The sequence below is a fragment of the Vibrio sp. 1CM24A genome (assembly GCF_023161725.1).
In the GTDB taxonomy this organism is placed as follows: Bacteria; Pseudomonadota; Gammaproteobacteria; order Enterobacterales; family Vibrionaceae; genus Vibrio; species Vibrio coralliirubri.
In genome coordinates, this window is the sequence record NZ_JALNTS010000007.1 from 1 (window position 1) to 83,105 (window position 83,105).

An 83,105-nucleotide genomic window follows, 5' to 3' on the forward strand; every position below is an offset into this window, starting at 1 on the left:
GTGGTGCCCGGAGGCGGAATCGAACCACCGACACGAGGATTTTCAATCCTCTGCTCTACCGACTGAGCTATCCGGGCAACGGAGCGCTATTAAACGGATTTTCTTCATAACCGTCAACACCTTTTTTGAAAATAATTAAAAAAAACGTTCGTTAGTTGTTTTTTTATTCAAAAGTGAGGCTTACGTTTTACCTTGGTTAAAATCTTTCTTGAATTTTGTTACTTTTTCTAAGTATCGGCGCGACTCTTTGTTTGGGTGCTTTTTAGTAAGTGCCCAGTACGCTTGGCTAGGTTGCAGCGAGTTTAGGTCTCGCATTGCTCGTTTTCTGTCCTTGCTGAAGGTATTGAGTACGCCACCCGTGCCGCCGTTGTATGCTGAAATCATGCTGTACTCGAGCGTTGTCGGGTGTTTTACATCTTTCAAATAACGATTTTTGAGTATGTAAAAGTACGCGGTGCCAGCATCAATGTTGTTTTCTGGATTGAATAAATACTCAGGACTTGGCTCTCCAGGCTTGTTCTTTACAAGCTTAAACACATCTCGACCAGCGGTTTTAGGCACCACCTGCATCAGACCGTATGCATTCGCCCAACTCACCGCGTAGGGGTTGAAACTACTCTCTGTTTTGATAATCGCGTAGATCAAGTCTTCAGGAATGTCGTAACGCTGAGATGCTCGTCGAACGATATCGGCGTATTGATAACTACGCTGACTGGCGTGATCGGCCACCATTGGGATCTCAACGTAATAGGCTTTTTTAAAGTCGACTTCTTTGGTTTTTAGGTTATTGGCGATCAGGTAATCAGCGAACTGGTTAGCGCGCCAAGTCCATTGAATAGGCTTCTTCTCTTGATCTACAACTTGATTGTAGAGGAAAGGCTTGCCTTCTAACTTGATGCTTTTGGAGGAGAATAGGTCGACATGCGCCGGATCATCTGGCGTCAAAAGCGTCGTCATGATCGCATTTTTGAGGTGTTTTTTAGGTTCAGTCGAGGAGACGGTTTCTACCGTTATGAGGCCTTCGCTAAAGTTTACTTCTGAACGGCTTAGGTAATTGTCTATGTATTTCACATAGTTACTCTTACCTGCGATTTTTACTTCACTACTGCCCCAGCGTTTTTGGATATTGCCAGAAAAGCTATTAATCAAAGCATCTAGTGCTCCGGTGTCTTTTTCAAACTGACCAGGTAGCTCCGCTAAGTTGCTTACAAATCGGTTGGTCGGTTCGTAATTAACATCATAAATGCTTTCGACAAATTCACGGCTGCAGCCAGTTAATAACATGGCTGTTAGGAAGTAACTTAGCTTTTTCATAGTTCCTCATACAAAAATGACATCGCAGCGTTAACCATGATGTCATTAAAAATTGCTTAAATAAATGTCTTATTCGCTTGGTGGAGTATAGCCATCAATTACGACATCTTTACCTTCGAAAAGGAAGTTAACCATCTCAGTTTCAAGAAGTTTACGATGCTCAGGATCCATCATGTTTAGCTTCTTTTCATTGATAAGCATCGTTTGCTTGCTTTGCCATTGTCCCCAAGCTTCTTTAGACACGTTGTCAAAGATACGCTTACCTAAGTCACCTGGGTAAAGTTGAAAATCTAGGCCTTCAGCATCTTTTTGAAGGCGAGCACAAAATACAGTGCGGCTCATAGTGGTTCCTCTTATCGCGTTCGTTGATTCAAACGTCGTCGTTCAGTTCAAAGGGTAGGCTCTCAATAAGCTGCTTTACAGGAGCGGCTAGGCCAATTTCTTCCGGTTTTGATAAGTTATACCAGAGACCTTTAGTCCCTTCCATTATCAAATCTGGTTGTTTATCTAATTTCACTAATACTGGCGTGATATCTAAGTGGTAGTGGCTGAAAGTATGTCTAAACGCAATCATGGTCTTGATCGAATCCGTTTGAGTGTCTTTGATCGAACGAAGATCTAGTTGATGTTCGATCTCTGCGTTTTCATTTTGAGGGAAACAAAACAATCCGCCCCAGATACCAGATTGAGGGCGCTGTTCGAGCCACACTTGGTTGTCGTGATACAGAATCACAAACCATGTTTCTTTTACTGGCTTTTCTTTCTTAGGCTTTTTGCCTGGGAAGTCGAGCTGTCTATCGAGCTTCTTGGCCTCACACATGCTTTCAATCGGGCACAAGGTGCACTTAGGCTTGCTACGGGTACAAACCATCGCACCCATGTCCATCATTGCTTGGTTGTACTTATCGACATCTTTGTTCGGAGTATGTGCTTCGGCGTGTTCCCAAAGTTGGTTCTCGACTTTCTTTTGCCCAGGCCAACCTTCAACGGCAAAGCTTCTCGCAAGCGTTCGTTTTACATTGCCATCAAGAATCGCATGAGGAAGCTTATGAACCGAAGACAGTACTGCAGCTGCAGTCGAGCGACCGATGCCCGGTAGCGCGTTCATCTCTTCGATAGAAAGCGGAAATTCACCACCATATTGCTCAGCAACGATCTTGGCTGCTTTGTGTAGATTGCGAGCTCGTGCGTAATAACCAAGCCCTGTCCATAAGTGGAGTACCTCATCTTGTTCGGCGTTCGCTAGGTCGATAACCGTTGGAAAGCGTTCTAAGAAGCGTTGGTAGTATGGAATCACCGTAGCAACCTGAGTCTGCTGAAGCATTATCTCAGATAGCCAAACGGTGTAGGCGGTTTTGTTTTGTTGCCAAGGCAATTCTTTACGCCCGTAGGCGTCATACCACTTTAATATGGCGGTTGCGAAAGAAGTCACGACATGCTCTATGCTTTGCTATTATTAGAAGCGAAATTGCACCACACTTAACGTTGGATGTAAAACAGACAAATTGTGTGGGAATTTATCCACGGAAAGACTTGCACCGAAGGCAATTCTTTGGATAATCCCCGCTTTGATTAATCAATGTGCAGGCAAAAATCAATGAGTGAAGTGACCACTAACGAATATACTGAAGACGGCAAACTGGTTCGTAAGATCCGTAGTTTTGTTCGCCGCGAAGGCCGCTTAACAAAAGGCCAAGAAAACGCGATGAATGAATGTTGGCCAACAATGGGTATCGACTACAACCCAGAGCTTCTTAACTGGAAAGAAGTGTTTGGCAACGATAACCCAGTTGTACTAGAGATTGGCTTCGGTATGGGTGCATCACTGGTTGAAATGGCAAAGAATGCACCTGAGAAAAACTTCTTAGGTATTGAAGTTCACAGCCCAGGTGTTGGTGCTTGTTTAGGTACAGCGCGTGATGCTGGCGTAACTAACCTGCGTGTAATGTGTCACGATGCAGTAGAAGTATTTGAACACATGATTCCAGATAGCAGCCTGCATACACTGCAACTGTTCTTCCCTGACCCATGGCACAAAGCTCGTCACCACAAACGTCGTATCGTTAAGGCTGAGTTTGCAGAAATGGTTCGCGGTAAGCTTCAACTTGATACTGGTATTTTCCACATGGCAACAGACTGGGAAAACTACGCAGAGCACATGATTGAAGTGATGAACGTAGCTCCAGGCTTCGAGAATATCGCTGAAGATGGTGATTACATCCCTCGTCCGGATGAGCGCCCGCTAACTAAGTTTGAAGCTCGTGGCCACCGTTTAGGTCATGGTGTTTGGGACATTAAGTTCAAGCGTACTAAGTAACGTCGAATCAAATTAAGTGAAGGGTAATCCAACTTAGGATTTAACCCCTACACTTTATGGGATTGATTAAAGCCAACATTATTGTAATGTTGGCTTTTTTATCCTTAGGCTTTTATTTCAGTAAAGGCTTAAGGACAGAAAGTAATACCAATCACAGTAAGTAAGTGATCAGAAATAGCGTAGGAAAAAGGCTTGAGAACAAGGCAGCATTTTTCGATAAGTAGTTACTCTACAATCAAAAATTCTAACGCAGTTATCGAGCATTTTAACAAGCTAGAGTGAGCAGTTATTTACTACGATTGGTATATGTTACACCCCTACAAAAATAACAATATAGAAGTAAGCGCACATGAAACCAACTCAAGCTATTTTGGCCGAGATCTTAGACGAAGTTCGTCCTTTAATTGGACAGGGAAAGGTCGCTGATTATATCCCTGCACTGGCTCGCGTATCGAACCAGAAACTGGCGATCGCGGTATACACCAATGAAGGAGAGGTGATTAAAGCAGGCGATGCTGAAGAAGCATTTTCTGTGCAATCTATCTCTAAAGCCTTGAGCCTGACGTTAGCTATGGTGCTATACAAGCCTGAAGAGATTTGGCAAAGAGTAGGCAAAGAGCCTTCTGGTCAAGCCTTTAACTCGATGATTCAGCTTGAGATGGAGCAGGGGATTCCCCGTAACCCGTTTATCAACGCGGGTGCTATTGTCGTAGCGGATCTATTACAAAGCCGCCTGTCAGCGCCGAGACATCGTTTGTTGGAGTTTGTGCGCCAGTTGTCGGGCGACACTCATATCGTGTATGACAAGATAGTAGCGGCTTCAGAAATGATGCACAGCGATCGTAATGCGGCTATCGCGTACTTGATGCGTTCATTTGGTAACTTTGAAAATGATGTTATCCCTGTCCTGAATAACTACTTTCATGCCTGTGCGCTTAAAATGACGTGTGTGGACTTGGCCAAAACCTTTAGCTATTTGGCAAACAAAGGTGTCTCGGTTCAAACCAAGAAAGAGATCATCACGCCAGTCCAAACCAAGCAGTTGAATGCTTTGCTTGCGACATGTGGTTTGTACGATGGTGCGGGCGAGTTTGCCTACCGTGTTGGTATGCCAGGAAAATCGGGTGTCGGTGGCGGTATTATTGCTATTGTTCCGGGTGAGATGACAATCGCAGTGTGGTCCCCAGAACTCGATCCTTCTGGTAACTCGCTTGCAGGTACTAAGGCTCTAGAGTTGCTTTCAGAGCGAATTGGTCGTTCTATTTTCTAAGAGAAAGGTGCGAGATTCGAGTACGGACTTCGTTCTATAGAACGCTTCGCTCCGAAAGGGGGGCTATAAAACAAAAAGGGTTGGCCCTAAAGCCAACCCTTACGCAATGCTTCTCGAATCTCGATCTATTCGTCTTCTTCTGCCATAAAGGCTTCCAGCAAATCATTTAGGAATAGCTTCCCTTTTTCTGTGATCTGCCAGTGCGTGTCGGTTTCATTCAAGTAACCTAGCTCTTTTGCCCATTCAATCGTTTCTTGAATCGAGTCGAAGCCAAGCCCAGTCGTATCGATGAAATCTTGCTTTGGACATGCTTCCATTAACCTAAATCGGTTCATGAAGAACTCAAAAGGTCGGTCTTCATTCGGCACTTCAAACTCATCGGATAGGTACGGTTTCACCATGTTCTGGTAAGCCGCTAAATAGCCTCTAGGGTGTTTAACCTTAGTTGTACGAATGATGCGTCCATCAGCAAAACTTAGCTTGCCATGAGAGCCACAGCCAATACCTAGGTAGTCACCAAAGCGCCAGTAGTTGAGGTTATGTTGACACTGATATCCCGGTTTGCTGTAGCCTGAAATTTCGTACTGCACATACCCTGCGTCTGCGAGCTTCTTATGGCCTAAGTCGAAAATATCCCAAAGATCATCATCGTCAGGTAGCTTTGGCGTTTTGTAATAGAACATGGTGTTAGGTTCTATTGTTAGCTGATACCAAGATAAGTGCGGAGGGTCGAGTTCGATCGCTTTATCCAAATCAGCCAACGCTTGATCAATACTCTGATCGGGTAAGCCGTGCATTAAGTCTAAGTTGAAACTATTCAATCCAATCTTATGTGCTAAATGAGCTGCGTTGACCGCTTCATCTTGACCATGAATACGCCCAAGTCTTTCCAGTTTCTCTTGCTCAAAACTTTGCACACCCACCGAGATTCGAGTAATGCCTGCCTTTTGGTAACCTGCAAAACGCTCAGCTTCGATAGTTCCCGGGTTGGCTTCCATGGTGATTTCTATGTCAGGTTTGAACGGGATGCGCTGTTCAATGCCTTGTAACAATCGGCCAATTCCTTCAGGAGAAAACAGGCTTGGGGTACCGCCACCAATAAAGATCGAATGCAGTGGGCGAGGTGCGCCATTGAGCTGATATTTTTCGATATCAGTCTCAAGATCCTCAAGCAGTGCATTTATGTACTCTTTTTCAGGGATCTCGGCTTTCAGAGCGTGAGAGTTAAAATCACAATACGGACACTTTTGTACACACCATGGGATGTGTACATAGAGGCTAAGTGCGGGTGGTATTAGCGCTGCGTCGTGCATTACAGAGCTTGCTCCTTAAGGGCTTTAAATAGTGACGCAAGTGCTTTGCCACGGTGTGATAGTTGCTTCTTACGTGAAGATTCAAGCTCTGCTGATGCGCAGTTATCTTCTGGAACAAAGAATACAGGATCGTAGCCAAAGCCATTCTCGCCATGTTCTTCAGTAAGGATGCGACCTTCCCATTTTCCGTGACACACCAATGGTGTTGGATCGTTTTCGTGACGCATTAGCACCAACACACAGTGGAAACGCGCAGTACGCTTTTCAGTTTCGACACCTTGCATCGCATCTAATAGTTTTTCGATGTTCTGCTTATCGGTTGCTCCTTCACCTGAGTAACGCGCTGAGTAGATGCCCGGAGCACCATTTAAGTAATCAACCTCTAAACCTGAGTCGTCAGCAATGGCTGGCAGCCCTGTTTCTTTCGCTGCATGGCGAGCTTTGATGATGGCATTTTCAATGAAAGTCGTTCCTGTTTCAGCGACTTCTGAAACGTTAAATTCACTTTGCGCGACAACGTCAAAACCAAACTCAGACAGAATATCTGCCATCTCGTGAACTTTACCTTGGTTGCCTGTTGCTAAAACAATCTTACTCATGGGAATGTAGCTCTAAATAAGTTAATAAATGAAAAGTAAGGTTTGAGCTTACTATTCTATATAGAATTTCTGTGTGAAACGCAGTGGACCAGTGCCTTTTAGGCCTGCGTTCACATCGATGTCGAAGGTGATGTTTTCTTCGTGAGTTACGGGGAACTCAGCAAGGTAATAAATCGCATCGCCTTCTTTGATTTCTCGAAACTTCAAAGTACGGGTGTTTCCAACGAGGTTCTTCGCTGTTCCGGTAATTTTAGCCGTTGTCGCAGGCTTGCCTAAAGAAGCCTTGTCTAACACGCTGATGTTGAGGATTGCTGAGTATCCATTTCGCTTAAGTTTGTATTGCTTAGCGACTTGCGCAGTTAAGAACGTGGAATTAAAAGCCGAGTAATGAACCTCGACATCCTTAATGTTCTTAAATTGCCCTGCTGAGCTTGGTAAGGCAACAAGAGCGGTGAGTAGTGCTGTTATCCATAAACGCATAATGACTCCAATAAATAGCAAAAAGCCATCATAGGATGGCTTTGACTTCAGTTGGGATTTGGCTTGGCGAGCATATTCGAACTTGCTTGTGCCTACCGAGCTCTCCCTTTTCTATCTTAATTTGCCCTTTTGCGACCTTAAACTGTTTCGCAAGGTATTTCGCTAAATGGGCATTGGCTTTGCCATCAACCGGTGGTGCAGTAATGGCAATTTTCAGTTCCTGACCGTGCAAGCCGACAATTTTGTCTCGGCTTGCTTTGGGTTGGATATAGAGCCTAAGAAGAATATCGTCTTCCTCGGCCCAAACCGCTTTTGGCATCGTCAAAGTACCTGATGTTTGTACTTGAATTATAGCTGATACCAAATAGGACCAATCATGTCGCCCATTAGGAAGTTCGCAAATTGCAGAACAATGAACAGAACCAGTACGCTTAGGTCGAAACCACCCATGTCCGGAAGTATACGGCGGATAGGCACTAGCATTGGTTCAGTCAGTTGATGGAACACGTACTCGATTGGACTACGACCTTGGCTTACCCAGCTTAGGATTGCGCGGATAAGTAGGACCCAGAAGATCAAGCCACCAGCTGCTTTGAGCAGAGACAGTGCGCCAAAGATAAGGAAGCTAATATCGAAAACGGCAGCGCCGCCAGAAATAATCAGGTTTAGAGCAACGAACTTAAGTACACACAGCACGTAAGCAAAAACAACCGTCGCCAGATCAAGGCTGCCGATTGATGGGATAACTCGGCGTAGCGGGGCAACAACTGGTTGTGTCGCTTTTACGATGAATTGTGAGAATGGATTGTAGAAATCTGCACGTGATGCTTGTAGCCAGATACGCAAGATCACAACCATGATGTAAAGATCAAAAACGGTCGAGATCAGAAAGCTCATCGAGTTCATATTGTTTCCTTTTTCGGATTTACTTGCCGCTTAGATATAACCCGAGCGGCAAAATGCTTGTTTACCTTGATTGGTACTAAAACAGTTTTTCCATCTCTTCAGCTCGAGCAACCGCTGCCTGCATGGCTTTTGCTACGATGTCTGATAGTTGATGTTCGTTAAACGTGCGTAGTGCTTCTGCGGTCGTGCCGCCTTTTGATGTCACTTGTTCACGCAGTGTTGATAATTCAGTCTCTGGGTTTGCAACGACCATCTCTGCCGCGCCTAATGCAGACTGCTGCACTAGCTTACGAGCGGTTTCTTGGTCAAAACCTTGCTTGATTGCTTCAGCTTGCATCGCTTCCATAAACAGGAAGAAGTAAGCCGGAGCGCTACCCGCCGCCGCAATGATGTTGTTGATTCCAGACTCTTGTTCAACCCAGCTTACTTCACCAACTGCTTGCATCAGCTGAGAAGCAAAGTCTTTATCATCTTGGCTGACAGTTGCATCGGCATAAAGACCACTCATCCCTTTACCAAGCAGTGATGGCGTATTTGGCATCACACGAACAAGGTTCAGTTGGCAGTTTAACATCTCATTGAGTCGATTCGCATTAATACCCGCGGCAATTGAGATAACCAGTTTGTTGCTGAAGTCGATATCTTGTAAGGGTTTACATACATCAGCCATCATTTGTGGCTTCACGGATAACACAACAACGTCTGCTTGCTCTGCTGCTGCAATATTATCGCTGGTGGTATTGATGCCGTATTCTTGTTCTAACGGCAGCCTTCTGGTTTCTGAAGGTGCTGTCGCAGTAATCTTTTGCGCTGGGTAACCACTAGCAACTAAGCCCGCTACAATTGAGCGAACCATGTTTCCCGCCCCAATAAAGGCGATGTTCTTATGTTCCATATATAAAATCCTGAGCGTGTCGCTGCGCGGATAAGGCGAAGCGGTATCAATACTTGTACTTGTCGTTACTTACTACGGCTATTTCGCGTAATCACGAGCGCCGAAAATAGCTGTTCCAATACGAACCATTGTGCTACCAGCCTCAACTGCTGCATCCATATCACCACTCATCCCCATCGAAAGGGTATCAATGTCTGAATACTTCGCGGCTAGCTTGTCTTTAAGCTCTGCCAGTTGAGAAAATGCATTAAGCTGAGATTGATAGTCAGATACGTTTGCAGGAATCGACATCAATCCTCTTAAGGTGAGGTTGGGGAGCGATGAAATCAACTCCGCGAGTGCAAAAACTGTCTCTTCTGAGGTTCCAGACTTGGACTCTTCACCACTGGTGTTTACCTGAATCAACACTTGCAGAGGTGGAAGCTCGCTTGGTCGTTGATCACTAAGCCTTTGCGCGATCTTATCGCGATCGACGGAATGCACCCATTGGAAGCTTTCCGCGATTGGGCGGGTTTTATTGGATTGAATTGGACCAATAAAATGCCACTCTAAATTTAGGTTAGAATGTTGTTCTGAAAAGTGTTTTACTTTATCTACACCTTCTTGAACATAGTTTTCACCAAAGGCAACTTGGCCTCCGAGTGCGGCTTCTAGAATCGCATCAATAGGTTTAGTTTTGCTGACGGCTAAAAGTTGCACGGACTCTGGAGCTCGTCCGCACTTTTGCTCAGCACTACGAATCTGTGAGGTGATTTGTTCGATATTTTGTTGAATACTACTCATAGCTGACTTTACTTAAGGGAAAATAAATGGATATCACTGAGTTACTAGATTTTAGTGTAAAGCATAACGCGTCAGATCTACATCTTTCTGCGGGTGTATCTCCAATGGTACGTATAGATGGTGAAGTAAGGAAGCTTGGAATCCCAGCTTTGAGTCATGCTGATGTGCATCGTTTGGTTTTTGAGATCATGAGCGATTCACAACGCGGCGAATTTGAAGAAAAATTGGAAGTCGACTTCTCTTTTGAATTACCCAATGTTGGTCGCTTTCGTGTTAATGCGTTTAACCAAGCCCGTGGCTGCTCAGCTGTCTTTCGAACTATCCCTGTCGAAATCCCGACTTTAGATCAGTTAGGCGCACCTGAAATCTTCGAAAGGATTGCTAACTACGAAAAAGGCTTAGTGCTCGTTACTGGTCCCACTGGCTCTGGTAAATCAACGACTCTTGCGGCGATGGTTGATTACGTAAATCGCAACCACAATAAGCATATCCTGACGATTGAAGACCCGATTGAGTTCGTTCACACCAATAATAAATGCCTAGTCAACCAGCGTGAAGTTCACCGTGATACTCACAGTTTTAAAGCGGCACTGCGCAGTGCGTTACGTGAAGACCCAGACGTGATTCTGGTTGGTGAGCTTCGTGACCAAGAGACGATTAGCTTAGCGTTAACCGCAGCAGAAACGGGTCATTTAGTGTTTGGTACTCTGCACACCAGTTCTGCGGCAAAAACGATCGACCGTATTATCGATGTGTTCCCAGGTAGCGATAAAGATATGGTTCGTTCGATGTTGTCTGAATCACTACGCTCGGTGATAGCCCAGAAGCTGCTAAAGCGTGTTGGTGGTGGTCGTGTGGCGTGTCATGAAATCATGATGGCAACACCTGCGATCAGAAACTTGATTCGTGAAGACAAGGTTGCGCAGATGTACTCGATCATCCAAACGGGCGCAGCACATGGCATGCAGACCATGGAGCAAAATGCGAAGCAGCTGATGGCTCAAGGCTTGGTTGATTCGGAAGAGGTCGAGAAAAAGATCGAAATTGAAACCTCAATGTTTTAATCAAGGTAAACAAAATGGAATTGAATCAAATCCTTGAGGGAATGCTTTCACAAAAGGCGTCGGATCTTTATATCACGGTCGATGCGCCAATCCTGTTTCGTGTGGATGGTGAATTACGCCCCCAAGGAGAGAAGCTGAATGCGGCTCAAGTTGCTCAATTACTTGATGCGATGATGGAACAAGATCGACGTGATGAGTACCAGCAAACGCGTGAGGCTAATTTTGCCATCGTGCGTGACTTTGGTCGTTTTCGTGTCAGTGCATTCTTTCAGCGAGAGCTACCTGGAGCGGTCATTCGACGTATCGAGACTAACATCCCAACCTTTGAGCAACTAAAGCTTCCTGATGTACTACAGGACCTTTCAATTGCTAAGCGCGGACTTGTGCTGGTGGTTGGTGCGACTGGCTCTGGTAAGTCAACCTCGATGGCTGCAATGACAGGCTATCGTAACACCAATCGCTCAGGGCATATTTTAACGGTTGAAGATCCGATTGAGTTCGTCCATGAACATAAAAAGTGCATCGTAACGCAACGTGAGGTCGGGCTCGACACCGATAGTTACGAAGTCGCGCTTAAGAACTCGCTACGCCAAGCACCAGACATGATCTTGATTGGCGAAATCCGTAGCCGTGAGACCATGGAATACGCGATGAATTTTGCTGAAACGGGTCACTTGTGTATGGCAACCTTGCACGCCAATAACGCTAACCAAGCGCTAGAGCGTATTCTTCATTTGGTGCCGAAAGAGCAGAAAGAACAGTTCTTGTTTGACCTATCGATGAACCTACGTGGTGTCGTCGCTCAGCAACTCATTCGCGACAAGAATGGCAGCGGGCGTCATGGTGTATTCGAGATTCTGCTGAATAGCCCTCGTGTTTCTGACTTGATTCGTCGTGGTGAACTACACGAGCTGAAAGCAACCATGGCTAAATCGAAAGAAATTGGTATGCAGACTTTTGACCAAGCTTTGTATGATTTAGTGATAGCAGGCAAGATCAGTGAAGAGGATGCGTTCCACAGTGCCGATTCTGCTAATGACTTACGCTTAATGCTCAAAACCAGACGTGGTGATGACGACTACGGAACTGGTGCGTTGGCTGGTGTTAAAATTGATATGGATTAGAAGCAATAGGCTTTAACGAAGAACGCCTGAGTTGTGGAACTCAGGCGTTTGAAGATACTTAATTATTATTCAGCGAACCGTGTTCTCGACGGCTGTCATCGTAATATTTGTTGCCGCTAGTGAAGCTAGAATTGGTTTTACCATCATTCATATACCCAGCACTGCTAGACCCTGTTGAGCTGCATGCTGAAATGGTTAGAGCGGCGAAGATTGCTAGAAAAATTTTCATGTGAACTCCCACTTACCTATTAATGAATTGCTTCGACATTACGTCGTAATATCATTATAGGATCACAACGGAGTTTAATCTTTGAGCTCTTAATTTTCGTTATGAATATTGTGCTTCAAACCAGCTCTCTAAAATGACGACTGCAGACTGGTTATCGACATTGCCTTTGCTTAGCGCTTTATAGCCACCCATTTCAAAAAGGTCGGCCCTTGCTTCTGTGGTCGAGAGTCTTTCATCATGTAGCTCAACATCCACACCAAAACGTCCTTTAAGACGGTTAGCGAACTTCTTCGCTCTGGGTGTAATGGTTGCTAAGTCTTTACCATGAAGGTCGGTAGGAAGGCCAACCACAATCAGGTTCGGCTGCCACTCCTTAATTTGCTTTTCGATATCGTCCCAATTTGGGATGCCATCTTTGGCTTTAAAAGCTTTTAGAGGGCTTGCGGTGCCCGTGATTTCTTGTCCTATCGCACTGCCGATACTTTTTGTACCGTAGTCAAATGCCATAATTGTTCGTGACATGGGGGTTCCAAATTTATCTGTGTTTGAGAGTGTCTGTTTATTTTATTTAGTTGACTTGAGCTAGGCGTGACCAGCGTCTGCTGAAAGCTGAGCTGCATTGATGCCTAACATCTGCACGGCGACTTTCCAGCGGTCAGAAATCGGTGTATCGAAGATGACCTTCGGATCGGCTTCAACGGTTAACCATGAGTTCTCGGTCAGTTCGGTTTCCAGTTGTCCCGGTTCCCATCCTGCATACCCAAGTGCGACTAAATAATTCATCGGCTCATCTTCTGTGCCCAATACCATCAAGATATCTTTTGAGGTTGTTACCGAGATTTGATCTGTCATGTTGATGCTGGATTGATAGCTGCCTTTAGGTTTGTGCAAAATAAACCCACGGTCTTCTGCGACCGGTCCACCGTTCAATACTGGCTTATCAAGACTTGCTTGGTTGGATTTCGGCTGCTCAGAATCAACCTCAACTTGTTTAAGCATGCTGCCGACAGTGACATCGATAGGGGCGTTGATCATTAAGCCCATCGCACCTTCGTCGTTGTGCTCACAAAGGTAAATTACCGAATTTTGAAAGTAGGGGTCTTTCATTCCGGGCATAGCAACCAGAAAGTGGTTCGTTAAATTCATAGAGCCTCCTGCCAGTGTGTTCCCAGTAAAGGAAAAAGAGCGGCGTGAAGCCGCTCATTGATTCTGTGCCGTTTGCGAATAGCTAAGGCTTTCTTTAGTTTAGGCTATTTAGCGTTAACGCGACGCTCGATTGCGTCCATTAATTTACCTGTTACCGAAATATCAAAAGCAGCTTCAATTTCACGGATACAAGTGGGGCTAGTCACGTTGATTTCTGTCAGCTTGTCACCGATAACATCAAGTCCGACAAAGATTAAGCCTTTTTCTTTTAGTGAAGGAGCTACTGCTCGTGCGATAGCCCAGTCTGTTTCACTCAACGGACGAGCTTCCCCTGTACCACCAGCAGCTAGGTTGCCTCGAGTTTCCCCTTTAGCCGGGATACGGGCTAGGCAGTAAGGCATTGGCTCACCGTCAACGACAAGAATACGCTTATCACCATTGCTGATGTCAGGAACAAAAGTCTGTGCCATTGCGTAGTTTTGACCGTGGTTCGTCAATGTTTCAATGATCACTGATACGTTTGGATCGCCTTCCTTCACGCGGAAGATTGACGCACCACCCATACCATCAAGTGGTTTAAGGATCACATCACCGTGCTTCTCACGGAACTCTTTAATCTTTTCCGCTTTACGAGTCACGATGGTTGTCGGTGTTAGTTCTGGGAACCAAGCCGTGAACAACTTCTCGTTACAATCACGTAGGCTTTGTGGTTTGTTTACGATCAGTGCGCCGTTCTCTTCAGCACGCTCAAGAATGTAAGTCGCGTAAATGTACTCAGTATCAAATGGAGGATCTTTACGCATTAACACTGCATCTAAATCAGATAGCGCGATTGTCTGTTCTGACTTGAATTCGTACCAACCGTTTAGATCTTCTTTTAGTTCTACAATTTTTGTGTCAGCAATGGCTACGCCTTGATCTAAGTGTAGATCATCCATTTCCATGTAATGGATTTCGTAACCACGACGCTGAGCTTCAAGCATCATGGCAAAGCTAGAGTCTTTTTTGATGTTAATGGATGAAATTGGATCCATTACGATGCCAAGTTTGATCATTTTTTTTCTCCTAGCCTAGATCGCCAAAACGAACTTGTAAGGCAGTAATTGCGGTTAGAGCTGCTGTCTCAGTACGAAGTACACGTGGGCCGAGTAGCGTCTCTTCAAATTTGTATTGTTCAGTCATACCGATTTCTTCAGCTGACAAGCCACCTTCAGGACCAATCAATAGGCGCACCTTGCTGATAGGTTCTGGAAGGGTGTTAATTGAGTACTTTGCACGAGGGTGTAGGTTTAGCTTTAGTGCTTCGCTTGGTTCGCTGCACCACTCTTCAAGCTGCATAATTGGACGAATGACTGGAACCGTATTGCGGCCACACTGTTCACACGCCGCAATAGCAATCTTTTGCCACTGTGCGAGTTTTTTCTCGAAGCGTTTTGTATCAAGCTTAACGCCACAGCGCTCTGAAATCAGAGGGGTAATGGTGTTCACACCAAGCTCTACCGATTTCTGAATCGTGAACTCCATTTTGTCACCACGTGAAATCACTTGGCCTAAATGTAAGTCTAACGGAGATTCGCTGCTGCGTTCGATGCGTTCAGAGACATTAACGGTGACATTTTTCTTTGATACTTCAGCTATCGTCGCAGGGAATTCAGCGCCACTGCCATCAAATAGAAGGACTTCTTGACCTTCTTTCATGCGAAGGACACGACCAACATGACCCGCGGCATCTTCGCCTAAAGCGAGTGAACCTAACTGATGAATGCGTTCTGGGTGATGGATACGAGGGATTCTCATGCTGGTAAACCTATAAATATGTTCATTTGGGTATTTTGTCTCTGCCTAACATGGATGCTTTTAGTTGAAAAAACAAGGGTAGAGCAAGAGTTTCAGGGGCAATTCTGAAACTCTTGTTTGAGATAGTTAGGAATGTTGATTGTACGAGCGACGTTATTGACAAGCAGGGTAAACAAATGGGTTGTGATTACCTTGGATGGCATAGATTCGCTCATCACGAGTACATTCCCACTTGTCGACAGGAAATTGCTTGTTCCACGCCATCATTAGGTTGGTTTGTTGCTTAGATAGCTTGAAACCATACTCTTGGCTCATGTAAAGGTAAGTACGCGCGATAGAGCCTTTTGCTCTGTCTGGCGGCATAACTTTACGCTGCTTAAAGTTGACCTGCATTTCACACTGACCATAGCTCACACCATCCATGCCATTCCACTGACTGAAATTGTAGTTGGAGCGATCACCGTTAACCTCGCCAATGGCTGGCGTTAGGTTGTGAAGATCGGCTTCCATGGATTTGAATACTTTGTCATTGCGAGTGCAGTTCTTGCGGCCACCATCTTGCCAACACTGACGCTGGTGGCCAAATTGCCAAGCTGGAACCACGTGTTCCCACTCAATTCGACTCGCCCGTTTTTGCTGCTTTCGTACTTGATAACCACAGCCATCAAGGTCTGGAATGCCTTTCTTTTTGTCTTTCCAAGTAATGTCACAGCCACAATAAAACGAAGTCGGGTGATCAAGGTAAATCTTCACCGCTTCTTTTTTTGCTTTGGAGAACGAGCTCGGTGGTGCAGCGAAAACGCTTTGGGTTACCAGTAGGCCAAATACTATTGTTAAGTAAAAAGACACAGGTAGGCCAAATGCTTTGAAGGTGAGTTTTTGCATAGAAAAAGACTGATAAAAGTATGATAAACATCAGTCTAGCACTCAAATGTTAGATCTCTCTATTAGATTTATTCTATCGAGTAAATCAACCTGTCACTAGCTTAGCTGAGTTCCCGTAAAAGCTAAGGTTTGCTGGCACAATTGGCAGCGATAGGTCGATTGATTTCGAAGTACTTTGTTGTGTCGTCTGATTGATAATGGGTAGGTGGTGCACTCACATCGATATTCAAAGGTTTTCCCTTGAACTGAAGCGATTTCAAAGCTGTGAGTTGTTCTGGCTGGCACGTTGAATACTTTTTCCATCACGTATTGCCACTCATTTCCGTGAGGCCTAACACGTCCGAAAACCTGATGCGTGATTAGGTGTGCGAGTTCATGCGGCACAACCTCGTTGATGAAGGCGTCTTCATTTTCAGCGAATAGTACGTGATTGAGCTTAATTTCGTTGAGCTGAAGGTAGGCCTTTCCCGCCGCTTTGCCTCTTAACTTGAAGGTGATAATAGGGTGAGGGAATTCACGAGAGAAATGTTGATTTGCGATAGCTAGGCACTCGGCCAATTTCTTATTTGCTCGATGTTGTTGCGGGGTGTAAGACAAACGTTGTTAACTCCAAATAAAAGGCCTCAGCGTTTAAGCTAAGGCCTCATCATAACATTGCTCGTTAATATGGCGATTATTTATAGATGGTGATTCTTCTTAATGATCTCGTGATAAGCGTGCCATGTACCATAGCCAAGTAGCGGCATGGTGACGATCATTCCGATGCCGTAGGTAGCAAAACCCACCAGAATACCGGCACAAATAATACTCGCCCATACCACCATCGCAGGGATGTTCGATTTCACGGCATTAAAGCTAGTGAAAATCGCACTCATCACATCAACGCGTCTCTCCATCATTAACGGAATTGAAAATGCTGAGATGCTAAATATGAGGCTTGCGATAACAAAACCAATCACAGAGCCCGTAATTAAGAAGGGAGCGAACTCTGCCAGTGGCGCGCCTTGCACTGAAGGGTAGAGCGCGTGCAATAACGCAGCGATACGCATCCAGAATATCATCGCAACCATCAATACGATCGCAAAGGCCCATTGGTGGGTGGAGTTGCGAGTAATGGCTTTCATCGAGTGCAGTAGGCTGGCGTTGTGTCCTTTTTCTCTTTCCCAAGCTGCGTCATACAAGCCCAGAGCAAGAAACGGCCCTATTAGCATGTACACGATCAGGCTTGGCATTACGACCAAGTGTGTTCCTTGCCATTGGACAAGTTGAACAATGGCGATTGCCGCTCCCATAAAGCACAAACCGTAGAATGCGCTGATTAAAGGCATTCTTACTAAGTCATGCAGAGCAAGCGACAACCAATGAAAGGGTGCGGAAATACTGATTTGGTTACAAGGAATGGTGCGAGCGTAATCCTTATCGCTGACCTTGTGTTTTTTATCGTTCAGTTCGGATGGGTGCGCGGTACGAGGCATAGATCCCCCTAGTTAAATAACGTCCTAGTTATAATTCCATAAGGCTCACCGATGTGGCTTGTGTGAGAGTTATGGTGTTGAGCTAAATTGCTCTTTGTCATCCCAGTTTTTGTTCTAGCGTGCATTTAACGAGCGTTATCAGACTGAATTAATTTAAGTTAAATGTGAGCTTGATCGCTTAGGAGTTACCTTAACTATTGTCAGTAGTGTTAGAAAACACAAATTATCAGCGGTTTTTTATACTAAGTGGTTAACGGTAAAGAAGGGCGTTAGATAAGAGAATGGTGAGTAAAAATTTGGTAAGTACATAAAAATAAAGCCCTTACTAAGAAGTAAGGGCTTTAAAGAAACAAATCGCAGTGGCTAAATTATTTTAGGCCAGCGAAGTCCGCAAGGATTGCTGCTTTGTCAGTCGCTTCCCAAGGGAACTCTTCACGACCGAAGTGGCCGTATGCAGCAGTCTGCTTGTAGATAGGCTGAAGAAGGTTCAGCATCTCTTGAAGACCGTATGGACGTAGGTCGAAGTTTTGACGAACAGCTTCGATGATGATTTCGTGAGCTACTTTTTCAGTACCAAACGTTTCAACCATGATAGATGTTGGATCTGCAACACCGATAGCGTAAGACAGTTGAATCTCACAACGGTCAGCCATGCCAGCAGCAACGATGTTTTTCGCAACGTAACGAGCCGCGTAAGCTGCAGAACGGTCAACTTTTGATGGATCTTTACCAGAGAATGCACCGCCACCGTGACGAGCTGCGCCGCCGTAGGTATCAACGATGATCTTACGACCTGTTAGACCACAGTCACCCATTGGGCCACCGATTACGAAACGGCCTGTTGGGTTGATGAAGAAGTTAGTGTCTTTGTTGATCCACTCAGCAGGAAGTACTGGCTTGATGATCTCTTCCATTACTGCTTCACGTAGGTCAGGTGTTGTTACTGAATCGCAGTGTTGAGTCGAAAGAACAACAGCGTCGATACCAACGATTTTACCTTGGTCGTATTGGAACGTAACTTGAGATTTCGCATCTGGGCGAAGGAAGTCAAGTTTACCGCTCTTACGTACTTCAGCTTGCTTCTTAACAAGAAGGTGAGAGTAAGTAATTGGAGCTGGCATTAGGATAGGAGTTTCGTTAGTCGCGTAACCAAACATGATGCCTTGGTCGCCTGCGCCTTGCTCTTTAGGGTCTTCTTTATCAACACCTTGGTTGATGTCTGGAGACTGCTTGCCAATTGTGTTTAGAACAGCACAAGAGTCAGCGTCAAAGCCCATATCAGAATGAACGTAACCAATTTCACGTACTGTTTCACGAGTGATTTCTTCGATATCAACCCACGCAGACGTTGTTACTTCACCGCCAACCATAACCATGCCGGTTTTAACGTAAGTCTCACAAGCAACACGTGCTTTTGGATCTTGTTCCAAGATGGCATCAAGAACAGCATCAGAGATTTGGTCTGCAATTTTATCTGGATGGCCTTCTGAAACAGATTCAGAAGTGAATAGGTGCTTAGCCATGAGAGCTCCACTTTTAGTTTTTGGTGTAAATAGTTTATGGCGTCGCAAGCTAGGAAGCGCCGCCATTAAATACAGTATAATTTGTAGGTGTTTCTACATCTAGACGGCTATTCTAAATTCCAGCGGTCGAATTACAAGCTCTTTTTTATGATATGTCATAACTAATCGTTTGCGTATCGATTGAGATAAGCCACTGCCAAGTGATGTAAATGTTCGAAAATTGCGAAAAATGACCGTTAAAATGCCAGTAAAACGTTTGCAGTCGCAATAGTCGTTTGAGAGAATACCCGCGCTAATAAAAATGAAAACTTTAGCAATTATCTCTTTTTTAAATCGCTTATGTACTCAGGAGCAGACATGCCTTCTCGTAAAGATCTAGCCAATGCAATCCGCGCACTTAGCATGGACGGTGTTCAACAAGCAAATTCAGGCCACCCAGGCGCACCTATGGGTATGGCTGACATCGCTGAAGTTCTTTGGCGTGGCCACTTGAACCACAACCCAGCAAACCCAGAGTGGGCTGACCGCGACCGTTTTATCTTGTCTAACGGCCATGGTTCAATGTTGATTTACTCTCTGCTTCACCTTGCAGGTTACGAGCTTTCAATTGAAGACCTGAAAAACTTCCGTCAATTGCACTCTAAGACTCCAGGTCACCCAGAGTACGGTTACGCTCCTGGTATCGAGACAACGACTGGTCCTCTAGGTCAAGGCATCACTAACGCTGTTGGTATGGCAATGGCTGAGAAAGCGCTTGCTGCTCAGTTCAACAAAGAAGGGCACGACATCGTAGACCACTACACTTATGCATTCATGGGTGATGGCTGTCTGATGGAAGGTATCTCTCACGAAGCATGTTCGCTAGCAGGTACGCTTGGTCTTGGTAAGCTGGTTGCTTTCTGGGATGACAACGGTATCTCTATCGATGGTGAAGTTGAAGGTTGGTTCTCTGACGATACACCTAAGCGTTTTGAAGCTTACGGCTGGCATGTAATCCCAGCGGTAGATGGTCACGACTCTGACGCTATCAACGCAGCGATTGAAGCGGCTAAAGCGGACCCTCGCCCTACACTTATCTGTACTAAAACTATCATCGGTTTTGGTTCTCCAAACAAAGCTGGTACGCACGACTGTCACGGTGCTCCACTAGGTGCTGATGAAATCACAGCAACTAAAGCTGCACTGGGTTGGGAACACGGTCCTTTCGAAATCCCAGCGGATATTGCAGCTGAGTGGAATGCAAAAGAAGCAGGCGCAGCGAAAGAAGCAGCGTGGAATGCAAAGTTTGACGCATACGCAGCGGCTTACCCTGAGCTAGCAGCAGAATTCAAACGTCGTACTAACGGCGAACTTCCAGCTGAGTGGGAAGAGAAAGCAAACGCAATCATTGCTGATCTTCAAGCTAACCCAGCAAACATCGCTTCACGTAAAGCATCTCAAAACGCACTAGAAGCGTTTGGCCAAATGCTTCCAGAATTCATGGGCGGCTCTGCTGACCTTGCGCCTTCTAACCTAACTATGTGGTCTGGTTCTAAGTCTCTTGAAGCAACTGACTTTTCTGGTAACTACATCCACTACGGTGTACGTGAATTCGGTATGACGGCTATCATGAACGGTATCGCTCTGCACGGTGGTTTCGTACCATACGGCGCAACGTTCCTAATGTTCATGGAATACGCTCGTAACGCAATGCGTATGGCTGCTCTGATGAAAGTTCAGAACATCCAAGTTTACACGCACGACTCTATCGGCCTAGGCGAAGATGGTCCTACTCACCAACCGGTTGAGCAGATCGCTTCTCTACGTCTAACGCCAAACATGAGCACATGGCGTCCATGTGACCAAGTTGAATCAGCAGTTGCTTGGAAACTGGCTATTGAGCGTAAAGATGGTCCTTCATCTTTAATCTTCTCGCGCCAAAACCTTGCACAACAAGATCGTAACGCTGAGCAAGTAGCTAACATCGCTAAGGGTGGTTACATCCTGAAAGATTGTGCTGGTAAGCCAGAACTAATCATCATTGCAACGGGTTCTGAAGTTGAGCTTGCAGTTGAAGCTGCTGCACAACTAACCGCTGAAGGTAAAGCAGTACGCGTAGTATCTATGCCTGCAACTGACGCGTTCGACAAGCAAGATGCTGAGTACCGTGAGTCTGTACTTCCATCTGACGTTACAGCACGTATTGCTGTTGAAGCTGGCATCGCTGACTTCTGGTACAAGTACGTTGGTTTCGGTGGCAAGATCATCGGTATGACAACGTTCGGCGAATCTGCACCAGCAGGCGAACTATTCAAGATGTTCGGTTTCACTACTGAAAACGTAGTAAACACAGCGAAAGAGCTTCTTGCTTAATCATTGATTGCTAGCTTAGTGCTAACAATGAAATGAATAAAAAAACCGAGCGCTGAGCTCGGTTTTTTGTCTCTGGGATTTGTTTTCTCCTAGACTCATACCAATCACAGTAAGTAAGTGTTCAGAAATAGCGAAGGAAAAACGCTTGAGAACAAGGCGGCTCTTTTCGACAAGAAGTTTCGATAAGTAGTTATTCTACAATCAAAAATTCTAACGAAGTTATCGAGTGTTTTAACAAGCTAGAATGAACAGTTATTTACTACGATTGGTATACCCCTTATAAGCAACAGATCAATCAGTCATGAACAAGCTGAGTTATTCAAGTAATGCCTTTTGGGTAGGATTCAGTTATCATCTGTTGCACGAAATTTTGGTTAGATGTACGGAACTATGCTAAAAGTCGCGATAAATGGATTTGGACGAATAGGGCGTAATGTATTACGCGCTGTCTATGAAAGTGGCAAAAGCCAACAAATCAAAGTAGTAGCTGTCAATGAGCTTGCTCAGCCTGACGCTATGGCTCACCTATTGCAGTACGACACCAGTCACGGCCGCTTCGGCAAGAAAATCTCTAACGATCAAGAGCACATCTATGTCCATCATGGCATTGGTGCTGAAGATAAGGGTGAGTTTGATACCATTCGTATCTTACATCTTGCTGATATTGATTTGTTGCCTTGGCGTGACCTTGAGGTGGATATTGTTCTCGACTGTACCGGTGTTTATGGTTGCCGAGATGACGGCCTCGCGCACATTGCTGCTGGGGCAAAAAAGGTACTGTTTTCTCACCCAGGTGCCAATGACCTCGATAACACCATTATCTATGGTGTGAACCACGATACCATCGAAGCGGACCACCGAATCGTTTCCAATGGTTCATGCACCACCAACTGTATTGTCCCTATCATTAAGGTTCTTGATGACGCTTTTGGCATCGAGTCCGGTACGATCACGACTATTCACTCTTCAATGAATGATCAACAAGTTATCGATGCGTACCACAGCGATTTGCGCCGTACTCGAGCGGCAAGCCAATCGATCATTCCTGTTGATACCAAGTTGCATAAAGGTATTGAAAGAATCTTCCCGAAATTTTCCAACAAATTTGAAGCTATATCTGTGCGTGTGCCGACGGTAAACGTAACAGCGATGGATTTAAGTGTCACAATTAATGCAAATGTGAAAGTTAATGACGTAAATCAAACCATTGTTAATGCATCCCAGTGTACATTACACAATATAGTTGACTATACTGAAGCGCCGCTCGTTTCCATCGACTTTAATCACGATCCCCATAGCGCAATCGTTGATGGTTCACAAACGCGAGTGAGCAACGGCCACTTAGTTAAAATGCTAGTGTGGTGTGATAATGAATGGGGCTTTGCGAACCGAATGCTGGATACGGTTCTTGCAATGCAAGCTTCTGAAGGCAAGAAGTAAGACCTAGAAGCAAATGTGCGGATTATTTATTTTTTAGCTTGAAATAAATACTAAGAGTCCACATATTATTAGTAGTGAAAGAATTACCAGTTGAATAATTTATAGGCTTAGCAGGGTTGCTGAGTTTCCAAAACTTTATATTTATTTAAATTTGAGAGGACAAATCATGTCTGTGATCAAGATGACTGACCTGGAACTTGCAGGTAAACGCGTATTTATCCGTGCTGACCTAAACGTACCAGTAAAAGACGGTAAAGTAACTTCAGATGCACGTATCCTTGCATCTCTACCAACTATCAAACTTTGCCTAGAAGCTGGCGCAAAGGTAATGGTTACTTCTCACCTTGGTCGTCCTACTGAAGGCGAATACAACGAAGAGTTCTCTCTAGCTCCTGTAGTTAACTACCTAAACGACGCACTAGACTGCGAAGTTAAACTAGCTAAAGATTACGTAAACGGCCTAGAGCTAAACGCTGGTGAACTTGTTGTTCTTGAAAACGTTCGCTTTAACAAAGGCGAGAAGAAGAACGAAGAAGCACTTTCTAAGCAATACGCTGCACTATGTGACATCTTCGTAATGGATGCATTTGGTACTGCTCACCGTGCTCAAGCTTCTACACACGGCGTTGGTACTTACGCTCCTGTAGCATGTGCTGGCCCTCTTCTAGCTGCTGAGCTTGAAGCGCTTGGTAAAGCAATGGACAACCCAGCTCGCCCACTAGTGGCTATCGTTGGTGGTTCTAAAGTTTCTACTAAACTAACCGTTCTAGAATCTCTTTCTAAAATTGCTGACCAGCTTGTTGTTGGTGGTGGTATCGCGAACACATTCATCGCTGCTGAAGGTCACAACGTAGGTAAGTCTCTATACGAAGCTGACCTAGTTGAAACGGCTCAAAAGCTAATGAAAGAGTGTGCTATCCCAGTAGCAACTGACGTTGCATGTGCTAAAGCATTCGACGAAAACGCAGAAGCTGAAATCAAGCACGTTTCTGAAGTTCAAGACGACGACATGATCTTCGACCTTGGTCCAGATTCAACTGCGGCACTAGCTGAAATCATCGGCAACGCGAAAACTATCCTTTGGAACGGCCCTGTAGGCGTATTCGAATTCAAGAACTTCGAAGCGGGTACAGCGGGTATCTCTAAAGCAATCGCTGAGTCTGCAGGTTTCTCTGTAGCAGGTGGTGGTGACACGCTAGCAGCTATCGACAAGTTCGGTATCAAAGCTGACGTTTCTTACATCTCTACTGGCGGTGGCGCTTTCCTTGAATTCGTTGAAGGTAAAGTACTTCCTGCAGTAGCAATGCTTGAAGAGCGTGCTAAAGCATAATTGATTTAGAAAGGCGAGATGTGAATCTCGCCTTTTAACGTTTGCTGCATATCACACTTTTTTGCTAGAATGGCATAAGTTGTGAGCAAACGATTGCAAGTTTTTAAACTTAAGTTTTTTAATCTTAAAACGATAGAATAAATAGGACTATTTCCATGTCTAAGATCTTCGATTTTGTAAAACCTGGTGTGATTTCTGGCGATGACGTACAGAAAGTATTTGAAGTAGCAAAAGAAAACAAATTTGCTCTTCCTGCTGTAAACGTTGTTGGTACTGATTCTGTAAACGCTGTACTAGAAGCAGCTGCTAAAGTTAAAGCTCCAGTAGTTGTTCAGTTCTCTAACGGCGGCGCTGCATTCTTCGCAGGTAAAGGCGTTAAACTTGAAGGTCAAGGCGCACAGGTTCTTGGCGCTGTAGCTGGTGCAAAATACGTACACGCTGTAGCTGAAGCTTACGGTGTTCCAGTTATCCTGCACACTGACCACGCTGCTAAGAAACTTCTTCCATGGATCGACGGCCTACTAGACGCTGGTGAAGAGTTCTTCGCACAAACTGGTAAGCCTCTATTCTCTTCTCACATGCTAGACCTTTCTGAAGAGTCTCTAGAAGAGAACATCGAAACATGTGCTAAGTACCTAGAGCGCATGGCTAAAATGAACATGACAATCGAGATCGAACTTGGTTGTACTGGTGGTGAAGAAGACGGCGTTGATAACTCTGATATGGACGCATCTGAGCTTTACACTTCTCCAGAAGACGTAGCATACGCTTACGAGAAACTAATGGCTGTTAGCCCACGTTTCACTATCGCTGCATCTTTCGGTAACGTACACGGTGTTTACCAAGCTGGTAACGTTGTACTTACTCCAACTATTCTACGTGACTCTCAAGCATACTGTGCAGAGAAGTTCGGTATCGCACCTAACGCTCTAAACTTCGTATTCCACGGTGGTTCTGGTTCTTCTGAAGCAGAAATCCAAGAGTCTATCGGCTACGGTGTTATCAAAATGAACATCGATACTGATACACAGTGGGCAACTTGGGACGGTATCCGTCAGTACTCTGCTGACAACTTCGATTTCCTACAAGGTCAAATCGGCAACCCAACTGGCGAAGCTGCTCCAAACAAGAAGTACTACGATCCACGCGTATGGCTACGTGCTGGTCAAGCTTCAATGGTTGCTCGTCTAGAGAAAGCATTTGCTGACCTTAACGCTGTAGACGTACTATAATTCTTTGAATTAAGTACTCTTTAAGTTTTAAAAACCCGCTCATCGAGCGGGTTTTTTTATGTCTGATAAAAACTTGTATTAAATATGTGAAAAACCTAGCCTACGGTGAATAAATTTCGTAGTCTTTTAGTTATCGGTATTTGTGTTTATCGGTAAGTTTTAATAATTCAAAAGCTTACATAAATATGACTTTGCAATCTGTCAAAGATAGGATATCGTGCCGAAAAACTGAACTTGGTTCAGTTTATAAAAAGGACTTGGCTTTAATTTACTTTTAACACAATGACTTAACGGTAATTAAACTGTTTATTATATTGCAGAGTAAATTAGGCTTAAGGCAGTTTAGCCCATAGCATATTATATAGAGGATGCACATTATGGCTGATAGTTCGACAGCGATTGAGACTCCACTTGTGGATGGTTTGTCTCAAGCAGAGCAGTGGTTAACAAATAATTCAGATTTATTTATCCAATATGGCGTAAATATCATTTCAGCACTGATAATTCTATTTATTGGTAACCTTATTGTTAAAGCAGTAGCGAATAGCGTGTCTAAGGTTCTTCAGAAGAAGAAAATGGACCGAGCTGTTGTGGAATTTATTCACGGCTTAGTTCGCTACCTATTGTTTGTTATTGTTTTAATTGCTGCACTTGGTCGTTTAGGTGTTCAAACGGCATCTGTAGTTGCTGTTATTGGTGCGGCTGGTTTAGCCGTTGGTCTTGCACTACAAGGCTCACTATCTAACTTTGCTGCTGGTGTACTTATCGTTGCATTCCGTCCATTTAAGTCTGGTGACTATGTGGAAATTGGTGGTGTAGCAGGTTCAGTTGATTCAATTCAGATCTTCCAAACTGTTCTAACAACGCCAGATAACAAAATGGTAGTAGTACCAAACGGTAGCGTTATCGGTAGCCCAATTACTAACTACTCTCGTCATAATACTCGCCGTATTGATTTGATGATTGGTGTTTCTTACAACGCTGATCTTCAAAAGACAAAAGCGCTACTGACTAAGATTTGTGAATCTGATGAGCGTGTACTGAAAGAGCCTGGTGTTCAAGTTGGTGTTCACACGCTAGCGGACTCTTCAGTAAACTTTGTTGTTCGCCCATGGGTTAACACAGCAGAGTACTGGGATGTGTATTTTGACCTTATGCAAGCAATCAAAGAAGGCTTGGATAACGAAGGTATCGAAATTCCATTCCCGCAAATGGATGTACACATGAATAAAGTAGAAGCTTAATTTTTAGTTATTTTTTATAGCTATAAGCTTTTATAAGGAAAGGCGGATAACTTAGGTTGTCCGCCTTTTTTGTTGGTTTCATGAAGCAAAATAGATTTACCAATACTGCTCAATCAGTCCATTGGTAAGCACTGCTGCAATTGCGAGCATCATGGTCGCGACTGCGATATCAATGCCTTTCTTAACATTCGGTTTAGATAGCGTTGGGCCTAGCTTTGCCGCGCCCAATGACAAGGAATAAAACCAGACGAATGAAGCCAATATAGTCCCCATAGCAAACGCAATTCTGTCGTTGCCTTCAAATTGCCCACCAATGGATCCAAGAATCACCACGGTATCCAAATAGAGGTGTGGGTTTAATACTGTTACTGCCAATGCCCCTAAAATAACAGTGCGCTTGCCACGCGCCAATATCTCACCTTTCGATTCATCACTGGTGCGCACTTTGAATGCACTGCGTAGTGATAGCAAACCATACACAGTCAGAAAAGCGATGCCACCTAATGTTACGGAGGTAAGTAGTAATTCATTTTGCGACAAGATCGCTCCACCGCCAAAAATACCTAATGAGATAAACAGAGTATCGAGCAGGCTACAAATCGTTGCTGTCGTTAAATGATGATTGCGTTTTATCCCTTGATTTAGGACGTACGCATTTTGAGCGCCAATAGGGATAATCATGCTTGCCCCTAGACCAAAACCTTGTAATAAAACCCAAAAACTCATTTTAACCTCCACTTATTTAACGATATTTACGTGCTCTATGGCGAAGATACTCCGACCCTTTAAATAAGTATAATTAATGATTTTAATCTATTATTAGAGTTGCTAATGTGGTGGTCAGGTAGCTTAAAAAGGAAGCAAATTGATGCGCGGATTGGATTATAAATGGATAGAAGCACTGGATGCCGTAGTAAAACAACGTAGCTTCGAAAGGGCTGCTGAGCAGTTATATATCTCTCAGTCGGCGGTATCTCAGCGCATCAAACAGTTGGAAAAGTGGTTGGCTCAGCCTGCTTTGGTGAGAGAAAGCCCGCCTAGGCCAACGCCTGCAGGTAAAAAATTACTGGGTCTATATCGCCGTGTTCGTTTGTTAGAGCACGAACTTGTGCCTGAGTTGATGAATGAAGAGGGAACTCAGCCACTATCGATATCCATAGCCACTAACGCTGATAGTTTGGCGACATGGCTGCTACCGGCTTTGTCGGATGTGATGAAATCTCGCCAAGTCGAGTTGAACCTCGCGATTCATGGTGAGTCGAGAACCATTGAAAAGATAAAAAGTGGCGAGGTGGCCGGTGCAATCAGTTTGGAGTCTCAAGCGATTCCTGGCTGCAGTGCTGACTATCTCGGTAGGATGGATTATGTGTGCGTGGCTAGCCCTGGCTTTCATCAGCGTTATTTCTCAGAGGGCGTAAACTACGCCACCTTAAGCAAAGCGCCTGCGGTTTCCTATGATCAATACGATGATCTGCATAAGAAGTTTCTGCATGATCATTTTAACGTCCCGAGAGACAGTGTGATCAATCATACGGTCGGCAGTTCAGAAGCATTCGTGCGCTTGGCATTATCGGGTGTCGCCTATTGCTTGATTCCTCGATTACAGATTATCGATGAGCTCGAGTCTGGTGCTCTGATTGATATCACACCTGGATTTCTGCTCTCTTATCGCATCTATTGGCACCATTGGCAGCTTGAGAGCGGGGTATTAAAAGAGGTGTCTCAAGCGATATTAAGTTTTGCTCACAATCACTTACCTCAGTAAACTGTTGGTTTTTTCAGCGTCAAAGTTCTGTTAGAAGTGTGTGCTCTGGATTGGCTAAACGATAAATTGCTCTATGATGAAAGTACATTTGTTTAGCATAGGTCATACCTAATGAAGCTTGTACCAAAGATGTTAGCAACGTCTCTTACTCTTACTGCGGCGTTGAGTGCTGTGAGTTTTCCATCATTGGCAGACTCTCCATCCTTTCCTCATATTTCAACGACAGGCTATGGTGAAGTGATCGCGACACCTGATATGGCGACATTCTCTGTGAGAGTCGTGGAATCGACGATGACTGCTGAACAGGCTAAAAATACCGTTGATAAAGTCGTGACAGGCTTTCTAAATAAGTTGCATCAAGCTGGTGTTGATGAGGCGAGTGTTCATAGCTCAAACCTGTATCTATCTCCTCAATATCACTACCCGAAAGATGGCAAACCGGAACTGGTTGGCTACCGCGCTTCACGTAATGTGACCGTTCAAGTGACTGAGCTAGCCAATCTTAATGAGTACATGGATATTGCTATTGGAGAAGGCATTAATCAGATCGACAACATTCAGCTTCAAGTTCGAGATCAAGCCAAGTATCAAGAGCAAGCGCGCTTAGAAGCCATCAAGGATGCGCGATCGAAAGCTAAATCATTAGCGAGTGGGTTTGAGCGTGAGTTGGGTGATGTTTGGCGTGTTGATTACAACGCACAATCTTCTCAGCCTGTGTTAATGCGTTCAATGGCGATGGATGCGAGAACAGAGTCGAACTCTTATGAAGACTCAACGATCACCATTCGCGATCGTGTTAATGTGATCTACCAGATCGAAGAATAAGATAGCGCTATAGAGGCTTTTGGATCATGGTGATCTAATTACCTACGATAGGCCAAATACTAAAAAGGCTCTCATAATGAGAGCCTTTTTGTTTTTACTAATATCGAGTTCGATGATTAGTGAAGTAGACGAGCACGGATTGTGCCTTCGATCTCTTTCAGTTTAAGCAGTGCTTCTTCTGAACGATCCGCTTCTACATCGATAACTACATAACCCATATCAGCCGCAGTCTGTAGGTACTGACCCGCGATGTTAATGCCTTCTTCAGCGAAGATGGTGTTGATCTGAGTTAGGATACCTGGGCGGTTTTCGTGAATGTGCAGCAAACGAGACGTGCCCGTGTGTAACGGTAGAGATACCTCTGGGAAGTTAACACTTGATAGCGTAGAACCGTTATCAGAGTATTTCGCTAGCTTGCCAGCCACTTCAACACCGATATTCTCTTGTGCTTCCTGAGTTGAACCTCCTACGTGAGGTGTAAGAATCACGTTGTCGAACTGCATCAATGGCGACTCAAACGGGTCTGCATTGGTTTTTGGTTCTGTTGGGAAAACGTCGATCGCTGCACCTGCAAGGTGACCAGACTCCAGAGCGCCACACAGAGCAGGAATATCGACTACCGTGCCACGAGCTGCGTTGATAAAGATAGAACCTGGCTTCATGCGCTCGAACTCTTCTTTACCCATCATGTCTTTTGTTTCGTTGGTTTCAGGTACATGCAAAGAGATTACGTCACACTTGTTCAGTAATTCCGTCATGGTATGAACTTGCGTTGCGTTACCTAAAGACAATTTGTTTTCAATGTCGTAGAAGTAAACACGCATGCCAAGGTTTTCAGCAATAATACCCAGTTGAGTACCGATGTGACCGTAGCCAATAATACCTAAACGTTTACCACGAGCTTCGTAAGAGTTGTCGGCACTCTTTTTCCAGATGCCACGGTGTGCAAGAGCGTTCTTTTCTGGAATGCCACGTAGTAGCAAGAGAACCTGACCAAGAACGAGCTCAGCAACGCTTCGAGTGTTTGAGAACGGTGCGTTGAACACAGGGATACCGCGTTTTGCTGCTGCTTGAAGGTTGACTTGGTTAGTACCAATACAGAAACAACCAACGGCAACCAGCTTTTCAGCTGCATCAATAACTTCTTGGGAGATGTTAGTGCGAGAACGAATACCAATGAAGTGAGCATCTTTAACTGCTTCAAGAAGTTCATCTTCCGGTAGCGAGCCTTTGTGGTACTCAATGTTTGTGTAACCAGCGGCTTGCAGTACTTCTACAGAAGAAGGGTGAAGACCTTCTAGAAGTAGAATTTTTATTTTTTCTTTTTCCAGTGAAACTTTGGCCATTGTTCTCGTCCTTAAAATGGAAAGGTTGGGCAAATGCGGCGCACGTGCTACAAAATGGCTGAAAGGGGAACAAATTCACCACTTTGTTAGGAGACAAACGTTTTCCCTGTGCGTCTTCTGAACAATAAAGTAACAAAAAAAAAATGTTTTGGGTAAGAAAATTACGGAATAAGACATAATTTTACAGCAATAAAGCAAAAAAAACGGCGCCCTAGGGCACCGTATGTAATGAAGTAACAGAAAAACTCAATCTTCTATTATTTATTCTTCGATTTTTGCACCTTCAGGCGTACCTGTGATAACCACATCTGCGCCACGGTGAGCGAACAGACCAACCGTCACAACACCAGCGATACCGTTGATGATATCTTCTAGTTGTTTCGGGTTTTCGATCGCCATGCCATACACATCTAAGATCACGTTGCCGTTATCAGTTGTACAGCCTTCGCGGTAAACTGGGTCACCACCAAGCTTAACCAGTTCGCGTGCCACGTATGAACGTGCCATTGGGATTACTTCAACAGGCAGTGGGAATTTACCCAACACATCAACTGCTTTAGTGCCGTCAACAATACACACAAACTTGTCAGAGATAGCTGCTACGATTTTTTCACGAGTCAAAGCAGCGCCGCCGCCTTTGATCATATCGCGTGAAGCGTTAATCTCGTCTGCGCCATCGACATAGATGTCTAGTTTGAATACGTCGTTGCACTCAAATACTTTGATTTCTAGTGCTTCTAGTTTTTCAGTAGAGGCTACAGAGCTTGAAACCGCACCTTTGATTTTGTCTTTCATTGTGCCAAGTGCGTCGATGAAGTGATTTACTGTAGAGCCAGTACCTACACCTACAATGCTGCCTTCTTCAACATATTGAAGTGCTGCCCAGCCCGCTGCTTTTTTCATTTCATCTTGAGTCATGCCATTCTCCTGAATAAGGTCTTGCGCTTTGAATTAATCGTTCGCGTATTGAAGTTAACGTTTATATATCGAGGTTAACGTTTATATATCGAGGTTAACGTTTGCGGCGCGATTATAGCGCTTTAATGGTTGTTTTCCCATTGCCAAGTTTTACTCGGAGTCACGATTTTAGGTAACGGAATGTCCCACTCTTCAATCGGTAGGGTATCGACATGTTGGCAATCATGTGCCAAACCAATAGGAGTTGCGCCTTCGCCCGTCTCGAACCACTTCGCCAAGGTGCGATCGTAATATCCGCCGCCCATACCTAAACGATGGCCATGAGAGTCAAAGCCGACAAGGGGCGTAAGAATAAGGTCGAGTTGCTGACAAGGTTTAACCAGCATCTGATTGAGCTGAGGTTCGACAATACCGTATTTATTCAAGACCGTCGGTGTGGTTAGCGAGTAGTGCAGAAACAGCAAGTGTCCGGCAGAGAAGGGGTGCAATACTGGTAAATAAGTTTGCTTACCCTGCGCCCATAACCATTCGATTAAAGGCTGGGTATCGAGTTCGCCATCGATAGAGATATAAAGTGCAATATGCTGAGCAGACTGAATTTCATCAAGCTGCATGCACTGCTTAACTAAGTCTATACCGGATTGAGTTTGTTGGTCGCCAGATAAGGCATTGCGCTTGATACGGATCTGTTTGCGAAATTCGCTGCGTGTGAGCGTCTTCATAAGAAGGGATACCCCAAAGTGCCGTTGAGAATAGATGGCCCTTGAACCAGCGAGTTCAAGGCGGATCAGCAATGATTACCGTAGGCTTCTCGGTCGGGCCGAGCATGCTCAATAGCACTCAAGTACTAACCCTTAGGGATTGCTTATCGGCTCGGGGACGTGAATCCTCTGACAAACACTCCAGGGTAAATTTTGTGTACGCTATTGCTGTCCGTGCTTAACTTTACTGAGGACATCTGAAAGTGATGTCGTGAGCTGTTCCATTCGCTCGGTCAGTGCGTTTTGTTCATCATTTGCTTCAAACTTCTTGGTTTGTAATTCGTAGCAAATATTCAGAGCTGCGATAGTCAGCAGCTTCACTTCATTGGTTACCTTAGTACGTTCAGCCATCTCTTTCAATCGATTATCAAGATCGGCCGCCGCTGCAATCAATGACTCTTCTTGCCCTGGAGGACAATTCACTCGAGTCAGTTTTCCTAATATTTCAACGTCTACCGCTTGATTACTCATGATGGATGAACTCTTTAACGCGCTATTTTAAGGCTGTTGCCCTTCGCCATTTTTTGAGAAAGAAAAAGTGCAAGTACCGATGAGGAAGCAATCTCCTCTGAGGGAGAAACTATAGGTAAACCGCTATTAAGATTCAAGCTTTTCAGAGTGACTGTTTGTAAATGAGAGCTTGAGCACACAGTAATTCAGCAAATTGAACAATTGATAGTCAGTCATACTTCAATTGCTGGGGATCGATGCTTACCAGAATTGGGGTGAAGTGGTACGATTATACTATCGATATAAAGAATAACTGAGCGAGCTATCTGATGAGCGAAACTACTTTACCTGACTACCTAACGGTTGCGACTGAACTTCAATCGGCAAGTCTAGCCGTAACCCCTGCTGAGATGCACGGTTTATTAACGGGTATGTTAAGCGGAGGCTTAAGCCTTGCAGATAAAAGCTGGCAACCGCTGATCTTCGATTACACCAATGAGGGTATGGGTTGGCCAGATCGCGCATTAACGCTAGCGGAAGCGACGCTGAAAGTCACGACCAGTGAAATCACAGGCTCAGGTATGGAATTGTCTATGTTGCTACCTGACGAAGACGCAAGCGCAAGCCTATTTGACTTGGCTGATGGTGTGTCTGATTGGATTAACCATTTCATTTCTGGCTTAGGCTTGGTTGGCGCTCAATTGAATAAAGCGTCTGACAGTACTAAAGAAGCATTAGCTGATCTTGAAGAGATGGCTAAGTTAGGCATTGACGAAGAAGATGATATGGAAGAACAAGCGCAGCTTCTAGAACACGTTATTGAGCACGTAAAAGCGTGCGCACTAACGATTCATGCTGAATTTGGTGCACGCCCATCTGAAGATGCGGCGCCTACCATTCATTAATTCGTTGGCCGGTTTGAGGTTATGATGGCTCAGTATGATGTTGTAATTGCTGGTGGCGCAATGGCAGGGGCAACCTTAGCCCTTGCTTTGAATCACCTAAGCCAAGGTTCACTGTCGATTGCGGTTGTGGAGCCTTATCAGGTTGATCATCAAGCTCACCCTGGGTTTGATTCTCGTTCGATCGCTTTGTCCTATGGCACGGTGCAGATCCTGGATTCTTTGCGCTTATGGCAATCTATCGCTCCGGTCGCGACCCCGATTAAAGATATCCATGTTTCGGATCGCGGGCATGCTGGAATGACAGACATCTACAGTGAAGAGCTTGCTGTAGATGCGCTTGGCTACGTGGTCGAGTTGGCAGATGTGGGTCGAATCTATCAGCAGAAACTTGAATCAGAAGCGGCAATTACCATGCTTTGCCCTGAGTCTGTCAGTAAAGTTGAACGTGAAGAAGCGTTAACGACGATTGAGCTGACAAGTGGGCGAATAGTAACCACCAAGTTATTGGTTGCTGCTGACGGTGCAATCTCAACCTGTTGCCAACAGCTCAATATCTCATTGAGTGAGCACGACTTTGAGCAAGTCGCTGTGATTGCCAATATCGTGGCGAGTGAACCTCACCAAGGTCGCGCATTTGAGCGTTTTACCCACCATGGGCCAGTTGCTCTATTACCAATGAGTGACAACCGTTTATCTCTGGTTTGGTGTTTAACACCAGAGCAAGCACAAAAAGTGATGACGCTAAACGACAATGAATTTCTTGAGCAGCTGCAGAGTGACTTTGGCTGGCGACTTGGCCGATTAGAGAAAGTCGGCAAGCGTGCGAGCTACCCTCTCATTCTTCGTCACCGACAACAAAATATCTCTCATCGATTTGCCATTGTTGGTAATGCCGCTCAAACGCTTCACCCAATTGCGGGGCAAGGCTTTAACCTAGGTATTCGAGATGTGGCTTCCTTGGCAGAAGAGTTGTGTACTCAACTAGATGATGTGGGTCGTTACAATGGTCTTGTTAACTTTAGAAAGCGTAGAGAACAAGACAGAGAAGCCACGATCACATTGACTTCAAGCCTAGTTCACCTGTTCTCAAATGATTATATGACCGCTCGCATTGGGCGTAATCTTGGGTTAGCCGTAATAGATAACCTTCCACCACTTAAAGGTCCACTTTTGCGTCATACGCTTGGCCTAGTAGAAAGATAAGGTAATAAATAATGATGCAAAGTGTTGATATCGCGATTGTTGGTGGTGGCATGGTTGGCCTAGCGCTCGCTGCTGCCCTAAAAGACAGTGACTTAAGAATTGCTGTCATTGAAGGCAGAGCTCCCAGCGAAGGGCTGAGTGAGTTGCCTGATGTACGTGTATCCGCGTTGAGTCGTTCTAGTGAAGTGATTCTTCGTAACCTAGGTGCATGGCAAGGTATCGCACAAAGACGCGCTGCACCGTATCAAGCGATGGAAGTGTGGGAGCAAGACAGCTTTGCTCGTATTGAGTTTGACTCGACACGCTTGGCTCAGCCTAACCTTGGCCATATCGTTGAAAACCGTGTGATTCAATTAGCGCTGCTTGATCAGGTTAAGAAGCAAGACAACGTCAGCCTGTATATGCCCGCAACGTGTAAAACGATGGCGATTGGTGAAAGCGAAGCATGGTTAACGCTAGATAATGGTCAAGCATTGACAGCTAAGTTAGTTGTTGGAGCAGACGGCGCAAACTCTTGGGTTCGTAAGCAGCAAGATATCCCACTAACACATTGGGATTACGGACACAGTGCGATTGTCGCGAACATCAAAACCACAGAGCCGCACCACAGCGTTGCTCGTCAAATATTCACGCCTCAAGGCCCATTGGCATTCCTACCAATGCAACCAAGCAACATGAGCTCGATTGTTTGGTCTACGGAACCAAACCGTGCCGAGAAGCTGGTATCCATGTCGGATGCTGATTTTAATAAGCAGCTAACGGCAGAGTTCGACTCGAAGCTTGGATTGTGCGAAGTGGTTGGTGACCGTTTTGCCTTCCCACTGCGTATGCGTTATGCGCGTGACTTTGCGGTAGAGCGTGTGGCTTTGGTTGGTGATGCTGCTCATACCATTCACCCATTAGCAGGGCAGGGCGTGAACCTTGGCCTATTAGACGCAGCAAGCTTAGCGCAAGAGCTATTAAAGCTATGGTCTGCAGGTGAGGATATTGGCACCAAGCGTAATCTTCGCGGCTACGAGCGCTGGAGAAAAGCAGAGGCGGCGAAAATGATTGCTTCAATGCAGGGCTTTAAAGATCTGTTTGAAGGCGATAACCCAGCCAAGAAGCTGATTCGTGGTATCGGTATGAAGCTAGCAGGCCAATTACCGGGTGCGAAAGATGAGATCATGAAGCGCGCACTGGGTTTGTCTGGCAATCTTCCTGACTTAGCTAAGCGTCCTGTGACTCATCGATAGTGACATAGTGTTCTGGTGATTTATCGAATCATCATTGATACGAAAATTGGTACGAAAAAAGGGTTGGCATAATGCCAACCCTTTTTGTTTTTAATTCTGTAGATAATCAGGTCATGCGTACGCGCAGCGCAGTTTCATGATTTCACTATTTATTTCTTTCACTGTTTGAAAGTGACGTTTTTCTGCTCGGTCTGGTAGCACTAGCTTACCGTTATCAAACTCAAATTTTCCTACGCCGTAAATGTAGATTCGTCCTTTGAAAAGTCGACTTACATGTTTAGCAATCATACTCGGTGTATAGCGCTTAAACAGTCTCATTCTTAATTATCCTTATATTTACCTAGCCTGCATATTATAGAAAAACTCCGAGATAATAATTGTGATAAGCATGGAGTTATATGCAGTAGAGTTGACGTTAATTAGATATTTGTGCTGTTCTAAGCACTTTCTTCAGTAAATATCTATTTTTACGTGAGCTCCTCCCCAAAATAATACTGAGTAGTGAACTGCCGTGAACTTTCCTGTTCGGTATTAAGCAGTGATAATGTTACAAGTATAAGAATAGGCGGGATTTTTTGGTTTGTGTAATCAAATTGTAAATTTCGAACAAAAAAAAGCCCGTCTAAAACGGGCGAATAGTCACAGATGCATTACACAAAAGTGGATACTGATGTTACTCAGTGGATTCACTTGCACTGATTTGCTTAATAGCTAGTCAGTAAATTTACAATAACGCAAATTTAACTTTGTGACTACTTATGCTTTTATTTTGAGTAACTATTTATTAATGGTGTGTTCTTCTTATGACGAAGTTCACACTAAAAATGTACTCAATGAAATATTCAAATGAAGTTTGCGAAGCATGATGTGATCGAAACGATCATCGACTGATGTCCGCGACAGTCGGTGCACATAGCGCCATAAGATCATTGAGATCCAGCGCAACGCCAGCCATTCGATCGCCGGAGCTAATGGTCACGGTCGAGTTGTTCTGAATGGAAGGATCAAAAATGATCGGCATGTGTCTCTTTAGAGCAAGCGGGCCAACGCAACCCACTTTAAAGCCAGTGATCGCTTCAACATCAGCGAGCGACACGCAGGTCATTCGACGGCAATTCAATACCGAGCGTACTTTCTTGGGGTCGACAGAGCGATCGCCAGCAGTACAGGCTAACGCATACTGGTTGCCCATATCCTTGAGCAGGATGCACTTCACCATTTGAGAGGCGTCGATGCCTCGCTCTTGTGCGGTTTCTTCAATGCTGGTGGTTGGCTTGCTTTGCATCAGCAGGCGATAGTTCACCTGCTGTTGATCTAGCCATTGTGTAATCAGCGTTTCCACGTGGTTACTCGTCGTCAAGGCTGTACGGCAGTGGCAGGATATTCCATGTTTGATCAGGCTGCGCGGTCAGTCGAAGCTGAACATCGTCATCAAGGTTGTTTGGCAGTACCATCAAACCCATCGCTTGGTTATCAGCAAATTGATAGACGTTTAATAGTCGGCCTGCGCCACGCCAGTTCTCACCCACGCTACGCTCTAGTTCAATTGGGTTCTCTAGAGACAATACTTCTGCTGTCGTTCCTGAAACAATGCGCATTTCACGTTTGTTCATGCCACGGTACTTGGCACGAGCTACCGTTTCTTGACCTGTGTAGCAGCCTTTTGAAAAGCTGATACCACCAATCGCTTGCAGGTTAAGCGCTTGAGGAATGTGCTCGTTTTGCTCTGCTTTCGATAGGTTAGGCTGAGCATCTAGAATTTCATGATATTGCCAAAGTGCTTCTGATACTTTTTCTGCTGAACTACTTGAGACTAAAGTTGCAGCAACTTCTTCCGTAATAAGCAGCGCCCAACGATTGTCAGAGACTTTAACCGCTGTGCCACCAGAGATAGCACGCACGTTACCTTGGCTTTCTGAAATTGAATTAATGTATTGATCCGCAGATGCGCCCATCACACCGATAACAACATCTGTCGTTTGCTCGATATCAACCTTAGAGAACACGGCGTATTTTTTGATTTCGACCAGTTCTACTTCAATCGCAGATTTAGGCTGCATGAGCGCGTAACCGCCATTGTGATGGAACAGGCGGAAGATACTCCATACCTTTCCTTTTGCATCACAGTGCGCGCCTAACGTGGATTCATCATTAGGAAGAGTGACGACATCGCACGTTACTTGACCTTGTAGGTACGACTTTTTGTCATCGCCTATCATGGTAATTGCACTCCAGTCTGACACGTGTGTCATCATCAGTTCTGGAAGGGATTCATTTTGCGTATGAGCGAGTGGCTGAAATGTGTTTTTCCAATCCATTTTATCTTTCCTAAGAATTTTATTTGGCTCTATGTTAATCCGGTTCTGTTTCTTTGTCAGCCTAGGTTTTTTTGTGAGCTTAGATAGGGACTGTGACTCACATAGTAGTTGCAGGGCGTATGACTTGTTACACTCCGAGAAAGAAAAATTATAGGTGAGGATAGCCAATGTACACTGCAGAGCAGAAAGCACGAATTAAATGGGGTTGCCGTCGCGGCATGTTAGAACTTGATGTAGTCATCATGCCATTTTTCGAAGAGTGTTTTGATTCATTGCAAGAGCAGGAACAGCGCGAGTTTGTTTCTCTGTTAGAGTGTGATGACCCAGATTTGTTTACTTGGGTAATGGGACACGGACGCAGTGAAAACCTAGGCCATGCATCAATGGTTGATAAAATTGTCGCACACAACCTCAGCAAGGTTCGTTAAGCTTCAGCTTAACCCTTCGTATTCCGCATTATTTGCAAAAGGCACTATTTTTGGGTGCCTTTTGTTTTTCATCGTCCTGTCTTCTATCCCGCTTGCCGCCAGCCTTTATTGCTTAGCTTTAATGATTCGCTTGTTCAGAAACAACCATGTGATTCTAAATAGTGCGCATGGGCGTTTTGATTACAAGGAGGATGGTGATATTCGACTCAATGACCGAACTTACCGACTCAAGTCCGTTGATAAGATCTGGGCGCAGTTCTTCGTTAAATTGCAGTTTGAATGTGGGTATTCGGTACTGCTTTGGCGAGACAGTTGTTGCGATCGCGAATATCGTCATTTTCTGGCGAACTTACAACGAGCACGCTAGAGAAGCCAAACTATTCGATGAAAGAAAGTATTAGATAAAAGAAAGCGTTAGACAAAAGAAAAGGGAGCACTCGGCTCCCTTTCGTTTAATCATTTTCCGCTGATGGCTAATTCGCTAAGCACGTTTAACCAATTATTATGCTTGGCGTTTCTCTGGCGTCAGAATCGTTGGGCCACTGTCTTCAGCAAGTTCAGGGTAATCCAACGTGTAGTGAAGGCCGCGGCTCTCTTTACGTTGCATTGCACAACGAACCATTAGCTCTGCCACTTGTAGCAAGTTACGTAGTTCTAATAAGTTATTCGAAACCTTGAAGTAGCTGTAGTACTCATGAGTTTCTTGTTGCAGCATCTGAATACGACGCAATGCACGCTCTAGTCGTTTATCCGTTCGAACAATGCCCATGTAATCCCACATGAACAGGCGCAGTTCGTGCCAATTGTGTTGAATGATAACTTCTTCATCACTGTTGGTGACCTGGCTTTCATCCCATGCAGGCAGTTCAGCGCACAATTGAGATTGGTCGATGTTCTCAACGATATCTTTTGCTGCTGCCCATGCGTAAACCACACACTCAAGCAGTGAGTTAGAAGCCATACGGTTTGCACCGTGTAAGCCTGTGTAGCTCACTTCGCCAATCGCATACAAGTTCGTTAGGTCGGTTTGACCCTGCTTATTAACCATGACACCACCACAGGTGTAGTGAGCAGCTGGCACGATAGGGATCGGCTCTTTGGTCATATCGATACCCAAGTCCATCAAGCGAGTGTGGATCATAGGGAAGTGCGCTGTGATGAATTCTTCAGGCTTGTGGCTGATATCAACATACATACAGTCGGCACCCAAGCGCTTCATTTCGAAGTCAATTGCACGAGCAACCACATCACGTGGCGCCAGTTCACCGCGCTCATCGAAGTCCTTCATAAAGCGAGAGCCATCTGGACGACGCAAGTAGGCACCTTCACCACGCAGTGCTTCCGTTAGCAGGAAGTTACGCGCTTCTGGGTGGAATAAACACGTTGGGTGGAACTGGTTGAACTCAAGGTTTGCCACACGACAACCCGCACGCCAAGCGATAGCAATTCCATCACCTGAAGAGACATCTGGGTTAGAGGTGTATTGGTAAACCTTTGAAGCGCCGCCTGTTGCTAATACAACAAACTTAGCGCGCACGGTTTCAACATGTTCTTGGTTACGGTTCCAAATGTAGGCACCGATCACCTTGTCTTTTGAACCACCAATCTTATCTTCCGTGATCAAATCCAGCGCATTGTGGCGCTCGAAGATCTCGATATTTGGGTGGTTGTTGACGTTATCTTGTAGTGAGGTTTGCATCGCCATGCCAGTTGCATCGGCAGCGTGCAGAATTCTGCGGTGACTGTGGCCACCCTCACGAGTGAGGTGATATTTTGGTTGGCCTTCGGTGCTGTTCTCATCTTTATCAAATGGAACACCACCATCAATCAGCCATTGCACACACTCTTTCGCATTTTCGGCAATGAATTGAACTGTATCTTCTTCGCATAACCCAGCCCCAGCTATTTGAGTGTCCTCTACATGAGACTCAATACTGTCCGACTCATCGAACACCGCGGCGATACCACCTTGTGCGTAATACGTCGATCCTTCGCTGCGTGGTCCTTTGCTTAATACAATTACTTTTGCATGTTCTGCTACGCGTAAGGCTAATGACAAGCCTGCCGCACCACTTCCTACCACTAATACATCACACTGATGTTCACGGTTTGCGTTCATAAAACTTATTAAATCCCGGGCTATAGTCGAGTTGTCCACTCTCAATTGACTTTGTCTTGTTTTAGGAGTTTGGCTAAGACTGTTATAATCTCTCCAGAGTCATCCTTAAACGCTATGCAAAATCAATATATAGACAGCTATCTAGAAATATTTAATTGCTCAATACCATTGCTTTTGCTCAAGTTTCCCCAAATTGATAGGGATAGCTATTTTTATTACATCACATTGTGAAACAATAATGGCAAATAATTTTAAGAAAGTTGGAACTTTCGGTATTTGGCTTAGTCACAATAGTGCTCTTGTAGACGGTGGTGTCAATACTACATTTCGCATAATTAGTACCCATATCTGTGAAGGTGAGGGTTATAACAATAGGAGTACCCGCTCGAATGAACGAGCAGCTAACCGATCAAGTGTTGATTGAGCGAGTTCAGAGTGGAGATAAGCAGGCATTTAACTTACTAGTGGTTAAGTATCAAAACAAAGTTTGTAATCTTATCTCTCGATACGTGAATAATTCTGGTGATGTACCTGATGTAGCACAAGAAGCTTTTATTAAAGCTTACCGCGCGATACCTAACTTTCGTGGCGAGAGTGCCTTCTATACATGGTTGTACCGAATTGCCGTGAACACCGCTAAAAATCATATCGTTGCCCAAAGCCGTAGGCCGCCAGCAACAGATGTAGATGCAGAAGATGCAGAATATTACGAAACAGGCAGCGCGTTAAAAGAAATATCGAACCCTGAGAACTTAACGCTGTCAAAAGAATTGAAACAAGTCGTTTTTGGAGCGATTGAAGCGCTACCAGAAGACTTAAAAACTGCAATGACGTTGCGAGAGCTCGAAGGTTTGAGCTACGAAGAGATTGCAGAAGTAATGGATTGCCCTGTAGGAACCGTACGTTCGCGTATTTTCCGAGCTCGTGAAGCGGTGGAAAAGAAAATTAAACCTCTTTTGCAACGCTAGAACTTGTAATAATTATGGTGAAAATAATGGCTGATAAAGAAAAGCTTTCGGCACTCATGGATGGTGAAACGATCGATAAAGCTCTCATTGTAGATCTCGAATCCGATCAAGAAAGCATGGATACCTGGCAGAGTTACCATTTAATTGGTGATGTTATGCGTGGGGATGCGCCAGAAACTCCAGAGTGGAACATTGCTAATAGTGTAGCGGCAGCGCTTGAGAACGAGCCTGCACATGGTTCAATGTCGAACCTGCACCAAGTGAATGTTGAACCTACTGTTGCTCCAATTGAAGAGCAACCTAAACCTCAGCAAGCGAAGCGTCAGCTTCCGGCGTGGTTACAACAGTTTGGACAAGTTGCCGTCGCAGCGTGTGTTTCATTAGCGGTTGTTTTAGGTGTTCAACAATATGGTGGCAGCGACCCTGCAGCACCAGAGCAGTTGCCTGTACTCCAGACGATTCCATTTGCGGGTTCTGCGGAACCAGTAAGCTTAACGCGTGACTCTGTTGAGAAACCAGCATCTGAAGCTAACTTGCAAGAGCAGCGTAAACGCGTTCATGCAATGCTAGAAGATTATGAGCTGCAGCTAAGATTAAACAGTGATGCATCGCCAATGCAAGATGCACATCTAGAATCGGACATTGAATGAAGAAAATCCTGGTCAGTGCACTGACACTGTTCAGCTTGATGTCTCCAACAGCCTTTGCAGAGGAAACCACTGCAAAGGCCTTGTTGCATCAAATGAACGAGGCCAGTCAGCATCTAAATTACGAACTCTCCTACATTTTGATAAAGAAGAGCAGTATTGAGCCTCTTGTTTATCGCCATGCGGTTAACGACGACCAACAACTTGCACACCTTGTTTATCTAAGCGGCCCTGTTCGTGAAGTCATTCGACGTGGCAACGAAGTTAGCTACATCGAACCGGGTACAGAGCCATTTACGATTCAGTCTGGCAGCATGGTTGCACCTGTTATTCCGATGATTAATCGAGATATCGAATCTCTGAATCAGTACTACGACTTTGTGAAAGTTGGGCGCTCTCGTGAAGCAGGTAGCACAACTCAAGTGCTGCGTGTCGTGCCGAAAGACGGCCTTCGCTATTCTTACGTGGTTTGGGTCGACGAAAAAACGAGTCTTCCTTTGCGTGCCGACCTTTTGGATCGTGATGGCGAAGTGCTTGAACAGTACCGCACTATCTCTTACGTGGTGAGCGATAAGATAGCTGAGGCAATGGGTGGCTTGAACCAAGCTCAATTGCCGAAAGTTTTATCACTGCCGGAAGGCTTAGTGAGTGAAACTAACTGGCAAGCGTCGTGGATTCCTGAAGGGTTTAAGTCAAAAGAGCTTAGCCGCTATCAAATGGCTGCGACCGATAAAATGGTTGAAAGCCAGCTTTTCAGTGATGGATTGTTTAGTTTTTCGGTTTATATCGCTGAAAAAGACGAGCATTCATTGAAAGGGCAGCTAGTACGTCAAGGGCGCAGAACCTTGCACAGCTTAGTGATTGGCGACAAAGAGATCTCAGTGGTTGGTGACATTCCGCCAGCAACTGCAAAACGTATCGCTCAGTCAGTTACATTCAATAAATCGGTACAAGCGCAATGATGACCGCGTTGGCGACCGTTAGCTCGGTTGAACAAAAAGGTAAGCAATATTTTGTTCAACTGAGCTGCGAACAACAAACCAGTTGCAGCAGCTGTTCTTCTCAAAAAAGCTGCGGAACGGGTATTGTGACTAAGGCTGTTGGTAATAAATCTTTGTTTTGGCAGCTTAAAACCAAAAGCTTAGTTAAAGCAGGCCAAATCGTAGAAATTGGCTTTCCAGAAAAAAGCCTACTTCAATCGGCGGCGATTGTTTATCTCATCCCACTTTTCATGCTGATGATTGGTGCTGGTTTTGGACAACTCTTGTTGCAACCCTTACTCCAAGGGGGCGAGGGTATTGTTATCTTAAGTGCAGCACTGTTTACTGCTGGTGGAATTGCCTTAGCGAAGCGGTTAGCCAAACCCATGGAAGACAAATCCAAGCAAGAAGTCGTCTTGATTCGAATCCTAGGTGAGTCTCTCGTCTAATTTATGATGCTTCTTGCCCTTAAATTGGGTAGAATCTGCCAACTTGATTGAAATGCCGCCACCAATGCTGACTGTAGATTGGACGCGTCGCGGCTTTCTTATTATCCCTATTCAAAGAGTTTAGTCACACCAAGCCTATGAAGCACATTCGTAATTTTTCGATTATCGCCCACATCGACCACGGTAAGTCGACCCTTTCTGACCGCTTAATCCAAGTTTGTGGAGGACTAAGTGAACGTGAGATGGCAGCTCAAGTCCTCGATTCTATGGATATAGAACGCGAGCGTGGTATTACAATTAAAGCGCAGAGTGTGACTTTAGATTACAAAGCTAAAGATGGTGAAACTTACCAACTTAACTTTATCGACACTCCTGGACACGTAGACTTCTCTTACGAAGTATCTCGTTCTCTAGCGGCTTGTGAAGGCGCACTACTTGTAGTGGATGCTGGCCAAGGTGTTGAAGCTCAAACTCTAGCAAACTGTTACACAGCAATCGAAATGGAACTGGAAGTAGTGCCAATCTTGAACAAGATTGACTTACCTGCTGCTGAACCTGAGCGTGTTGCTGAAGAAATCGAAGAGATCGTTGGCATCGATGCGATGGAAGCGACTCGCTGTTCTGCGAAAACAGGTTTGGGTGTTGATGATGTTCTAGAAAACATCGTAACGGCAATCCCGCCACCGGAAGGTGATCCTGAAGCGCCTCTACAAGCGTTGATCATTGACTCTTGGTTCGATAACTACCTTGGCGTAGTTTCTTTGGTTCGTATCAAAAACGGTAAGCTGAAGAAGAACGACAAGATCAAAGTAATGTCGACAGACCAAGTATGGGGTGTTGACCGTCTAGGCATCTTCACGCCTAAGCAAATCGATACTACAGAGCTAAATACTGGCGAAGTAGGTTGGGTTGTTTGTGGTATTAAAGACATCCTAGGTGCACCAGTTGGTGATACGTTGACGCTTGCAAAAGGCGGCAGCACTGAACGTCTACCTGGTTTCCAAAAAGTGAAGCCTCAGGTATACGCAGGTCTATTCCCTGTATCATCTGATGATTACGAAAACTTCCGTGACGCGTTAGGCAAACTAAGCCTGAACGATGCATCACTGTTCTTCGAACCAGAAAGTTCAGCAGCACTTGGTTTTGGTTTCCGTTGTGGCTTCTTAGGAATGCTTCACATGGAGATCATCCAAGAGCGTCTAGAGCGTGAGTACGACCTAGACCTAATCACAACTGCTCCAACAGTAGTGTATGAAGTTGTAAAAACAGATAAAACCGTTCTGTACGTTGATAGCCCGGCTAAACTGCCAGCGGTTAATGACCTAGAAGAAATTCGTGAGCCAATTGCACGCTGTAATATCCTGGTACCTTCGGATTACCTAGGTAATGTAATCACACTGTGTGTTGAGAAGCGTGGCGTACAAGTAGACATGGTTTACCACGGTAACCAAGTTGCTGTGACATACGATCTTCCTATGGCAGAAGTCGTTCTCGACTTCTTCGACCGTCTGAAGTCAACGTCTCGCGGTTACGCATCATTGGATTACAACTTCCAACGTTACGAGCCATCAAACATGGTACGTGTAGACGTATTGCTGAATGGCGAAACGGTTGATGCACTAGCGATCATTACGCACAAAGATATTGCTCAGTCTCGTGGTCGTCTACTGGTAGAGAAGATGAAAGAATTCATCCCTCGTCAGATGTTCGATATCGCGATACAAGCAGCGATTGGTAACCACATCATTGCTCGTTCTACAGTGAAACAACTGCGTAAGAACGTAATCGCAAAATGTTATGGTGGTGATATCAGTCGTAAGAAGAAACTTCTTAAGAAACAAAAAGAAGGTAAGAAGCGTATGAAGCAGATCGGTAACGTTGAACTGCCTCAAGAAGCTTTCCTTGCAATCCTTCACGTTGGAAAAGACTAGGTATCAATCGCACTAACTATCTGCTGAATATTACTGGTTAGAATCGTTTATTTCTTTGTTGCAAAGATTGCAATTAGGCCCACTAGTCACTGCACTTTGCGCCTCGAACTAAACGATTTTTCCTGCGTAATCTTCCCAGCATTTAGTCAGCATGATTGATACAAATTAGAAATATTAAGCAGAGTGAAAGAGTTATGCTCTTTCACTTTCGTTATTTTTAAAGAAATGAAATTTAAGGGATATCAATGGCTAATACATTTTCGCTTATCTTAGTGATCGTAACTCTAGTGACCGGCATTGTATGGGCGTTGGAAAAGTTTGTGTGGGCGAAGAAGCGCCAGCAAAAACTTGCTGACGTTGAAGCACAATCGAATGGCCTAGACGCTGAAACCAGCGCAAAAGTTACGGCTCAGCCTTGGTGGGTTGAGAATAGTGTGTCCATTTTCCCGGTAATTGCATTTGTTTTGATCTTGCGTTCATTCATCTATGAACCGTTTCAAATCCCTTCTGGCTCGATGATGCCAACCCTTTTGGTTGGTGATTTCATCTTGGTAGAGAAGTACGCGTACGGTCTAAAAGACCCAGTATGGCGCACTCAATTGGTAGAAACAGGCAAGCCAGAACGCGGTGACTCAATCGTATTTAAGTACCCACCTCAGCCAAACATCGACTACATTAAGCGTGTTGTTGGTATGCCAGGCGACACGATTCGCTACAGCAGTCGTAAAGAGATCTGCATTCAGGCGAAAGGTACAAGTAGCTGTGAACCAGTGAAACTAAGTAATGTTGAAGAGAGCCAATTTATTCAAGATGGTGTGCCTCTGATTCAGCTGAACGAACAGCTTGGAGACGTAGAGCACCAAATTTTAGTTAATCCATTACGCCGTGATCGTGTGCAAGCATATCAGCCTCGCAATGGTGTTAACGAGTGGGTCGTTCCAGAAGGCCAGTACTTTGTGATGGGTGATAACCGTGACAACAGTGCTGATAGCCGTTACTGGGGCTTTGTCCCTGAAGCAAACCTTGTTGGTAAGGCCGTTGCTATTTGGATCAGCTTCGAATTCGAACGCGGTTCAGACAGTGTACTTCCAACATGGATTCCTACTGGTGTGCGTTTTAATCGCATCGGTGGGATTCATTAATCGATCACATAACACATCGAGAGAGCATGAATTCTCCAATTGATAAACTAGAGAGAAAGATTGGCTATCAGTTTAATGATGCCGATCTTATCCACTTGGCGCTGACTCACCGCAGCGCCGCAGGTAAACATAACGAACGTCTTGAGTTTCTGGGCGATTCAATTTTAAGTTTTGTTATCGCTGATGATCTTTACCACCGTTTTCCTAAGGTAAACGAAGGTGATATGAGCCGCATGCGCGCAACATTAGTACGTGGTCATACATTGGCAGAACTAGGTCGTGAATTCGAACTAGGAGATTACTTAAAATTAGGTCCAGGTGAGTTGAAGAGTGGCGGTTTCCGTCGTGATTCTATTCTAGCGGATGCGGTTGAAGCGATCATCGGCGCTGTCTATTTAGATAGTGATACCGAAACGGTTCGCGGCATTATTTTAAGCTGGTACCAATCTCGCCTAGATGCAATTCAGCCTGGAGTATCTCAAAAAGATCCGAAAACTCGCCTACAAGAGTTTTTGCAAGGTCGAAGAAATCCTCTACCTGTCTACACAGTGACTAATATTAAAGGTGAAGCACACAACCAAGAGTTTACGGTTGAGTGTGAAGTGGCAGGTGTGGATAAACCTGTTATCGGTAAAGGCACTAGCCGCCGCAAGGCAGAACAAGCGGCTGCTGAAACAGCATTAGAGCAACTAAGCAATGTCTGATAACAACCAAGATTTCGATATCGATGCATTCTTTTCATCTGATAGCAAAAAAACAGGCCTACCGGAAAACCAACACTGTGGCTTCATCGCTATTGTCGGTCGCCCAAACGTAGGTAAGTCGACGCTTCTGAACCATATTCTGGGTCAGAAGATTTCTATTACATCACGTAAACCACAGACGACACGTCACCGTATTATGGGCGTTGAAACTGAGGGTGATTATCAAGCGATCTTTGTTGATACTCCTGGACTTCATATTGAAGAAAAGCGTGCCATCAACCGCTTGATGAACCGTGCGGCGAACAGCTCACTGAGTGATGTGAACCTAGTATTCTTCCTTGTCGATGGTACTCACTGGACTGACGACGATGAGATGGTTCTGAACAAACTGAAGAAGACTGACTTCCCAGTTGTACTTTGCATCAACAAAGTAGATAACGTGCAAGACCGTACTAACGTGATGCAGCACATGATGGAAGTCTCTAAGAAGATGGACTTCATTGACGTTGTGCCAATCTCTGCGAAGCAAGGTAAAAACATTGATGTGCTGCGTAAGCACGTACGTGAGCATTTACCTAAAGCGACACACCACTTCCCTGAAGAATACGTGACAGATCGCTCGCAACGTTTTATGGCCTCTGAAATTATCCGTGAAAAGCTGATGCGCTTTACGGGTGATGAGCTACCTTACTCGGTAACGGTTGAAATCGAACGTTTCGATTACAACCCAGATAACGATGGCTTCCACATCAATGCACTGATTCTTGTTGAGCGTACAGGTCAGAAGAAAATGGTGATTGGTAAAGCAGGCGAGAAGATCAAAACGATTGGTCGTGAAGCGCGTATCGATATGGAAGAGCTATTCGGCCGTAAGGTTTACCTAGAGACTTGGGTCAAGGTTAAATCTGGCTGGGCTGATGATGAGCGTGCACTTCGCTCGTTAGGCTACATCGACGATCTATAATATATTGAACGTCACTTTCTGAGATTAAGAAAGTTGAACTGAAGATAAATCCAAGAGAGAGTGCGAACTCTCTCTTTTTGTATCTGTAATAAGGGTAAGTGATTGAGCGAAGGGTTACAGCGATGCTTTGTGTTGCACCGTCGACCATACAGTGAGTCGAGCCTGATCTTGGACGTCTTCAGCGAAGAGTTCGGTCGGGTGACGTTGATGTCTAAAGGCGCTCGCAGCAAGCGTTCCAATTTGAAAGGTGCATTACAACCTTTTACGCCGCTACTGCTGAAGTGGTCTGGTAATGGTTCAATGAAAACCTTACGCCAAGCTGAACCGATTAGCTTGGGGCTTCCTCTCGCCGGTATTAATCTGTATTCAGCCATGTACGTGAACGAGCTTATCGGTCGCGTATTGATGGCAGAAGTACCGATGCCTGCACTTTTTCACGACTATCTTCATGCTTTAACAGAGCTGGCGCATAATGATAACCCTGAGCCAGCCCTGCGTCGCTTTGAGCTGGCTCTATTATCCGCTATGGGTTATGGCGTCGACTTTTTACACTGCGCGGGCACTGGCGAAGCGATCGATCCGAGCATGACTTATCGCTATCGAGAGCAGAAAGGTTTCATCGCTTCGGTACGTCGAGACAACCTGACTTTTATGGGCGATGAACTTATCGCAATCAGTGAACGTAGGTTTATCACTAAAGAGCAGTTAAAAGCGGCAAAACGCTTTACACGCATAGCCTTAAAGCCGTATCTTGGCGGCAAACCATTAAAAAGTAGAGAGCTATTTATGCCAACAATAGCCCTCTCTAGAGCACGGAGTATTGGAAAATGAGCTCAATCCTTTTAGGCGTTAATATCGACCATATTGCAACACTACGTAATGCACGTGGTACTAAATACCCAGATCCAGTACACGCAGCTGAAATTGCTGAACGTGCGGGTGCTGACGGCATTACTGTTCACCTGCGTGAAGACCGTCGTCATATCGTTGACCGCGATGTACGTATTCTGGCTGAAACACTTCAAACTCGTATGAATTTGGAGATGGCAGTAACGGATGAGATGGTTCAAATTGCCCTCGATACTAATCCTGAGTTTGTTTGTCTGGTTCCAGAGAAGCGTGAAGAGCTAACCACTGAAGGTGGCTTGGACGTGGTTGGTCAACTTGAAAAGATCAAAGCGGCGACGGAAAAACTGTCTGCTGCTGGCATTAAGGTGTCTCTGTTTATCGATGCTGACCGTGAGCAAATCGACGCAGCAAAAGCGTGTGGCGCACCGTTCATTGAACTGCACACTGGCCATTATGCCGATGCTAAAACAGAAGAAGACCAACAAGACGAGCTGAAAAAGATTGCTGCAGGCGCAAGCTACGCGGACGATCTTGGTATCACAGTCAATGCGGGTCATGGTCTGACTTACCACAACGTCGCACCGATTGCGGCACTTCCAGAGATCTACGAGCTGAACATCGGTCACTCAATCATGGGACGTGCAGTGTTTGATGGTTTGAACAAAGCCGTTGCAGACATGAAAGCCGTGATGGAAACAGCACGCAACAACGCTTAGTTTTCTAAATCGTAAGCGTTAAGTCGTAAGCGACGAATTAGTAGAATTAATAGATAGAAGTTTAGTAGTAGGGTAAGCATGGCTGTTGTTGGATTAGGTACAGATATCGCAGAAATTGAGCGTGTTGAAAAGGCATTATCACGAAGTGGTGACGCTTTTGCTCAGCGTATTTTGACCGATTCTGAATTTGAAGTATTCCAGCAACTCAAGCAAAAAGGGCGTTACCTTGCAAAACGTTTTGCTGCCAAAGAAGCGGCATCTAAGGCGTTGGGCACGGGGATCGCGCTGGGTGTGACTTTCCACGACTTTGAGATTTCAAACGATGAGCATGGCAAGCCAGTTCTGAGCCTGCATAAAAAAGCGCGTGAAATCGCAGAGGCGAACGGCACAACATCAATTCATCTTACTATCTCGGATGAGCGTCACTACGCAGTGGCAACGGTGTTACTCGAATCGTAAACAGATTATCGCTACTTTATATCTAGTGCTCTTGGCTCTAGACAGAAAAAAGCAGAGCTCATGAGCTCTGCTTTTTTATTAGCGGGTAAACCCTCTAACGAATACTGGTGAGTAACAAGTGCCCGCTAGGTCTTCGCATGTTTCAAGTAATGAATCGCGGTTGCTTGAACCTTATCTAATTCATCCTGAAGCTCGAAAAGCTCCGGTTCAATGTCTTCAACAGAAGTGCCTGAACGCAGCTCTTTCTCTATCGTCGCACATACCGATTTTAGTCTTGGTACACCGCTGTACGAGCTGCTGCCATGCATCTTGTGGATGATGTGTATCAGCTCTTCAACGGGGTAGTCACTGTCTTCTATCGCTTTGTCTGCTGCCTCATACACCTCTGGAATAAAGTCTACGAGCATTTGCAGCATATCGCGTGCGAGGTCTTCTTTATTGGCGGCTTGTTTCATCGCAGCTTGCCAATCAATGATGATGTTTGTGTGCACGCTGGCTTCAGTTTCTGACACCGGACCGTTGTCGACTTCAGCAGAGACCGCTGGGTGGTCTGGATCTATTTTTTCGATGTGCTCAACCTCAGAGGTCGGGCTCCAATGAATCAGAACCTGCTGTAAAACATGCTCTTCAATAGGTTTGGTTAGATAGTCATCCATGCCCGCTTCAAGCAGTCGGTCACGTTCGCCAATCATTGCATGCGCGGTCACGGCAATCACAGGCGTATCTGCATTGTTCGCCAGTTTTTTGATGTTCTGACAAGCGGTCACACCGTCCATCTGTGGCATTTGAATATCCATGAAGACGATATCAAATGGCGTCTCTGTCGCTTTGTCTATCGCCTGCTGACCACTGGTACAACTGATGACGGTTTCTACTCGCTCTTTGAGCAGTGCGGTGATCAGTTTTAGGTTGGCTGGGTTGTCGTCGACCGCCAATACCGTAAGCGGAAGCTTCTCTTCTGAATGTGTTTCAATCGCTGGTGCAATCAAGGTTGGTGCCTGATTCGATACCAGAGTTTGCAGTAACTTCTTACGAGAAAGAGGTTTAGTGATGCACTGAACATCGACCTCTTTCATTAGTTGCTCACCTAACGCTAGCTCGGTACTTGGTGTACCAATAATCACGTTTTGAGCAATCTTCTTCGCACCGATCGCCCAACCACTTACAGTATCAAATTGATATTCTTGGTTGGCGGCGAGGTTCAGCAGAACGTAGTCATACGAGGTGGTCTCGTCTGGCATCACCGAACGATACGTTACCACTAAGCCTTCTTGAGTTAGGATTTGCTGAGTAATCGATGCCGCTTGCATGTTTGGCTCGATAAGCAGCAGTTGTTTGTCTTGCAGACATTGCGTCTCAATCAGCTCTGTCATCGGCATATCAGTCGTTGATAGTCTTAAGGTGAACCAGAAGGTTGAGCCTTGGTGAAGACGACTGGTTAGGCTGATCTCTCCGCCCATTTGGCTGACCAGTTTTTGGGTGATAACCAGACCTAAGCCTGTACCACCATAACGACGAGAGATACTTGCATCGGCTTGACTGAAGGCTTGGAAAAGCTGAGCTTGTTGACGCTCCGAGATACCAATACCCGTATCGCGGACCATGAATTGCAGCTCGATGTTGTCTTCGCTTTGTGAACGCAGCTCAACGCTGATATCAATGTTGCCGCGCTCGGTAAACTTGATTGAGTTACCAACAAGGTTGGTTAGGATTTGCTGAATACGCAGTGGATCACCCACCACGCCTGGCGGTACTTTTGGATCGATCTTAAGGGTCAGCTCTAGGCCCTTCTCATGAGCGTTGGTTGCTTGAAGGTTTACTACCTCTTCAAGGCTGGCTTGGAATTCAAATGGGATGTTTTCTAGGGCTAACTTACCGGCTTCAAGTTTCGAGAAGTCCAAGATATCGTTGATGATGCTAAGCAGGTTGTTTGCTGAGCGTTCAATGGTTTGCAGGTAATCGGTTTGACTGTTCGATAGGTGAGTCTTGAGCATCTGACGAGTAAAGCCAATCACACCGTTCAGAGGCGTTCTCAGTTCGTGAGACATATTCGCTAAGAACTCAGATTTAACACGAGCCGCTTCTTGCGCGCGTTTCTTCGCGATGTCTAACTCAACGTTTTGAATCTCAAGCTGTTCAAGAGTTTCACGTAAATCTGATGTGGCTTGGTCGATACTGTGCTGCATCTCGACGTGATATTCTGATAGTGATACCGCCATCGCGTTGATACCGTTTTTCAGCGAGTCTAGCTCACCATGCATCTTACCTTCGATACGTACATCTAGGTGACCACGACGAATGCGGTCGACCATGTTTTTCATGTGCGTGATCGGTTGGGTTACGTCGTGCATTAAGCGGAACGCAAACACGCCCGACAAACCAAGCCCGAGAATCAACACTAAGAATGCAGAGAACACTTCTTGATATTGCTGCAATCGAAGTGATGACAGATCTAACTCAATCGCAATATAGCCGATCGCTTGGTTGGCTTGAGACTGACCGTTGGCTGAGTTGATGTACTGGCCTTCGGCGATGATAGGTGTCCGCAGGATCAGCGTGTTATCGAGCAGGTTCGATGAGCTTAAATGCGGGATCGGTTTATCTTTGGGGTAGGTTAGGCTTTCAAAATCGGGGTGGAAGTTTGAGGTTACAAACAACTCATGACGTTCATCAAACACCGCGATACTGCGCACCAGCTTAGAATTCTTTCGATGCGCATAGCTAATAAGCTGACGAACAGACTCTCGACTTTCGAGCTTCATGCCTGATTCACTCGCAATCGCAAGTGGCTCAATGATGCTAGTACCAGTGTTAACCACCTGACCCTCAAGGTCTTGATAGCGGTTAAATGAGAAAAATGCACTCAATAGCAACCCAATAATCAGGGTTGGAGCTAGAGTTAAGGTAATTACACGGGCTCTTAAGCCATATCTGGTCATGTTCTTTAATTACATCGAGGTCTGGATATGGGAAAATAACGCACACAATGGCGGTTAAGTGAACGGTAAGCTTAATCAAAGCCGTGACGTTCGACAATGATTCCAAGACATAATAGTGAGTCCTGGATACCAATTACTTATTAAAAGATACATTAGGCACAAGCAATGGCACGTTTTTTCCAACCAAAAAAGAAAACTCAACTCGAGACCAAGCATCAATCGGTTTTGGTTGAACGAATGGATCACAATGGCGCTGGCATCGCTTATCAAAAGAATAAACCGGTTTTCATTGATGGCGCATTGCCCGGTGAGCAGGTGGTTATTCAACTTACTGAGAGCAAAAGTAAGTTTTCGCGAGCTAAGCTCATCAAGTTATTGAAGTCGAGCGAGCAGCGTTTAAAGCCGTTTTGTAAGCACTTTAATAAGTGTGGTGGCTGTCACCTTCAACACCTTGGTTACTCTTCTCAGGTTGAGCATAAATCGCAATCTCTGACCCATCTGATGGGCCAATACCAAACGGCCAACACTGAAGTTGCACAGCCTATTGTCGGTGATGAAACCGGTTATCGACGTCGCGCACGTATCAGCCTATTTGTGGATAAAAAGACACAGCAGCTTCAGTTTGGTTTCCGTAAGAAGCAGAGTAAGCAGATTGAAAATATCACCGACTGTGCCGTGCTTGATCCTCGCCTCAATGTATTGCTGCCAAAACTGAAAAATTTACTGAATACTTTCAACAGCCTTACGTCTTTAGGACACGTTGAATTGGTGTTGGGCGATACTGGCCCTGTTATGGTGCTACGTCACCTTAAGCCTTTGGTTGAAAAAGATGAGCAAGCGCTGATTGCGTTAGCAAAAGAAGAAGGCGCTACTCTGTACTCGATGCCTGAAACCGATAAGTTGGTTCGCTTAGTCGGCGATGCACCTTCTTATAGTGAAACTGGCGTGACGTTACCTTTTGAGCCAAACCACTTTATCCAAGTAAACCAGAAAGTGAATCAGCAGATGGTGGCTCAAGCGATTGAGTGGCTAGAGCCTCAAGCGGATGAGCGAGTGCTCGACCTATTTTGTGGTCTCGGTAACTTCAGTTTGCCTATCGCGCAACAATCGGCGTTTGTGGTTGGTGTAGAAGGCGTTGATGAAATGGTTCAGCAAGCCATATCTAATGCAGCGTTAAACCAGTTAAGTAATACGGAATTTTACCAAGCTAACCTTGAAGAAGACTTATCTTCACAGCCTTGGGCAAAAGAGAAATTCGATAAAGTATTGCTGGACCCGGCACGTGCGGGAGCGAGTGGGATCGTTGATCAAATTTCAGCGTTAGGAGCGAAGCGTGTGGTTTATGTTTCGTGTAATCCTGCTACTCTAGCTAGAGATTCTGAGAGCTTAGAAAAACAAGGCTATCAATTAGCCAAACTGGGTATGTTGGACATGTTCCCACACACCAGTCATCTCGAATCGATGGCTCTCTTTATCAAGGCTTAGAGGCCCTTAAACAAGGCTTCAAATGAATCACAAAGGCGCAGGGAAGCCTGCGCTGATATCAATATGGTCGAACTAACTTGGAACCAGTTAGTCATATTGAATTGGGTATAAAACATAATAACTAGGAAGGCATGATGGTTGCGGTACGAAGCGCACATTTAAACCCAAGCGAACAGTTTGAGCTAGAAAGTTGGATTGCGTCATTGAATCAAGACGCAAAAACCTCGAATAAACTGATTAAAGTTTATCGTCACTGTGAAGAACTTTTAAAAGATCACGAGCAAGCATCGCTCTTGCTTTGGCGTGGCCGTGAGATGATCGAAATCTTGGTCACCTTGTCCATGGACCGTGCCACTTTAATTGCTGCACAACTTTTCCCCGTCGTCTCAAGCGGCGTTTTTGAGCGCGAAGCGTTTGAAGAAAGCTACGGTAAAGAAACCGTAAAGTTGATCGATGGCGTTGAAGAAATGGCGGCCTTAGGCCAGTTAAACGTGACTCTTGAAGGCAGTGCTGCCTCGGGTCAAGTTGATAACGTTCGCCGTATGTTACTGGCAATGGTCGACGACTTCCGCTGCGTAGTCATCAAACTCGCTGAACGAATCTGTAACCTTATCGAGGTAAAAAAAGCCCCTGATGCTGTGCGTCGCGCGGCCGCAAAAGAGTGTTCTAACATCTACGCTCCGCTCGCTAACCGTTTAGGTATTGGTCAGCTTAAGTGGGAAATCGAAGATTATGCGTTCCGCTACCAACAGCCAGACACCTACAAGCAGATTGCTAAACAGCTGTCTGAACGTCGCATCGTACGTGAACAATACATCACAGACTTCGTTGATGACTTAACGGCGGAAATGAACCGTTCAAGCATCAATGCAGAAGTGAGCGGTCGACCAAAACATATCTACAGCATCTGGCGTAAGATGCAGAAGAAAGGTTTGGACTTCGATGAGCTTTTTGACGTACGTGCGGTACGTATCATCGCCGACCAGCTTCAAGACTGCTATGCCGGTCTAGGCGTGGTTCACACCAAATACAAACATCTACCAAGTGAATTTGATGATTATGTGGCGAACCCTAAGCCAAATGGTTACCAGTCTATTCACACCGTGGTTCTTGGCCCTGAAGGCAAGACCATTGAGATTCAGATCCGTACCAAGCAAATGCACGAAGATTCTGAGTTGGGTGTCGCTGCGCACTGGAAGTACAAAGAAGGTGCTTCAAGCGGGCGCAGTGGTTACGACGAGAAAATCACTTGGTTGCGTAAACTTATCGATTGGCAAGAAGAGATGTCGGATTCTGGCGAGATGCTGGATGAAGTTCGTAGCCAAGTATTCGATGATCGCGTATATGCCTTTACACCGCGCGGTGATGTGGTCGATTTACCTATGGGTGCAACCCCACTGGACTTCGCTTACCACATCCACTCGATGGTTGGACACCGCTGTATCGGTGCCAAAGTAGCAGGCCGGATCGTACCGTTTACCCATAAATTATCGATGGGTGATCAGGTTGAAATCATTACTCAGAAAGAACCGAACCCATCACGTGATTGGTTAAACCCAACCACAGGTTTTGTTCATTCAGGCCGTGCTCGCGCGAAAATCAACGCATGGTTCCGCGCGCAAAGCCGAGAGAAAAACCTCGAAGCGGGTCGAGACATCCTTGAGGCGGAACTTGCGAAAGTGGGTGCAACCTTAAAAGATGCCGACCAATACGCGCTAAGACGCTTTAACGTCAACACGCCAGATGAGCTCTATGCTGGTATTGGCAGTGGCGACTTACGTATTAACCAAGTGGTTAATCACATTAATGCGTTGGTGAATAAGCCTACGGCAGAAGAAGAAGACAAGAAAGCGCTCGAGAAACTGCTTGAGTCGGAAAACAAGCCAGCACAACAGAGTCGTCCTAAGAAAGATGCGGTAGTGGTTGAGGGCGTTGATAACTTAATGACGCACCTAGCGCGTTGCTGTCAGCCAATTCCAGGTGATGTGATTAAAGGTTACATCACTCAAGGTCGTGGTATCTCAGTGCACCGCGCTGACTGTGAACAGCTAGGCGAGCTAAGTGTGCATGCGCCAGAACGTATCATTGATACTGTTTGGGGCAATGGCTTTGTCGGTTCATACATCCTAACGCTGCGTGTTGAAGCGCTAGAACGTAATGGCTTGTTAAAAGACATCACCTCACTGTTCTCGAACGAGAAGATCAGCGTGACCACAATGAAGAGCCGTATCGACTACAAGCGTCAGCTGTCGGTAATGGATTTCGATTTGGAAGTGACCAATATTGAAATTCTGAGTCGCGTGACCAGCCGAGTTGAGCAAATCAAAGATGTCATGAGTGTCAAAAGACTAGGATAGTTTTTACGTCGTACTTAGCTTTCTAACTGCGTTAATTTCACTTATTTCACTCCATCACATAGGCAAGCTATGCTCAGGAGCCTCATAAGTTTACTGCCTTGTTAGAAAAACTAATTACTTAGTAAAAAAAGATAGCTGTCATTCCCTACTGTGAGGGACGAACGTGATAGGGAATCTCGTAAAGCGATTTGAGATCCCCAACTCGCTCATTCTTCGCTCTTGAGGATGACGGAAAGAATAGAAAGGTGAGTGGTTTTGGCTGCTCACCTTTTTTAGTTTTAGAAGACGTTATAAATTTAAAAATCAAAGACAGTGAATAGGAAAAAAAACAATGAATCACCCGATTGAACAACTTGAACAGATCATGACTAAGCTGCGCGATCCAGAAGGTGGCTGTCCTTGGGATTTGAAACAAAATTTTGAAACAATTGTGCCGCATACTATCGAAGAAACCTACGAGGTGGTGGACGCGATTCACAACAAAGATTGGCCGAACCTACAAGAAGAACTGGGTGACCTGCTATTTCAGGTGATTTTTTACAGCCAACTCGCCAAAGAGCAAGGGCTATTTGAGTTCTCTGATGTGGTCGATGGCATCAATGAGAAGCTAACGCGCCGCCATCCGCATGTGTTTTCTGATACCGAGTTTGCGAGCGATGAAGAAATTAATGCCAACTGGGAAGCTGAAAAAGCCAAAGAAAAAGCTCAGGCAGGCAAAACTCAAGAAAGTATTCTAGACTCAATACCAAACTCTCTACCTGCGCTTTCACGTGCTACAAAGATTCAAAAGCAGGTAGCGAAATATGGCTTTGATTGGGACTCTATTGGTCCAGTAGCTAATAAGGTTTTAGAGGAAGTCGATGAGGTGCTGGAAGAGGCACTTCAAGTGACGCCAAACGAAGATTTGGTTGAAGAAGAGTTGGGAGACTTGCTGTTTGCGACGGTCAATTTGGTACGACATTTGGGTAAAAATCCAGAGTCGGCGCTCAATAAAGCTAATCTGAAGTTCTCACGTCGCTTTAAAGGGGTGGAACAAAAAGTTCGTCAGCAAGATAAAATTTTGACCGATTTTTCACTACAACAGCTTGATTCCATGTGGGATGAAGTCAAGGTGGCGGAGAAAAGATAACCAAAGCTTTTATCATGAATTGATTTGAAGCAAAAAATAAAAAATAGCAGTGTGATAGATTTCACGTTGTGGCGATAAGGGGCTTCTGGTATATTTTCATCCCGTCCAGAAGTAGTCCATTTCCCTCATTCAACCAATTTCAGGTTAAACATGACGACAAATTACATTTTTGTTACTGGCGGGGTTGTATCCTCTCTAGGTAAAGGTATTGCTGCAGCATCTCTTGCGGCTATTTTAGAAGCTCGTGGTCTTAAAGTGACTATGATGAAGCTTGACCCTTACATCAACGTTGATCCAGGCACTATGAGCCCGACTCAGCACGGTGAAGTGTTCGTTACGGAAGATGGCGCTGAAACAGACCTTGACCTTGGTCACTATGAGCGATTCATTCGCACCAAGATGACTAAGCGTAACAACTTCACTGCAGGTCGTGTTTACTCAGACGTACTCGCTAAAGAGCGTCGCGGTGATTACCTAGGTGCAACTATTCAGGTTATCCCACACATCACTAACTCGATCAAAGAGCGTGTAATTTCTGGCGCAGCTGGCCACGATATCGCGATCGTTGAAGTTGGTGGTACGGTTGGTGATATCGAATCTCTACCATTCATGGAAGCGATTCGTCAGCTAGCAGTAGAACTAGGCCGTGAACGCGCAATGTTCATGCACCTTACTCTAGTGCCATACCTAGCAGCTGCGGGCGAAGTGAAAACTAAGCCAACGCAACACTCTGTAAAAGAGCTACTGTCTATTGGTATTCAGCCAGACATCCTAGTTTGTCGTTCAGACCGCAACATTCCTTCGAACGAGCGTAAGAAAATTGCTCTGTTCTGTAATGTGCAAGAAAATGCAGTTATTTCTATGCGCGATGTTGACTCTATCTACAAGATCCCTCAGCTTATTAAAGCTCAAGGCACTGATGAACTTGTATGTAAGCGTTTCGGCATTACCGCTCCAGAAGCAGACCTGTCTGAATGGGAACAAGTAATTTACGAAGAAGCTAACCCAACGGGTGAAGTGACGATTGGTATGGTTGGTAAGTACATTGAACTACCAGACGCATACAAATCAGTAAATGAAGCGCTAAAACACGCGGGCTTGAAAAATCGCCTAAGCGTTAATATTAAATACGTAGATTCACAAGACGTTGAGTCTCGTGGCGTAGAAGTTTTAGAAGGCCTAGATGCAATCCTAGTTCCTGGTGGCTTTGGTGACCGTGGTGTTGAAGGTAAGATTCTTGCTGCTCAATACGCTCGTGAAAACAAAGTACCGTACTTAGGTATCTGTCTAGGTATGCAAGTAGCACTTATCGAGTACGCTCGTAACGTTGCGAAAATGGAAGGGGCACACTCTTCTGAATTCTGTACTGAAACTAAGTACCCAGTTGTTGGTCTTATCACTGAGTGGACTGATGGCGAAGGTAAAGTTGAAGAGCGTACAGAAACATCTGACCTTGGCGGCACAATGCGTCTTGGTTCACAGCTTTGTCACCTAGCGAAAGGGACGAAAGCTTACGAATTATACGGTAGCGCGACGATCCATGAACGTCACCGTCACCGTTACGAAGTGAACAACAATCTTCGTCCACAAATCGAAAAAGCGGGCCTAAAAGTATCGGGTCTATCTGCGGACAAGAAACTGGTTGAAGTTATTGAGAACCCGAACCACCCATGGTTCGTTGCTGCTCAATTCCACCCAGAGTTCACTTCAACACCTCGCGATGGTCACCCATTGTTTGCAGGTTTCGTTAAAGCGGCTGGCGAGTTCCAGCGCGGCGAGTTAGAGAAGTAAAAAGGAATACAGGTAGCTGCGTAAGTTGTGCTGCTACCTTTAAATTTGACATTTATATATTCAACGAGAAGGAAACATTCAATGTCTAAGATCGTTAAAGTTCTAGGTCGTGAAATCATCGATTCACGTGGTAACCCAACTGTAGAAGCTGAAGTACACCTAGAAGGCGGTTTCGTAGGTATGGCTGCTGCTCCATCTGGCGCATCTACTGGTTCTCGCGAAGCTCTTGAGCTACGTGACGGCGACAAATCACGTTTCCTAGGTAAAGGTGTTCTTAAAGCTATTGAAGCTGTAAACGGCCCAATCGCTGAAGCTCTAGTTGGTACTGACGCTAAAGCACAAGCTGACGTTGACCAAATTATGCTTGACCTAGACGGTACTGATAACAAGTCTAAGTTCGGCGCGAACGCTATCCTAGCTGTATCTCTAGCTAACGCAAAAGCTGCTGCTGCTGCGAAAGGCATGCCTCTATACGAGCACATCGCTGAGCTAAACGGTACTGCTGGTCAGTTCTCTATGCCTCTACCAATGATGAACATCATCAACGGTGGTGAGCACGCAGATAACAACGTTGACATCCAAGAGTTCATGATCCAACCAGTTGGCGCTAAAACTCTTAAAGAAGGTCTACGTATCGGCGCTGAAGTATTCCACAACCTAGCTAAAGTTCTTAAGTCTAAAGGCTACAGCACTGCAGTTGGTGATGAAGGTGGTTTCGCTCCTAACCTTAAGTCTAACGCTGAAGCTCTAGAAGTTATCGCAGAAGCTGTTGCAGCTGCTGGTTACGAACTAGGTAAAGACGTTACTCTTGCTATGGACTGTGCAGCATCTGAGTTCTTCGACAAAGAAGCTGGCATCTACAACATGAAGGGCGAAGGTAAAACTTTCACTTCTGAAGAGTTCAACCACTACCTAGCTGAGCTAGCGAACAACTTCCCAATCGTTTCTATCGAAGACGGTCTTGACGAGTCAGATTGGGATGGTTTCAAGCACCAAACTGAACTTCTAGGCGACAAGCTTCAAATCGTTGGTGACGATCTGTTCGTTACAAACACTAAGATTCTTGCTGAAGGTATCGAGAAAGGCGTAGCTAACTCTATCCTTATCAAGTTCAACCAAATCGGTTCTCTAACAGAGACTCTAGCTGCTATCAAGATGGCTAAAGACGCTGGCTACACTGCAGTAATCTCTCACCGTTCTGGCGAAACTGAAGATGCAACTATCGCTGATCTAGCGGTAGGTACAGCTGCAGGTCAAATCAAAACTGGTTCTATGAGCCGTTCTGACCGTGTTGCTAAGTACAACCAACTTATCCGTATCGAAGAAGCTCTAGGTTCTAAAGCTCCTTACAACGGTCTTAAAGAAGTTAAAGGTCAATAATTCACTCTGAATTATTAGCTTAAAGCTTTTGAAAACGCTCTACTTCGGTAGGGCGTTTTTTTGCTTGTAGGAAAGTGAGATCTAATTTCTAAAGCTCCTCCTTTTTACAACGAAAGTGGTCTTAAAGAAGTTAAAGGTCAATAATTCCTAGCGAATTGTTAATCTAAGCTTTTTAAATACCTCGCTTATGCGGGGCATTTTTTTGCCTAAAATTCGTCATTCCCTAGACTGACGAAGGAAGGAATAGGGAATCTCTTATTTACCTTTGACGCCATAGATTCCCAACTCAGTCGTTCCTCCTTCTTGGGAATGACGAGAGTATGTGGTTTAGGGAAGGTACTATCTCTTTGAGTTTTTTGCCTGCAGTGATTTGTATTACCCGTCATTCTCAATACTGACGAAGGAAGGTATAGGGAATCTCTGATTTACCTTTGACGCGATATATTCCCAACTCAGTCGTTCCTCTTTCTTGGGAATGACGAGAGCATGTGGCTTAGGTAAGGTGCGTTCTCTTTGAGTTTTTTGTCTGCAGTGATTTGTATTACCCGTCATTCTCGAGACCGATGGAGGAGGGAGTCGGGAATCTCATTGTGGATTTCGAATAACAATAATTCCCCGACTTATTGATTCCCTGACACCACATATCTCGCACCAATAAGCTCATTATGGTATATATGTGCCTTATTCTAGTTCCTTCTTTTTCAACCGGCGAAAGGTGTTATGCGAATTTTTGCTTTAGTACTGCTCATAGTGTTTGGCTGGCTACAACACACACTGTGGCTCGGTAAAAATGGTATCTCTGATTACTACGGTGTGAACAACGAAATCCAAGTTCAACAGCAAGTAAATGAAAAGCTGCATATTCGAAATGCAGAAATGTTTGCTGAAATTGACGATCTACGCCAAGGCTTAGACGCGATAGAAGAGCGCGCACGTCATGAACTTGGAATGGTCAAAGAAGGTGAAACGTTTTATCGCATCATTGGTGAGGAATCCCATTAATGTCGACTCAACTTCAAAGCGTGATTGCCGTTGTACCTGCGGCGGGCGTCGGTAGCCGAATGAAGGCAGACCGCCCTAAGCAATATCTCAAGATTCACGGCAAAACAATTTTAGAGCACACCATTGAGAAATTACTGTCTCACCCACAAGTCGCTCAAATTGTCGTTGCGATCAGCGATGATGACCCATACTACCCTGATCTAGCACTCAACCTGAACCCGCAAGTGATCAGAGTGTCAGGCGGAAGCGAGCGAGCGGACTCTGTACTCTCTGCGCTAAACTATATCGCTGAGCAGCAGCTTAGTGATTGGGTAATGGTTCACGATGCGGCAAGGCCGTGTGTTCAGCTAAGTGATATCGACAAGCTAATTTCCGGTGCAATGAGCCATGATGTGGGCGCTATTTTAGCGGCTCCAGTGCGTGACACGATGAAGCGCGGTGCCCAAGGGCAGATTGAGCATACCGTTGAGCGAGCTGATTTATGGCATGCACTTACGCCACAAATGTTCAGAGCAAAGCCTCTGTGGAAGGTATTAAGTGAGGCGTTGCAACAAGGCGCTTCAATTACTGATGAAGCCTCAGCCTTTGAATGGAAAGGTTTATCGCCCGCTTTAGTGGCAGGGCGTTCAGATAATTTTAAGATTACTCAGCCTGAAGATTTAGCGCTTGCTGAGTTCTATTTAAGTCAGAATAAGGAATAATGATGATTCGTATTGGCCATGGCTTTGATGTACATAAGTTTGGTGGTGAAGGCCCGGTAATTATTGGTGGTGTAAGCATCCCTTACGAGCAAGGTCTTATTGCACACTCAGACGGTGATGTTGCCCTTCATGCGTTGTGTGACGCTCTATTAGGTGCGATTGCTGCGGGTGATATTGGTCGTCATTTCCCTGATACCGATGACGAATGGAAAGGCGCGGATAGCCGTGAATTACTGAAAGATGTTTACCGTCGAGTAAAAGAACAAGGTTACGTGATTGGTAATGCCGATATTACTATCATGGCGCAAGCTCCAAAGATGGCACCTCATATAGACTCTATGTGCCAAGCTATTGCTCAAGACCTAGAAACCAGCATTAGCAATGTGAATGTAAAAGCGACGACTACTGAGCGTTTAGGCTTTACAGGTCGCAAAGAGGGCATCGCATGTGAAGCGGTGGTCCTAATTACTAAAAGTGCGTAAGCACCAACACGAAAAGAACAGCATGTCAGATATTTTATCTTCATTGGCTTATCTAAACGGTAAACCAACTGCGAAAGCAAAACTAAAAGCAAAAGCCGAACACTTTGTCGTTAATGAAGACTTGGGTTTTGAGTTTACTGGTGAAGGCGAGCACTTAATGGTTCGTATTCGTAAAACTGGTGAAAACACGAGCTTCGTAGCAAACGAGCTGGCTAAAGCTTGCGGTGTTAAGTCGAAAGACGTGAGCTGGGCAGGTTTAAAAGACCGTCACGCAGTAACTGAGCAGTGGTTGAGTGTGCACCTACCAAAAGGTGAGCCTGACTTTTCAGCTTTCTTAGCACAGTACCCAAGCATTGAGATCTTGGCGACAGCACGACATAACAAAAAATTACGTCCGGGTGATTTAGTTGGCAACCAATTCGAGCTGACTTTGTCTGAAGTAACAGACTGTGATGATGTCGTAAAACGTTTGGAAAAAGTCGCTCAAGTCGGCGTGCCTAATTACTTCGGTGCTCAGCGTTTTGGTAATGAAGGTAACAACTTATCTGAAGCTCGTCGTTGGGGCCGTGATAACGTTCGTACTCGTAACCAGAATAAGCGCAGCTTGTACCTTTCTGCGGCTCGCTCGTGGATTTACAACCTGATCCTGTCAGACCGTATTGAGCAAGATGCGTTTGCATCGGCATTGGTTGGCGATATTGTCATGAAAGAAGGCGCTCAACTAACGGTAACAGCGGACAATATCGAAGCAGTAAACCAAGACGTCGCGAATGGATCTGCATGGGTTACTGTTGCTTTGGCTGGCGATAATGCTTTGCCAACGACTGATGAGTCTCAAGCGTTAGAGCAAAAACATCTTGATTCTGAACCTGACCTAATGGCGCTGATTCGCGGTAACCGCATGCGCCATGACCGTCGTGAAGCATCGTTAAAACCAACCGATCTAACTTGGGAGGTGAACGAAGATAATGTCACTCTTAAGTTCTCTCTGGACGCAGGTTGTTTCGCAACCGCTATCGTTCGTGAGTTGGTTGAAGAAGTACACGTAGAAAGAACCTACGAGCAATAACGATTCTGCTTGGAGCTGGGTCACTTGATATTGGAATTTAAGTGACTTGGCTTAGCATGGGAACAAAAGAAAGGATACAAGATGAAGATTTTACTCAGCAATGATGATGGTGTGCACGCTCAAGGTATTCATGAGCTGGCAAATGAGCTACGTGATCTTGCTGAAGTTATCATTGTTGCCCCTGACCGTAATCGCTCGGGTGCGTCAAATTCATTAACTTTAGAACAGCCTCTGCGTGTTCAAGAGATTGCTGAAAATACCTATTCGGTACAAGGAACACCGACCGATTGTGTGCATTTTGCGTTAAACGAACTGCTAAAGAATGACATGCCAGATCTGGTATTAACGGGTATTAATCACGGTGCTAACCTTGGTGACGACGTGCTTTATTCAGGCACGGTGGCAGCAGCAATGGAAGGGCACTTTCTAGGCGTTCAATCGGTAGCGTTTTCTCTGGTGGGAAAAAAACATTTTAAGACAGCGGCAGCGATTGCTCGTCGTATTGTCGAACAACATTTAGCAAACCCAATCCCGACCAACCGCTTGTTGAACGTGAACGTTCCTGATTTAGCCTTAGAACAACTGTCCGGTACTCAGGTGACACGCCTAGGCGCTCGTCATCACGCTGAAGATATGATCAAGCAAAAAGACCCGCGTGGTCACGATATCTATTGGCTTGGTCCTCCGGGCAAAGAGCAAGATGCCGGTGAAGGTACCGATTTTTACGCGATTGAGCATGGCTTTGTGTCGGTAACACCATTACAAGTTGATCTAACGGCGCATGAGTCGCTGGGTGCGATGGCAACATGGTTAGGGGAGAAGTAAGTGAGTAATCCGCAAGCTGAGCGTTTAATTACTTTTCTGATTGAAAATGGTATTCAGGATCAAAAGGTTCTTGATGCGATCTACCAACTGCCGAGAGAGAGCTTTTTATCGCAGGCGATGTATCACCAAGCCTATGATAATAATGCGCTGCCTATCGGTCAGGGTCAGACAATCTCCCAGCCATACATTGTTGCTAAAATGACAGAGCTGCTTGAATTACAACAAGATAGCCGTGTTTTGGAGATCGGAACCGGTTCTGGTTACCAAACTGCGGTATTGGCTCAACTTGTTGATCATGTGTATTCGGTTGAAAGAATAAAGTCGCTACAATGGGATGCGAAACGTAGGTTGAAGCAACTCGATTTCTACAATATCTCAACTAAGCATGGTGATGGTTGGCAAGGTTGGTCTTCAAAAGCCCCTTTTGATGCGATTATTGTCACCGCCGCTGCAGAGTCGATTCCTCAAGCGCTTCTGCAACAGCTGAAAGATGGCGGTCGTTTACTGATTCCAGTCGGTGATGACGAACAGCAACTATTGAAGATCGTTCGACACGGCGATGAGTTTTTATCGAGTGTTATCGAGATGGTGAGATTTGTACCTCTTGTTCCTGGTGAGCTAGCTTAATAAAAGACTAATGGTGTAGGTGGATAGAGAGTCGATGCGTTCGAAGTTGTTAAAAGGAAGTACTTTACTGCTTAGCTGTGCCCTTGTTGGGTGTGCAGCGAATTCGCCTGCGCCCGTTTCAAGCCTAAACAAGAATTACTCATCGATAGATCGTGGTAGTTATCGTGGCAGTTACTATGAAGTTAAAAAAGGCGACACCCTTTACTTCATCGCCTATGTCACCAATAAAGACGTTAAAGATCTTATCGGTTATAACAAGTTGTCTGCTCCTTACACTATCCACCCGGGGCAGAAGCTTAAGTTGTGGCGTCCTAGCTACAACGCGCCAGCGTATGGCAAGTCAACGGTAGCGGCAGCAGCAGTTGCTGCGCCTGTCGCTGCATCCACAACGTCATCTGCGGCAAGTAAACCGAAAACTACACCACAAAAGAGCAAAAACTCTAAACCGGCTCCAGCTCAAACTACCACCAAAGTGGTGAAAAAAGATCCACCAAAGAAGGTTGAACAATCCAAATCAAAGGAGTATGTTGGTTCTAAAGGTAAACAGAATGTTACACCGTCCACCAAACCAACAAGTAATAAAGTATCCAAATGGTTATGGCCAACTAAAGGGAGAGTAATCAAGAATTTCTCTGTAGGCGAACAAGGAAATAAAGGCATAGACATAGCAGGACAGCGAGGTCAGCCAATAGTATCTACTGCAGGGGGAACGGTTGTTTATTCGGGTAATGCACTACGAGGCTACGGCAATCTAGTGATTGTAAAGCACAATGATAATTACTTAAGTGCATACGCGCATAACGACCGACTATTAGTATCTGAAGGGCAAAGTGTGAAACCAGGGCAGAAGATTGCAACAATGGGAAGCTCTGGAGCCAGCAGTGTTAGGCTGCACTTTGAGATTCGTTACCAAGGTAAATCCGTTAATCCAAAACGATATTTGCCTTAAATACAATATGCAAAAATTACGTATTGTATGGAGTGACATAGTCATTTAGCGACATATGAAGTTGTAATGTCATGCTAATTTCGCCAGGGGGAGGCGTTATGAGTATAAGCAATGCAGTAACCAAAGAAGAGTTCGATCTTGACCAAGCAACCACGGAACCGGAAGCTCTTGGAAAAGCAAAACGAACAGTCACGAAGAAAACCGAAGCAAAAGAAGAAGTTGAAGTTACGTCTAAAAGTTTAGATGCCACTCAACTCTACTTAGGCGAAATCGGTTTCTCACCACTACTAACCGCTGAAGAAGAAGTGCTATACGCACGTCGAGCTCTACGCGGTGATGAAGCAGCACGTAAACGCATGATCGAAAGTAACCTGCGTTTGGTGGTAAAAATTTCACGTCGTTATAGCAACCGCGGCCTTGCACTTCTCGATCTAATTGAAGAAGGCAACCTAGGTTTAATTCGCGCCGTAGAGAAGTTTGATCCAGAGCGTGGCTTCCGCTTCTCAACTTACGCGACATGGTGGATTCGTCAAACCATTGAACGTGCGTTAATGAATCAGACTCGCACTATCCGTTTGCCAATCCATGTTGTGAAAGAGCTGAACATCTACCTACGTACTGCAAGAGAGCTATCACAAAAGCTTGACCATGAACCAACGGCAGAAGAAATTGCTTCTAAGCTAGATAAGCCCGTTGGTGATGTGAGTAAGATGCTTCGTCTAAACGAACGAGTGAGCTCTGTTGATACGCCAATTGGTGGTGACGGTGAGAAAGCGCTGTTGGATATTATTCCAGACATCAACAATTCAGATCCTGAGGTTTCAACTCAAGATAGCGATATCAAGAACTCGTTGATTTTCTGGCTTGATGAGCTGAATCCTAAGCAGAAAGAGGTGCTTGCACGTCGATTTGGACTACTGGGTTATGAACCGTCAACATTAGAAGAAGTAGGCCGCGAAATCAGCCTGACTCGTGAACGTGTTCGTCAAATCCAAGTTGAAGGTCTTCGTCGTCTACGTGAGATTCTTATCAAGCAAGGTCTGAATATGGAAAACCTGTTCAACGTAGAAAACGACTAATTGAACAAGTGATGCTTCTCTAAATAGAAGATAAACAAAAACGCTGACTTTAAGTCAGCGTTTTTTTGTTTGTGGCGTTGGAATTTCATGCCGTCTAATCAAAATCACAAACGGCAATAACAAGCTATTTGGTAAGAAACTAAAGCAGCTTCTTCAAGCGGTAAAGTTCTTCTAATGCTTGGCGAGGAGTTAGATCATCAGGATCAACATTCGCTAGCGCTTGCTCGACTTCACTCGGCTCTGGGATCAGGCTCAGCTGGTTTGCGATATCGACACCGCTTGGCTTCGATGTTGGCGACTCCATACTTAACGCTTCTAGTTGAGTCAGCTTCGCACGAGCATTCTTGATCACCGCTTTCGGTACGCCAGCTAAACCTGCAACTGCTAGACCGTAAGATTTACTAGCTGCACCTTCTTGAACTGCGTGCATAAAGGCAATGCTGTCGCCGTGTTCTACCGCATCTAGGTGCACGTTAGCCAGTGTTGGAAGTTGGTTAGGCAGTTCAGTTAGCTCAAAGTAGTGCGTTGCAAACAGCGTCATCGCATTGATTTGATTGGCTAGCCACTCTGCACTTGCCCAAGCCAGAGACAGACCATCGTAAGTACTGGTGCCACGACCGATTTCATCCATTAGCACTAGGCTGTTTGGTGTTGCATTGTGTAGGATATTCGCCGTTTCTGTCATCTCAACCATGAAGGTTGAACGACCAGAAGCCAAATCATCGGATGCGCCAATACGCGTAAAGATACGGTCGATAGAGCCGATGGTTGCGCTTTCTGCAGGAACATAACAACCGATATGAGCCATCAATGCGATGAGTGCCGTTTGGCGCATGTAGGTCGATTTACCACCCATGTTGGGACCAGTGATGATCAGCATCTTACGTTGATCATTCAGGTCGATAGGGTTAGCAATGAAAGGTTCGTCCATCACTTGTTCAACAACAGGGTGACGACCGGCCTGAATTTGTACGCCAGCAGACTCAGTCATGGTTGGACGACAGTAATCAAGGGTATCTGCACGCTCAGCCAAGTTCTGTAGAACATCAAGCTGAGATACCGAAGAGGCGATGTTTTGTAGGCGCTCTAGATACGGCAGTAGCAAGTCAAACAACTCTTCCCAAAGCTGTTTCTCGATAGCGAGCGCTTTCGACTTAGAGTTAAGTACTTTGTCTTCGTGCTCTTTTAGCTCAGGAATGATGTAACGCTCAGCGTTTTTCAGCGTTTGACGGCGAACATAGTGTGGCGGCACAAGATGGCTTTGCCCACGGCTTACCTGAATGAAGAAACCGTGTACGTTGTTGTAGCCAACTTTAAGCGTGTCGATGCCATGACGTTCACGTTCTTCTTGCTCAAGCTTATCAAGAAATTCGGTTGCGCCAGCTGCAAGGTCGCGCCATTCGTCTAACTCGGCATTGTAGCCTTCTGCAATCACACCACCGTCACGGATAACCACCGGTGGGTTCTCTTTGATTGCACGCTCAAGCAGTTCAGAAACTTCGTCCACAGGAGAGGCATATTGAGCAAGTTGAGTCAGGTATGGGTGCTTCAGCTGCGTCAGTGTTTCAGCAAGCTCTGGCAAATATTCCATTGCTTGGCGAAGACGCGCCATATCGCGAGGGCGAGCAGAGCGAAGTGCTAATCGAGCGAGAATACGTTCGATATCACCAATCTGCTTTAAGGTTGGCTGTAGCTCTGTGAATAGAGCCAAATCTTTCATCTCACCAATCGCATCTAAGCGCTGATCGAGTGCCGAGATATTGCGCATTGGTTGATGTAACCAGCGCTTAAGCATACGGCTACCCATTGCTGTCGCAGTGTGATCAAGTACTTCGGCAAGGGTGTTATCAGTACCACCACCAAGATTTTGCGTGATCTCTAGATTGCGTCGAGTCGCAGCATCAAGGATCACCGAGTGATCTTGTTTATCCATCGTCAGTGAACGGATATGTGGAAGCGCAGTACGTTGGGTATCTTTCACGTATTGGATCAAACAACCAGCCGCACATAGACCCAGTTTCGCGCTTTCTACGCCAAAGCCAACCAGATCGCGAGTACCAAACTGCTTATTCAATTGCTGCTTAGCGGTGTCTAATTCAAATTCCCATACCGGGCGGCGGCGGTTTCCATTACGGCTTGCCATTAGATTGACTGGCTCGAAATCTTCAGGGAACAGTAGCTCACGCGGCGAGGTTCTCTGCAGTTCTGCGGCCATTGCTTCTTCGGTTTCTGGCTCGCAAAGTTGGAATCGACCGGAGGTAATATCCAGTGTCGCGTAACCAAACTTACCGTTGTGATGGTAGATGGCTGCAATCAGGTTATCAACGCGCTCAGAAAGCAATGCCTCATCGGTCACGGTACCGGGTGTAACGATACGTACAACAGCACGCTCAACAGGGCCTTTTGAAGTTGCTGGATTACCAATCTGTTCACAAATTGCTACGGATTCACCAAGTTGCACTAACTTTGCAAGGTACCCTTCAACGGCATGGTAAGGAACACCCGCCATAGGAATAGGCTCACCGTTTGATGAACCGCGTTTAGTCAGTGAAATATCGAGGAGTTGAGAAGCTTTTTTAGCATCATCGTAGAAAAGCTCGTAGAAATCGCCCATGCGGTAGAACAGCAGAATTTCTGGGTTTTCTGCTTTCAGTTTTAGGTACTGCTGCATCATGGGAGTATGTTTTTGATCGGCTTTCACAGTTAACTTCTTTCGTTTATTTCTATTGCGGCTTAGGATACGTGAAAGCGTTTCGTGCGAAAAGCAGCTCAAGCGAAAAGATGCAAAAGCCCTAACAAAAAAACACCTCGTGAGAGGTGTTTTTTTTTTGTGCTGTCTGATTTTATCGGCTTATTTTACATGTATGTTCGCCATATATTCATCTTCAGCCCAGTACATTCGTTGTGCTACTTTGGCTTCTGGATTCAATTCAACACCGTCTAATACGCGTTCTTTGAATCTTAGGTAGCCACCTTGGTCAATGAGGTGACCCATATGTAAATACTTAGGAATACCTTTCAGCATTTCTTTCTCAAACTCAAATAGGTTTTCAATAACCTGATGAATCACTTCTTCGGTTACCCAATTTAAGAATAATTTACCCACACGTGGGGTTTTCTTCGACGTACGTCCACCTAGCTTAACCATGTACAACTGTTTTGGATTACGTTGCCATGCCAAAGTTGGGCAGGCAAGAACACACTCACCGCAACCGATGCACTTGCTTTCTTCTTTGGTTGCTTTGCCATCGACAATAGATAGGCAGTTCACAGCATGGTGGGAGCAAGCGTCAACACAAGCACCACAACCAATACAACGCTCTGATGTGAAATCAATCTTTGCGATGCCTAATATACCGAAGTCTGCCATGTTGGCTTTAGCGCAATCATTAGGGCAGCCCGCAGCGACAATCTTCAAGTGATATTTGCTTGGGTATACGTGATGTTCTAAGCGCTGTGCTAGTCCTGTTGTATCTGTATTGGCTTTTTGACAAATTTGGCTGCCTTGGCAAGCAACAATATTTCGTCCACCAATTGATTGGTAACCTGCCTCAAGATCCTCCACTTCAATGCCACAAATATCTTGAGTAATGTCTTCAATAAATGGGCGCAGTGCTTTATTTACTTCTGGAATATCTTCGTAGCGGATACCTGGCATCGCTAATTTTTGGCGAGTTGTGAGGTGGATAACACCGTTACCCCATTTCTCGGCAATCTCTTGCGCAGTTGCAAGTAGGTGAGCGGGCATGATGCCACCAGGGATTCGAACACTGATCATGCATTCGCCACGAACTTTCGATAGACGATAGTCCGCATCAGCACGCATCTTGATAATATCTACATCTAAACTCATCGTCGTCTCCCTAATCAACCATTGACTGTGCTTCGTCGTATTGGAATACAGGCCCGTCAACACACACGTACTTTTCACCAATACGGCAGTGCCCACATTTACCTACCGCACAAGCCATTTTTCGCTCGTAATCTACCCAGATTTGTTCTTCTTTAAGACCAAGCTCTAGAAAAGCTTTTACAACGAATTTGATCATAATTGGAGGGCCAACAACAATCAGTTGCACGTCGTGAATATCTGATAAATCAAGCGTTTCGATGTATTTAGTCACAAGACCAGTTTGATAAAACTTGTTATTGGACTCTTCATCCAGCGTACAAATCAGGTTGATTGTGTCGTTCCAATGCTTCATTTCTTCTTTGTAAAGGACGGCTTGATCGTTTTTGTAACCGACAACCACGTCCATTGATTTTACTAACTGAGTCTCGTGACTGAAGTGGTTGATCAAACCTTTTACAGGCGCGACACCAGTACCACCAGCAATCACGATTAAGTGCTTACCGTGGTATTTTTCCATTGGGTAACCATTACCATGAACACCACGCATCCATACCATGTCACCAACATGTTTAGTAAATAGCTCATCGGTAACCTTACCGACTTTACGGATCAGTAGGTCGATATAGCCTTCACCAAAGTCTGAAATGGAGATAGGAGCCTCACCGAATAATGGTAATGAAACTTCAACAAATTGGCCGAATTTCACATCGAAGTCACACTCGACACGAAAGTTCCATTCGATCTCAGTATGCTTAGTGATGTCTAAGATCTTGTACGATTGAGGTAATAATTGATTTTTACACTGGCACATTTTCGGCCTCATTCTTCAAAGTTAATTCAATTTGATCAGACATTTTATTGATGATGTTGCTGAACGAAATGTAATGCGGACAGCTGTCATCACAGCGACCACAGCCAACACACATATGGTGCTCACCTTGGCGTGCTTTGAAGTCATTAACTTTGTGCAGAGCGCGGTAACGAAGTCGTTCGCCCGTCTTCTGTCTGAATTGGTGTCCACCAGCCATATCGGTAAAGTTCCCTGTCATGCAGCTCGCATGCTGACGACGGCGCTCACCCACTTTAGCTTCTTGGTTGTAAACCACATCAAATACGCTGTAGCAGCTACAGGTAGGGCATGATGTTGTACATCGTCCACAGCCAATGCAGCGGCTGTCGTATTCATTCCAAACCGGGTTGCCTGTTAGGATCTCGCGAACCTTAATTGGGTCACCACATATTTGGTCAGGTGTGCGTACTTTTACGTGGTTTTCTTGAACAAAACCTGTTTTATGATTTGATTCAATGCCGACTTCAGCTAAGTATTTAGCTAAGACTTCATCTTGAGTTACCACATCAGCACCGCCACCAGAATAGAAGCGAATAGAGGCTGAAAAGTTAGTGGTCGTATTGGCATTCATTGATACGCAGAAGCAATTTTCAAAGCTTGATTCGCACTCAATTAAAACTAATTTGAGCTTTTCGCGTAGACGTTTGTAGTAGAAATCTTCATTTCCACCATTTTTTAAGAACATGTGATCCAAGCTTTTTAGGGCATTGATATCACAAGCTCGCAAAAATAAAACAACAGGTCGAGGGTCGACTTTTGACTCTCTGAGTTCGTTTCCATCTAACCAAAATAGAGTTTCAGTGATAGGAAAAACCACTTCTTTTGGAGAGAAATGAGACTTTTCCTTCCAGACGATATCGCTAAAAGACTCTATTTCGTCGTAGATTAGGTTATCAGTATGAGCAAACCGGCCGCCCATGCGTTCGTACATCGGTGACATCACTCGGTAGGTTTCTTTCAAATCTGAAATGACACCTTGGAGTTCATCATTAGTTAAAAATTTAGACATGTTCTGCCTCTGGCATTTTTGTGAAAAATCTGCGTACGTAACCATCGAACGTTTCACGCTTGGTGAACCAATCAATGGTTTCTGAAAGTTTGACGACGTGGCCTACGACGATGACGGCAGGCATGGGTGGATTACAGATATCGACAGCATCGGGGAGTTCACTTAACGAGCACCGAATGACGCGTTGGTCATGTCGCGTACCGTTGCTGATAATGGCTGTCGGAGTCCCTTTTCTTAGCCCATGGTCGATGAGGTTCTTGGAAATGTTGCCCGCTTTGTGTAGACCCATATAAAACACAATGGTGTGATTTACATTCGCAAGACCTTTCCAGTTAATGTGGTCTGAATCATGTTGGTCGCGTGCAGTGACAATCGTGACGCCGTTAGATATGCCGCGATGAGTGACGGGGATTCCAGCGTAACTGCAACAACCAACTGCAGCTGTGATCCCGGGGACTATGTCAAATGCTATGCCTGCATAGTCGAGAAAAAGCGCTTCTTCGCCACCACGCCCAAATACGAATGGGTCTCCACCTTTAAGGCGGCAAACTGTCTTGCCAAGCTCTGCGTGTTTTAGGATCTTCTGGTTGATCTCAGATTGAAGTATGCACTTTGAATTGAAAACTTTGCCGACGTAGACCTTTTCAGTCTCTTCGGGGATAAAGGCAAGAATGTCAGCTGATATCAGATTGTCGTAAATAACTACATCGGCTGTTGAAATGATGCGTAATGCCTTAACCGTAAGAAGGTCAGGGTCACCGGTTCCAGCACCAACAATATACACATGCCCTTTTTGTTTAATACTTGGGGTTAGTTTCATTTCATTACTCAAATTGTGGTTATATGAGAATGGTAAATGACGGAAGTGTTCAGGAAAATTAAGTTCTAATTAACATGCGTTAATCATTATTGAATATTTAGAGATAAAAGATGTTGCGTGTGAATTAAGCAATAGCGACAACATTGAGTTGGAATTCGCGGAAGTTATGAGAGGCTGTTTGTTATCGAGTTTAGGTTTTGCTCTTTCGTTTACTGTGGTTGAGTAATACGATGTCGTAAATCAATTTTAATGATCATTTCCATCGTTAGTCGTTAAACATGAGAAGGAGTATCGTTGTGCAAATAGAAAAGACACTATGTGAGAAGTTAGGTGTATTACTAGTGAAACACAAACACGTGTTAGTGACGGCTGAATCTTGCACTGGCGGAGGTGTCGCGAGTGCAGTCACCGAGATTGCGGGCAGCTCTGGGTGGTTTGATCGCGCTTTTGTTACGTACAGCAATGAAGCCAAACAAGAGATGATAGGTGTACAACTTAAAACCTTAATTGAGTTCGGCGCTGTTAGTGAGCCTGTCGTAATAGAAATGGCGAGCGGGGCATTGCAATATTCAAACGGGACTATCTCTGTATCAATCAGTGGCATTGCTGGCCCAGGTGGCGCGACCGAAGATAAGCCTGTTGGTACGGTATGCTTCGCGTGGAAAGCGCTAAATGGTTGGGATAAAGTAGAAACGCATGTATTTACAGGCGACAGATCACAAGTACGCCAACAAGCCACGCACCATGCCCTGCAAGTTATTTATGATTACCTATCAATGGAAGGTAAGTAACATTTGTACAAATTATTTTCATACAGGTATAGACACTGTATGAATCAACAGTATAATGAAAGCCAATTAGTCACCCCTATGTGGGTTAGAAATAGATTCTAGATCGCTTGTTGAGACAACCGATTATGTGGAGATAGAAATGGACGAGAATAAACAAAAAGCGTTAGCCGCAGCCCTTGGTCAGATTGAAAAGCAATTTGGTAAAGGTTCTATCATGCGTCTTGGTGATAACCGCACAATGGACGTAGAAACTATTTCTACAGGTTCTCTATCTCTAGATATCGCACTAGGTGCTGGTGGCCTACCTATGGGACGTATCGTAGAAGTTTACGGTCCAGAATCATCAGGTAAAACAACGCTAACGCTTGAGCTTATTGCTGCAGCACAGAAAGTGGGCAAAACGTGTGCATTCGTTGATGCGGAGCACGCACTAGACCCTATCTACGCTCAAAAGCTTGGTGTTGATATCGATGCACTTCTTGTTTCTCAACCAGATACGGGTGAGCAAGCGCTTGAAATCTGTGATGCACTCGCTCGTTCAGGTGCAATCGACGTTCTTGTTATTGACTCAGTAGCAGCCCTAACACCAAAAGCAGAAATCGAAGGCGAAATGGGCGATAGCCACATGGGTCTTCAGGCTCGTATGCTTTCTCAAGCGATGCGTAAGCTGACGGGTAACCTTAAGCAGTCTAACTGTATGGCTATCTTCATTAACCAAATTCGTATGAAAATTGGTGTGATGTTCGGTAACCCTGAAACAACAACAGGTGGTAATGCACTTAAGTTCTACGCATCTGTTCGTCTTGATATTCGCCGTACTGGTGCGATTAAAGATGGTGATGAAGTTGTTGGTAACGAAACTCGTATCAAGGTCGTTAAGAACAAGATTGCTGCACCATTCAAACAAGCTGAAACTCAAATCCTTTACGGTAAAGGCTTCAACCGCGAAGGTGAGCTTATCGACTTAGGTGTTAAGAATAAGCTAGTAGAAAAAGCAGGCGCTTGGTACAGCTACAAAGGCGATAAGATCGGCCAAGGTAAAGCTAACGCTGGTAAATACCTACGTGAAAATCCAGAAGTTGCTCTAGAGATCGATACTAAACTTCGTGAGTTACTACTGACTCCTGCTGTTCTTGAAGAGAAAGACGCAGAGAAAGAAGAAGAAAACGAAGAGCTATAAGCTAACGTTTTATAGAGTGGATATTTGAAAGAATCATCCGCTTTGAAAGAACTTAAAGCCTCGCATATTTTATGCGGGGCTTTTTTATTGGAGCAGCTCCGTCGAGCATGTCTTTGGTCAACTCTCTTTCGTTGATTGAGTTTCTTCGGTACTAGGTCGTCAATTTAGTTCTGCTTTTCCACGGCTAGATATAGTGGAATATTCTTCATTTTATCGAATTCCCACTAAAATCCTGCCCAAGGGTGTCTTTTCTACAAGAAAACTAGTCGAAGCCTTAACCATGATCTACAATACGGCAAAATTCTAACTCGACTATTTTCAGGAAGAGCTGCATGTACATGAGCACTGATGAGGTTCGCAACGCGTTCCTTAAGTTCTTTGAGAGCAAAGAACACCAAATCGTAGACAGTTCATCGTTAGTTCCACATAACGATCCAACCTTGCTATTTACTAACGCAGGTATGAACCAATTCAAAGATTGCTTCTTAGGCGCCGAAAAACGTGCCTACACTCGAGCAACTACGGCTCAGCGTTGTGTACGTGCGGGTGGTAAACACAATGACCTTGAAAACGTAGGTTTCACGGCTCGTCACCACACGTTCTTTGAAATGCTAGGCAACTTCAGCTTTGGCGACTACTTCAAAGAAGAAGCGATTGGTTTTGCTTGGGAATTCCTGACAGAAACTCTTCAACTGCCAAAAGACCGTCTACTGGTAACAGTATACGAGACAGATGATGAAGCATTCGATATCTGGAACAAGAAAGTAGGTGTACCTGCTGACCGTATCGTTCGCATTGGCGACAAAGAAGGCGGTAAACAGTTCGAGTCTGATAACTTCTGGACGATGGGGGACACAGGTCCTTGTGGTCCATGTACTGAAATCTTCTACGATCACGGTGAGCACATCTGGGGCGGCCGTCCTGGCACACCTGAAGAAGATGGTGACCGTTTCATCGAGATCTGGAACAACGTATTCATGCAGTTCAACCGTCACGCTGACGGCACAATGGAACCGCTACCTAAGCCTGCTGTAGATACAGGTATGGGTATTGAGCGTATTTCTGCAATCATGCAGGGCGTTCACTCTAACTACGAAATTGATGTATTCCAAAAGCTAATCAAAGCGACAGCGGAAGTTGTGGGTCATGATGATCTATCTAACCAATCGCTACGCGTTATTGCTGACCACATCCGTTCTTGTTCATTCCTAATCGCTGACGGCGTTATGCCTTCAAACGAAGGGCGTGGCTACGTTCTACGTCGTATTATTCGTCGTGCAGTTCGTCACGGTAACAAGCTTGGCGCACAAGGCGTGTTCTTCCACAAACTTGTGGGTGTACTGGCTGAAGTGATGGGCTCTGCGGCAGATGAACTTAAGAAACAGCAAGAGCTTGTTGAAAAAGTACTTCGTATTGAAGAAGAGAACTTTGGTCGTACTCTAGAGCGCGGCATGGTTATTCTTAATGACGCACTAGATGCACTTGAAGGCAAAGAGCTTGACGGCGAAACAGTTTTCAAACTTTACGATACATACGGCTTCCCAGCTGACCTTACTAACGATGTAGCTCGTGAACGCGACTTTACTATCGATGAAGAAGGCTTTGAGAAGGCGATGGAAGCACAGCGTAAGCGTGCACGTGAAGCTGGCCAATTCGGCACGGATTACAACGCGACAATCAAAGTAGACACCAACACTGAGTTCTGTGGTTACACAGCAACTGAAGGTGCAGGTAAAATCTCTGCGCTATTTGTTGACGGCGAAGAAGTATCTTCACTATCGGCTGGCGACAAAGCAATCATCATCCTTGAAGAGACACCATTCTACGCTGAGTCAGGCGGTCAATGTGGTGATGCTGGTACACTAAAAACAGCGTCGGGTCTTTTCAAAGTACAAGATACTCAGAAGCTAGGTAACGCATTTGCTCACCACGGTGAGCTAGTTGAAGGTGTATTTGCTAAGGGCGATAAAGTAGAAGCAACGGTTGACGCTGAGCGTCGTGCTGCTATCTCACTAAACCACTCTGCAACGCACTTACTTCACTCTGCATTGCGCGAAGTGTTAGGTGAGCACGTTGCTCAGAAAGGTTCTTTAGTTAAGCCAGACAATCTACGTTTTGACTTCTCTAACCTTGAAGCGGTAACACCGGCACAGATTAAAGAAGTAGAGCGCTTGGTTAACACACAAGTTCGTAAGAACCACGTGATTGAAACCAACATCATGGACATCGAGTCAGCGAAAGAAAAAGGTGCAATGGCACTGTTTGGCGAGAAGTACGATGATGAAGTTCGCGTTCTATCTATGGGCGATTTCTCTACTGAACTTTGTGGTGGTATCCACGCAAGCAACACGGGTGATATCGGCCTATTCAAGATCACTTCTGAAGGTGGTATTGCTGCGGGTATTCGTCGTATTGAAGCGGTAACGGGTGAAGCTGCTCTAGATGCAGTAGAAGCTCAGGCTAACGCTTACGAAGAGAAACTTGCTGAATCAGCTAAGAAAGCGAAATCGCTAGAGAAAGAAATTCAACTGCTTAAAGAAAAGATGGCTGCTGCAGAAAGCGCAAACATCATGGGCAAAGTAGAAGACATTTCGGGTACTAAAGTTTTGGTTGCTGCAATTGAAGGCGCAGACAACAAGAACCTACGTACTATGGTTGATAACGCTAAAAACCAAGTAGGTAGCGGTATCATCCTGATCGCGAACGTAGCAGACGGTAAAGTTGGCTTGATTGCTGGTGTAACCAAAGACCTAATCGGCAAAGTAAAAGCGGGTGATCTCGTTAAGATGGTTGCTGAGCAAGTTGGCGGTAAAGGCGGCGGTCGTCCAGATATGGCTCAAGCGGGCGGTACAGACGTTGAAGCACTGCCAGAAGCGCTTAAATCGGTGCGTACTTGGCTAGAAGAACGTCTTTAAGCTTAAGTAATTGATACAAAGATGCCCAATCAGTTGATTGGGCATCTTTTATTTTGCTTATTGGAAGTGTGTTTAAACAAGGTTTGATTGAGATTAACCAAGAAGTCTAATGGTGGCGTTAGACTCCTTGGTTAATTTTTTATTGCTTCGCCCTGACGCGGAGTATGTGTTTTTTTGTCATATATAGACATTGGTCTTGGGAAGGTGAGGACGGGTGAAAATGCCTCTTATCGTGCAGAAATTTGGTGGAACGTCGGTGGGTTCAATTGAAAGAATCCATCATGTAGCAGAAAAAATCATTGAAGCGAAAAATGAAGGGAACCAGATTGTGGTTGTCGTTTCTGCTATGTCTGGTGAAACAAATCGGTTAGTTAACTTAGCCACACAAGTTGATAGCGTACCAAACGCTAGAGAACTGGATGTGTTGTTAACGGCTGGCGAGCAAGTTTCCATGGCCTTGTTAGCAATGACGTTACACAAGTTAGGTTATGAAGCGACATCGATGACTGGCTACCAAGCCAAGATACACACGGATTCTAATCATAATAATGCAGCGATTGAGCGTATTGATACTGCTCCGATTCAAGCTCTGCTAGATGACAACCAGATTGTCATTGTTGCAGGCTTTCAAGGATTCAATGCGAAAGGCGATATCACAACATTAGGTCGCGGTGGTTCAGATACTACAGCGGTAGCGCTTGCGGGTGCCTTACAGGCGAAAGAATGCCAGATCTATACTGATGTAGATGGTGTTTACTCTTGTGACCCTAGAGTCGTAAAGCAATCTCAGAAATTAGATACCTTAGACTTTCCTTCTATGGAAGAGATGGCCCGCCGAGGCGCTAAGGTATTGCACCTTCCTTGTGTTCAGTATGCATGGCAGCACAACGTGCCATTGCGAGTGCTTTCAAGCTTTGAACAAGGCGAGGGCACGTTGATCGCGGGTAATCAGTGTTTGAATGACATTGCTGGCATCGCCATCCAAAGAGATATGGTACGTATCGAGTGTTTGAATGAAGATTTACCGTCTTTCATTTCACATTGCCAACTGTTGGGTATCGAAGTCTGTAGTGTGATCGAGGAAACAGAACGGGCAGCACTCATTATTAAACAAGACATAAGTGCCAAATTAAAACTAGTTTTTGCTGAGAAAATCCGTAATAGTGAACAGGTTAGTTTGTTAACTGTGGTAGGAAGCCGAACACAAGAAATTGTGGTCAGTTCACATGGATTGTTGTCTGAAGGCGAAATTGATGTACAGCATCACTTATTGCAGCAGCAGTCTTTAACTTTGGTGATATCACCAACGCAAGTCGATATGGCTGCTAACATATTACACAATGCATACATCGTAGCGCGTGAAACACAGGGTTATCCTAAAAAAGAAGTGCATTTTGGTTAAATAAACTCAATCGATAGTTTACGAAAATATAACTTTTGTTGGATAATGCTCTCGTAGCTAGATAAATTTAGAGATTACTCAAGGAGCAAAGAATGCTAATTTTGACTCGCCGCGTTGGCGAAACACTGATGATTGGTGATGAAGTAACAGTTACTGTACTAGGCGTTAAAGGTAACCAAGTACGTATCGGTGTTAACGCACCTAAAGAAGTATCTGTTCACCGTGAAGAGATCTACATGCGCATTCAAGCTGAAAAAGGTAATGGTAACGTTGCATCTGGCAACTACTAATACTTTTGCGTAGAGAAGAGGCTAGCATTGTTGCTAGCCTTTTTTGATCTTGGGGAATAGAAACACTGATTGGGACATAGATAGGTTGGATAACGCTTCAGTCTCAAAGTGGTGAAGTGAATGCTTTGTGATGCAGCGAGATACAGACAAGGTTGAACAGAACGGTTGCTCTGTATTTTGTTTGGCAAAACTCAAGATTTATTAGCTTCCCCTATGGCGAAAATACGCATCCCGTAGTATTGTGCCATCAGCGGTAGCACTTGCTGCTGGAGAAATTAGATAATTGTTTTCGGCTGTTTATTATTGCCAATCTTTCACCTTAATTTTTAAGGGAAAAAGCGCGATTTGAATCTTATAAGTTCAATTTGCAAGCGCTTTGATTAAATAGCAAACGGTTGAGTGTTTTTGTCCAATTTTTTTCAATAAAGTGTTTGACATATTTTCGGTAAAACGTAATATGTGCCTCCGCAAGACGGTGAGGTGGCCGAGAGGCCGAAGGCGCTCCCCTGCTAAGGGAGTATGTGGTTTGTAGCTGCATCGAGGGTTCGAATCCCTCCCTCACCGCCATTTCTTGCGAGTCTAAAATTAGCAATTTAGACAATGTAAATGTGCGTCCTTAGCTCAGCTGGATAGAGTACCTGGCTACGAACCAGGCGGTCGGAGGTTCGAATCCTCCAGGACGCGCCATTCTCTCTTTTCTTACTTGTAAGTGATTTGAGAATAATGAATTAGGTGAGGTGGCCGAGTGGCCGAAGGCGCTCCCCTGCTAAGGGAGTATGTGGTTTGTAGCTGCATCGAGGGTTCGAATCCCTCCCTCACCGCCATTTCTTGCGAGTCTAAAATTAGCAATTTAGACAATGTAAATGTGCGTCCTTAGCTCAGCTGGATAGAGTACCTGGCTACGAACCAGGCGGTCGGAGGTTCGAATCCTCCAGGACGCGCCACTATTTAAGGGTTTATTTCTTTTAAGAATGAAAGTCCTTGTATTGACTAAGTTGATACTAAAACCGTGCGCTCTTAGCTCAGCTGGATAGAGTACCTGGCTACGAACCAGGCGGTCGGAGGTTCGAATCCTCCAGAGCGCGCCACTATTTAGGGTTTAGTTCTTATATGAATGTGAATCCTGATATTGATAAATCGTTCATCGAGAATTAATATCAAAAACCGTGCGTCCTTAGCTCAGCTGGATAGAGTACCTGGCTACGAACCAGGCGGTCGGAGGTTCGAATCCTCCAGGACGCGCCACTATTTAAGGGTTTATTTCTTTTAAGAATGAAAGTCCTTGTATTGACTAAGTTGATACTAAAACCGTGCGCTCTTAGCTCAGCTGGATAGAGTACCTGGCTACGAACCAGGCGGTCGGAGGTTCGAATCCTCCAG

The 83,105-nt window shown here is 45.1% G+C and carries 79 protein-coding genes, 7 tRNA genes and 1 other RNA gene; 51 read left to right on the forward strand and 36 right to left on the reverse strand.

From position 1 onward, the window contains the following. Window position 1: 1 nt before the first annotated feature. The 4 genes from MSG38_RS15845 to mutY all read right to left on the reverse strand — a co-directional run bounded on the left by MSG38_RS15845 (window position 2) and on the right by mutY (window position 2,746). Window positions 2–77: transfer RNA gene (locus MSG38_RS15845), tRNA-Phe, on the reverse strand. 103 nt (window positions 78–180) lie between these two features. Beyond that, window positions 181–1,314: a membrane-bound lytic murein transglycosylase MltC gene (gene mltC / locus MSG38_RS15850; protein ID WP_248402205.1), complete on the reverse strand. Its 1,134-nt coding sequence runs from the start codon at window positions 1,312–1,314 to the stop codon at window positions 181–183. A 69-nt stretch (window positions 1,315–1,383) separates the two neighbouring features. Next, on the reverse strand, window positions 1,384–1,656 hold the full coding sequence (locus MSG38_RS15855) for an oxidative damage protection protein (protein WP_010435637.1): 273 nt from the start codon (window positions 1,654–1,656) through the stop codon (window positions 1,384–1,386). Between the two features lie 28 nt (window positions 1,657–1,684). After that, window positions 1,685–2,746: an A/G-specific adenine glycosylase gene (gene mutY / locus MSG38_RS15860; protein ID WP_048605851.1), complete on the reverse strand. Its 1,062-nt coding sequence runs from the start codon at window positions 2,744–2,746 to the stop codon at window positions 1,685–1,687. 165 nt (window positions 2,747–2,911) lie between these two features. Between mutY and trmB the strand changes: the two genes are divergently transcribed. Further along, window positions 2,912–3,631, forward strand: coding sequence for a tRNA (guanosine(46)-N7)-methyltransferase TrmB (gene trmB, locus MSG38_RS15865; protein ID WP_004735468.1), 720 nt, complete (start codon window positions 2,912–2,914; stop codon window positions 3,629–3,631). Window positions 3,632–3,980: 349 nt separating this feature from the next. After that, window positions 3,981–4,901 (forward strand): glutaminase B, encoded by a 921-nt coding sequence (glsB, locus tag MSG38_RS15870; RefSeq protein ID WP_048611451.1) that lies wholly within the window; start codon window positions 3,981–3,983, stop codon window positions 4,899–4,901. 125 nt (window positions 4,902–5,026) lie between these two features. Here glsB and hemW read toward each other — a convergent pair whose 3' ends face one another. The 7 genes from hemW to MSG38_RS15905 all read right to left on the reverse strand — a co-directional run bounded on the left by hemW (window position 5,027) and on the right by MSG38_RS15905 (window position 9,877). Beyond that, window positions 5,027–6,214 (reverse strand): radical SAM family heme chaperone HemW, encoded by a 1,188-nt coding sequence (gene hemW / locus MSG38_RS15875; protein WP_248402206.1) that lies wholly within the window; start codon window positions 6,212–6,214, stop codon window positions 5,027–5,029. Then, window positions 6,214–6,813, reverse strand: coding sequence for an XTP/dITP diphosphatase (locus tag MSG38_RS15880; protein ID WP_248402207.1), 600 nt, complete (start codon window positions 6,811–6,813; stop codon window positions 6,214–6,216). Before MSG38_RS15880 ends, hemW begins: the two co-directional genes overlap by 1 nt. Before the next feature lie 51 nt (window positions 6,814–6,864). After that, a complete protein-coding gene (locus tag MSG38_RS15885) occupies window positions 6,865–7,293 on the reverse strand; it encodes a DUF4426 domain-containing protein (protein ID WP_248402208.1) in 429 nt (142 codons plus the stop codon). A gap of 28 nt (window positions 7,294–7,321) precedes the next feature. Beyond that, a complete protein-coding gene (yggU, locus tag MSG38_RS15890) occupies window positions 7,322–7,612 on the reverse strand; it encodes a DUF167 family protein YggU (RefSeq protein WP_248402209.1) in 291 nt (96 codons plus the stop codon). A 29-nt stretch (window positions 7,613–7,641) separates the two neighbouring features. Then, window positions 7,642–8,199, reverse strand: a complete 558-nt coding sequence (locus MSG38_RS15895) for a YggT family protein (RefSeq protein ID WP_017067798.1) — start codon at window positions 8,197–8,199, stop codon at window positions 7,642–7,644. A 76-nt stretch (window positions 8,200–8,275) separates the two neighbouring features. After that, window positions 8,276–9,094, reverse strand: a complete 819-nt coding sequence (gene proC, locus MSG38_RS15900) for a pyrroline-5-carboxylate reductase (protein ID WP_248402210.1) — start codon at window positions 9,092–9,094, stop codon at window positions 8,276–8,278. Between the two features lie 78 nt (window positions 9,095–9,172). Next, a complete protein-coding gene (locus MSG38_RS15905; protein ID WP_061038610.1) occupies window positions 9,173–9,877 on the reverse strand; it encodes a YggS family pyridoxal phosphate-dependent enzyme in 705 nt (234 codons plus the stop codon). 26 nt (window positions 9,878–9,903) lie between these two features. Between MSG38_RS15905 and MSG38_RS15910 the strand changes: the two genes are divergently transcribed. Further along, window positions 9,904–10,941 carry a type IV pilus twitching motility protein PilT gene (locus tag MSG38_RS15910; protein ID WP_017062242.1) on the forward strand — a complete coding sequence of 346 codons (1,038 nt, stop codon included), beginning with the start codon at window positions 9,904–9,906 and terminating at the stop codon, window positions 10,939–10,941. 14 nt (window positions 10,942–10,955) lie between these two features. Continuing rightward, entirely contained in the window at window positions 10,956–12,065 is a 1,110-nt protein-coding gene (locus MSG38_RS15915) for a PilT/PilU family type 4a pilus ATPase (protein ID WP_248402211.1), read from the forward strand. Window positions 12,066–12,123: 58 nt separating this feature from the next. Here MSG38_RS15915 and MSG38_RS15920 read toward each other — a convergent pair whose 3' ends face one another. The 9 genes from MSG38_RS15920 to metK all read right to left on the reverse strand — a co-directional run bounded on the left by MSG38_RS15920 (window position 12,124) and on the right by metK (window position 19,120). Beyond that, window positions 12,124–12,294 carry a hypothetical protein gene (locus MSG38_RS15920; protein ID WP_156172492.1) on the reverse strand — a complete coding sequence of 57 codons (171 nt, stop codon included), beginning with the start codon at window positions 12,292–12,294 and terminating at the stop codon, window positions 12,124–12,126. A gap of 99 nt (window positions 12,295–12,393) precedes the next feature. Beyond that, window positions 12,394–12,816: a Holliday junction resolvase RuvX gene (gene ruvX, locus MSG38_RS15925; RefSeq protein WP_017062240.1), complete on the reverse strand. Its 423-nt coding sequence runs from the start codon at window positions 12,814–12,816 to the stop codon at window positions 12,394–12,396. Between the two features lie 60 nt (window positions 12,817–12,876). Further along, entirely contained in the window at window positions 12,877–13,440 is a 564-nt protein-coding gene (locus MSG38_RS15930) for a YqgE/AlgH family protein (protein WP_048611435.1), read from the reverse strand. A 104-nt stretch (window positions 13,441–13,544) separates the two neighbouring features. Continuing rightward, window positions 13,545–14,495, reverse strand: a complete 951-nt coding sequence (gene gshB, locus MSG38_RS15935) for a glutathione synthase (protein WP_050634035.1) — start codon at window positions 14,493–14,495, stop codon at window positions 13,545–13,547. Window positions 14,496–14,505: 10 nt separating this feature from the next. Then, window positions 14,506–15,237, reverse strand: coding sequence for a 16S rRNA (uracil(1498)-N(3))-methyltransferase (rsmE, locus tag MSG38_RS15940; protein ID WP_017062238.1), 732 nt, complete (start codon window positions 15,235–15,237; stop codon window positions 14,506–14,508). A 153-nt stretch (window positions 15,238–15,390) separates the two neighbouring features. Then, window positions 15,391–16,122 (reverse strand): endonuclease, encoded by a 732-nt coding sequence (locus MSG38_RS15945; protein ID WP_050634034.1) that lies wholly within the window; start codon window positions 16,120–16,122, stop codon window positions 15,391–15,393. A 96-nt stretch (window positions 16,123–16,218) separates the two neighbouring features. Beyond that, complete coding sequence (locus MSG38_RS15950) at window positions 16,219–16,719, reverse strand: SprT family zinc-dependent metalloprotease (protein WP_050634033.1); 501 nt, start codon at window positions 16,717–16,719, stop codon at window positions 16,219–16,221. 80 nt (window positions 16,720–16,799) lie between these two features. Continuing rightward, window positions 16,800–17,597, reverse strand: a complete 798-nt coding sequence (locus MSG38_RS15955) for a DUF2189 domain-containing protein (protein ID WP_017069586.1) — start codon at window positions 17,595–17,597, stop codon at window positions 16,800–16,802. A gap of 368 nt (window positions 17,598–17,965) precedes the next feature. Then, window positions 17,966–19,120, reverse strand: coding sequence for a methionine adenosyltransferase (metK, locus tag MSG38_RS15960; RefSeq protein WP_017062234.1), 1,155 nt, complete (start codon window positions 19,118–19,120; stop codon window positions 17,966–17,968). A gap of 357 nt (window positions 19,121–19,477) precedes the next feature. Between metK and tkt the strand changes: the two genes are divergently transcribed. The 5 genes from tkt to mscS all read left to right on the forward strand — a co-directional run bounded on the left by tkt (window position 19,478) and on the right by mscS (window position 26,718). Continuing rightward, entirely contained in the window at window positions 19,478–21,472 is a 1,995-nt protein-coding gene (gene tkt, locus MSG38_RS15965) for a transketolase (RefSeq protein ID WP_052878806.1), read from the forward strand. 390 nt (window positions 21,473–21,862) lie between these two features. Next, complete coding sequence (gene epd / locus MSG38_RS15970) at window positions 21,863–22,912, forward strand: erythrose-4-phosphate dehydrogenase (RefSeq protein WP_048611458.1); 1,050 nt, start codon at window positions 21,863–21,865, stop codon at window positions 22,910–22,912. A gap of 166 nt (window positions 22,913–23,078) precedes the next feature. Next, on the forward strand, window positions 23,079–24,242 hold the full coding sequence (locus tag MSG38_RS15975) for a phosphoglycerate kinase (RefSeq protein WP_017059064.1): 1,164 nt from the start codon (window positions 23,079–23,081) through the stop codon (window positions 24,240–24,242). A 155-nt stretch (window positions 24,243–24,397) separates the two neighbouring features. Next, the gene (gene fbaA, locus MSG38_RS15980; protein ID WP_010435694.1) at window positions 24,398–25,474 is read left to right on the forward strand and encodes a class II fructose-bisphosphate aldolase; all 1,077 of its coding nucleotides are present in this window, start codon (window positions 24,398–24,400) and stop codon (window positions 25,472–25,474) included. A 377-nt stretch (window positions 25,475–25,851) separates the two neighbouring features. Continuing rightward, a complete protein-coding gene (gene mscS, locus MSG38_RS15985) occupies window positions 25,852–26,718 on the forward strand; it encodes a small-conductance mechanosensitive channel MscS (protein WP_048605830.1) in 867 nt (288 codons plus the stop codon). Between the two features lie 96 nt (window positions 26,719–26,814). Here mscS and MSG38_RS15990 read toward each other — a convergent pair whose 3' ends face one another. Further along, window positions 26,815–27,444, reverse strand: coding sequence for a LysE/ArgO family amino acid transporter (locus MSG38_RS15990; protein ID WP_248402212.1), 630 nt, complete (start codon window positions 27,442–27,444; stop codon window positions 26,815–26,817). Window positions 27,445–27,586: 142 nt separating this feature from the next. Between MSG38_RS15990 and MSG38_RS15995 the strand changes: the two genes are divergently transcribed. Continuing rightward, on the forward strand, window positions 27,587–28,483 hold the full coding sequence (locus MSG38_RS15995; protein ID WP_050621007.1) for a LysR family transcriptional regulator ArgP: 897 nt from the start codon (window positions 27,587–27,589) through the stop codon (window positions 28,481–28,483). A 111-nt stretch (window positions 28,484–28,594) separates the two neighbouring features. Beyond that, window positions 28,595–29,308, forward strand: coding sequence for an oxidative stress defense protein (locus MSG38_RS16000; protein WP_057622276.1), 714 nt, complete (start codon window positions 28,595–28,597; stop codon window positions 29,306–29,308). 116 nt (window positions 29,309–29,424) lie between these two features. Here the strand turns inward: MSG38_RS16000 and serA are convergent, their stop codons facing one another. The 5 genes from serA to zapA all read right to left on the reverse strand — a co-directional run bounded on the left by serA (window position 29,425) and on the right by zapA (window position 32,804). After that, window positions 29,425–30,654, reverse strand: coding sequence for a phosphoglycerate dehydrogenase (serA, locus tag MSG38_RS16005; RefSeq protein ID WP_017059058.1), 1,230 nt, complete (start codon window positions 30,652–30,654; stop codon window positions 29,425–29,427). 261 nt (window positions 30,655–30,915) lie between these two features. Beyond that, complete coding sequence (gene rpiA / locus MSG38_RS16010; protein ID WP_048605825.1) at window positions 30,916–31,572, reverse strand: ribose-5-phosphate isomerase RpiA; 657 nt, start codon at window positions 31,570–31,572, stop codon at window positions 30,916–30,918. Window positions 31,573–31,694: 122 nt separating this feature from the next. Further along, window positions 31,695–32,294 carry a 5-formyltetrahydrofolate cyclo-ligase gene (locus tag MSG38_RS16015; protein WP_248402213.1) on the reverse strand — a complete coding sequence of 200 codons (600 nt, stop codon included), beginning with the start codon at window positions 32,292–32,294 and terminating at the stop codon, window positions 31,695–31,697. Between the two features lie 6 nt (window positions 32,295–32,300). Continuing rightward, window positions 32,301–32,484: non-coding RNA, 6S RNA (gene ssrS / locus MSG38_RS16020), on the reverse strand. An 11-nt stretch (window positions 32,485–32,495) separates the two neighbouring features. After that, window positions 32,496–32,804, reverse strand: coding sequence for a cell division protein ZapA (gene zapA / locus MSG38_RS16025; protein WP_004735366.1), 309 nt, complete (start codon window positions 32,802–32,804; stop codon window positions 32,496–32,498). 308 nt (window positions 32,805–33,112) lie between these two features. On the opposite strand from zapA, the gene MSG38_RS16030 reads away from it, so the two are divergent. Genes MSG38_RS16030 through MSG38_RS16040 form a run of 3 tightly spaced genes read left to right on the forward strand, consistent with a single transcriptional unit; the run spans window position 33,113 to window position 36,126 of the window. Then, window positions 33,113–33,688: a YecA family protein gene (locus tag MSG38_RS16030; protein ID WP_050052683.1), complete on the forward strand. Its 576-nt coding sequence runs from the start codon at window positions 33,113–33,115 to the stop codon at window positions 33,686–33,688. A 24-nt stretch (window positions 33,689–33,712) separates the two neighbouring features. Beyond that, the gene (ubiH, locus tag MSG38_RS16035) at window positions 33,713–34,891 is read left to right on the forward strand and encodes a 2-octaprenyl-6-methoxyphenyl hydroxylase (RefSeq protein WP_248402317.1); all 1,179 of its coding nucleotides are present in this window, start codon (window positions 33,713–33,715) and stop codon (window positions 34,889–34,891) included. An 11-nt stretch (window positions 34,892–34,902) separates the two neighbouring features. Continuing rightward, complete coding sequence (locus MSG38_RS16040; protein WP_248402214.1) at window positions 34,903–36,126, forward strand: FAD-dependent 2-octaprenylphenol hydroxylase; 1,224 nt, start codon at window positions 34,903–34,905, stop codon at window positions 36,124–36,126. Window positions 36,127–36,237: 111 nt separating this feature from the next. On the opposite strand, the gene MSG38_RS16045 is transcribed toward MSG38_RS16040, so the two are convergent. The 3 genes from MSG38_RS16045 to ygfZ all read right to left on the reverse strand — a co-directional run bounded on the left by MSG38_RS16045 (window position 36,238) and on the right by ygfZ (window position 38,444). Then, window positions 36,238–36,444, reverse strand: coding sequence for a DUF1107 domain-containing protein (locus MSG38_RS16045; protein WP_009847660.1), 207 nt, complete (start codon window positions 36,442–36,444; stop codon window positions 36,238–36,240). A gap of 562 nt (window positions 36,445–37,006) precedes the next feature. Further along, window positions 37,007–37,468, reverse strand: coding sequence for a YbaK/EbsC family protein (locus MSG38_RS16050; protein WP_048605859.1), 462 nt, complete (start codon window positions 37,466–37,468; stop codon window positions 37,007–37,009). Between the two features lie 4 nt (window positions 37,469–37,472). Next, window positions 37,473–38,444: a tRNA-modifying protein YgfZ gene (gene ygfZ / locus MSG38_RS16055; protein WP_248402215.1), complete on the reverse strand. Its 972-nt coding sequence runs from the start codon at window positions 38,442–38,444 to the stop codon at window positions 37,473–37,475. A 167-nt stretch (window positions 38,445–38,611) separates the two neighbouring features. On the opposite strand from ygfZ, the gene MSG38_RS16060 reads away from it, so the two are divergent. Together MSG38_RS16060 and MSG38_RS16065 are read left to right on the forward strand one after the other, a co-directional pair. Continuing rightward, on the forward strand, window positions 38,612–38,872 hold the full coding sequence (locus MSG38_RS16060) for a succinate dehydrogenase assembly factor 2 (protein ID WP_004735374.1): 261 nt from the start codon (window positions 38,612–38,614) through the stop codon (window positions 38,870–38,872). Continuing rightward, complete coding sequence (locus MSG38_RS16065; RefSeq protein WP_348983505.1) at window positions 38,820–39,239, forward strand: protein YgfX; 420 nt, start codon at window positions 38,820–38,822, stop codon at window positions 39,237–39,239. Before MSG38_RS16060 ends, MSG38_RS16065 begins: the two co-directional genes overlap by 53 nt. Before the next feature lie 135 nt (window positions 39,240–39,374). Here the strand turns inward: MSG38_RS16065 and nadB are convergent, their stop codons facing one another. Further along, window positions 39,375–40,991 (reverse strand): L-aspartate oxidase, encoded by a 1,617-nt coding sequence (nadB, locus tag MSG38_RS16070; RefSeq protein ID WP_048605812.1) that lies wholly within the window; start codon window positions 40,989–40,991, stop codon window positions 39,375–39,377. Window positions 40,992–41,380: 389 nt separating this feature from the next. Between nadB and rpoE the strand changes: the two genes are divergently transcribed. The 11 genes from rpoE (at window position 41,381) to acpS (ending at window position 50,800) form a co-directional block, all read left to right on the forward strand. Continuing rightward, window positions 41,381–41,959 carry an RNA polymerase sigma factor RpoE gene (gene rpoE / locus MSG38_RS16075; RefSeq protein WP_008223963.1) on the forward strand — a complete coding sequence of 193 codons (579 nt, stop codon included), beginning with the start codon at window positions 41,381–41,383 and terminating at the stop codon, window positions 41,957–41,959. A 26-nt stretch (window positions 41,960–41,985) separates the two neighbouring features. Next, window positions 41,986–42,609 carry a sigma-E factor negative regulatory protein gene (locus MSG38_RS16080; RefSeq protein WP_048605810.1) on the forward strand — a complete coding sequence of 208 codons (624 nt, stop codon included), beginning with the start codon at window positions 41,986–41,988 and terminating at the stop codon, window positions 42,607–42,609. Next, window positions 42,606–43,568 (forward strand): sigma-E factor regulatory protein RseB, encoded by a 963-nt coding sequence (gene rseB / locus MSG38_RS16085; RefSeq protein ID WP_248402217.1) that lies wholly within the window; start codon window positions 42,606–42,608, stop codon window positions 43,566–43,568. Before MSG38_RS16080 ends, rseB begins: the two co-directional genes overlap by 4 nt. Next, a complete protein-coding gene (locus MSG38_RS16090; RefSeq protein ID WP_048605807.1) occupies window positions 43,565–44,035 on the forward strand; it encodes a SoxR reducing system RseC family protein in 471 nt (156 codons plus the stop codon). The genes rseB and MSG38_RS16090 overlap by 4 nt, the downstream gene beginning before the upstream one ends. A gap of 137 nt (window positions 44,036–44,172) precedes the next feature. Further along, window positions 44,173–45,966 carry a translation elongation factor 4 gene (gene lepA, locus MSG38_RS16095; RefSeq protein WP_017059045.1) on the forward strand — a complete coding sequence of 598 codons (1,794 nt, stop codon included), beginning with the start codon at window positions 44,173–44,175 and terminating at the stop codon, window positions 45,964–45,966. A 245-nt stretch (window positions 45,967–46,211) separates the two neighbouring features. Beyond that, a complete protein-coding gene (lepB, locus tag MSG38_RS16100) occupies window positions 46,212–47,108 on the forward strand; it encodes a signal peptidase I (RefSeq protein WP_017066013.1) in 897 nt (298 codons plus the stop codon). A 26-nt stretch (window positions 47,109–47,134) separates the two neighbouring features. Beyond that, window positions 47,135–47,812 (forward strand): ribonuclease III, encoded by a 678-nt coding sequence (gene rnc / locus MSG38_RS16105; protein WP_017059043.1) that lies wholly within the window; start codon window positions 47,135–47,137, stop codon window positions 47,810–47,812. Next, entirely contained in the window at window positions 47,805–48,776 is a 972-nt protein-coding gene (era, locus tag MSG38_RS16110) for a GTPase Era (RefSeq protein WP_017059042.1), read from the forward strand. Before rnc ends, era begins: the two co-directional genes overlap by 8 nt. Before the next feature lie 102 nt (window positions 48,777–48,878). Further along, window positions 48,879–49,607: a DNA repair protein RecO gene (recO, locus tag MSG38_RS16115; protein ID WP_248402218.1), complete on the forward strand. Its 729-nt coding sequence runs from the start codon at window positions 48,879–48,881 to the stop codon at window positions 49,605–49,607. After that, window positions 49,604–50,341 carry a pyridoxine 5'-phosphate synthase gene (pdxJ, locus tag MSG38_RS16120; protein ID WP_048605801.1) on the forward strand — a complete coding sequence of 246 codons (738 nt, stop codon included), beginning with the start codon at window positions 49,604–49,606 and terminating at the stop codon, window positions 50,339–50,341. The genes recO and pdxJ overlap by 4 nt, the downstream gene beginning before the upstream one ends. A 78-nt stretch (window positions 50,342–50,419) precedes the next feature. Next, entirely contained in the window at window positions 50,420–50,800 is a 381-nt protein-coding gene (gene acpS / locus MSG38_RS16125) for a holo-ACP synthase (protein WP_017059039.1), read from the forward strand. 125 nt (window positions 50,801–50,925) lie between these two features. Here the strand turns inward: acpS and barA are convergent, their stop codons facing one another. Next, window positions 50,926–53,739 (reverse strand): two-component sensor histidine kinase BarA, encoded by a 2,814-nt coding sequence (gene barA, locus MSG38_RS16130; protein WP_248402219.1) that lies wholly within the window; start codon window positions 53,737–53,739, stop codon window positions 50,926–50,928. A 165-nt stretch (window positions 53,740–53,904) separates the two neighbouring features. Here barA and rlmD point away from each other — a divergent pair, with 165 nt between their 5' ends. From rlmD to rpoS, 13 genes are all read left to right on the forward strand, one after another. Beyond that, the gene (gene rlmD / locus MSG38_RS16135; protein WP_248402220.1) at window positions 53,905–55,224 is read left to right on the forward strand and encodes a 23S rRNA (uracil(1939)-C(5))-methyltransferase RlmD; all 1,320 of its coding nucleotides are present in this window, start codon (window positions 53,905–53,907) and stop codon (window positions 55,222–55,224) included. A 134-nt stretch (window positions 55,225–55,358) separates the two neighbouring features. Continuing rightward, a complete protein-coding gene (gene relA, locus MSG38_RS16140; protein ID WP_050634022.1) occupies window positions 55,359–57,581 on the forward strand; it encodes a GTP diphosphokinase in 2,223 nt (740 codons plus the stop codon). A gap of 331 nt (window positions 57,582–57,912) precedes the next feature. Further along, complete coding sequence (mazG, locus tag MSG38_RS16145; RefSeq protein ID WP_048611394.1) at window positions 57,913–58,710, forward strand: nucleoside triphosphate pyrophosphohydrolase; 798 nt, start codon at window positions 57,913–57,915, stop codon at window positions 58,708–58,710. 150 nt (window positions 58,711–58,860) lie between these two features. Then, window positions 58,861–60,501, forward strand: a complete 1,641-nt coding sequence (locus MSG38_RS16150; RefSeq protein WP_017063214.1) for a CTP synthase — start codon at window positions 58,861–58,863, stop codon at window positions 60,499–60,501. Window positions 60,502–60,582: 81 nt separating this feature from the next. Beyond that, window positions 60,583–61,881, forward strand: coding sequence for a phosphopyruvate hydratase (gene eno / locus MSG38_RS16155; RefSeq protein ID WP_017059033.1), 1,299 nt, complete (start codon window positions 60,583–60,585; stop codon window positions 61,879–61,881). A gap of 720 nt (window positions 61,882–62,601) precedes the next feature. Next, a complete protein-coding gene (gene ftsB, locus MSG38_RS16160) occupies window positions 62,602–62,883 on the forward strand; it encodes a cell division protein FtsB (RefSeq protein ID WP_010435786.1) in 282 nt (93 codons plus the stop codon). Further along, entirely contained in the window at window positions 62,883–63,584 is a 702-nt protein-coding gene (gene ispD, locus MSG38_RS16165) for a 2-C-methyl-D-erythritol 4-phosphate cytidylyltransferase (RefSeq protein WP_019826314.1), read from the forward strand. Before ftsB ends, ispD begins: the two co-directional genes overlap by 1 nt. A 2-nt stretch (window positions 63,585–63,586) precedes the next feature. Next, window positions 63,587–64,066 carry a 2-C-methyl-D-erythritol 2,4-cyclodiphosphate synthase gene (gene ispF, locus MSG38_RS16170; protein WP_004739053.1) on the forward strand — a complete coding sequence of 160 codons (480 nt, stop codon included), beginning with the start codon at window positions 63,587–63,589 and terminating at the stop codon, window positions 64,064–64,066. A 22-nt stretch (window positions 64,067–64,088) separates the two neighbouring features. Beyond that, window positions 64,089–65,135: a tRNA pseudouridine(13) synthase TruD gene (gene truD, locus MSG38_RS16175; RefSeq protein WP_248339514.1), complete on the forward strand. Its 1,047-nt coding sequence runs from the start codon at window positions 64,089–64,091 to the stop codon at window positions 65,133–65,135. An 81-nt stretch (window positions 65,136–65,216) separates the two neighbouring features. Next, a complete protein-coding gene (gene surE / locus MSG38_RS16180; RefSeq protein ID WP_050644146.1) occupies window positions 65,217–65,960 on the forward strand; it encodes a 5'/3'-nucleotidase SurE in 744 nt (247 codons plus the stop codon). After that, a complete protein-coding gene (locus MSG38_RS16185; RefSeq protein WP_017059029.1) occupies window positions 65,961–66,587 on the forward strand; it encodes a protein-L-isoaspartate(D-aspartate) O-methyltransferase in 627 nt (208 codons plus the stop codon). It begins immediately after the preceding gene. 34 nt (window positions 66,588–66,621) lie between these two features. Beyond that, window positions 66,622–67,536, forward strand: coding sequence for a murein hydrolase activator NlpD (gene nlpD / locus MSG38_RS16190; protein WP_248402221.1), 915 nt, complete (start codon window positions 66,622–66,624; stop codon window positions 67,534–67,536). 98 nt (window positions 67,537–67,634) lie between these two features. Beyond that, window positions 67,635–68,615 (forward strand): RNA polymerase sigma factor RpoS, encoded by a 981-nt coding sequence (rpoS, locus tag MSG38_RS16195; RefSeq protein WP_017059027.1) that lies wholly within the window; start codon window positions 67,635–67,637, stop codon window positions 68,613–68,615. Window positions 68,616–68,754: 139 nt separating this feature from the next. Here rpoS and mutS read toward each other — a convergent pair whose 3' ends face one another. The 5 genes from mutS to cobA all read right to left on the reverse strand — a co-directional run bounded on the left by mutS (window position 68,755) and on the right by cobA (window position 75,147). After that, complete coding sequence (gene mutS, locus MSG38_RS16200) at window positions 68,755–71,316, reverse strand: DNA mismatch repair protein MutS (protein WP_048615637.1); 2,562 nt, start codon at window positions 71,314–71,316, stop codon at window positions 68,755–68,757. Window positions 71,317–71,466: 150 nt separating this feature from the next. Then, window positions 71,467–72,468, reverse strand: a complete 1,002-nt coding sequence (gene asrC / locus MSG38_RS16205) for a sulfite reductase subunit C (RefSeq protein ID WP_048615636.1) — start codon at window positions 72,466–72,468, stop codon at window positions 71,467–71,469. 10 nt (window positions 72,469–72,478) lie between these two features. Next, window positions 72,479–73,279 carry an anaerobic sulfite reductase subunit AsrB gene (gene asrB / locus MSG38_RS16210; protein WP_050711943.1) on the reverse strand — a complete coding sequence of 267 codons (801 nt, stop codon included), beginning with the start codon at window positions 73,277–73,279 and terminating at the stop codon, window positions 72,479–72,481. Then, entirely contained in the window at window positions 73,266–74,327 is a 1,062-nt protein-coding gene (gene asrA, locus MSG38_RS16215; RefSeq protein WP_248402222.1) for an anaerobic sulfite reductase subunit AsrA, read from the reverse strand. The genes asrB and asrA overlap by 14 nt, the downstream gene beginning before the upstream one ends. Beyond that, a complete protein-coding gene (gene cobA / locus MSG38_RS16220) occupies window positions 74,320–75,147 on the reverse strand; it encodes a uroporphyrinogen-III C-methyltransferase (RefSeq protein ID WP_248402223.1) in 828 nt (275 codons plus the stop codon). Before cobA ends, asrA begins: the two co-directional genes overlap by 8 nt. 278 nt (window positions 75,148–75,425) lie before the next feature. On the opposite strand from cobA, the gene MSG38_RS16225 reads away from it, so the two are divergent. From MSG38_RS16225 to MSG38_RS16275, 11 genes are all read left to right on the forward strand, one after another. Continuing rightward, window positions 75,426–75,938, forward strand: a complete 513-nt coding sequence (locus tag MSG38_RS16225; RefSeq protein ID WP_248385019.1) for a CinA family protein — start codon at window positions 75,426–75,428, stop codon at window positions 75,936–75,938. A gap of 139 nt (window positions 75,939–76,077) precedes the next feature. Continuing rightward, window positions 76,078–77,118: a recombinase RecA gene (recA, locus tag MSG38_RS16230; RefSeq protein ID WP_029225458.1), complete on the forward strand. Its 1,041-nt coding sequence runs from the start codon at window positions 76,078–76,080 to the stop codon at window positions 77,116–77,118. Window positions 77,119–77,450: 332 nt separating this feature from the next. Next, window positions 77,451–80,033 carry an alanine--tRNA ligase gene (alaS, locus tag MSG38_RS16235; protein WP_248402224.1) on the forward strand — a complete coding sequence of 861 codons (2,583 nt, stop codon included), beginning with the start codon at window positions 77,451–77,453 and terminating at the stop codon, window positions 80,031–80,033. Between the two features lie 220 nt (window positions 80,034–80,253). Next, a complete protein-coding gene (locus MSG38_RS16240; protein WP_081090215.1) occupies window positions 80,254–81,435 on the forward strand; it encodes an aspartate kinase in 1,182 nt (393 codons plus the stop codon). Between the two features lie 92 nt (window positions 81,436–81,527). Continuing rightward, window positions 81,528–81,725: a carbon storage regulator CsrA gene (gene csrA, locus MSG38_RS16245; protein WP_004415691.1), complete on the forward strand. Its 198-nt coding sequence runs from the start codon at window positions 81,528–81,530 to the stop codon at window positions 81,723–81,725. A gap of 474 nt (window positions 81,726–82,199) precedes the next feature. Next, window positions 82,200–82,292: transfer RNA gene (locus MSG38_RS16250), tRNA-Ser, on the forward strand. Window positions 82,293–82,335: 43 nt separating this feature from the next. Beyond that, window positions 82,336–82,412: transfer RNA gene (locus MSG38_RS16255), tRNA-Arg, on the forward strand. Between the two features lie 44 nt (window positions 82,413–82,456). After that, a tRNA-Ser gene (locus MSG38_RS16260) sits at window positions 82,457–82,549 on the forward strand. Between the two features lie 43 nt (window positions 82,550–82,592). Continuing rightward, window positions 82,593–82,669 (forward strand) — tRNA-Arg (locus MSG38_RS16265). Window positions 82,670–82,736: 67 nt separating this feature from the next. Further along, window positions 82,737–82,813 (forward strand) — tRNA-Arg (locus MSG38_RS16270). Window positions 82,814–82,893: 80 nt separating this feature from the next. Further along, a tRNA-Arg gene (locus tag MSG38_RS16275) sits at window positions 82,894–82,970 on the forward strand. Window positions 82,971–83,105: the final 135 nt, after the last annotated feature.

Bases quoted from the DNA above. Each gene is read 5' to 3' on its own strand.
- glsB (WP_048611451.1), top strand. From the start codon at position 3,981: ATGAAACCAACTCAAGCTATTTTGGCCGAGATCTTAGACGAAGTTCGT.
- MSG38_RS16030 (WP_050052683.1), top strand. From the start codon at position 33,113: ATGAGCGAAACTACTTTACCTGACTACCTAACGGTTGCGACTGAACTT.
- relA (WP_050634022.1), top strand. From the start codon at position 55,359: ATGGTTGCGGTACGAAGCGCACATTTAAACCCAAGCGAACAGTTTGAG.
- mltC (WP_248402205.1), bottom strand. From the start codon at position 1,314: ATGAAAAAGCTAAGTTACTTCCTAACAGCCATGTTATTAACTGGCTGC.
- MSG38_RS16240 (WP_081090215.1), top strand. From the start codon at position 80,254: ATGCCTCTTATCGTGCAGAAATTTGGTGGAACGTCGGTGGGTTCAATT.
- hemW (WP_248402206.1), bottom strand. From the start codon at position 6,214: ATGCACGACGCAGCGCTAATACCACCCGCACTTAGCCTCTATGTACAC.
- csrA (WP_004415691.1), top strand. From the start codon at position 81,528: ATGCTAATTTTGACTCGCCGCGTTGGCGAAACACTGATGATTGGTGAT.
- recA (WP_029225458.1), top strand. From the start codon at position 76,078: ATGGACGAGAATAAACAAAAAGCGTTAGCCGCAGCCCTTGGTCAGATT.
- zapA (WP_004735366.1), bottom strand. From the start codon at position 32,804: ATGAGTAATCAAGCGGTAGACGTTGAAATATTAGGAAAACTGACTCGA.
- eno (WP_017059033.1), top strand. From the start codon at position 60,583: ATGTCTAAGATCGTTAAAGTTCTAGGTCGTGAAATCATCGATTCACGT.
- rpoE (WP_008223963.1), top strand. From the start codon at position 41,381: ATGAACGAGCAGCTAACCGATCAAGTGTTGATTGAGCGAGTTCAGAGT.
- MSG38_RS15905 (WP_061038610.1), bottom strand. From the start codon at position 9,877: ATGAGTAGTATTCAACAAAATATCGAACAAATCACCTCACAGATTCGT.
- acpS (WP_017059039.1), top strand. From the start codon at position 50,420: ATGGCTGTTGTTGGATTAGGTACAGATATCGCAGAAATTGAGCGTGTT.
- MSG38_RS16150 (WP_017063214.1), top strand. From the start codon at position 58,861: ATGACGACAAATTACATTTTTGTTACTGGCGGGGTTGTATCCTCTCTA.
- nlpD (WP_248402221.1), top strand. From the start codon at position 66,622: ATGCGTTCGAAGTTGTTAAAAGGAAGTACTTTACTGCTTAGCTGTGCC.
- MSG38_RS16065 (WP_348983505.1), top strand. From the start codon at position 38,820: ATGCATCAATGGTTGATAAAATTGTCGCACACAACCTCAGCAAGGTTC.
- nadB (WP_048605812.1), bottom strand. From the start codon at position 40,991: ATGAACGCAAACCGTGAACATCAGTGTGATGTATTAGTGGTAGGAAGT.
- MSG38_RS16225 (WP_248385019.1), top strand. From the start codon at position 75,426: ATGAGAAGGAGTATCGTTGTGCAAATAGAAAAGACACTATGTGAGAAG.
- ruvX (WP_017062240.1), bottom strand. From the start codon at position 12,816: ATGTCACGAACAATTATGGCATTTGACTACGGTACAAAAAGTATCGGC.
- asrA (WP_248402222.1), bottom strand. From the start codon at position 74,327: ATGTCTAAATTTTTAACTAATGATGAACTCCAAGGTGTCATTTCAGAT.
- tkt (WP_052878806.1), top strand. From the start codon at position 19,478: ATGCCTTCTCGTAAAGATCTAGCCAATGCAATCCGCGCACTTAGCATG.
- truD (WP_248339514.1), top strand. From the start codon at position 64,089: ATGTCAGATATTTTATCTTCATTGGCTTATCTAAACGGTAAACCAACT.
- MSG38_RS15995 (WP_050621007.1), top strand. From the start codon at position 27,587: ATGCGCGGATTGGATTATAAATGGATAGAAGCACTGGATGCCGTAGTA.
- cobA (WP_248402223.1), bottom strand. From the start codon at position 75,147: ATGAAACTAACCCCAAGTATTAAACAAAAAGGGCATGTGTATATTGTT.
- MSG38_RS16080 (WP_048605810.1), top strand. From the start codon at position 41,986: ATGGCTGATAAAGAAAAGCTTTCGGCACTCATGGATGGTGAAACGATC.
- asrC (WP_048615636.1), bottom strand. From the start codon at position 72,468: ATGAGTTTAGATGTAGATATTATCAAGATGCGTGCTGATGCGGACTAT.
- yggU (WP_248402209.1), bottom strand. From the start codon at position 7,612: ATGCCAAAAGCGGTTTGGGCCGAGGAAGACGATATTCTTCTTAGGCTC.
- surE (WP_050644146.1), top strand. From the start codon at position 65,217: ATGAAGATTTTACTCAGCAATGATGATGGTGTGCACGCTCAAGGTATT.
- lepA (WP_017059045.1), top strand. From the start codon at position 44,173: ATGAAGCACATTCGTAATTTTTCGATTATCGCCCACATCGACCACGGT.
- mscS (WP_048605830.1), top strand. From the start codon at position 25,852: ATGGCTGATAGTTCGACAGCGATTGAGACTCCACTTGTGGATGGTTTG.
- rlmD (WP_248402220.1), top strand. From the start codon at position 53,905: ATGGCACGTTTTTTCCAACCAAAAAAGAAAACTCAACTCGAGACCAAG.
- rpoS (WP_017059027.1), top strand. From the start codon at position 67,635: ATGAGTATAAGCAATGCAGTAACCAAAGAAGAGTTCGATCTTGACCAA.
- MSG38_RS15955 (WP_017069586.1), bottom strand. From the start codon at position 17,597: ATGCCTCGTACCGCGCACCCATCCGAACTGAACGATAAAAAACACAAG.
- MSG38_RS16015 (WP_248402213.1), bottom strand. From the start codon at position 32,294: ATGAAGACGCTCACACGCAGCGAATTTCGCAAACAGATCCGTATCAAG.
- MSG38_RS16000 (WP_057622276.1), top strand. From the start codon at position 28,595: ATGAAGCTTGTACCAAAGATGTTAGCAACGTCTCTTACTCTTACTGCG.
- era (WP_017059042.1), top strand. From the start codon at position 47,805: ATGTCTGATAACAACCAAGATTTCGATATCGATGCATTCTTTTCATCT.
- MSG38_RS15920 (WP_156172492.1), bottom strand. From the start codon at position 12,294: ATGAAAATTTTTCTAGCAATCTTCGCCGCTCTAACCATTTCAGCATGC.
- MSG38_RS16040 (WP_248402214.1), top strand. From the start codon at position 34,903: ATGATGCAAAGTGTTGATATCGCGATTGTTGGTGGTGGCATGGTTGGC.
- ispD (WP_019826314.1), top strand. From the start codon at position 62,883: ATGTCGACTCAACTTCAAAGCGTGATTGCCGTTGTACCTGCGGCGGGC.
- MSG38_RS15855 (WP_010435637.1), bottom strand. From the start codon at position 1,656: ATGAGCCGCACTGTATTTTGTGCTCGCCTTCAAAAAGATGCTGAAGGC.
- rsmE (WP_017062238.1), bottom strand. From the start codon at position 15,237: ATGAGAATCCCTCGTATCCATCACCCAGAACGCATTCATCAGTTAGGT.
- MSG38_RS15930 (WP_048611435.1), bottom strand. From the start codon at position 13,440: ATGAATTTAACGAACCACTTTCTGGTTGCTATGCCCGGAATGAAAGAC.
- asrB (WP_050711943.1), bottom strand. From the start codon at position 73,279: ATGTGCCAGTGTAAAAATCAATTATTACCTCAATCGTACAAGATCTTA.
- rnc (WP_017059043.1), top strand. From the start codon at position 47,135: ATGAATTCTCCAATTGATAAACTAGAGAGAAAGATTGGCTATCAGTTT.
- rpiA (WP_048605825.1), bottom strand. From the start codon at position 31,572: ATGACTCAAGATGAAATGAAAAAAGCAGCGGGCTGGGCAGCACTTCAA.
- MSG38_RS15910 (WP_017062242.1), top strand. From the start codon at position 9,904: ATGGATATCACTGAGTTACTAGATTTTAGTGTAAAGCATAACGCGTCA.
- barA (WP_248402219.1), bottom strand. From the start codon at position 53,739: ATGACCAGATATGGCTTAAGAGCCCGTGTAATTACCTTAACTCTAGCT.
- MSG38_RS15990 (WP_248402212.1), bottom strand. From the start codon at position 27,444: ATGAGTTTTTGGGTTTTATTACAAGGTTTTGGTCTAGGGGCAAGCATG.
- MSG38_RS15975 (WP_017059064.1), top strand. From the start codon at position 23,079: ATGTCTGTGATCAAGATGACTGACCTGGAACTTGCAGGTAAACGCGTA.
- rseB (WP_248402217.1), top strand. From the start codon at position 42,606: ATGAAGAAAATCCTGGTCAGTGCACTGACACTGTTCAGCTTGATGTCT.
- gshB (WP_050634035.1), bottom strand. From the start codon at position 14,495: ATGATCAAACTTGGCATCGTAATGGATCCAATTTCATCCATTAACATC.
- MSG38_RS15945 (WP_050634034.1), bottom strand. From the start codon at position 16,122: ATGCAAAAACTCACCTTCAAAGCATTTGGCCTACCTGTGTCTTTTTAC.
- MSG38_RS15895 (WP_017067798.1), bottom strand. From the start codon at position 8,199: ATGAACTCGATGAGCTTTCTGATCTCGACCGTTTTTGATCTTTACATC.
- MSG38_RS15885 (WP_248402208.1), bottom strand. From the start codon at position 7,293: ATGCGTTTATGGATAACAGCACTACTCACCGCTCTTGTTGCCTTACCA.
- mazG (WP_048611394.1), top strand. From the start codon at position 57,913: ATGAATCACCCGATTGAACAACTTGAACAGATCATGACTAAGCTGCGC.
- MSG38_RS15880 (WP_248402207.1), bottom strand. From the start codon at position 6,813: ATGAGTAAGATTGTTTTAGCAACAGGCAACCAAGGTAAAGTTCACGAG.
- MSG38_RS16060 (WP_004735374.1), top strand. From the start codon at position 38,612: ATGTACACTGCAGAGCAGAAAGCACGAATTAAATGGGGTTGCCGTCGC.
- serA (WP_017059058.1), bottom strand. From the start codon at position 30,654: ATGGCCAAAGTTTCACTGGAAAAAGAAAAAATAAAAATTCTACTTCTA.
- fbaA (WP_010435694.1), top strand. From the start codon at position 24,398: ATGTCTAAGATCTTCGATTTTGTAAAACCTGGTGTGATTTCTGGCGAT.
- proC (WP_248402210.1), bottom strand. From the start codon at position 9,094: ATGGAACATAAGAACATCGCCTTTATTGGGGCGGGAAACATGGTTCGC.
- MSG38_RS16045 (WP_009847660.1), bottom strand. From the start codon at position 36,444: ATGAGACTGTTTAAGCGCTATACACCGAGTATGATTGCTAAACATGTA.
- ygfZ (WP_248402215.1), bottom strand. From the start codon at position 38,444: ATGGATTGGAAAAACACATTTCAGCCACTCGCTCATACGCAAAATGAA.
- lepB (WP_017066013.1), top strand. From the start codon at position 46,212: ATGGCTAATACATTTTCGCTTATCTTAGTGATCGTAACTCTAGTGACC.
- metK (WP_017062234.1), bottom strand. From the start codon at position 19,120: ATGGCTAAGCACCTATTCACTTCTGAATCTGTTTCAGAAGGCCATCCA.
- MSG38_RS15915 (WP_248402211.1), top strand. From the start codon at position 10,956: ATGGAATTGAATCAAATCCTTGAGGGAATGCTTTCACAAAAGGCGTCG.
- epd (WP_048611458.1), top strand. From the start codon at position 21,863: ATGCTAAAAGTCGCGATAAATGGATTTGGACGAATAGGGCGTAATGTA.
- ftsB (WP_010435786.1), top strand. From the start codon at position 62,602: ATGCGAATTTTTGCTTTAGTACTGCTCATAGTGTTTGGCTGGCTACAA.
- MSG38_RS16090 (WP_048605807.1), top strand. From the start codon at position 43,565: ATGATGACCGCGTTGGCGACCGTTAGCTCGGTTGAACAAAAAGGTAAG.
- trmB (WP_004735468.1), top strand. From the start codon at position 2,912: ATGAGTGAAGTGACCACTAACGAATATACTGAAGACGGCAAACTGGTT.
- alaS (WP_248402224.1), top strand. From the start codon at position 77,451: ATGTACATGAGCACTGATGAGGTTCGCAACGCGTTCCTTAAGTTCTTT.
- ubiH (WP_248402317.1), top strand. From the start codon at position 33,713: ATGGCTCAGTATGATGTTGTAATTGCTGGTGGCGCAATGGCAGGGGCA.
- pdxJ (WP_048605801.1), top strand. From the start codon at position 49,604: ATGAGCTCAATCCTTTTAGGCGTTAATATCGACCATATTGCAACACTA.
- ispF (WP_004739053.1), top strand. From the start codon at position 63,587: ATGATTCGTATTGGCCATGGCTTTGATGTACATAAGTTTGGTGGTGAA.